This is a genomic window from Arthrobacter sp. 9V (assembly GCF_902506065.1).
In the GTDB taxonomy this organism is placed as follows: Bacteria; Actinomycetota; Actinomycetes; order Actinomycetales; family Micrococcaceae; genus Arthrobacter.
This window is the reverse complement of sequence record NZ_LR732912.1, coordinates 2,686,666-2,802,008: the sequence shown is the minus strand read 5'-3', so window position 1 is coordinate 2,802,008 and position 115,343 is coordinate 2,686,666. Positions and strand designations below refer to the sequence as shown.

Annotated in this window: 103 protein-coding genes, 8 tRNA genes, 1 pseudogene and 1 riboswitch (2 of these 113 only partly in view); of the genes and pseudogenes, 67 read left to right on the top strand and 45 right to left on the bottom strand. The window is 59.7% G+C overall.

Annotated elements, in window-relative coordinates:
* The 3 genes from ybaK to BACI9J_RS12930 form a co-directional block, all read right to left on the bottom strand.
* Positions 1-227, bottom strand: partial view of a Cys-tRNA(Pro) deacylase gene (gene ybaK / locus BACI9J_RS12940; protein WP_159734739.1) — the beginning only. Its footprint begins 274 nt before the window's first position; 227 of the gene's 501 nt are visible here — the first part of the coding sequence; its start codon is at positions 225-227; its stop codon lies off the left edge, out of view.
* Positions 228-259: 32 nt separating this feature from the next.
* Complete coding sequence (locus BACI9J_RS12935; protein WP_178995486.1) at positions 260-721, bottom strand: SufE family protein; 462 nt, start codon at positions 719-721, stop codon at positions 260-262.
* Positions 722-811: 90 nt separating this feature from the next.
* The gene (locus BACI9J_RS12930) at positions 812-1,738 is read right to left on the bottom strand and encodes a sulfurtransferase (protein ID WP_159734738.1); all 927 of its coding nucleotides are present in this window, start codon (positions 1,736-1,738) and stop codon (positions 812-814) included.
* Positions 1,739-1,946: 208 nt separating this feature from the next.
* Between BACI9J_RS12930 and zapE the strand changes: the two genes are divergently transcribed.
* Positions 1,947-2,987 (top strand): cell division protein ZapE, encoded by a 1,041-nt coding sequence (zapE, locus tag BACI9J_RS12925; RefSeq protein WP_159734737.1) that lies wholly within the window; start codon positions 1,947-1,949, stop codon positions 2,985-2,987.
* 36 nt (positions 2,988-3,023) lie between these two features.
* On the opposite strand, the gene BACI9J_RS12920 is transcribed toward zapE, so the two are convergent.
* From BACI9J_RS12920 to BACI9J_RS12880, 9 genes are all read right to left on the bottom strand, one after another.
* Positions 3,024-4,241, bottom strand: a complete 1,218-nt coding sequence (locus BACI9J_RS12920) for a benzoate/H(+) symporter BenE family transporter (RefSeq protein WP_159736466.1) — start codon at positions 4,239-4,241, stop codon at positions 3,024-3,026.
* A gap of 152 nt (positions 4,242-4,393) precedes the next feature.
* The gene (locus tag BACI9J_RS12915) at positions 4,394-4,627 is read right to left on the bottom strand and encodes an antitoxin (protein ID WP_014921420.1); all 234 of its coding nucleotides are present in this window, start codon (positions 4,625-4,627) and stop codon (positions 4,394-4,396) included.
* Between the two features lie 95 nt (positions 4,628-4,722).
* Complete coding sequence (locus BACI9J_RS12910; RefSeq protein WP_159734736.1) at positions 4,723-6,177, bottom strand: amino acid permease; 1,455 nt, start codon at positions 6,175-6,177, stop codon at positions 4,723-4,725.
* 180 nt (positions 6,178-6,357) lie between these two features.
* A tRNA-Gly gene (locus BACI9J_RS12905) sits at positions 6,358-6,433 on the bottom strand.
* A 57-nt stretch (positions 6,434-6,490) separates the two neighbouring features.
* A tRNA-Val gene (locus BACI9J_RS12900) sits at positions 6,491-6,565 on the bottom strand.
* A gap of 23 nt (positions 6,566-6,588) precedes the next feature.
* Positions 6,589-6,661: transfer RNA gene (locus BACI9J_RS12895), tRNA-Gly, on the bottom strand.
* 57 nt (positions 6,662-6,718) lie between these two features.
* Positions 6,719-6,793, bottom strand: a tRNA-Val gene (locus BACI9J_RS12890).
* 39 nt (positions 6,794-6,832) lie between these two features.
* Positions 6,833-6,903: transfer RNA gene (locus tag BACI9J_RS12885), tRNA-Cys, on the bottom strand.
* A 46-nt stretch (positions 6,904-6,949) separates the two neighbouring features.
* Positions 6,950-7,022 (bottom strand) — tRNA-Gly (locus BACI9J_RS12880).
* Positions 7,023-7,270: 248 nt separating this feature from the next.
* Between BACI9J_RS12880 and BACI9J_RS12875 the strand changes: the two genes are divergently transcribed.
* Positions 7,271-7,345 (top strand) — tRNA-Val (locus BACI9J_RS12875).
* On the opposite strand, the gene BACI9J_RS12870 is transcribed toward BACI9J_RS12875, so the two are convergent.
* Positions 7,302-8,354 carry a sigma-70 family RNA polymerase sigma factor gene (locus BACI9J_RS12870; RefSeq protein WP_159736465.1) on the bottom strand — a complete coding sequence of 351 codons (1,053 nt, stop codon included), beginning with the start codon at positions 8,352-8,354 and terminating at the stop codon, positions 7,302-7,304. The genes BACI9J_RS12875 and BACI9J_RS12870 overlap by 44 nt on opposite strands.
* Positions 8,355-8,488: 134 nt before the next feature.
* On the opposite strand from BACI9J_RS12870, the gene BACI9J_RS12865 reads away from it, so the two are divergent.
* The 15 genes from BACI9J_RS12865 to hisF all read left to right on the top strand — a co-directional run bounded on the left by BACI9J_RS12865 (position 8,489) and on the right by hisF (position 20,229).
* The gene (locus BACI9J_RS12865; protein ID WP_159734735.1) at positions 8,489-8,635 is read left to right on the top strand and encodes a hypothetical protein; all 147 of its coding nucleotides are present in this window, start codon (positions 8,489-8,491) and stop codon (positions 8,633-8,635) included.
* A gap of 32 nt (positions 8,636-8,667) precedes the next feature.
* On the top strand, positions 8,668-9,573 hold the full coding sequence (locus tag BACI9J_RS12860) for a cytochrome (protein WP_159734734.1): 906 nt from the start codon (positions 8,668-8,670) through the stop codon (positions 9,571-9,573).
* A gap of 49 nt (positions 9,574-9,622) precedes the next feature.
* Complete coding sequence (gene def / locus BACI9J_RS12855) at positions 9,623-10,195, top strand: peptide deformylase (RefSeq protein WP_159734733.1); 573 nt, start codon at positions 9,623-9,625, stop codon at positions 10,193-10,195.
* Positions 10,192-11,112, top strand: a complete 921-nt coding sequence (fmt, locus tag BACI9J_RS12850; RefSeq protein ID WP_159734732.1) for a methionyl-tRNA formyltransferase — start codon at positions 10,192-10,194, stop codon at positions 11,110-11,112. Before def ends, fmt begins: the two co-directional genes overlap by 4 nt.
* Positions 11,109-12,677: an RsmB/NOP family class I SAM-dependent RNA methyltransferase gene (locus tag BACI9J_RS12845; protein WP_159734731.1), complete on the top strand. Its 1,569-nt coding sequence runs from the start codon at positions 11,109-11,111 to the stop codon at positions 12,675-12,677. Before fmt ends, BACI9J_RS12845 begins: the two co-directional genes overlap by 4 nt.
* 36 nt (positions 12,678-12,713) lie before the next feature.
* Positions 12,714-13,388: a ribulose-phosphate 3-epimerase gene (gene rpe / locus BACI9J_RS12840; RefSeq protein ID WP_159734730.1), complete on the top strand. Its 675-nt coding sequence runs from the start codon at positions 12,714-12,716 to the stop codon at positions 13,386-13,388.
* 78 nt (positions 13,389-13,466) lie between these two features.
* Positions 13,467-13,623, top strand: a riboswitch (FMN riboswitch).
* A gap of 89 nt (positions 13,624-13,712) precedes the next feature.
* The gene (gene pnuC, locus BACI9J_RS12835) at positions 13,713-14,417 is read left to right on the top strand and encodes a nicotinamide riboside transporter PnuC (protein WP_159734729.1); all 705 of its coding nucleotides are present in this window, start codon (positions 13,713-13,715) and stop codon (positions 14,415-14,417) included.
* Positions 14,414-15,553: a bifunctional diaminohydroxyphosphoribosylaminopyrimidine deaminase/5-amino-6-(5-phosphoribosylamino)uracil reductase RibD gene (gene ribD, locus BACI9J_RS12830; RefSeq protein WP_159734728.1), complete on the top strand. Its 1,140-nt coding sequence runs from the start codon at positions 14,414-14,416 to the stop codon at positions 15,551-15,553. The genes pnuC and ribD overlap by 4 nt, the downstream gene beginning before the upstream one ends.
* Positions 15,553-16,182: a riboflavin synthase gene (locus BACI9J_RS12825; protein ID WP_159734727.1), complete on the top strand. Its 630-nt coding sequence runs from the start codon at positions 15,553-15,555 to the stop codon at positions 16,180-16,182. Before ribD ends, BACI9J_RS12825 begins: the two co-directional genes overlap by 1 nt.
* Positions 16,179-16,874 carry a 3,4-dihydroxy-2-butanone-4-phosphate synthase gene (gene ribB / locus BACI9J_RS12820; protein WP_159734726.1) on the top strand — a complete coding sequence of 232 codons (696 nt, stop codon included), beginning with the start codon at positions 16,179-16,181 and terminating at the stop codon, positions 16,872-16,874. Before BACI9J_RS12825 ends, ribB begins: the two co-directional genes overlap by 4 nt.
* Positions 16,871-17,575: a GTP cyclohydrolase II gene (gene ribA, locus BACI9J_RS12815; RefSeq protein WP_159734725.1), complete on the top strand. Its 705-nt coding sequence runs from the start codon at positions 16,871-16,873 to the stop codon at positions 17,573-17,575. The genes ribB and ribA overlap by 4 nt, the downstream gene beginning before the upstream one ends.
* 17 nt (positions 17,576-17,592) lie before the next feature.
* Complete coding sequence (gene ribH / locus BACI9J_RS12810; RefSeq protein WP_159734724.1) at positions 17,593-18,078, top strand: 6,7-dimethyl-8-ribityllumazine synthase; 486 nt, start codon at positions 17,593-17,595, stop codon at positions 18,076-18,078.
* A 103-nt stretch (positions 18,079-18,181) separates the two neighbouring features.
* Entirely contained in the window at positions 18,182-18,445 is a 264-nt protein-coding gene (locus BACI9J_RS12805; protein WP_024820576.1) for a phosphoribosyl-ATP diphosphatase, read from the top strand.
* 84 nt (positions 18,446-18,529) lie between these two features.
* A complete protein-coding gene (hisG, locus tag BACI9J_RS12800) occupies positions 18,530-19,390 on the top strand; it encodes an ATP phosphoribosyltransferase (RefSeq protein ID WP_159734723.1) in 861 nt (286 codons plus the stop codon).
* Between the two features lie 62 nt (positions 19,391-19,452).
* Positions 19,453-20,229, top strand: coding sequence for an imidazole glycerol phosphate synthase subunit HisF (gene hisF, locus BACI9J_RS12795; RefSeq protein WP_159734722.1), 777 nt, complete (start codon positions 19,453-19,455; stop codon positions 20,227-20,229).
* 76 nt (positions 20,230-20,305) lie between these two features.
* On the opposite strand, the gene BACI9J_RS12790 is transcribed toward hisF, so the two are convergent.
* Positions 20,306-20,950 carry a TIGR03085 family metal-binding protein gene (locus BACI9J_RS12790; RefSeq protein ID WP_159734721.1) on the bottom strand — a complete coding sequence of 215 codons (645 nt, stop codon included), beginning with the start codon at positions 20,948-20,950 and terminating at the stop codon, positions 20,306-20,308.
* An 89-nt stretch (positions 20,951-21,039) separates the two neighbouring features.
* On the opposite strand from BACI9J_RS12790, the gene hisI reads away from it, so the two are divergent.
* From hisI to pyk, 11 genes are all read left to right on the top strand, one after another.
* Entirely contained in the window at positions 21,040-21,456 is a 417-nt protein-coding gene (gene hisI, locus BACI9J_RS12785; protein WP_159734720.1) for a phosphoribosyl-AMP cyclohydrolase, read from the top strand.
* 58 nt (positions 21,457-21,514) lie between these two features.
* Positions 21,515-23,098 (top strand): anthranilate synthase component I, encoded by a 1,584-nt coding sequence (locus BACI9J_RS12780; RefSeq protein ID WP_159734719.1) that lies wholly within the window; start codon positions 21,515-21,517, stop codon positions 23,096-23,098.
* Positions 23,095-23,700 carry a Trp biosynthesis-associated membrane protein gene (locus BACI9J_RS12775; RefSeq protein WP_159734718.1) on the top strand — a complete coding sequence of 202 codons (606 nt, stop codon included), beginning with the start codon at positions 23,095-23,097 and terminating at the stop codon, positions 23,698-23,700. Before BACI9J_RS12780 ends, BACI9J_RS12775 begins: the two co-directional genes overlap by 4 nt.
* Positions 23,701-23,832: 132 nt before the next feature.
* Positions 23,833-24,105, top strand: a complete 273-nt coding sequence (locus BACI9J_RS12770) for an HGxxPAAW family protein (RefSeq protein ID WP_011774532.1) — start codon at positions 23,833-23,835, stop codon at positions 24,103-24,105.
* A gap of 2 nt (positions 24,106-24,107) precedes the next feature.
* Positions 24,108-24,926: an indole-3-glycerol phosphate synthase TrpC gene (gene trpC / locus BACI9J_RS12765; protein ID WP_201296579.1), complete on the top strand. Its 819-nt coding sequence runs from the start codon at positions 24,108-24,110 to the stop codon at positions 24,924-24,926.
* Between the two features lie 114 nt (positions 24,927-25,040).
* Positions 25,041-26,417 (top strand): tryptophan synthase subunit beta, encoded by a 1,377-nt coding sequence (gene trpB / locus BACI9J_RS12760; protein WP_142939419.1) that lies wholly within the window; start codon positions 25,041-25,043, stop codon positions 26,415-26,417.
* Positions 26,417-27,229, top strand: a complete 813-nt coding sequence (gene trpA, locus BACI9J_RS12755) for a tryptophan synthase subunit alpha (protein ID WP_159734717.1) — start codon at positions 26,417-26,419, stop codon at positions 27,227-27,229. The genes trpB and trpA overlap by 1 nt, the downstream gene beginning before the upstream one ends.
* 21 nt (positions 27,230-27,250) lie before the next feature.
* Positions 27,251-28,405 carry a prolipoprotein diacylglyceryl transferase gene (gene lgt / locus BACI9J_RS12750; protein ID WP_159734716.1) on the top strand — a complete coding sequence of 385 codons (1,155 nt, stop codon included), beginning with the start codon at positions 27,251-27,253 and terminating at the stop codon, positions 28,403-28,405.
* A 259-nt stretch (positions 28,406-28,664) separates the two neighbouring features.
* Positions 28,665-33,278 carry a glutamate synthase large subunit gene (gltB, locus tag BACI9J_RS12745; RefSeq protein ID WP_159734715.1) on the top strand — a complete coding sequence of 1,538 codons (4,614 nt, stop codon included), beginning with the start codon at positions 28,665-28,667 and terminating at the stop codon, positions 33,276-33,278.
* Positions 33,271-34,728 (top strand): glutamate synthase subunit beta, encoded by a 1,458-nt coding sequence (locus BACI9J_RS12740; RefSeq protein ID WP_159734714.1) that lies wholly within the window; start codon positions 33,271-33,273, stop codon positions 34,726-34,728. The genes gltB and BACI9J_RS12740 overlap by 8 nt, the downstream gene beginning before the upstream one ends.
* 54 nt (positions 34,729-34,782) lie before the next feature.
* Positions 34,783-36,276, top strand: coding sequence for a pyruvate kinase (gene pyk, locus BACI9J_RS12735; protein ID WP_159734713.1), 1,494 nt, complete (start codon positions 34,783-34,785; stop codon positions 36,274-36,276).
* Positions 36,277-36,441: 165 nt separating this feature from the next.
* Here pyk and BACI9J_RS12730 read toward each other — a convergent pair whose 3' ends face one another.
* Positions 36,442-37,047, bottom strand: a complete 606-nt coding sequence (locus BACI9J_RS12730; RefSeq protein ID WP_141282080.1) for an ANTAR domain-containing response regulator — start codon at positions 37,045-37,047, stop codon at positions 36,442-36,444.
* Between the two features lie 198 nt (positions 37,048-37,245).
* Between BACI9J_RS12730 and BACI9J_RS12725 the strand changes: the two genes are divergently transcribed.
* Together BACI9J_RS12725 and BACI9J_RS12720 are read left to right on the top strand one after the other, a co-directional pair.
* Positions 37,246-37,327 (top strand) — tRNA-Leu (locus tag BACI9J_RS12725).
* Positions 37,328-37,546: 219 nt separating this feature from the next.
* Positions 37,547-38,545 carry a tyrosine-type recombinase/integrase gene (locus tag BACI9J_RS12720; protein ID WP_236558685.1) on the top strand — a complete coding sequence of 333 codons (999 nt, stop codon included), beginning with the start codon at positions 37,547-37,549 and terminating at the stop codon, positions 38,543-38,545.
* A 16-nt stretch (positions 38,546-38,561) separates the two neighbouring features.
* Here BACI9J_RS12720 and BACI9J_RS12715 read toward each other — a convergent pair whose 3' ends face one another.
* Positions 38,562-38,861, bottom strand: a complete 300-nt coding sequence (locus BACI9J_RS12715) for a hypothetical protein (RefSeq protein WP_159734711.1) — start codon at positions 38,859-38,861, stop codon at positions 38,562-38,564.
* Between the two features lie 319 nt (positions 38,862-39,180).
* On the opposite strand from BACI9J_RS12715, the gene BACI9J_RS12710 reads away from it, so the two are divergent.
* A complete protein-coding gene (locus tag BACI9J_RS12710) occupies positions 39,181-39,651 on the top strand; it encodes a hypothetical protein (RefSeq protein ID WP_159734710.1) in 471 nt (156 codons plus the stop codon).
* 25 nt (positions 39,652-39,676) lie between these two features.
* Here BACI9J_RS12710 and BACI9J_RS12705 read toward each other — a convergent pair whose 3' ends face one another.
* From BACI9J_RS12705 to BACI9J_RS12695, 3 genes are all read right to left on the bottom strand, one after another.
* Positions 39,677-40,015 (bottom strand): hypothetical protein, encoded by a 339-nt coding sequence (locus BACI9J_RS12705; protein ID WP_159734709.1) that lies wholly within the window; start codon positions 40,013-40,015, stop codon positions 39,677-39,679.
* Positions 40,016-40,216: 201 nt separating this feature from the next.
* Positions 40,217-42,217: an ATP-binding protein gene (locus tag BACI9J_RS12700; protein WP_159734708.1), complete on the bottom strand. Its 2,001-nt coding sequence runs from the start codon at positions 42,215-42,217 to the stop codon at positions 40,217-40,219.
* The gene (locus BACI9J_RS12695) at positions 42,204-43,517 is read right to left on the bottom strand and encodes an SIR2 family protein (RefSeq protein WP_159734707.1); all 1,314 of its coding nucleotides are present in this window, start codon (positions 43,515-43,517) and stop codon (positions 42,204-42,206) included. The genes BACI9J_RS12700 and BACI9J_RS12695 overlap by 14 nt, the downstream gene beginning before the upstream one ends.
* An 846-nt stretch (positions 43,518-44,363) precedes the next feature.
* On the opposite strand from BACI9J_RS12695, the gene BACI9J_RS12690 reads away from it, so the two are divergent.
* From BACI9J_RS12690 to BACI9J_RS12675, 4 genes are all read left to right on the top strand, one after another.
* Positions 44,364-44,855: a hypothetical protein gene (locus BACI9J_RS12690; protein ID WP_159734706.1), complete on the top strand. Its 492-nt coding sequence runs from the start codon at positions 44,364-44,366 to the stop codon at positions 44,853-44,855.
* Complete coding sequence (locus BACI9J_RS12685; RefSeq protein ID WP_159734705.1) at positions 44,852-45,874, top strand: hypothetical protein; 1,023 nt, start codon at positions 44,852-44,854, stop codon at positions 45,872-45,874. Before BACI9J_RS12690 ends, BACI9J_RS12685 begins: the two co-directional genes overlap by 4 nt.
* On the top strand, positions 45,864-46,316 hold the full coding sequence (locus BACI9J_RS12680) for a hypothetical protein (RefSeq protein WP_159734704.1): 453 nt from the start codon (positions 45,864-45,866) through the stop codon (positions 46,314-46,316). Before BACI9J_RS12685 ends, BACI9J_RS12680 begins: the two co-directional genes overlap by 11 nt.
* A 292-nt stretch (positions 46,317-46,608) precedes the next feature.
* Positions 46,609-47,517: an alpha/beta hydrolase gene (locus BACI9J_RS12675; RefSeq protein ID WP_159734703.1), complete on the top strand. Its 909-nt coding sequence runs from the start codon at positions 46,609-46,611 to the stop codon at positions 47,515-47,517.
* Between the two features lie 103 nt (positions 47,518-47,620).
* On the opposite strand, the pseudogene BACI9J_RS24775 reads toward BACI9J_RS12675, so the two are convergent.
* Positions 47,621-47,752 (bottom strand): annotated as a pseudogene (locus BACI9J_RS24775) (helix-turn-helix domain-containing protein); the annotation flags it as partial.
* Positions 47,753-47,954: 202 nt separating this feature from the next.
* Between BACI9J_RS24775 and BACI9J_RS12670 the strand changes: the two are divergent.
* Positions 47,955-48,461, top strand: a complete 507-nt coding sequence (locus BACI9J_RS12670) for a hypothetical protein (RefSeq protein WP_159734701.1) — start codon at positions 47,955-47,957, stop codon at positions 48,459-48,461.
* Here BACI9J_RS12670 and BACI9J_RS12665 read toward each other — a convergent pair.
* Complete coding sequence (locus BACI9J_RS12665; protein ID WP_159734700.1) at positions 48,415-48,738, bottom strand: ArsR/SmtB family transcription factor; 324 nt, start codon at positions 48,736-48,738, stop codon at positions 48,415-48,417. The genes BACI9J_RS12670 and BACI9J_RS12665 overlap by 47 nt on opposite strands.
* Before the next feature lie 182 nt (positions 48,739-48,920).
* Between BACI9J_RS12665 and BACI9J_RS12660 the strand changes: the two genes are divergently transcribed.
* From BACI9J_RS12660 to BACI9J_RS12600, 13 genes are all read left to right on the top strand, one after another.
* Entirely contained in the window at positions 48,921-49,820 is a 900-nt protein-coding gene (locus tag BACI9J_RS12660) for a sigma factor (RefSeq protein WP_159734699.1), read from the top strand.
* 1,340 nt (positions 49,821-51,160) lie between these two features.
* Positions 51,161-51,700 (top strand): C40 family peptidase, encoded by a 540-nt coding sequence (locus BACI9J_RS12655; RefSeq protein ID WP_159734698.1) that lies wholly within the window; start codon positions 51,161-51,163, stop codon positions 51,698-51,700.
* A gap of 702 nt (positions 51,701-52,402) precedes the next feature.
* Positions 52,403-53,425 carry a HamA C-terminal domain-containing protein gene (locus BACI9J_RS12650; protein ID WP_159734697.1) on the top strand — a complete coding sequence of 341 codons (1,023 nt, stop codon included), beginning with the start codon at positions 52,403-52,405 and terminating at the stop codon, positions 53,423-53,425.
* A gap of 4 nt (positions 53,426-53,429) precedes the next feature.
* Positions 53,430-56,120, top strand: coding sequence for a DEAD/DEAH box helicase (locus BACI9J_RS12645; RefSeq protein ID WP_159734696.1), 2,691 nt, complete (start codon positions 53,430-53,432; stop codon positions 56,118-56,120).
* A gap of 238 nt (positions 56,121-56,358) precedes the next feature.
* Positions 56,359-56,673, top strand: coding sequence for a hypothetical protein (locus BACI9J_RS12640; RefSeq protein WP_062096305.1), 315 nt, complete (start codon positions 56,359-56,361; stop codon positions 56,671-56,673).
* A 6-nt stretch (positions 56,674-56,679) separates the two neighbouring features.
* A complete protein-coding gene (locus BACI9J_RS12635; RefSeq protein ID WP_159734695.1) occupies positions 56,680-58,089 on the top strand; it encodes a type IV secretion system protein in 1,410 nt (469 codons plus the stop codon).
* Positions 58,082-59,560, top strand: a complete 1,479-nt coding sequence (locus BACI9J_RS12630; protein WP_159734694.1) for an SCO6880 family protein — start codon at positions 58,082-58,084, stop codon at positions 59,558-59,560. Before BACI9J_RS12635 ends, BACI9J_RS12630 begins: the two co-directional genes overlap by 8 nt.
* Entirely contained in the window at positions 59,557-61,017 is a 1,461-nt protein-coding gene (locus tag BACI9J_RS12625) for an ATP-binding protein (RefSeq protein ID WP_159734693.1), read from the top strand. Before BACI9J_RS12630 ends, BACI9J_RS12625 begins: the two co-directional genes overlap by 4 nt.
* On the top strand, positions 61,014-62,807 hold the full coding sequence (locus BACI9J_RS12620) for a type IV secretory system conjugative DNA transfer family protein (protein WP_159734692.1): 1,794 nt from the start codon (positions 61,014-61,016) through the stop codon (positions 62,805-62,807). Before BACI9J_RS12625 ends, BACI9J_RS12620 begins: the two co-directional genes overlap by 4 nt.
* Positions 62,804-63,304 carry a hypothetical protein gene (locus tag BACI9J_RS12615; RefSeq protein ID WP_159734691.1) on the top strand — a complete coding sequence of 167 codons (501 nt, stop codon included), beginning with the start codon at positions 62,804-62,806 and terminating at the stop codon, positions 63,302-63,304. The genes BACI9J_RS12620 and BACI9J_RS12615 overlap by 4 nt, the downstream gene beginning before the upstream one ends.
* Positions 63,305-63,389: 85 nt before the next feature.
* Complete coding sequence (locus BACI9J_RS12610) at positions 63,390-64,535, top strand: ArdC-like ssDNA-binding domain-containing protein (RefSeq protein ID WP_159734690.1); 1,146 nt, start codon at positions 63,390-63,392, stop codon at positions 64,533-64,535.
* A gap of 53 nt (positions 64,536-64,588) precedes the next feature.
* Positions 64,589-65,095, top strand: coding sequence for a single-stranded DNA-binding protein (locus tag BACI9J_RS12605; protein ID WP_159734689.1), 507 nt, complete (start codon positions 64,589-64,591; stop codon positions 65,093-65,095).
* A 105-nt stretch (positions 65,096-65,200) separates the two neighbouring features.
* The gene (locus tag BACI9J_RS12600; protein WP_159734688.1) at positions 65,201-65,482 is read left to right on the top strand and encodes a hypothetical protein; all 282 of its coding nucleotides are present in this window, start codon (positions 65,201-65,203) and stop codon (positions 65,480-65,482) included.
* A 68-nt stretch (positions 65,483-65,550) separates the two neighbouring features.
* On the opposite strand, the gene BACI9J_RS12595 is transcribed toward BACI9J_RS12600, so the two are convergent.
* Genes BACI9J_RS12595 through BACI9J_RS12585 form a run of 3 tightly spaced genes read right to left on the bottom strand, consistent with a single transcriptional unit; the run spans position 65,551 to position 69,978 of the window.
* Positions 65,551-66,057, bottom strand: coding sequence for a hypothetical protein (locus BACI9J_RS12595; RefSeq protein ID WP_159734687.1), 507 nt, complete (start codon positions 66,055-66,057; stop codon positions 65,551-65,553).
* Between the two features lie 19 nt (positions 66,058-66,076).
* Entirely contained in the window at positions 66,077-69,640 is a 3,564-nt protein-coding gene (gene mobF / locus BACI9J_RS12590) for a MobF family relaxase (protein ID WP_159734686.1), read from the bottom strand.
* On the bottom strand, positions 69,637-69,978 hold the full coding sequence (locus BACI9J_RS12585) for a hypothetical protein (protein ID WP_159734685.1): 342 nt from the start codon (positions 69,976-69,978) through the stop codon (positions 69,637-69,639). The genes mobF and BACI9J_RS12585 overlap by 4 nt, the downstream gene beginning before the upstream one ends.
* Before the next feature lie 401 nt (positions 69,979-70,379).
* Here BACI9J_RS12585 and BACI9J_RS12580 point away from each other — a divergent pair, with 401 nt between their 5' ends.
* From BACI9J_RS12580 to BACI9J_RS12570, 3 genes are all read left to right on the top strand, one after another.
* A complete protein-coding gene (locus tag BACI9J_RS12580; protein WP_159734684.1) occupies positions 70,380-70,955 on the top strand; it encodes a TetR/AcrR family transcriptional regulator in 576 nt (191 codons plus the stop codon).
* 673 nt (positions 70,956-71,628) lie between these two features.
* On the top strand, positions 71,629-73,005 hold the full coding sequence (locus BACI9J_RS12575; RefSeq protein WP_159734683.1) for an FAD-binding oxidoreductase: 1,377 nt from the start codon (positions 71,629-71,631) through the stop codon (positions 73,003-73,005).
* A 292-nt stretch (positions 73,006-73,297) separates the two neighbouring features.
* Positions 73,298-74,746 carry an APC family permease gene (locus BACI9J_RS12570; protein ID WP_236558684.1) on the top strand — a complete coding sequence of 483 codons (1,449 nt, stop codon included), beginning with the start codon at positions 73,298-73,300 and terminating at the stop codon, positions 74,744-74,746.
* A gap of 225 nt (positions 74,747-74,971) precedes the next feature.
* Here BACI9J_RS12570 and BACI9J_RS12565 read toward each other — a convergent pair whose 3' ends face one another.
* From BACI9J_RS12565 to BACI9J_RS12550, 4 genes are read right to left on the bottom strand one after another with little or no spacing between them, the layout of a single operon-like run.
* Positions 74,972-75,844 (bottom strand): 3-hydroxyacyl-CoA dehydrogenase family protein, encoded by an 873-nt coding sequence (locus tag BACI9J_RS12565; RefSeq protein ID WP_159734682.1) that lies wholly within the window; start codon positions 75,842-75,844, stop codon positions 74,972-74,974.
* A gap of 60 nt (positions 75,845-75,904) precedes the next feature.
* A complete protein-coding gene (locus BACI9J_RS12560) occupies positions 75,905-77,392 on the bottom strand; it encodes an aldehyde dehydrogenase family protein (RefSeq protein ID WP_159734681.1) in 1,488 nt (495 codons plus the stop codon).
* A 25-nt stretch (positions 77,393-77,417) separates the two neighbouring features.
* Positions 77,418-78,578 carry an acyl-CoA dehydrogenase family protein gene (locus tag BACI9J_RS12555; RefSeq protein ID WP_159734680.1) on the bottom strand — a complete coding sequence of 387 codons (1,161 nt, stop codon included), beginning with the start codon at positions 78,576-78,578 and terminating at the stop codon, positions 77,418-77,420.
* Positions 78,579-78,608: 30 nt separating this feature from the next.
* On the bottom strand, positions 78,609-79,997 hold the full coding sequence (locus BACI9J_RS12550) for an aminotransferase class III-fold pyridoxal phosphate-dependent enzyme (protein ID WP_159734679.1): 1,389 nt from the start codon (positions 79,995-79,997) through the stop codon (positions 78,609-78,611).
* Positions 79,998-80,111: 114 nt separating this feature from the next.
* Here BACI9J_RS12550 and BACI9J_RS12545 point away from each other — a divergent pair, with 114 nt between their 5' ends.
* Positions 80,112-81,623, top strand: a complete 1,512-nt coding sequence (locus BACI9J_RS12545) for a PucR family transcriptional regulator (RefSeq protein ID WP_159734678.1) — start codon at positions 80,112-80,114, stop codon at positions 81,621-81,623.
* Positions 81,624-81,635: 12 nt separating this feature from the next.
* Here BACI9J_RS12545 and BACI9J_RS12540 read toward each other — a convergent pair whose 3' ends face one another.
* A complete protein-coding gene (locus BACI9J_RS12540) occupies positions 81,636-82,889 on the bottom strand; it encodes a CaiB/BaiF CoA transferase family protein (RefSeq protein WP_159736462.1) in 1,254 nt (417 codons plus the stop codon).
* A gap of 552 nt (positions 82,890-83,441) precedes the next feature.
* Here BACI9J_RS12540 and BACI9J_RS12535 point away from each other — a divergent pair.
* Positions 83,442-83,750, top strand: coding sequence for an antibiotic biosynthesis monooxygenase family protein (locus BACI9J_RS12535; protein ID WP_159734677.1), 309 nt, complete (start codon positions 83,442-83,444; stop codon positions 83,748-83,750).
* Between the two features lie 503 nt (positions 83,751-84,253).
* On the opposite strand, the gene BACI9J_RS12530 is transcribed toward BACI9J_RS12535, so the two are convergent.
* Together BACI9J_RS12530 and BACI9J_RS12525 are read right to left on the bottom strand one after the other, a co-directional pair.
* Entirely contained in the window at positions 84,254-84,835 is a 582-nt protein-coding gene (locus BACI9J_RS12530) for a pyridoxamine 5'-phosphate oxidase family protein (protein WP_159734676.1), read from the bottom strand.
* A gap of 146 nt (positions 84,836-84,981) precedes the next feature.
* A complete protein-coding gene (locus BACI9J_RS12525) occupies positions 84,982-86,328 on the bottom strand; it encodes a flavin monoamine oxidase family protein (protein ID WP_159734675.1) in 1,347 nt (448 codons plus the stop codon).
* Between the two features lie 862 nt (positions 86,329-87,190).
* Between BACI9J_RS12525 and BACI9J_RS12520 the strand changes: the two genes are divergently transcribed.
* Positions 87,191-88,486 carry an NAD(P)H-binding protein gene (locus tag BACI9J_RS12520; protein WP_159734674.1) on the top strand — a complete coding sequence of 432 codons (1,296 nt, stop codon included), beginning with the start codon at positions 87,191-87,193 and terminating at the stop codon, positions 88,484-88,486.
* 243 nt (positions 88,487-88,729) lie between these two features.
* Here BACI9J_RS12520 and BACI9J_RS12515 read toward each other — a convergent pair whose 3' ends face one another.
* On the bottom strand, positions 88,730-90,496 hold the full coding sequence (locus tag BACI9J_RS12515; RefSeq protein ID WP_159734673.1) for a glycoside hydrolase family 3 protein: 1,767 nt from the start codon (positions 90,494-90,496) through the stop codon (positions 88,730-88,732).
* An 11-nt stretch (positions 90,497-90,507) separates the two neighbouring features.
* Positions 90,508-91,782, bottom strand: coding sequence for an MFS transporter (locus BACI9J_RS12510; protein WP_159734672.1), 1,275 nt, complete (start codon positions 91,780-91,782; stop codon positions 90,508-90,510).
* A 143-nt stretch (positions 91,783-91,925) separates the two neighbouring features.
* On the opposite strand from BACI9J_RS12510, the gene BACI9J_RS12505 reads away from it, so the two are divergent.
* Positions 91,926-92,990 carry a LacI family DNA-binding transcriptional regulator gene (locus BACI9J_RS12505; RefSeq protein WP_159734671.1) on the top strand — a complete coding sequence of 355 codons (1,065 nt, stop codon included), beginning with the start codon at positions 91,926-91,928 and terminating at the stop codon, positions 92,988-92,990.
* Between the two features lie 24 nt (positions 92,991-93,014).
* Here BACI9J_RS12505 and BACI9J_RS12500 read toward each other — a convergent pair whose 3' ends face one another.
* Both BACI9J_RS12500 and BACI9J_RS12495 read right to left on the bottom strand, forming a co-directional pair.
* On the bottom strand, positions 93,015-93,188 hold the full coding sequence (locus BACI9J_RS12500) for a hypothetical protein (RefSeq protein WP_159734670.1): 174 nt from the start codon (positions 93,186-93,188) through the stop codon (positions 93,015-93,017).
* A 402-nt stretch (positions 93,189-93,590) separates the two neighbouring features.
* Positions 93,591-94,991, bottom strand: coding sequence for an NAD(P)/FAD-dependent oxidoreductase (locus tag BACI9J_RS12495; RefSeq protein ID WP_159734669.1), 1,401 nt, complete (start codon positions 94,989-94,991; stop codon positions 93,591-93,593).
* A gap of 380 nt (positions 94,992-95,371) precedes the next feature.
* Between BACI9J_RS12495 and BACI9J_RS12490 the strand changes: the two genes are divergently transcribed.
* Both BACI9J_RS12490 and BACI9J_RS12485 read left to right on the top strand, forming a co-directional pair.
* The gene (locus tag BACI9J_RS12490; RefSeq protein ID WP_159734668.1) at positions 95,372-95,587 is read left to right on the top strand and encodes a hypothetical protein; all 216 of its coding nucleotides are present in this window, start codon (positions 95,372-95,374) and stop codon (positions 95,585-95,587) included.
* Positions 95,588-95,965: 378 nt separating this feature from the next.
* Positions 95,966-97,381: an APC family permease gene (locus tag BACI9J_RS12485; RefSeq protein ID WP_159734667.1), complete on the top strand. Its 1,416-nt coding sequence runs from the start codon at positions 95,966-95,968 to the stop codon at positions 97,379-97,381.
* 422 nt (positions 97,382-97,803) lie between these two features.
* Here BACI9J_RS12485 and BACI9J_RS12480 read toward each other — a convergent pair whose 3' ends face one another.
* The 6 genes from BACI9J_RS12480 to BACI9J_RS12455 all read right to left on the bottom strand — a co-directional run bounded on the left by BACI9J_RS12480 (position 97,804) and on the right by BACI9J_RS12455 (position 102,961).
* Complete coding sequence (locus tag BACI9J_RS12480) at positions 97,804-98,850, bottom strand: sulfate/molybdate ABC transporter ATP-binding protein (RefSeq protein ID WP_159734666.1); 1,047 nt, start codon at positions 98,848-98,850, stop codon at positions 97,804-97,806.
* Positions 98,847-99,668: an ABC transporter permease gene (locus BACI9J_RS12475; protein WP_159734665.1), complete on the bottom strand. Its 822-nt coding sequence runs from the start codon at positions 99,666-99,668 to the stop codon at positions 98,847-98,849. The genes BACI9J_RS12480 and BACI9J_RS12475 overlap by 4 nt, the downstream gene beginning before the upstream one ends.
* A 7-nt stretch (positions 99,669-99,675) precedes the next feature.
* Positions 99,676-100,482 carry a molybdate ABC transporter substrate-binding protein gene (gene modA / locus BACI9J_RS12470; RefSeq protein ID WP_159734664.1) on the bottom strand — a complete coding sequence of 269 codons (807 nt, stop codon included), beginning with the start codon at positions 100,480-100,482 and terminating at the stop codon, positions 99,676-99,678.
* A 158-nt stretch (positions 100,483-100,640) separates the two neighbouring features.
* On the bottom strand, positions 100,641-101,102 hold the full coding sequence (locus tag BACI9J_RS12465) for a molybdenum cofactor biosynthesis protein MoaE (protein ID WP_159736461.1): 462 nt from the start codon (positions 101,100-101,102) through the stop codon (positions 100,641-100,643).
* 87 nt (positions 101,103-101,189) lie between these two features.
* Complete coding sequence (moaC, locus tag BACI9J_RS12460; protein WP_159734663.1) at positions 101,190-101,684, bottom strand: cyclic pyranopterin monophosphate synthase MoaC; 495 nt, start codon at positions 101,682-101,684, stop codon at positions 101,190-101,192.
* Positions 101,672-102,961: a molybdopterin molybdotransferase MoeA gene (locus BACI9J_RS12455; protein ID WP_159734662.1), complete on the bottom strand. Its 1,290-nt coding sequence runs from the start codon at positions 102,959-102,961 to the stop codon at positions 101,672-101,674. The genes moaC and BACI9J_RS12455 overlap by 13 nt, the downstream gene beginning before the upstream one ends.
* Positions 102,962-103,264: 303 nt before the next feature.
* Between BACI9J_RS12455 and moaA the strand changes: the two genes are divergently transcribed.
* The 8 genes from moaA (at position 103,265) to BACI9J_RS12415 (ending at position 111,499) form a co-directional block, all read left to right on the top strand.
* A complete protein-coding gene (moaA, locus tag BACI9J_RS12450; RefSeq protein ID WP_159736460.1) occupies positions 103,265-104,386 on the top strand; it encodes a GTP 3',8-cyclase MoaA in 1,122 nt (373 codons plus the stop codon).
* A 5-nt stretch (positions 104,387-104,391) separates the two neighbouring features.
* Entirely contained in the window at positions 104,392-104,658 is a 267-nt protein-coding gene (locus BACI9J_RS12445) for a MoaD/ThiS family protein (protein ID WP_159734661.1), read from the top strand.
* A gap of 483 nt (positions 104,659-105,141) precedes the next feature.
* Positions 105,142-105,993 carry a 2,6-dihydroxypyridine 3-hydroxylase subunit NdhA gene (ndhA, locus tag BACI9J_RS12440; RefSeq protein ID WP_159734660.1) on the top strand — a complete coding sequence of 284 codons (852 nt, stop codon included), beginning with the start codon at positions 105,142-105,144 and terminating at the stop codon, positions 105,991-105,993.
* Entirely contained in the window at positions 105,990-106,490 is a 501-nt protein-coding gene (locus BACI9J_RS12435; protein ID WP_236558682.1) for a (2Fe-2S)-binding protein, read from the top strand. The genes ndhA and BACI9J_RS12435 overlap by 4 nt, the downstream gene beginning before the upstream one ends.
* The gene (gene ndhC, locus BACI9J_RS12430) at positions 106,483-108,933 is read left to right on the top strand and encodes a 2,6-dihydroxypyridine 3-hydroxylase subunit NdhC (RefSeq protein WP_159734659.1); all 2,451 of its coding nucleotides are present in this window, start codon (positions 106,483-106,485) and stop codon (positions 108,931-108,933) included. The genes BACI9J_RS12435 and ndhC overlap by 8 nt, the downstream gene beginning before the upstream one ends.
* A gap of 67 nt (positions 108,934-109,000) precedes the next feature.
* Positions 109,001-110,305, top strand: a complete 1,305-nt coding sequence (locus BACI9J_RS12425) for a (S)-6-hydroxynicotine oxidase (RefSeq protein ID WP_159734658.1) — start codon at positions 109,001-109,003, stop codon at positions 110,303-110,305.
* 566 nt (positions 110,306-110,871) lie between these two features.
* A complete protein-coding gene (locus tag BACI9J_RS12420; RefSeq protein WP_159734657.1) occupies positions 110,872-111,246 on the top strand; it encodes a DUF948 domain-containing protein in 375 nt (124 codons plus the stop codon).
* 34 nt (positions 111,247-111,280) lie between these two features.
* On the top strand, positions 111,281-111,499 hold the full coding sequence (locus BACI9J_RS12415) for a hypothetical protein (protein ID WP_159734656.1): 219 nt from the start codon (positions 111,281-111,283) through the stop codon (positions 111,497-111,499).
* A 529-nt stretch (positions 111,500-112,028) separates the two neighbouring features.
* Here the strand turns inward: BACI9J_RS12415 and BACI9J_RS24770 are convergent.
* Positions 112,029-112,226 (bottom strand): Mu transposase domain-containing protein, encoded by a 198-nt coding sequence (locus BACI9J_RS24770; protein WP_442858640.1) that lies wholly within the window; start codon positions 112,224-112,226, stop codon positions 112,029-112,031.
* A gap of 297 nt (positions 112,227-112,523) precedes the next feature.
* Between BACI9J_RS24770 and BACI9J_RS12410 the strand changes: the two genes are divergently transcribed.
* On the top strand, positions 112,524-112,691 hold the full coding sequence (locus BACI9J_RS12410; protein ID WP_159734655.1) for a hypothetical protein: 168 nt from the start codon (positions 112,524-112,526) through the stop codon (positions 112,689-112,691).
* Between the two features lie 781 nt (positions 112,692-113,472).
* Here the strand turns inward: BACI9J_RS12410 and kdhB are convergent.
* From kdhB to BACI9J_RS12395, 3 genes are all read right to left on the bottom strand, one after another.
* Positions 113,473-113,961, bottom strand: a complete 489-nt coding sequence (gene kdhB / locus BACI9J_RS12405) for a 6-hydroxypseudooxynicotine dehydrogenase complex subunit beta (RefSeq protein ID WP_159734654.1) — start codon at positions 113,959-113,961, stop codon at positions 113,473-113,475.
* A gap of 2 nt (positions 113,962-113,963) precedes the next feature.
* Positions 113,964-114,851, bottom strand: coding sequence for a 6-hydroxypseudooxynicotine dehydrogenase complex subunit alpha (gene kdhA, locus BACI9J_RS12400; RefSeq protein WP_159734653.1), 888 nt, complete (start codon positions 114,849-114,851; stop codon positions 113,964-113,966).
* A gap of 144 nt (positions 114,852-114,995) precedes the next feature.
* Positions 114,996-115,343 carry the final stretch of a PucR family transcriptional regulator gene (locus BACI9J_RS12395; RefSeq protein ID WP_159734652.1) on the bottom strand. 843 nt of this gene lie beyond the right edge of the window, so the window shows 348 of its 1,191 coding nt (coding positions 844-1,191); its start codon lies off the right edge, out of view; the stop codon is at positions 114,996-114,998.

The following is a 115,343-nucleotide window of genomic DNA, read 5'->3' as shown; positions in this document are numbered from 1 at the left end:
TCCAGGTTCCCGGATACCGGGACGATCGCCACTGCCAGGCGGCCTTCAACCTCCACCATGAGGGTTTTGAAAACCCGTTCGGGTTCGATGCCCAGGACTTCAGCGGCTTCCAGTCCGTAACTGGCCGCCCCCGGGTCATGGGCGTAGGGGTGCAGCACGAAAGGAACGCCGGCCGCTGCAAGTGCAGCAGTTGCCGGCGTTCCCTGTGAAGCCAACTTTTTGGCCATCGCTGTGGTTAAGCCCTTCAGTTTCCAGCCGGTCAGTTCTCCAGCCGGCTGGCGGCTGCGACTTTCCGCTTGATACGGCCCAGCATCGCGGTCATGCCGCGCATGCGCAGGGGAGTGATGGCCCGTGTCAGGCCCAACAGCTCAGGCATATCATCCGGAACGGCCAGGATTTCCTCTGCCGTGAGTCCATCCAGGCCTTCGTGCAAGACTCCTGCAAAGCCCCGGGTAGTGGGGGCTTCCTGAGGTGCTTTGAAGAAGAGCCGGTAGGCGCGGGCGCCGCCGTCGGGATTTTTCTCAGACTCAATAGTGAGAAACAGCGGTGACTGGCACTCCACCACCTGTTCCAGAAGCTCAGGGTGGTCCTTCAAGCGCTCCGGAAGCTCCGGCAAACCCCTCGAAAATTCGAGAAGGAGCTGCAAACGGTCCGGCTCCGTCAGTGCCTGAAAGTCGTCAACGATCTCCGCCAAGGCGGTGGGCAAAGTATTGGTACTCATCACTTCCAGCTTACGCACAACAATGGTCAATGTTTCTTGTGTACCGGAACACTACGGATGCCTTCAACGTCCGGACAGGTTGCGGACGGGCTAGCTGCGGACGAGGGCTGCCGGGACCGAGCCTCGCTCAGCACCCTTGACGATGGGAACCCGCACAGCATTGCCCCATTCGGTCCATGAACCGTCGTAGTTCCGGACGGTATCGAAGCCCAGCAGGTACTTCAGTGCAAACCACGTGTGGCTGGAACGCTCGCCGATTCGGCAGTAGGCCACCACGTCATCACCGGGTTCCAGGCCGGCCTCGCCCAGGTAGAGTGCTTCGAGCTCTTCCCGGCTGCGGTAAGTGCCGTCTTCGGCTGCAGCACGCGCCCAGGGGATGGAAGCGGCCGTGGGAATGTGACCGCCACGCAGTGCGCCTTCTTCCGGATAAGCGGGCATGTGGGTGCGCTGTCCCGTGTATTCCTCAGCCGAACGGACATCAATGAGGGGGTTGCCAAGATGTGCCAGGACGTCTTCCTTGAACGCGCGGATCGGAGCATCGTTGCGCTCCACCTCCGGGTATTCACCGGCCGCGGGCCGGGAAACGTCAGTGGTCAGTTCGCGGCCTTCGGCGATCCACTTGTCACGGCCGCCGTCGAGAAGTCGGACGTCCTCGTGGCCGAACAGCGTAAAGACCCACAAGGCGTAGGCAGCCCACCAGTTGGACTTGTCGCCGTAAATGACCACAGTGCTGTCGCGGGAGATGCCCTTGGAGGCAGCCAGGGCGGCAAAAGCGGCGCCGTCCACGTAGTCGCGGGTGACCTCGTCATTCAGGTCGGTGTGCCAGTCGATCTTGACGGCACCGGGGATGTGGCCCGTTTCGTAGAGGAGAACGTCTTCGTCGGACTCCACAACCACAAGGTTGCCGTCGGCAATGGCGCCGTCGGCCAGGGCTGCCGCGAGCCACTCAGTGGACACAAGGCGTTCCGGGTTCGCGTACGCTGCAAACTTTTCGTTCTGTTCAACTGGGTAGGACATGGTGATGGCCTTTCACTGACAACGGTCGGAGCCAGGCCGTAGAGGTAGAGCAGGGGCCGGCCGGGCGTGCTCCAACACTAACCACGGGCAGCATGGAATGCTTCCCGGCAGTCACACGGTGAAACATGGGCTTGGTCACGTGAGAGTTTCGCCAGTGTCCGATGCCGGTATTCTTGCTGGGGACCTAAAACCGAAGGAACGGACCACTGTGGTAAAGATCGAACAACTGGCTGCCCGCACACCGGCAGTCTCTGTGGAAGAACTCCTCAAAGGCTTCTACCCGTCTCCGCGATTCGGAGAGGTATCGTTCGACAGTTACCGGCCGGATCCTTCCCAGCCGAGCCAGGCAAACGCTGTGAAGCTGCTCTCCGGATTTGCCGATGCCGTGGGCACTGACGACGGTGGGGGACTCTTCAAGAAGTTGTTCGGCAAAAAGGCGCCGGCCGCGAGGGCAGGGATTTACCTCGATGGCGGTTTCGGTGTGGGTAAGACCCACCTCCTTGCCTCTCTTTGGCACCGGTCTCCTGGTCCGAAGGCCTTCGGTACATTCGTGGAATACACAAATCTGGTGGGTGCGCTGTCCTTCCGCAAGACCGTGGAGGCGTTGAGCAGCTACAAGCTGGTGTGCATCGACGAATTCGAACTTGATGATCCGGGCGATACCGTGCTCATGTCCAGGCTCATGCGCGAACTGGCCGACGCCGGCGTGAAGCTGGCTGCCACGTCCAACACCCTCCCCGGTTCCCTGGGGGAAGGGCGATTTGCTGCTGTGGACTTCCAGCGCGAGATCCAGGTTCTTGCGGACCAGTTTGATGTTGTCAGGATCGACGGCGAGGACTTCCGTCACAGAGGACTGCCCGCAGCTCCCGCGCCGCTCAAGACCGAAGAACTCAAACACAGGATGCGTGCTGAATTCGACGGGAAGACCGTGGCCGTGGATGATTTCCGCACGCTCGTCAATCACTTGGCTGCAGTGCACCCCAGCCGCTACCGCCAACTCCTTTCCGGCGTGGAAGCCGTGGTGTGGAGCGACGTCGAGACCATCACGGAACAGGCCGTTGCCCTCCGCTTCGTGGTTCTGGCGGACAGGCTTTATGACAAAGATGTGCCGATCCTGGCCAGCGGCGTGCCGTTCGATCAACTCTTCACCGAAGAGATGATGACCGGTGGCTACATGAAGAAGTACTTCCGCGCTGTTTCCAGGCTCACGGCCCTGGCACGCGAAGCCCAAAACCACGAGCCCGCCTGAGTCGGGCTTTCTGCCTGAAGTCGGGCTCCAGCACGATCAGGCTTTGTGAACAGTTTCGCGGCTCTTCAGTATCCAGCGAACCAGAATGCCGCCTGCCAAGGCCCAGAAAGCTGCGCCAATGCCGGCAACGCTCAAGCCTGATGCTGCCACCAAAAAGGTAATGCAGGCCGGGATGCGTTCCTCGGCCACCGCCAGTGCCGAGGAGATGGACGACGCCAGCGTTCCCAAGAGGGCGAGTCCGGCAACGGCTTCAAGGAGGCCGGGCGGGGCGGCTGCCACCAGGGTTACCAAGGCGGCAGAAGCAGCGGCCAGGATCAGGTAGGCAATGCCCGAGACGAACGCCGCAATCCAACGCCTGCCGTGGTCCTTGCCTGCCTCCTCACCAGCGGCCAGGGCTGCGCTGAGCGCGGCCAGGTTGATCGCGTGGCCGCCGAAGGGTGCTCCGGCAATGGTTCCAGCCCCCGTCACGAGCATGGACGGCCGCCACGGGGTGGTGTAACCGAACGATTTGAGGACCGCAACGCCGGGAATGTTCTGTGAGGCCATGGTCACGATGAACAAGGGCAGCGCCAGTCCCACCGCGGCCTCGACAGTAAAAACAGGGGTGGTCCACTCCAGCTTTGGCAGAAGACTGCCCACAGGTATGTGAACACCGGTGGACGCAATGTGAATGCCGATGACGGCAAGGGCCACCACCAGTGATGCCGGAACCGCCCATCGTGGTGCGAATTTCATCAGGATAATCCAGCACACCACCACGGGTGCGATGAACAGGGGAGTCGATCCCAAGGATTTGAAGGGTGCAAGGCACAAAGGAAGCAACACGCCGGCGAGCATTGCCTGTGCCAGTGCAGTCGGGATCTTCGCCATGATCCTCCCCAAGACGGGCAACAGTCCCGTGAGGAGAATCAGCACGCCCACGATCAGGAAGGCGCCCACAGCAGCCGGCCATCCGCCGTCGAGCATTCCAGCCGAGGCGAGCAGCGCCGCTCCGGGTGTGGACCACGCGAGCGTCACGGGCATCCGGGACCGCCACGACAACCACAGGATGCCCAGTCCAAAGGTGAGGGTGAGTGCCAGCAGCCCGCTGGATGCTTGTCCCTGATCGGCGCCCACAGCTTTCAGGCCCGCGATGACTACAGCGAACGAGGAGGTGAAACCGACCAACGCGGTGACAATACCTGCGGTGACGGGTGGTCCGAGCGTCTCCTTGGGAGCGCGACGTTGCACGGCATGGGTGGAAGCTGAAGGCATAAGGTCCAAAGTACCTGACGCGCGGAAGTCCTTGGACCGGTTCCCGATGGCCCCAAGGGCGGTTGCCGCCGCATTAAACGCCAAGGGCACCGGTGGCGCCTCTCGGCGGGACCGGTGCCCCCTTGACGTATCTGGTACGGCGGCTCAGGCAGCTACGGCTGCTTCGGCTCATCCGTGACGGGAGCCTGTCCAGGCTGACCGTCGTTCTTGGCCACGAAGTCGGAAGCGGCATTCTGGACTTTGTCGACGTGGCCGGCATACTTGCCGCCCGTCTTCTGGTCCACAAAATCCCCGGCCTTTTCGATGCCATTCTTGATGGCTTCTTCGTTGCCTTGAATGAGACCCTGAGCCTTGCCCTTCAGGTCGTCAATTAAACCCACGGGCACCTCCCTTCCATCGCGGAGCCAGTTCGCTCCTCCGCGTCCGACCCTAACACCAGTTCTCCGCCGGTGCCAAGGGTTCCGCGGCGCCTGTGGACAAACTAAGCCAACGGCGTACTGCCCACCTTGTGCCGCGGGCTGTCCGGGTTCAGGAGGGAGTGCCGGCGACCGTAAGCAAAGTAGATAATCAGGCCGATGACCAGCCATCCTCCGAACCGGGCCCAGGTTGCCAGGTGGAGTTGGAACATGAGGAAAGCCGACGCCAGGACACCAAACGCGGGGACTATGGGCATGAACGGCAGACGGAAGGTGCGCGGCGCGTCGGGTTTGGTGTAGCGGAACACGATCACCGATACGCAGACCACAACAAAAGCAGCCAGGATACCGATGTTCGTAAGGTCGGCAACTTCCTTGATGGGGAAGACTCCGGCGAGGAACGCCGAGGCTACGCCGGCGATCCACGTGACGCGCTGCGGGGTGCCATGCTTGTCAGTCTTGGCAAACCAGCCCGGGAGCAGCCCGTCACGGCTCATGGAGAACCACACGCGGGTGACACCCAGCAGGAAGGTCAACATCACGGTAAGGATGGACAGTACCGCGAACACGGAAATGATGGTGGCGATGACAGGCAATCCGACGCCGGTGAACGCGGAAGCGAACCCTGCGGTGGGATCAATGTCCTTGTAGTTCTGCATGCCGGTGAGCACCAGCGTGGCAGCTACGTACAGGAGCATGGCCACGATCAGGGAGAGGATGATGGCCTTGGGCATGTGCTTCTTGCCGTCCTTGGCCTCTTCCGCGGCGGTGCTCATGGCGTCGTAGCCGAAGACTGCGAAGAAGACGGTTGCGGCTCCTGCCATGACGGGGCCGAAGCCGCTGGGCATGAACGGATTGTAGTTCTCGGTGTTGATGTAGAAGATGCCCAGGCCGATGATGAACAGGATCAGAACCACCTTGATGGCAACAGCCACCAATTCGAAGCGGCCGAACGCCTTGGTCCCACGGCTCAGGATCCACGTCACAAGGAGGCAGACCAGGATCGCAGGAAGGTTGATGACGCCGCCCTTGCCCTCATCCGCCGTGGAGGTCATCCATGTAGGCATGTGGATTCCGATTCCGGACAGGAAAGCATCAAAGTACCCGGAGATGCCGATGGCCACAACAGCCACGATCGCGATGTACTCAAGCAGGAGATCCCAGCCGATGAACCAGCCTATGATCTCTCCCAGGGCGACGTAGCCGTAGGTATATGCCGAGCCGGCGCGGGGAATCATTCCGGCAAATTCGGCGTAGGACAACGCCGCTGCGGCCGACGCGAGGCCGGCGATCAGAAATGAAAAGAGCACTGCGGGACCCACGCCCGGGGTGCTGTCGCTGCCGTGGGCAACCAGCCCGGCCAGCGAAAAGATGCCGACTCCGATGATTCCGCCGACTCCGATAGCTGTCAGCTGCCAAAGGCCAAGGCTCTTGAAAAGCCCGCTGTGTTTGTTTTCTTCCTCGATGTCGTCGATGGGCTTGCGCCTCAGGACAGACCGGGAGGCAATCTGTTGGTTCATGGGGGTACTCCTGCCGATAGGCGTGGAACGGTGATGAGCTCGCAGTACATTATGCGAGCCTAATCACATTAGATAAAGCGACTTCTTCTGAGGAGTATCGGTTACTTCCATTAATGAATTGAATAGTTTGCAGAATCCGGGCACAAAAAAAGCAGCTCCGAAGAGCTGCTTTCTTATGTGTGGAGCGGACGACGAGATTCGAACTCGCGACATCCACCTTGGCAAGGTGGTGCTCTACCAGCTGAGCTACGTCCGCACATGCTGTCTGCCGGGCTAATGCCAGGCCTTCAACAACAAACAAGTTGCCTTGTTCTGGTGGGCGATACTGGGATCGAACCAGTGACCTCTTCCGTGTCAGGGAAGCGCGCTACCGCTGCGCCAATCGCCCGTTACCGGGTCCTTCAATAGGAGAGCGGACGACGAGATTCGAACTCGCGACATCCACCTTGGCAAGGTGGTGCTCTACCAGCTGAGCTACGTCCGCACATGCTGTCTGCCGGGCTAATGCCTGGCCTTCAACAACAAACAAGTTGCCTTGTTCTGGTGGGCGATACTGGGATCGAACCAGTGACCTCTTCCGTGTCAGGGAAGCGCGCTACCGCTGCGCCAATCGCCCATGCATCCAGCCAACAGCTGGAAGACATGGTTTTCACCGAGGTGGGTACGGGATTCGAACCCGTGTATACGGCTTTGCAGGCCGCTGCCTCGCCTCTCGGCCAACCCACCGTGTAAGCAGGATTCCGAGGAATACTTGCCTTGACAGTGCCTTGCGAGCGGACGACGAGATTCGAACTCGCGACATCCACCTTGGCAAGGTGGTGCTCTACCAGCTGAGCTACGTCCGCAGTGTCGTTTCGGCGGGCAGCCCTGCAGGCATTCCGTCGCTTTCCGACGAGTAAAAACTCTATAGGAGGTTGTTGCAAACTCCAAATCGGTAGCCTGCCTTTGACGCTTGAGGAGGCTGGATCCTTGAATCTGTGCGGATTTGGGCGAGTTTCATGGCTGTAATTCCATTGTTGTAGTTATGCCCTTGTCCCGAAGCCGCGATCCGTTTTGCATTCCGGCAATGGTCCGTTAGTGTTTTCTATGCACCGGGCGATTGGCGCAGTGGTAGCGCGCTTCGTTCACACCGAAGAGGTCACTGGTTCGAACCCAGTATCGCCCACCAAGAGAGCCCCCGGACTTCCGGGGGCTTTTTGGCTTTCCAAGGCAATTCCGGACGACTCCGTAACAGCCATGTCCTCAGGCGGCTTCCGGGTCATTGTTAGATGGATGTCCCACTCATTTTCTCTAATGGTCAGTGAGTCAACGGGCACCTTCCACGTCCTTGGTAACGGAGGCAATGGTGAGCGAACGCCCGGGGAAACGGGCGTCTGGACCCCCCAAGTGAAGGCGGCGCCCGTGAGAAGAGGGAAGAGGGCGGCCCTCATTGCTGCTTGGATGTGGTCCAGATCCAGGAGCAGGGCAGTGCACTTGGAACATTGCTCCAGGTGCGCCTGGACCTTTTGATTGGCTCGTGGGCTTAAACCTTTGCGGACGTAAGCGCCGAGTTGAGAGGAATACTGGCCGCACTCCTCTGCCGTTGAAGCGTCGATGTGCTGCTGCAGGTATATCTGCCGAAGGCGTTCCCTGGCGCGCAGTGCCAGCGCTGAAACCCCGTTCGGGTTCAAGCCCAGCACTACTGACGCTGCCGCGGGTTTCATACCCTCGATGTCCACGTACCAAAGGACAGCCTGCCACCGTTCCGGAAGGGCATTGAAAGCCCGCGCCACCGCTGTGGACTCGAAATCAGCAAGGACAGGATCCCTGGCGGCCTCCACAGAATCCAAGACACTGCGGTCCTCAGTGGGCTGTGTTCGAGAGCCCGCGCGGTTGGCCTTGTAAGCGAGCCGACGCACTGTGGTCAGTAAGTACGCGCGGAAAAATACATCAGGGCCTTTTCCCGCAGTTAGTGATTCGAGTACTGCGGCAAATGCGTCGGCGACGATATCACTGATATCAGCGAAGTTATCAGTGTGCCTGGAAGCCACATACCGGGCCAGGCCACGGTGGCGCTCGAACAGCGTCACAAAGGCCTCGGTGTCCCCTGCCCGAACGCGGGACACCAGCTCGTCATCACCTTCGGCGACTACGGACCCGTCACGATCATTCTCTTCCTGTGGAGCTGCGTTGCCCATGCCGATCCCCGTTCCGGTTACATCACAAGAAATGGATCAAACAGAAGATAGCTGACGGCCGCAGCTCTCGGTGAACGGAGTGCTAGTACTTTTGTTCTGCGTCACGAACCACCTGGGCGCGGCACTCATCAGGCATGCGCGAACACGACGAAATAGTTGAGCCTCCAGCTGCCACGGACCCTGCCCCGGCCTATGCCGATCTGGCCGGGACAGCCCCTATCCTCGCGGGCAAGCTCGCCAGGCTTTCCCCTGAACAGCTTGCCCTGATCTTCCGCGGATGAATTCTGTCGGTCCTCTATGACACAGTCTTTATATGACTGCTCCACTGCTTGCCCACGCTACTGACTACGGCCGGATGTACGCCCGCTCCACTACTGAGCAATTTTCCGTGCCGTCCATCACCACTGTGATCGGACAACAGGCTCATGCCTTGGACGGGTGGTTCAGTTACATGGGAGCAAGCAGCCTTGCTGCGGATCCCGAGCTCCCGGCCATCCTTGGCAGCCCGGCCAAAATCCGCCAGGCAATCAACAAAGCCTCCAAAGCCGCTGAGGTTTACCGGGATGCAGCCGCAGCGCGCGGAGACCGCGTCCACACTTACTGCGAACAGGTGGCCCTGCGGGCAATGGGGCGGCCGCACCGACTGCAGGAGTGCAGGGATGACTTGGCAGCCCATGGAGAGCAGGCATTTGCTGCCCGCTTTGACGAGTGGTGGGAGCTCTACCGGGTGGAGCCCCTCGCGCCGGAGATCACGGTGTGGAACAAGACGGTGGGCTATGCCGGGACGTTGGACCTCGTGGCACGGATCAACGGCCGCATCTGCCTGATTGATTACAAGACCAAAGGCACTACCCGGGACGGAACAGTCAAGGCACTGGATGACAAAGTGGTCATGCAGCTCGCCGCCGGGATGAAAGCAGAAGAAAGCCTGGTGGATCCTGTCGCAGGTGAATGGGAGCCGTGGAAGTACGGCGATAGCCCCATGTTGTTGGCAGTAGCAATCGGGGAGACTGAAGTCAGACCGCAGCGGGCCAATCCGGACATCCTCAAGCACCATTGGTGGAAGTTCTGTGCCCTGCGGCGCGTGTGGGAGATGTCAGCGGACGTTGTCGCGGCCGGACAGCCGCTGCTGCCCGTGGCCCCGCCCGTCTTTGCGTCGGCGGGTGCGGCGCCTGCCGCAGCACCTCCAGCGGCCATGTCCTCAACTAAACTGGCATAGGCCTGCAACAGCCGGGGCCTGGTTTTTCGATAGTGAGGACTGACAGCAGATGGCAATTTTGAGTATCCGAATCATCGGGGATCCGGTGTTGCGCACCGTCGCTGACCCCGTCACCGATTTCGGGCCGGAGCTCGCCAAGCTGGTAGCTGACATGACCGAAACCATGGAAGACGTCGAAGGCGCCGGCCTTGCCGCGCCGCAGGTTGGCGTCAGTCAGCGTGTGTTTACTTACCGCATCGGAGGAGTGGAAGGCCACATCATCAACCCGGTCCTGGAAAACAGTGATGACTTTCAGCCGGACGAAGTAGAAGGTTGCCTTTCCATTCCCGGGTTGGGTTTCCCCGTACGCCGTCACAGGACCACCAAGGCCACTGGTGTGGATCTTAACGGGAACCCGGTTTCGGTGGAGGCCGAGGGCATGCTGGCCCGCTGTCTCCAACACGAGACCGATCACCTTGACGGCGTCCTCTACACCGACAGATTGGAAGGCGAGGACCGTAAGGCCGCCCTGCGAGCCATCCGGAACGCCAATTACCACGCCATCACGGAGCAAACCACCTCCCAGCGCGCCAATTCGGTTGGATCCAGCTTCGGCGGCGGTAGCTTCGGGGTTTCAGAGTGAGGATTCTCTTCGCTGGAACGCCTGCAGTCGCCGTGCCCTCGTTGGACGCGCTCGTAAAGGCGGGTTTCGAGATCGTTGCGGTCCTCACCCGCCCGGACGCGCCGGTGGGGCGCAAACGCATCCTGACGCCGTCGCCGGTGGCTGTACGAGCCATGGAACTCGGCATCGAGGTCATCCGTGCGGCAAAGGTCGATGCTGAGACCACCTCCAGGATCGCGGAATTCAGGCCCGACGTCGCGGCGATCGTTGCCTACGGGGGAATCGTTCCCAAGGCTGCACTGGGCGTTCCCACCCACGGCTGGGTCAACCTGCACTTCTCCCTTCTCCCGGCTTGGCGCGGTGCTGCGCCCGTGCAGCGATCCATCATCGCCGGCGACGACGTCACGGGAGCTGCTACTTTCCAGCTCGAAGAAGGCCTGGACACCGGGCCTGTGTTCGGGACACTCACTGAAACGGTTCGTCCGGAGGACACGGCCGGCGATCTCCTGGAGCGGCTCTCCATCAGCGGCGCTGTGCTCCTGAGCCAGACCCTCTCGGCAATCGACGCCGGTCAGGCTGCTCCACAGCCGCAGCACGGGGAGGTCTCCCTTGCCCCCAAGCTGACGCTCGACGACGGACGACTGGACTGGCAGCAACCGGCCCTTGCTGTGAACCGCCGTGCGCGCGGTGTTACTCCTGAACCCGGGGCTTGGACCACATTGGAGGGCCAGAGGATCAAACTTGAACCAGTAACACTGCGGCCTGAAATCAAGGACCTTGCTCCGGGAAGCATCAGAGTGGACGGCAAATCCGTGCTGGTGGGTACCGGTTCCCATGCAGTGGAACTTGGCCGGGTCCAACCGGCCGGTAAGAAAATGATGTCGTCCGCCGATTGGGCGCGCGGCCTGGCAACACCTGAGAGAGTGGTATTCGAATGAGTGAGTCCGGCCGGCGAGGCCCCAACAACAGCGGGAGCCGGGACGGCGGCGGGGCGGGAAACCGAGGCTCACAGGGCAACCGGGGAACCGGCAGCGAAAGCAAACGCAACGCCCAGGGTCGCGAGCGAAACAGGGGACCACAGAGGGGCTTTACCAATAACGCTCCTTCGCAGCGCACGCGCCGCGCTGATCCTGCCAGGCTCGTGGCTTATGAAGTGCTCCGCGCGGTTGCTTCCGAGGATGCTTACGCAAACCTGGTGTTGCCGGCACGTATCCGGGAGCACCGGCTGGACCGACGCGACGCCGGCTTTGCCACTGAACTGAGCTACGGGGCTTTGCGTGGCCAAGGCACCTACGATGCTGTACTGGCCCGTTGCGTAGACCGTCCCCTGGAGCAACTGGATCCTGCCATCCTGGATGCTTTGCGAATCGGCGCGCACCAGCTGCTGTCCATGCGTGTTCCGGCCCATGCGGCGCTGGACCAGACTGTGGGTTTGGCACGTGCCGTCATCGGAGCCGGCCCCTCGGCGCTCATCAACGCCGTCCTTCGCAAGGTCACTGCCCACACCATGGTGGAGTGGTTGGAGATTCTGCTCGATGACGAATCCGATGAAACCAAAATCGCTGCCCTGCGTCATGCGCACCCGGAATGGATTGTCCGTGCCCTGCGTCAATCGTTGGTGAACCACGGTCGGCCCAAAACCGAAATTGATGCCCTCTTGGAGGCAGATAACGCCGCCCCGGTGGTGAATCTGGTGGCTTTGCCCGGTCTGGGGAACCTGGACGAAGCATTCGAAAATGGGGCCACAGCTGGTGAGTTGGTGGAAGATTCAGCTCTTTCTGCCGGCGGGGACCTGGGACGTTTTGAATCGGTCCGGCGCGGTACCACGCGTGTCCAGGACGTGGGTTCGCAACTTGTGGCTCGTGCTTTGGCCGGGGTTGAGCTGGGCGATCCTCCCGCCCAAGGCGAACGATGGCTGGACCTGTGCGCCGGCCCTGGTGGCAAAGCGGCGCTTCTGGCTGCTTTGGCCTACCGCGACGGCGCCACCCTGCTGGCCAACGAGCCTGCGCCGCACCGGGCCAAACTGGTTCAACAAGCATTGTCCGCCGTGCCCAATGAGGCTTGGACAGTGCGGACCGGTGACGGCCGTGAGGTGGGTGGAGAGCAGCCCGAATCTTTCGATCGTGTGTTGGTGGATGTTCCGTGCAGTGGTCTCGGTGCCTTGCGACGGCGACCGGAATCCCGGTGGCGCCGTTCTCCCAAGGACATCGGAGACTTGGGCCCCTTGCAACGCGACTTGTTGAAGTCCGCCCTTGATGCCGTCAAGCCCGGTGGCGTGGTTGCCTACGTGACGTGTTCGCCACATCCGGCCGAAACCACGGCAGTTGTTACTGACGTGCTGGCCAAGCGTGAGGACCTGGAACTGTTGGACGCCGGGCAGGCGTTGGACGACGTGAGCCTTAACGGAAACCTTGAGGCCGGTCACGAGCTCACTGCCCAGTTGTGGCCCCACGTTCACCAAACAGATGCCATGTTCATGGCAATCATCCGCAAAAAGCCGTAGCCGCAAAGACCACATCACCAACCCGAAGGGGCTGCTTTGACTCAGTGCTGTATCAACCCCAGCATCTTGTCCGCGGATTTCGTCAACCTTGAGGCGGAACTGCAACGGATCAGCAACGCTGATGCCGTCCACGTGGACGTCATGGACAACCATTTCGTTCCCAACCTGACGCTGGGCTTGCCTGTGGTGCAACGGATTCAAGCAGTCAGCCCGGTTCCGCTGGACGCGCACTTGATGATCTCCGACGCCGACCGCTGGGCACCTGCCTACGCGGACGCCGGCGTCGCTTCGGTGACGTTCCATGCCGAAGCTGCCATGGCTCCGGTCAAGCTGGCCCGGGAATTGCGCGCAAGGGGGTCCAAGGCCGGCATGGCTTTGCGTCCGGCCACACCCGTGGAGCCGTACCTGGACATGCTCAGCGAGCTGGACATGCTCTTGATCATGACCGTGGAGCCCGGGTTCGGGGGGCAATCATTCCTGGATATCACCTTGCCCAAGATCCGGCGTGCGCGGGCAGCGATTGAAGGTTCGGGGATCGGCGTCGCCATCCAGGTGGACGGTGGCATCACTGAGGAAACCATTGTGCGGGCGGCTGAAGCCGGTGCAAACGTCTTCGTTGCGGGCTCGGCAGTTTACGGGCATCAGGACCCCGCAGCGGCGATCGAGCGGCTCCGTTCAGCAGGTCAGGCCGCTGCCCGGACGAACGCCTGACGACCGTCACCACATGTTACGAAAATGGCCCGGGAATAGTCCGGACATCTTGGTAGTTGTGGCAGAATAACAACACACATACGTGCTCCGGGGTCGGTGTAAGTCCGAACCGGCGGTTATAGTCCGCGACCCGCGAGCCATGGGATGTCCAAGCAATTGGATGTTCAATGGCAGACGGTTGAACTGGTGAAATTCCGGTACCGACAGTTAAAGTCTGGATGGGAGAAGCACGTACAGTCATGCCTCGGGCGCTGCTTTAGCGACGCCCGGCGTTGCGCTGTCGTACACCCCCGGAGTCATCGCGGCTTATTGGGAAGGAACGGCATGGACTTTCTGCGATGGCTCTTCGAAGCACAGATCCCCGTTGGAGGATCTGCTCTAGTCTTACGCGAAGTGCTTGGTAACATCTTTGGGCTCCTCAGCGCCCTCGGCGGAATGCGCCGTAAAGTCTGGGCGTGGCCAATCGGCATAATCGGCAACATCCTTCTGCTCACGGTCTTCCTGGGCAATGTCTTTGGAGCGGCAGCCCCGGCCACCCTGTGGGGACAGGCCGCACGCCAGATCATGTTCATTGCAGTGGCCATCTATGGCTGGTACCGGTGGAAGCATGGCCAGGAATCAAGTGCGCAAGGGCGTGCAATCGTCCCCGGTTGGGCCAGCAACAAGGTCCGGATCGCGCTGATAGCGGCCATGGTGGCGGGCACTGCGGCACTTACGCCGGTGTTCGACTCGCTTGGCTCCTATCCACCCGTGTGGGCCGATGCCTGGACTTTCATGGGATCACTGTTGGCGACCTATGGAATGGCACGTGGATTCACCGAATTTTGGCTGATCTGGGTGGCCGTTGACATTGTGGGCGTGCCGCTGCTGTTCAGCGCGGGTTACTACGCCAGCGCGGTGATGTATTTGTTCTACGGCTTCTTCACTCTCACCGGGTTCTTCGTATGGTGGCGGGCCGAAAAGCGCGAACGTGCCGCCCGTAATGCCGGGCCGGTAGAAGTTGCCTTATCCGCGGGGGCCGTCCGATGAACTTCGAAAACACCCCTTACAGTGCAGCAGAAGCTGCGGCCATGGAGGCCGCGCTGAAGGCTGCCCTTGCCGGTCCCAGGGGAGCCAATCCCTTGGTTGGTGCGGCAATCCTCAGCCCGCAGGGCGAGCAGCTGGCAATCGGTTATCACCGGGGTGCCGGAACGCCCCACGCTGAAGCGGACGCCATTTTCGAAGCCCGGAAGAAGGGCGTCGACACCGCCGGAACCACCATGGTTGTCACTTTGGAGCCCTGCAACCATGTGGGCCGAACCGGGCCTTGCGCCCAAGCGATCATTGATGCCGGAATAGCGAAGGTGATTTACGCCGTCGACGACCCCCATGATCCTGCCGCAGGCGGCGCGCGCACGCTCACTGCCGCCGGTGTTGAGGTGAGGTCCGGGCTGGACGGCGGTAAGGCGCTTGAGATGAACCGTGACTGGTTCGACGCCGTTGCCGCCAAGCGTCCTTTCGTCACCTTGCATATTGCCCAGACCCTGGACAGCCGGATTGCTGCCGTGGACGGCACCAGCCAGTGGATCTCCTGTCCGGAGTCCCTGGCAGACAACCACGGATTACGTGGGTTGATCGACGCGATCCTGGTAGGTACCGGCACTGTGTTGATCGATAACCCGCGCCTGACGGCCAGGACTGCCGACGGCGAACTTTCTGCTCACCAGCCTCTTCGGGCCGTGATGGGCCTGCGGGAAGTTCCTGAGGACGCTGCAGTCCGCGGAACTGACGGGCGTTTTGTTCACCTGCCCACACGTGATCCGGCCGAAGCCTTGGGGATGCTGTTTGAACAGGGAGTCCGTCACCTCATGGTGGAGGGAGGCTCATCCATTTTGAGCACGTTCCTTGCAGCAGACCTGGTGGACGAACTGATCGTCTACATTGCGCCCACATTGCTCGGATCCGGCACTCCGGCGCTGAATGACCTCGGTATCACCACGCTGGCAGACGCCCAGCAGTGGTCCTGGGATGAAGCCGGCGGCGGCGCTGTGCGCGTTCTGGGCAACGACCTTCGGCTGCACCTCCGCTCACCACGGGGGGCCTCCGGCATTATCAAGAATTCGGTTTCGCAGAAGAACATGGCTTCTCACAGCGATACTGCGGAATATCTCACAGGAGGACACTGATGTTTACGGGAATCGTTGCTGAGCAAGGCACTGTGCTGGGCATTGAGCATGATGGCCACGCCAGCGCAACACTGCGACTCAAAGCGCCCACCACGGCGGAAGGATTGCCGCTGGGCGGCTCAATCGCCGTCAACGGGGTGTGCCTTACAGCCACGGAAATTGATGGCCAGGACTTCAGCGTTGATGTCATGGGGGAGACACTGATCCGGACCACGATCGGCGAGCTGGTGGCAGGAGATGCGGTCAACCTCGAACGCTGCGTTCCGGCCGGTGGCCGGCTGGACGGGCATGTTGTCCAGGGCCACGTGGATGGTGTGGGTGAGCTGCTGGAACGCGAGCCGCTGGGAAACTGGGACCGGCTGCGGTTTGGAGTGCCGGCCACGCTGGCGCGGTACATTGCCGAGAAGGGTTCGATCGCCGTCGACGGTGTCTCACTGACCGTGACGGCTGTGAGTCCCGCCGCGGAGACGGCACCGTGGTTTGAGGTGGGGCTGATCCCCACCACGTTGGAAGAAACAGGTTTGGGTGCCAAGGCTGTGGGAGCCAAGGTCAACATCGAAGTTGATGTGTTGGCCAAGTACACCGAGCGCCTTCTGTCCTTCGCGCCTCAGCAAGGAGGCGCAAAATGAGCGCTCCCGCCAAGACAACCCCGGCCGGCGCGCGACGCACCGGCCTCGATCCTGTTGAATCGGCTATTGCCGCAATGGCAGCCGGCCAAGCCGTGATCGTGGTGGACAACGAAGACCGCGAGAACGAAGGCGACATCATCTTCGCTGCCGAACACGCCACGCCGGCACTCATGGGATGGACCATCAGGTATTCATCCGGCGTCATTTGTGTTCCCTTGGATGGCGAGCGTGCGGACGCCCTGGTCCTCCCACCCATGGTGGAAATCAACGAGGACGCCAAGGGCACTGCTTACACTGTTTCCTGCGACGCCGCGATCGGCGTCAGCACAGGAATCTCGGCCACTGACCGCGCATTGACGGCCCGGATTCTTGCAGATTCGAGCAGCACTCCTGCCTCAATTACGCGTCCCGGGCATATTTTCCCGCTGCGGGCAGTTAACGGGGGAGTGCGTGAACGTCCAGGTCACACGGAAGCTGCCGTGGACCTGTGTCGTCTTGCCGGGCTCGCTCCGGTGGGTGTGATCGCAGAGTTGGTACATGACGACGGTGAAATGATGCGGCTGGACAGTCTGCGCGATTTCGCCGCTGAACATGGATGCCCCCTCATCTCCATTGAGGACCTGGTGTCGTATGTTGAGGCGGTAGAGTCCCGGACGGCACATGTTTCACAGGAGGACGAGGAGAAGCGATGACCGCATCGACCACACGCAGCAGTGACCACACCGGCCCCGGGCCGCACCCCGTCAGTGGTGGGCCGATCGTGCAATTGCCCACGGCGTTCGGTGATTTTGTGGCACAGGCCTGGACAGACCTTGAGACCGGCCACGAGCACCTTGCCGTGAGTTCGCCCACCCCGCCCAAGGGCGGCCGTGCACCATTGGTACGGTTGCATTCCGAGTGCCTCACCGGTGACGTGTTCGGTTCCTACCGCTGCGACTGCGGAGAGCAACTGGCCTTTGCCCTGGAGCTCATCCACGCGGAGGGCGGGACCCTGCTCTACCTGCGCGGCCAAGAGGGCCGGGGAATCGGGCTGGCCAACAAGATCAAGGCTTATGCGCTGCAGGAAGCCGGCTTTGACACCGTGGAGGCCAACGAGCAGCTCGGACTCCCTGTGGATGCACGTTCCTACACTGCGGCAGGCCAGATCCTGGCGGAGATGGGATTGCACGAGGTCAGGTTGCTGAGCAACAACCCGGACAAGCAAAACCGCCTGGCCCAGGCCGGAGTCACCGTTGTGGAGATGGTGCCCACTGAGGTTCCTTCCCGCGAACAGAACCTCCGCTACCTGCAGACCAAGAAAGACCGGATGGACCACCTGCTGGCGCTCGAAGTGGAGCCTGTCAGCAACGGCAAAACACCGGCACCCCGCCCCTTTGACAGCAAACAAGACTGAACGGAATTCCAGTAAATATGAGCGGCCACGGCGCACCCACAATTGACCTCACCACCCTCAACCCCGAGGAAACCTCACAGCTGAAGCTGGCCATCGTTGCCGCAAGCTGGCACACGCAGATCATGGACGGCCTGGTTGACGGGGCCCTCCGCGCAGCCAAGGAAGCCGGCATCGCCGAGCCCACGCTGCTGCGCGTTCCGGGCAGCTTTGAGCTTCCGGTTGCCGCGGCCAGGCTTGCGCCGCACTTTGACGCCGTCGTAGCCCTCGGCGTGGTGATCCGCGGCGGCACGCCACACTTCGACTACGTCTGCCAGGCCGCGACGTCGGGCCTCACCGACGTCAGCGTCCGCACCGGGGTGCCGGTTGGGTTCGGCGTCCTCACGTGTGACACCGAGCAGCAGGGGATCGACCGCGCCGGTCTTCCGGGTTCCCAGGAGGACAAGGGCCACGAAGCAGTGACTGCTGCCCTTGCCACGGCTGTGACCCTCAAACAGTTCAGCTGAAGTTAATGACGAAGGGGATGTGGGTGTGTCTTCACTCACATCCCCTTCGTCATGCAACGCACCAACAAGCGGTCCTCGGCCCGGAGCAAGTAGTCTGGAGGGCGTGAAGAATTTCGAGACGCTGTTCGCAGAACTGAGTGAGAAAGCAGCGACCCGCCCGGCAGGTTCGCGTACGGTTGCCGAACTGGACTCCGGAATCCACGGAATCGGTAAAAAGGTGGTCGAAGAGGCCGCCGAAGTCTGGATGGCCGCGGAATACGAGTCGGACGAAGCCGCCGCTGAGGAAATCTCCCAGTTGCTGTACCACCTGCAGGTCCTCATGCTCGCCAAGGGCCTCACCTTGGAAGACGTTTACAAGCATCTCTAGCCACGCCACTCCGCCCATATCCGGCGGAGCCCCCTGCGTGGCCAAGGTGCCTGAAAACCTCCATTCCAAAAAGAAAGTCTCCCAATGCTCCGTGTAGCAGTCCCCAACAAGGGATCCCTGTCCGAAGCCGCCTCGGCAATGTTGTCCGAGGCCGGTTACCGCCAGCGACGCGACTCCCGCGAACTGGTGATGGTTGATCCCGACAATGACATTGAGTTCTTCTTCCTCCGCCCCCGCGACATCGCTGTATATGTGGGCCAGGGAACCCTGGACGTAGGAATCACCGGCCGCGACCTCCTGCTGGACGCCAAGGTGGAAGCCGAAGAACTGCTTCCCCTGGGCTTCGCGCCGTCCACGTTCCGTTTCGCGGGCCCCGTAGGTGACTTCAGCGCCGTCGAGCAGCTCGAAGGCAAACGCCTCGCCACCAGCTACGACGGACTCCTGCGCGACTACCTCTCCGAGCGCGGCGTGAACGCCACCGTGGTCCGCCTGGATGGAGCCGTGGAGTCGTCGGTGCGCCTCGGCGTAGCGGACGCGATTGCCGACGTCGTGGAAACAGGCAACACCCTCAAAGCTGCCGGCATGGAGATCTTCGGCGATCCCATCCTGAAGTCCGAGGCTGTGCTGATCCGCCGCTCCGGCTCGGGCGGTGCAGCAAATGGAACAGCCAAGGAAATCGAGATCCTCATCCGGCGACTCCAGGGTGTCCTCGTGGCACGCCAGTACGTCCTCATGGACTACGACATCCGCAAAGACCTGGTTGAAGACGCCGCAGCGCTGACTCCGGGCCTTGAATCTCCCACGGTCTCGCCCCTGCGGGATTCCGAGTGGGTTGCGGTGCGATCCATGGTTCCCAAGAAGGAAACCAACCGGATCATGGACGAACTGTACGACCTCGGCGCACGCGCCATCCTGGTCAGCAGCATCCACGCCTGCCGTATCTGATCCAGCGCGCATCCAACAGCGCGCATCAACCAGCAGAGTTCAGCAGAATTTAGGAGCAGCACATGGCTGTAGCCGTACGCGTCATCCCATGCCTGGATGTCGATGCAGGCCGGGTGGTCAAGGGCGTCAACTTCGAAGGCCTCCGCGACGCCGGTGATCCGGTGGAACTGGCGCACCGGTACGACAAAGGCGGGGCCGACGAACTGACGTTCCTGGACGTCACGGCCTCGTCCGGGAACCGGGAAACCACGTTCGACGTCGTTCGCCGCACCGCCGAGGAAGTGTTCATTCCCCTTACCGTTGGCGGAGGTGTCCGTGGTGTTGCCGAGGTGGATAAACTCCTGCGCTTCGGTGCGGACAAAGCGTCCATCAACACCGCCGCCGTGGCCAGACCCGACGTGATCGATGAGATCACCCGTCACTTCGGCTCGCAGGTGCTGGTGCTCTCCGTGGATGCACGCCGTACCCGCGAAGGTGACCAGCCGACGTCGTCCGGTTTTGAAGTGACCACCCACGGTGGCCGCACCGGCACTGGAATCGACGCCGTAGCCTGGGCCAAAGAGGCAGCCGACCGGGGTGTGGGAGAAATCCTGCTCAACTCGATCGATGCTGACGGCACCAAGGACGGCTTCGATCTTGAATTGATTCGCCTGGTTCGCGCCGCAGTGAACATCCCCATCATCGCTTCCGGCGGTGCCGGTGTGCCCGCGCATTTCCCGCCCGCCGTGGAGGCAGGCGCGGACGCCGTGCTGGCGGCGTCGGTATTCCACTTCGGGCCGGACGACATGATCGCCCAGGTTAAGAACGCCATTCGCGAAGCAGGTTTCGAAGTCCGCTAGGCCTTAAAAACAACGCGGGGTCACTTCCGGCCATCCCCGAGGGGATAAAGAGCCGGAAGTGACCCCGCGTTGGAAGTTAAAGGCCGATGTCCGCGGACTGCAGGAGCGCGAGGGCGTCCGGCTGGCCTTCGAAGGTGACCAGGGCTTGGCTGGTGCGCCCATGCGCGTGCATGAGCAGCTCGCCGGGCTCGCCAACAATGGCAACAGAGACGGGTGCGCGCTTGGCTACGTGCCGGGGGCCGGTGGGCCGAACAAGCACAATGCCGAGGTCAACGCCGCGGTAAAGGAACGCTGCGCGTTTGATGAGCTCGTCCCAGAGGGCATCTGAATACGCTTCATCCAGGGCACGGGGAGCCCAACGGTCACCGGCGCGGCGAATGTCCTCGGTGTGCACAAAGTACTCAATGAGGTTTGATGTCTCGTCCAAGGCTTTGATCTTCAACGGGGACAGCGCCGGTGGGCCACCACGGAAGGTCTTGACAAGGTCCGCGTAGGCGTCGGAGCTCTTCAGCTTCTCTGCAAGCTTGGACGTGGCTTTCTCGGAAGCCTTGCCCAAGCTGGGAATCAGGAGCCCCAAGCCGACTGCAATCTTCCGTTCCCGCAGGTACAGGTGCGCGGCAAGATCCCGGGTCAACCACCCTTCGCAGAGCGTGGGGGAGTCAGGCCCGGCCGCCAAGAGGGTTTCGGCCAGTACTTCTCGGGAAGGTTCGACGAAATGCATCACTTGTGAAACTAGCACGATCGGGGCACTCTTGCGCAGTGGAACCGCCGCAGAAACCGGCTCCCGCCAAAGGCACTAGACTTGATCTGATGTCAGAGCAGTCCGCCCCCAGCCCAACTCCTGCCGCGGAGCTCCCAAGCGACCCCGCGAGCCCCTTGCCGCAGGAGATCGCCAGCGCCCTGAAACGGGATTCTTCAGGCCTCGTTGCAGCAATCGTGCAACAGCACGACACCCACGAGGTCCTCATGCTCGGCTGGATGGATGACGAGGCGCTCCACCGCACCATGACCTCCGGCAGGGTCACGTTCTACTCCCGCTCCCGCCAGGAGTACTGGCGCAAGGGCGACACCTCCGGACACGTACAGTTCGTGAAGTCTGTCGCCCTGGACTGCGACGGCGACGCCCTCTTGATCCGTGTGGACCAGATCGGCGCAGCCTGTCACACCGGAACCCGGACCTGCTTCGATGGTCGCGACTTCAAAGTCGTCACGGGCCACCGCGAATAAGTCACCCACCACTTTCCACTGACGCACCACCTCAGACAATAAGGCGGAGAACATAGCCATGCAGGACCTTGGAATCATCAGCCCGGGCCTGGAAGAGTTCCGCGAACTCGCCGTCCACAGCCGAGTCATCCCTGTAAGACTCAAGGTTTTGGCGGACGCCGAGACTCCAATTGGCCTGTACCGGAAGCTGGCCAAAGGGCAACCCGGAACTTTCCTCCTGGAATCAGCAGCTGTTGGCGGAGCCTGGTCCCGTTATTCCTTCATCGGTTCGAAGTCCCGCGCAACGCTGACCACCAAGGACGGCGAGGCGCACTGGATTGGCCAGCCCCCCGTGGGCGTCCCGGTTTCCGGCAACCCTGTGGAAGCCGTCCGCGAGACCATTGCTGCGCTGCAGACGGATCGCTTTGAAGGTTTGCCTCCGTTCACCTCAGGATTGGTCGGCTTCCTCGGTTGGGAAGCCGTGCGCCACTGGGAGCGCCTGACGTCTCCGCCCGAGGATGACCTCCAGCTGCCCGAGATGGCACTGAACCTGGTCACCGATATGGCGGTGCACGACAATGTGGACGGCACAGTCCTTTTGATTGCCAATGCCATCAACTTTGACGACAGCACCGAGCGGGTGGACGATGCCTGGCATGACGCTGTAGCGCGGGTGAAGGGGCTGCTGGAACAGATCAGCACCCCTGTTGCCCAGCCGGTCTCCGTGCTGGAAACCGCCGCCTTGGACTTCGCCTCGAGCGTCCAGGAGCGCTGGGACGAAGCCAAGTACTTGGAAGCAATCGACCGCGGCAAGGAAGCCATTGTTGACGGCGAGGTCTTCCAGGTTGTCATCTCCCGGCGATTTGAAATGGAGTGTGCTGCGGATCCGTTGGATGTTTACCGCGTCCTGCGTAACACCAACCCCAGCCCCTACATGTACCTCTTCAGCCTGGAGGACGCCGACGGACGCGAGTACTCGATTGTGGGTTCATCGCCGGAGGCGCTTGTCACGGTGACCGGACAGGAAGTCATTACCCATCCGATCGCCGGTTCCCGCCCCCGTGGCAAGACCGTGGAGGCCGATAAGGCGCTTGCAACCGAACTGCTGGCTGACCAGAAAGAACGCGCCGAGCACTTGATGCTGGTTGATCTCTCACGCAACGATCTCTCGAAGGTCTGTGTGGCCGGAACGGTGGATGTCACCCAGTTCATGGAAGTTGAGCGATTCAGCCATATCATGCACCTGGTGTCCACCGTGGTTGGCGAGCTCGCTCCCCACGCCAAGGCCTACGACGTCCTCAAAGCGACCTTCCCGGCCGGCACTCTCTCCGGTGCTCCCAAGCCGCGCGCGCTGAGGCTGCTCGACGAACTCGAGCCGCACCGACGCGGCATCTACGGAGGCGTGGTGGGGTACCTGGACTTCGCCGGAGACATGGACATGGCAATCGCCATCCGCTCCGCCCTGCTCCGTGAAGGGCGCGCCTACGTACAGGCAGGCGGTGGAATTGTGGCCGATTCCCACAAGCCTTCGGAAGCACTGGAGACTGTAAATAAGGCTGCCGCACCTCTTCGGGCCGTGCACACGGCTGGATCACTGCAGAACATTTCCGCCAACTCCGTCCTGAACGAGGACCTTTCCGGCCACGGGACTTCGGCCTCATGAGTACGGCATCGTCAGCGTCTTCGGTGACGCGTCCGCCGCGGTGGGCGCGAAAGTCCACCCTGGTTCTCGCCATTACCATCCTTGCACTGGCTGTTTTCGGGGCTACCACTCAGACCTGGATCGAGGTCCGGCTGGACCCGGCCGGTGCTTCCAACAGCGATCTCCATGTCCAAGGAAACAAAGCGGCCACTGCAGTCACTGCGCTGGCCGTGGTTGCCCTGGCGGGCGGCCTGGCTGCGTCCATCGCCGGAACGATTGCCCGCTGGATCACAGCAGCCCTGATCGCCTTGTCCGCCGCGGGGATCATCCTCGCAGCAGTCACCGTGATCCTTGATCCGCTCGGAGCCGCGCAAGGCTCCATCGCTGCCGCCACCGGAGTCTCAGGCGGACAGGCTGATGCTTCTGTCACGGCGTTTCCTGTGCTTGCCATCATTGCCGGTTCCCTTCTGGCGGTCTTTGCTGTTGTTCTGCCGCTGGCCGGGCGCCACTGGACCTCGCGAACCAAATATGACGCCGCAGCGCGCGGCAAGACGAGCAGCAACGAACCAGTGGACGAGATCGACAGCTGGGACAGCCTCTCCCGCGGTGAAGACCCCACGTAGGCAGTGACACATCGGACTTTCGGGTGGTCCGGCGCAACAAAGCCGACGCCACCTGTCCTGGCCTCCGCCGATGTCCCGGCGGTCGTCAATAAATGGCAGAATGTAAGCAGTATTCATCCTGAGGAGATTCACATGAGCAAAACCACTGTGTCCAACAACCAAGCGGAATCCACCATGGCCAGCCACGCTGACGCCATTGGTCACGGAAACAGCCCGGCTGCCTGGACCTGCGTACTTGTGATGCTGGTCGGCGCCCTCATTTCCTCCATTGCGTTTGTCATCGCCAGCACCCCGATCTTCGTGGGCGGACTGGTGGTCATGGTCATCGGCCTGATCGTTGGCTTCGTCATGCGCAAGGCAGGCTATGGAGTTGGCGGCAGCAAGCTGCAGAACAACGGTCACTAATCGTGACCGTTCTTGATGACATCATTGTTGGCGTCAAGGAGGACATGGAGGCCCGTCGCGGCCTGGTGTCCCTCGCGGAACTGAAGGAGCGGGCCGCCAACGCTGCTCCGGCCCGTGATGCATGGGCTGCCTTGGGCGGCCCGGCATCGATCCGCAACGACCTCAAAGTCATCGCCGAAATCAAGCGTCGCAGTCCCTCCAAGGGGGATCTCGCGTCCATCGCCGATCCCGCGTCGCTTGCGGAGCAGTATGCCGACGGCGGAGCTTCCGTGATCAGCGTCCTCACCGAACAGCGCCGCTTCGGCGGTTCGCTGGAGGACTTCGACGCCGTGCGTGCCGCCGTCGATACGCCGTTGCTGCGCAAAGACTTCACTGTTGACGAGTACCAGATCTGGGAAGCCCGTGCCCACGGCGCGGACCTGATCCTGCTGATCGTCGCGGCGCTGTCTGACACGGAGCTCGCCGACTTCAGTGCCCTGAGCCACGAGCTCGGCATGAACGTGTTGGTGGAAACCCACACTGAAGAAGAAATCGAGCGGGCAGTTGCCGCGCAGGCCAGGATCATTGGCATCAATGTCCGCAACCTCAAAACGCTCGACGTCGATCGCTCCGTTTTCGGTTCATTGGCCGGTTTGATTCCGGCTGAGTCCGTCATTGTGGCCGAATCCGGCGTCAGGGGTCCCGCGGACGTCTCGCATTATGCCCAGGGTGGTGCCAACGCCATCCTGGTGGGGGAGGCGCTGGTCAGCGACTCCACGCCCCGCGAACGCATTACTGAATTCAAGGCAGCCGGAGCTGCCGCCATCGCCGTCAGGAACTGAGGCAGTAACTGAATCACGGCGAATAGTTGCAAGGCAGCCCTGGCATTAGCCTGCGGCTGCCTTGTGGCACGTGGAAATACCCAATGAACTAACTGGAACAGGACGGTGAGACTGATGGTCGACGCGCCAACAGCCGGCTCAGAAGAGAATGCGGCGGACGCATTCCTCCAAGGTGGCCCTTCGCTGCGGAATGCATCGGGACCCTACTTTGGCAGCTATGGCGGACGCTGGATGCCCGAGTCGCTCATCGCCGCCCTTGACGAAGTCCAGGACACCTTTGAGAAAGCCAAAGCTGATCCCGATTTCATCGCGCAGCTTAAGGACCTCAACAAGAACTACTCCGGCAGGCCTTCCCTGCTGACCGAAGCCAAGCGCTTCTCGGAGCATGCCGGCGGTGCCCGCATCTTCCTCAAGCGCGAGGACCTTAACCACACGGGTTCCCACAAGATCAACAACGTTCTGGGCCAGGCACTCCTCGCCAAGCGCATGGGCAAGACCCGCGTCATTGCCGAGACCGGTGCAGGCCAGCATGGCGTGGCCAGCGCAACCGCCGCAGCCCTGCTGGGCCTCGAATGCGTGGTTTACATGGGTGCCGAGGACTGCCGGCGTCAGGCCTTGAACGTGGCCCGGATGCAGTTGCTCGGCGCAACAGTGGTTCCCGTGACCAACGGTTCGCAGACGCTCAAGGACGCCATCAACGATGCCCTTCGGGATTGGGTCTCCAATGTGGAGCACACCCATTACCTGCTGGGCACTGCAGCCGGGGCGCATCCCTTCCCGGCCATGGTCCGCTACTTCCACGAAGTCATCGGTGAAGAGGCACGCAGCCAGATCCTTGAGCAGACCGGTAAGCTGCCCGACGCCATTGCTGCATGTATCGGTGGAGGCTCCAATGCGATCGGCCTCTTCCACGCTTTCCTTGATGACGCGTCGGTGAAGATTTACGGCTTCGAAGCCGGCGGTGAAGGCGTTGAGACCGGCCGCCATGCTGCAGCCATCTCCTTGGGCCGGCCCGGTGTACTTCATGGCGCCCGTTCCTACCTCATGCAGGATGAAGACGGCCAGACCATTGAGTCCCACTCCATTTCCGCCGGCTTGGACTACCCCAGCGTCGGTCCGGAACACTCTTACCTTGCAGATATTGGCCGTGTTACTTACGAGGCCGTGACGGACACCGAGGCCATGGACGCGTTCAGCCTCCTGTGCCGGACTGAAGGCATCATCCCGGCCATCGAGTCCTCGCACGCCCTGGCAGGTGCCATCAAGATTGGTCAGCGGCTCACGGAGGGCAAGGAAAACCCCTCTGACGTGACGGTGATCGTCAACCTGTCCGGTCGTGGCGACAAGGACGTGGAGACTGCTGCCGCCTGGTTCAACATGCTGGACGAGGAAGGGCATGTCAAGGGCACTACACTGTCCACGCGGAAGCCGAAGGGGCCAACCGAGCGCACCAACGAAGCAGCCGTGGATGTCAACGAGGACCAGAACTGATGACTGAAGAATTCGCCAGCAAATCCGCAGCAGCCATTGACCGGGCCAGAGCCGAAGGCCGTGCCGCCCTGGTGGGCTACCTGCCCGCGGGCTACCCAACGGTCCAGGAGAGCATTGAGGCTGGTATTGCCTTGGCCCGCAACGGCGCTGACCTGATCGAAATCGGTATCCCGTACTCGGATCCCGTCATGGATGGCCCCGTCATCCAAGCCGCTACCACTGAAGCGATCTCCAACGGATTCCGCGTTGCCAACGTCTTCGACGTGGTCGCCGGTATCACTGCGGCAACTGATGCCGCAGTTCTGGTGATGACGTATTGGAACCCCGTCATGCGCATGGGTGTGGATGAGTTCGCCCGCCGACTGGCCGAGGCCGGGGGAGCAGGGCTCATTACGCCGGACCTGGTTCCTGACGAGGCTCATGAGTGGTTCGATGCCTCGGACAAGTACGGCTTGGACCGGGTGTTCCTTGTGGCACCTTCCTCCACCCCGGAGCGGCTCGACATGACGGTGAAGGCAAGCCGTGGATTTGTGTACGCGGTGTCCATCATGGGCGTCACCGGAACGCGCACCTCTGTCAGCAGCAGTGCTGAAGACGTGGTGGCCCGGGCGCATGCTGCCGGTGCCGAACGGGTTTGTGTCGGTTTGGGCGTCTCCAACCCGGATCACGTCCGCGAGATCGCTGCCTATGCGGACGGCGTGATCGTCGGCACCGCGTTGGTGGCGGCCCTCCGCGACGGCGGCGTGGACGCCGTCGGACAACTCACCAAGAACCTCAGCGCCGGCTTGGGCCGCGCAGCTGCAGAAGCCTAGGAAAAGGAAACAGCGAAGCGAATGCAGACCGTCCTCCACGCTGCGGCAATGGTCCCCTTGAGTATCCCGAGCCCATCGTGGTCCGGTTTCGACATTCCGCTGCCGTGGGGGACGTTGCGCATCCACGCCTATGCTCTCTGCATCCTGGCGGGCATCATCGTTGGCTTGTGGCTGACCTCAGCGCGGTGGAAGCGCCGCGGTGCACCTGAAGGGAGCCTGTGGGACATCGCCATCTGGGCGATTCCGTTCGGCATCATCGGTGGCCGGCTCTATCACGTGTTCTCTTCCCCGGACGCCTACTTTGGCCCTGGCTTTGACGGCACAGGTGACCTCTCGCTGATTCCGCAGATCCAACGCGGCGGCTTGGGTATTTGGGGTGCGGTAATCCTGGGTGCGGTCGGTGCGTGGATCGGTTGCCGCAGGGCAGGCGTGAAACTGACCGCATTTCTTGATGCTGCGGCACCCGGTCTCCTGTTGGCCCAGGCCATTGGACGCTTGGGAAACTGGTTCAACCAGGAACTCTTCGGTGCGCCAACCACGTTGCCATGGGGGCTTGAGATCGATCCCGCCAATGCGAATTTCCCGCCGGACATGGCTGCCGGCACGCTCTTCCACCCCACGTTCCTTTACGAAATGCTGTGGAACCTGGTTGGCGTTGCCCTCCTCCTGCTGCTGGACAAGAAATTCAACTTCCGCTGGGGCAGGCTCTTCTGGCTGTACGCCATGTACTACACGCTGGGCCGCGTATGGATTGAAGCTCTCCGCATTGACGACGCCGAACAGATCAGTCTCTTCGGGATCACCACCAGGCTCAATGTGTGGACCAGCATCTTCGTCTTTATTGCCGCCTTGGCGATCTTCTTCTTCCTCGGCAGGAAGGGCCGTCCGGTGCCCGACACTCCTTATTTGCCGGGCCGGGAGCCGGAAATAGAAGCAAAAGACAAGCCCGCAGCGGTGACGAGCGTCACCAGTCATGATGTGGACGCATCTGTCTCAGATACTGGTTCGCGTGGTAATCTCCCAGATAACCAAAGCGATCCGGGCCACGTTGACGAGCCGCAGGAATCAGCAGGGGACGCGAACAAGGACACCAAGTCCGGCACGGGTTCCGTATCTGCTGCCACTGCCGTAAGGAAGGCCCCCGGATCCACGCCGAAGGCAGACGACACCAAGTAGTCGCGTTCGGTAAAGGGGCAACAGAGTCACCGCTCGTAGGGCCCAGTCCACAGCGTCGTGGCACCCCGGAAACCGGATCGCAGCATACCGATGTTCACTGGTCAAGCCGGGGCCAGAGGTCTGCGTAACTGTTCGTTGCGCTGGATCGGCTGGCCTACAATTCCAATTACTAGCGCTTTGTTGTGCCCGTCACAGGGCAGGCAAGGTGGGGCCAACGTTGTCCCTTCCATACGCACGATTCCGAGGAAGGACGTCTCCCATGACCCATCTTCATAACCCCGGTTGGTCCGAAAATATCGAACCTCAGGGTGCCATGTCTCCGTTCAAGCGCTTTGCCGCGCTCCCGGAGGCTCAGGGTCTTTACAACCCTGACAAGGAGAAGGACGCCTGCGGTCTGGCTATTATTGCCACGCTCCGCGGGGAACCGGGATACGACATCGTGGAAGCGGCATTGACCGCGCTCCGCAATCTCGAACACCGCGGCGCCGTGGGCGCCGATGAAGGCACCGGTGACGGCGCGGGCCTGCTCATGCAGGTTCCGGACGAGTTCTTCCGGGCCGTCACCGAATTCGAACTGCCTGCTCCGGGCCAGTATGTGGTGGGCACCGCCTTCCTCCCCGCTGAATCCCGTGAAGCAGAGACGGCAAAGGCCGGTATTGAAGCGCTTGCAGCTGACGAGGGCCTGACGGTTCTGGGCTGGCGTGAAGTCCCGGTGGTCGCGGACCTCGTGGGCGCCATGGCACGGGCCTGCATGCCGTACTTCTCGCAGCCGTTCTTTGCTTCCGCCACCGGTGAGCAGCTTGAGCACAACGAGCTGGACTCCCGCGCTTGGCGTATCCGCAAGCGTGCCCAGAACAAGTTCGGTGTGTACTTCCCCTCGCTGTCCTCACGCACCATCGTGTACAAGGGCATGCTGACCACGGCCCAATTGGAGCCGTTCTACCCGGACCTCTCGGACAAGCGCTTCAAGACGAAGCTCGCTATCGTCCACTCACGCTTCTCCACCAACACGTTCCCGTCCTGGCCGTTGGCGCAGCCTTTCCGCACCATCGCCCACAACGGTGAGATCAACACGGTCAAGGGCAACCGCAACTGGATGCGTGCACGTCAGTCGCAGCTGGCCAGCCCGCTACTGGGTTCGGTCCCTGAAGAGCTGTACCCGATCTGCACCCCCGGTGCTTCTGACTCGGCTTCCTTTGACGAAGTAGCTGAGCTGCTCTGGTTGTCCGGCCGGCCCATCACGCACTCCATCATGATGATGATCCCGGAGGCGTGGGAGAACCACGCCACCATGGATCCCGCCCGCCGCGCGTTCTACGAGTACCACTCCCTGCTCATGGAGCCCTGGGATGGTCCCGCTGCTGTTTCCTTCACCGACGGCAACCTCGTAGGCGCAACGCTGGACCGCAATGGCCTGCGCCCTGGACGTTACTGGATCACCGAAGACGGCCTCATCATCTTTGCCTCCGAGGTTGGCGTGATCGAGGTTGAGCCTTCCAACGTGGTGAAGAAGGGCCGCGTTGCTCCGGGCAAGATGTTCCTGGTGGACACCGAAGCCGGCCGGATCATTGACGACGCCGAGGTCAAGGCTGAGGTGGCTGCTGCCAACCCCTGGGCCGAGTGGCTCAAGGACAACCTGATCGACATCAACGAGCTCCCCGAGCGCGAGCACGTGGTCCACACCGCAGCATCGGTAAACATCCGCCAGCGGACGTTCGGCTACACCACTGAAGAGCTAAAGATCCTGCTTGGACCGATGTCCCGCACCGGCGCCGAGCCTCTGGGCGCCATGGGTTCGGACACCCCCGTTGCTGTGCTGTCCAAGCGCCCGCGCCTGCTGTTCGACTACTTTGTGCAGTCCTTCGCCCAGGTGACCAACCCGCCGCTGGATGCCATCCGCGAAGAGCTGGTTACCTCGCTGAAGTGCGCCATCGGCCCCAACGGCAACCTCCTGGATGGCAAGCAGGTCCGCCAGCCCCAGATCTCCCTGCCGTTCCCGGTGATCAACAACGATCAACTGGCCAAGATCGCGAACATCGAAACCCCCGACGGCGATCGCATCGCCATGAAGGTTCGTGGCCTCTACCGCCCCGAAGGTGGGGAAGCGGCACTCCGTGCACGCCTGACCGAGATCTGCGAGCAGGTCTCCGGTGCCATCAACCGTGGCGTGCAGTACGTGGTGCTCTCAGACCGTGACTCCAACGCGCAGTGGGCTCCCATTCCTTCATTGCTGTTGGTCAGCGCTGTCCACCATCACCTGCTCCGCAGCGCCAACCGCACCAAGACCGCTCTGGTGGTTGAGGCCGGCGACGTCCGCGAGACGCACCACGTGGCAGTACTCATCGGTTACGGCGCATCTGCCGTCAACCCGTACCTGGCCATGGAGTCGGTGGAACAGCTGATCTCCAACGGCGACGTCACAGGCGTCACTGCCGAGGACGGTGTGTACAACCTCATCAAGGGCCTCGGCAAGGGTGTCCTGAAGATCATGTCCAAGATGGGTATCTCCACGGTTGCTTCCTACACCGGCGCCCAGACGTTCGAGGCGCTGGGTCTGTCCCAGGAACTTGTGGACGAATTCTTCTCCGGTACGCACTCCCAGCTGGGTGGCGTCGGCCTGGACGTCATCGCAGCCGAAGTTTCGGCGCGTCACCAGATGGCGTACCCCGAAGGCGGCATCGAGCACCCTCACCAGCCTCTGCTGGGCGGTGGCGAGTACCAGTGGCGCCGCGACGGCGAGCCGCACCTCTTCAACCCGGAGACGGTGTTCCGCCTGCAGCACGCAACGCGTGAACGCCGCTACGACATCTTCAAGTCCTACACCAAGGGCATTGACGATCAGTCAGAGAACCTGATGACCCTCCGCGGGCTCCTCAAGTTCAAGGACGGGGTCCGTCCTGCTGTTCCGCTCGAGGAAGTGGAGCCCGTCTCCAGCATCGTCAAGCGTTTCTCCACGGGTGCCATGAGCTACGGCTCCATTTCCAAGGAAGCCCACGAGACCCTCGCAATCGCCATGAACCGATTGGGCGCCAAGTCCAACACCGGTGAAGGTGGCGAGGACGTTGACCGCCTGCTGGATCCGGAGCGCCGCTCTGCCATCAAGCAGATCGCTTCGGGCCGTTTCGGTGTCACCAGCTTGTACCTGACCAACGCCGATGACATCCAGATCAAGATGGCGCAGGGTGCCAAGCCCGGCGAAGGCGGCCAATTGATGGCGCAGAAGGTTTACCCGTGGGTAGCCCGCACGCGCCACTCAACCCCCGGCGTCGGACTCATCTCCCCGCCCCCGCACCACGACATCTACTCGATCGAAGATCTCGCCCAGCTCATTTACGATGCCAAGCGTGCCAACCCTTCGGCCCGTGTGCACGTGAAGTTGGTTTCGGAAGTCGGGATCGGTACCGTGGCGTCCGGCGTCACCAAGGCGAAGGCCGACGTCGTGCTTGTTTCAGGTCACGACGGCGGTACCGGCGCCTCGCCGCTGAATTCGCTCAAGCACGCGGGTGTGCCGTGGGAACTCGGCCTCGCCGAGACCCAGCAGACCCTCATGCTCAACGGTCTGCGTGACCGCGTAGTGGTTCAGGTTGATGGTCAGCTCAAGACCGGCCGTGACGTTGTTATTGCTGCCCTGCTGGGTGGCGAGGAATACGGTTTCGCCACTGCTCCTCTGGTGGTGTCGGGCTGCATCATGATGCGCGTCTGCCACCTGGACACCTGTCCTGTTGGTGTTGCCACCCAGAACCCTGAGCTTCGCTCCCGGTTCAACGGCAAGCCCGAGTTCGTGGTCAACTTCTTCGAGTTCCTCGCAGAAGAAGTCCGCGAAATCCTGGCAGAGCTTGGTTTCCGCAGCCTGGAAGAGGCAATCGGCCACGCCGAGGTCCTCGACACCCGCGAAGCGATCAACCACTGGAAGGCCGAAGGGCTGGACCTGGACCCCATCCTGCACGGGCTGGAGTTCGACGACGACGTGCCGCTGCGGAACATGACCGGCCAGAACCACGAGCTGGACAAGCACTTCGACCAGCGTCTGATCACCATGGCCCAGGAAGCGCTCAGCGACCGCATGCCGGTCAAGATCACCCTGGACGTCATCAACACGGACCGTTCCGTGGGTACGATGCTCGGCCACGTGGTGACCAAAACCTTCGGGATCGATGTCCTGGCAACAGACACGATCGACGTCACGCTCAACGGCACCGCGGGCCAGTCCCTGGGCGCGTTCCTGCCTGCCGGCATCACGCTGCGCATGTTCGGTGACTCCAACGACTACGTGGGCAAGGGCCTCTCCGGTGGCCGCATCATTGTCCGCCCGGACCGCACCAACGTGTTCCAGGCCGAGCGGAACGTCATTGCCGGCAACGTCATTGGTTATGGCGCCACCAGCGGCGAGATGTTCCTGCGTGGCCAGGTTGGTGAACGCTTCCTGGTACGTAACTCCGGTGCCACCGCCGTCGTCGAAGGTATTGGCGATCACGGTTGCGAGTACATGACCGGTGGCCAAACGCTGATCATCGGACGTACCGGCCGCAACTTCGGTGCCGGCATGTCCGGTGGAACCGCCTACGTGCTGGACCTGCAGCCTGAGCGTGTGAACAAGATGGCCCTCGATACCGGCGAACTTCAGCTTCTGGAGCTCGACGCCGAGGACCGCGACATTGTGCACGGCCTGCTGACAAAGCATGTTGAAGAAACCGAATCCGTCCTGGCCGGCCGTCTGCTCGAAAACTTCGACGACACCGCCGCCCGTATCACCAAAGTGCTGCCGCGCGATTACGCCGCAGTCCTGCAAACCCGTCTCGACGCGATCGAAGAGGGCCTTGACCCCGATGGCGAAGAAGTATGGTCTCGAATCCTGGAGGTAACCGGTGGCTGATCCACGCGGATTTCTGAAAGTCCGGCAGCGCGAGACGCAGCCACGCCGTCCCGTTCCCGTCCGCATCATGGACTGGAAAGAAGTTTACGAGGCCCAGGAAAAGGGCGTCCTGAAGAGCCAGGCCGGCCGCTGCATGGATTGCGGCGTCCCGTTCTGTCACCAAGGCTGCCCGCTGGGTAACCTTATTCCCGAGTGGAACGACCTCGTGTGGCGGGACAAGGGTGAAGAAGCGATTGAGCGCCTTCACGCTACAAACAACTTCCCGGAGTTCACCGGCCGTCTGTGCCCTGCACCCTGTGAAGCGTCCTGCGTGCTGGGCATCAACCAGCCTGCTGTGACCATCAAGCAGGTTGAGGTCTCCATCATCGATCAAGCCTTTGACAACGACTGGGTCCAGCCCTTGCCGCCGACGCGCCTCACCGGCAAGACGGTAGCTGTAGTGGGATCCGGCCCCGCAGGCCTGGCCGTGGCACAGCAGTTGACCCGCGTGGGCCACACAGTTGCCGTGTACGAGCGCGATGACAAGATCGGTGGCCTGCTCCGCTACGGCATCCCCGACTTCAAGATGGAGAAGGAACAGGTTGACCGCCGCCTGGAGCAGATGAAGGCCGAAGGCACCCGCTTCCGGACCGGCGTCGCTGTTGGTACGGACGTGACCTGGGAGCAGTTGCGACGCCGTTACGACGCCGTCGTAGTCGCCACCGGCGCCACCGTGCCGCGTGACCTGCCCATCCCGGGCCGCGACCTCGAGGGTGTCCATTTCGCCATGGACTACCTGGTCCCGTCCAATCGCAAGGTGGCGGGGGAGAACCCCGGGAACCACATTGATGCCCGCGGTAAGCACGTTGTCATCCTCGGTGGCGGCGATACCGGTGCTGACTGCATCGGTACTGCGCACCGCCACCAGGCAGCATCGGTGACCACGCTCGCGATCGGCAAGCAGCCGCCCGCCGAACGTGCCACCCACCAGCCGTGGCCCACGTTCCCCACCCTGTTCGAGGTCGCCAGCGCCCACGAAGAAGGCGGCGAGCGTACCTACCTTGCATCAACCGTTGAGTTCGTTGGAGAAAACGGCAAACTCACCGGCGTTAAAGTTGCTGAAACCGAGTTCGTGGACGGCAAACGCCTGCCCAAGGCCGGTACAGAACGAATCATTCCAGCTGACCTTGTGTTCTTGAGCCTTGGCTTTACCGGTGCTGAGCCGGCAGGTATCACGGAGCAGGTCAGTGCAGAATTCGACGGTCGGGGCAACGTTGCCCGCGACGGCTACTACATGACAAACACTGAGGGAGTGTTTGTTGCCGGTGATGCCGGACGTGGCCAGTCACTGATTGTGTGGGCCATTGCGGAAGGCCGTGCGTGCGCGGCTGCAGTGGACAGGTTCCTGATGGGAAGCACCATCCTCCCGGCACCGGTCGCCCCCACCGACCGGGCGATAGCGGTCTTATAACGCCGGCAGGAACACTTCTTTTACTCAATCAGCATGACTACTTAGGGTAGGTATATGAGACGCGCGAAAATTGTGGCAACTTTCGGCCCGGCTATCTCCAGCTTCGACAACACCCTCGCGGTGCTGGAGGCCGGCGTCGACGTTGCTCGCATGAACATGAGCCACGGCGACTACTCCGTGCATGACATCACCTACGAAAACGTCCGCAAGGCTGCCGCCCAGCTCGGCAAGCCTGTGGCCATCATGGCCGACCTCCAGGGACCCAAGATCCGTCTTGGCCGTTTTGTTGACGGACCCCACGAGTTGGCCGTCGGCGACACCTTCACCATCACCACCGAAGACGTCCCCGGCACCAAGGACATCTGCTCCACCACGCTCAAGAGCCTCACCGAAGACGTCAACGTGGGCGACGCCTTGCTCATTGACGACGGCAAGGTGGCCATGCGTGCCATCGAGGTTGACGACGTCAAAGTTGTTGCCACCGTAACTGTTGGCGGCAAGGTCTCCAACAACAAGGGAATCAACCTTCCCGGTGTTGCCGTCAACGTCCCCGCCTTGAGCGAAAAGGACGAGGACGACCTCCGTTGGGCACTCAAGCGTGGCGCTGACCTGATCGCCCTCTCATTCGTGCGCGATGCCTCAGACATCAAGCGCGTCCACGAGATCATGGACGAAGAAGGCCGCCGCGTACCGGTGATCGCAAAGATCGAAAAGCCCCAGGCCGTGGACCAGCTCCACGAAATCATCGACGCCTTCGACGCCATCATGGTTGCCCGTGGCGACCTTGGTGTTGAATTGCCGCTCGAAGAGGTGCCGATCGTCCAAAAGCGCGCCATTGAACTGGCACGCCGCTGGGCCAAGCCCGTCATCGTGGCCACCCAGGTCCTGGAATCCATGATCGACAACCCGCGTCCGACTCGTGCCGAGGCTTCCGACTGCGCCAACGCAGTCCTCGACGGCGCCGACGCAGTAATGCTCTCGGGCGAAACTTCCGTGGGCCAGTACCCCATCGAAACCGTCAAGGTCATGGCCCGGATCATCGAATCCACCGAGGTTCACGGTCTTGAGCGCGTACCCCCGCTGGGCACCAAGCCCAAGACCCGTGGTGGCGCAATCACCCGTGCCGCCGTCGAAATCGCTGACCAGCTGGATGCCAAGTACATCTGTACTTTCACCCAGTCCGGTGACTCGGCACGACGCCTCTCGCGCCTGCGCCCCGTCAAGCCGGTGTTCGCGTTCACCCCTGTTGAGCACGTCTGGAACCAGCTGGCCCTCACCTGGGGCATTCAGCCGGTTCTGGTTCCCTCCGTGGGCCACACCGACGAAATGACTGCACAGGTGGACAAGAGCCTGCTGGAAATGGACCTCGTGGAGGAAGGCGACCTGGTGGTCATCGCTGCCGGTTCCCCTCCAGGACAAGCCGGTTCCACGAACTCGCTGAAGGTCCACAAGGTAGGCGACCTCGCCGACACCTCCAAGACCGACGACGGTTCACGCAAGGAACCCGTTGGACCTTGGCCGGAAAAGAAGTCAAAGACCAAGAGCTAGTCTCTGGTTTGTGAAAGTGGGTCCCGCTTTTTGGCGGGGCCCACTTTTTTGTTTTGTTGGCTTTGGGGGGAGCGTGCCGGCTTAGGTGGTTACGGCTTAGGTGGGTACGACGGCGGCCGCCCACCTCGCATGAGGTGAGCGGCCGGCGTCGTGTGTTGCTTGGTGTCAGTTGACCTGGTTGATGATGGTCTCGGCAACCTCACGCATGCTGAGGCGACGGTCCATGGAGGTCTTCTGGATCCAGCGGAAAGCTTCCGGCTCCGTCAGGCCCATCTTGGTGGTCAGGAGGCTCTTGGCGCGCTCTACAAGCTTGCGCGTGGCGAACTGCTCCTGGAGGTCGGAAACCTCGTTCTCGAGCGCCTTGATCTCCTCATGGCGGGAAAGAGCGATCTCGATGGCCGGGATCAGGTCTGCGGGGGAGAACGGCTTGACGACGTAAGCCATGGCACCGGCGTCGCGTGCGCGCTCCACCAATTCCTTCTGGCTGAAAGCGGTCAGCAGGACAACAGGTGCAATGCGCGCCTTGACGATCTTCTCAGCCGCTGAAATGCCGTCCATCACAGGCATCTTCACATCCATGAGGACAAGGTCGGGCTTGAGCTCCTCCGCCAGCTGCACAGCTTTCTCGCCGTTGTCTGCCTCGCCGACGACGTCGTACCCCTCGCCCTTCAGAATCTCGATAATGTCCAAGCGGATGAGAGTCTCATCCTCGGCTACGACAACGCGTCGGGCCGGCTGGCTGGTGGACGTGGACTCCGTCTGTTCGGTCACGGGATCTCCTTGAAAAGGTTCGGCGGGTTCATGTCCATCTTAGTGTGGACTCTTTGATGGCTGGTTTTTGTTGCATCAGCGCGTCCGGTTCTTTGAATCAGCCTATCTGCATGTAGAGTAGTTTCGCGTGCTGGGAAAGGATCGCGTTGCTCACAGAAATGAGAGCAGTCAGCGAGAATTAACTTCCCGGTAATCCGCGCCCGAGTGGCGGAATTGGCAGACGCGCTGCACTCAAAATGCAGTATCGAAAGGTGTGTGGGTTCGAGTCCCACCTCGGGCACGATGTTGTCGCAGGTCAGGGGCCTAAATGGCCCCTGACTGTGTACAAAACCCCTAAAAGTGTGTACAGCGGCGTAGCGTTTTATCTATGGCCAGCATCTCTACACGCCCCAAAAAGGACGGTTCCCAGTCCTTTATGGTCCGCTGGCGGGACCCCAAAAGTGGCAAGGCCCAAGGGCTCACGTTCGTCTCTCATTCTGAAGCCGAGACCCTCAAACGGTTGCTCGATGCCAATGGCCAAAACTTCGAAGTAGCTCAACATGCGATCCTCGAAAATGCCAAGCGAGTGCCGACGGTTGCCGAGGTGATCCAGGAACACATCGACCTTCTCGTTCGGCCATCCAGCGGCACTTTGAAGACCTACCAGACCATGCTGGATCTCCATGTGAAGAAGGTCATCGGCGGGCTCCCTGTCGACAAGCTTGACTACCGGGCGATTGCGTTCTGGGTGAAGTCCATGATGGCCAAGGGCCGTTCGCCAAAGACGATCAAGAACGTGCACGGCCTCATCTCAGCGTCGATGAACACTGCAGAGATGCTCGGGTACATCACGCGCAATCCTTGCCGCGGGGTGCAGCTGCCGAGCGTGGAGAAGGCCGAGGACGAGATGATGTTCCTCACCCATGCAGAGTTTGGCCTGATCATGGAGAACATGGGGGAGCGGTACCGGGACTTCACGCACTTCCTAGTGATGACCGGGACACGCTTCGGGGAAGCCACTGCGTTGACCGTGGCTGACATCGACCTGCTGGGCAGGCCGGCGACTGCGCGGATCAACAAAGCCTGGAAGCGGGACGGGCAAAACCAGTTCTATATTGGGCCCACGAAGACGGGTGCTGGGAAGCGAACCATTGGGTTGAACCCTGCGCTGGTGGATTTGCTGATTCCGTTGGTGGCCGGGCGGCAAAGCAGTGAACTGCTTTTCACGTCGCCCAAGGGCGGCCGGATCTATCACAAGTTGTACTGGGATCATTATTGGGTGACAGCGGTGAAAGCCGCCCAGTTGCAGGGGCTGCGCAAGGAACCTCGTATTCACGACCTGCGGCATACCCACGCGTCGTGGCTGATTCAGGATGGGGTGCCGATCTTCACGATCTCGCGACGGCTCGGGCACGCTTCGATCAAGACGACTGAGCAGGTTTATGGCCACCTTATGCCGGAGGCGCTGCAGGTGGGGGCGGATGCTACGGAGCGCCAGGTAGCCGCCTTTATGCGGTGAGCCGTTCTCACGTCTTTCAGGAGACGAGGCGGTTGTGTGCCCGAGTGCCGATGAGCCGCGCGCTGGTCGGATTGGCACCGTGGGCCGCTGTCGACGGAGGAGATGCCGGCAGGATCTCGTTGAGCCGGGCTATCTCTGCGATGTGTTCGGAGGTGAAGACGATCTTGCCTTTTCCCCAGCACGCGTGCGGAAACCGCCCGGCCGCAGCGCCATCGCGCAGCCATCCCTCACTACAGCGCATGAGTGCCGCAGCTTCAGCTGGTTCGAAGAACTCCAAGTCCATGTCTGTCCGATCGATGTCGTAAGTGTTTGTCACTTCATGCGAGTCCTCACCGAACAACACATGACTCTTCCTGAGGAGGTGGGAGGTCTTCGTTTTCGTCGCTTGAGCACATCGTCCTCCTCGCATCTTTTTGTTGGTAGGTTCACGGTCACCTTGCGTTTCCGCAGCCCAATACGAGCAGTAGTGCAGAGCCTCTGCGCTGGTGGCCATACTTGTCCACCAGCATGGTGAGTCTTCGTGAAATATGATCGCCTGTGAGGTCGCTTGCGCGAAGCGTCGATGGATGAAGGAGAGGCGAGGTTGGCCAAGCTTAGGAATTTCACTGTGGCTGAGCTAATGGGGGCCGGGTTTGGTGGCTTCATTCCTTTTGGCAGTATCCGTCAGCAATATGCGCAGGGATGGCGGGATTCCCAGGTCACCCGGAGTCTATGTAGTCATTCGACCGAGTGCGGACCCTCCCGAGTTCCTGGCCAAAGGCTTCGGCGGTACGCGCAAGGCTAGGAAGGCAAACGCGCCGATTGCCGATCTCGCTGCCAAGTGGGTGCCGGGGGCGTCAGTAATCTATATCGGAAAAGCCAGCCAGCGCAAGAGTCTTGCTGGCCTGTGGGGCCGGATCAGCGAATATGAGAAGGCCGGTCATGCGGGCCAGCCTCATAATCACAGTGGCGGCGAACGTATCTGGCAGTTGGCGGATGCGCGAGATCTCAGGGTCGCTTGGAAAGTCGTGCCCGACAAAACTGAAGAAAGGCTGGAGGAAGCCATGATTCTGGCCTTTATGGACAAGTACGGGCGTATCCCGTTCGGCAATCGGAGGGCCGGCTAAGCCGCTGGTCATAGTCTTGGCTAACTCAGTCGTGCGTCTTTCGGCCGGATTCATCAGCAGCATCGTCATGTTCATCTGTCTTCTGCAAGTTCTTGAAAGCCGCCTTTAGCTTTTCCTTCGCTGTCGCTGTGCTCTCTTTGCGATCCTCAGACCGCGACTTGTGTTGGGTGACGACATGCTGGCCTAACTTGACGCAGGCGACTACCGCAGCGGCAATCACAACACCAACGACAAGACCTTCTGCATGTTGTTTGAGTGCAGCATCATCAACTGCATCGGTTTGAAGTTGCTTGATATAGCTGTCGGCATCGCGGCTGAATTCTCCGTACCTACCCAAGTTGTCTATGTTGCTCAAGTCGTTCATCTCCCTATTGCTTGAAAATTGTTGCTATACAAAGTCTGTATGCCAATTGTTGCCAGCTATGAGATCACGGATCAGGGAGTTGCCGTCTCGTCAACACCGTAATAGTGGCTTTGGCCGAAGTTTTCGTCCGTGATGTGCTTAGACGGGTACAAGTCGTTGTCTTCGACGGTCCTAACGAAACATCGCCAGCCAGGATTGTTCTCAAGCAGGGATACCAGTCACTTCGTCCGGCGCCCTGTACCAGAAGGTGCTTACGTCAGAGTCATCGCTGTGCGGTAATGGGAATGCCGTTCGGATCTTGCACGTCGTGGGGATGCTGACCGACGTACCGAAGACAAGGGCGTGCTGCTTGGGCAACGAGGCAAGGCGGTTGAGGACCGTTTCCGAAATAAACGGAGTCATGCGTCGTATGTGTTGAAGGTCTTCTGGATTTTGGATGCGATGGATCATGTAGTTCGAGCACTGAGACAGAACCGTTCCCGACAATTCGCTTGGCCTTTGCGAAGAGATTATGAGGAAGAGTCCGTATTTTCTTCCCTCTTTTGCCACTCTCTCGAATATTTTAGTAGCGTCGAGAGTGCTTGCGGATTTCGGCTGGCTTGGAACGTATCGATGGGCTTCCTCGAGAACCAGATTCACCGGGTAAGCGTTTCGTGTGCTGCTTCGTCGGAGACGGTCGAAAACGAGCCGGGTCACGACGGAAGATACAACCTCTACCACCTCGTCGTCCACCGTACTGAGATCGAGGATAAAGACCTGACCGCGCTTGACCAGCTGAGTTCCATCCCGACTGAGGCCGAGAAGGTTGTCAACGATATTCTCACGAGAGTCGCAAATAAGGTCCTGGCCTGGATCGGCCCGGAGAAACTCGAACTCGTCGCGCGATTGCAAAGCCTTGACCCGGGTGAGGAGGGTTGAACAGTAATCGCGGACACGGCTGTTTCCATGGCTCTCTTCGTAGAGGATTGCCATGTCTAGTGCAGTTTCAAGATCCGAAAAGCTAAATGGCTGCTGTCTGTACCCTGGGATCTCCGCATCCTGCAGCAAGTACGACTTCAGTGTCTCTTCAATCTCTGCGATGTCCCGATCGTCAAACAGACCGTAACGGACTTGCTTGTTGTGCAGAACCCCATTAACGGAAATCTCGTCCGATCCGTAGACGTTCAGGAGGGATCGCATTCGGTGTTTAGCTGAGGTGTGATTCTCCGTGTCGCGCAGTAGATGTTGGAGACAGGAAGCCAATATGTGATTTTTGAGATCCTTCAATTCGCTGGCTGAGTCTTCAGCGAACAATGAAGTGAGGCCGAGAGCATTACGCAGCACCGGGCGTTGAACCCGGTCACTCGTCTGGAGAAGGAGCTCCCACTCCTCAGGAGTAAGGAGCCAGTGAGGGAGCTGAAATTCCTGTGAGACTTCTCCTTCGACGGATTCACCAACGGGGTCGACAGTGACTGCTCGTCGGTGAGAAATTCGAGCATAAGTACGGCGTATCGGAGCTGGGAGCTCGGACAATGCCCGGCGGTATTCACCGTTGGTATCGAAAAGGATGAAGGTGCTACCGCCTGCCGGAGCTTGGGTTGGCTTGCCGAGTGATGCCTGCAGAAGGCTTGCGATTGTGCATGACTTTCCACTGCCCGTGTTGCCCAGGATGGCGGAATGGGCGCCGAAGAACTCATTGATCCGGATCTTGACCTCGTAATCATTGAAAACGACTGAGGTACCAATCGTGAGGCTTCTTAGCTTCGTCGCTTCCGGTGAAGAATTCGGGATCGAGATTTCTTGGTTAGCCACGTTGAGGATTCGGTCCAGATCCCTGTTCTCTACGTGTAGAACGTCGGCATATAGGGGAGGGAACTCCGAAACGCCGAACGAGAAACTTTCCGTCTCATCAAACGGAAGACTGCCAAGAGGGGTGAGCGAGAGCTGGCGCGATGAGACCTGCGTGATGTCTTCCATCGATTTCGAGGCACTGGAAACGGACCCGCCATCGGGACGTTCCTGGAGCCCTGTGACTTCGGCTACTACGTAGACGTTTGTTAGCGGGATTAAAACGAGCGAGCCTATGCGCGCCACGTAGTGCTGGTCATCGAAGCCAACCAGAGTATATCCATCGGCTGCTTCGGTCATCTCCACCCTGAATCGTTCGGCGTTGACGTCGACAACTGTCCCCAGCCTTCTGCGCCGCGCATCAGTTGTCGCCATCGTTGTCGCCGTTCTGGAGGGAAGCGAAAAGATCCATGACGTTTCCAATAGCCTTCTCGGCGGGGTCATTGTCGCCCGAGGGCATGACGTCTGCGACGAATTGATTGAAGTAGTGAGCCTTCCACGTCGCGTTCGGGTCTTCGGTCCCGATGACCCAGATGCGTGGATCGTTCAGGTCCTGGAGCTTCCTTACGTGTTCGTTTGAAGTTGTAGTGCCGAGCTCAGGTTTGGCAAAAATTACTAGCCTGAAGGTGGGGATTGTGAGGGCTTGGTAGATGATGTTGTTGACGTGCTCATCACCAAAGCTGTAGCCAAGGGTTACGAGGGCGCTTTGCTCCTGCACAACCTTGGTTTGGAATTCCCGGAACATGTCGGAGTACGGGGCCGCAAAGCTGGCGTTTTGTTTAGCCGGCGTTGGATAAATCAGCATGGCTCTACCGTCCCCACTTTCGCTGAGCGGGCGCTCTGCTACAGGGAAGAGTCCTTTTTCCACTGCATGCCAGTTAAGCGATCCATGAAGCTTTAGGAAATAGACGAGGTTGTCGAGAGACGTCCAGCGCTGGGAAGTCAGATCAAGTCGCTGAGCGATGGTGTAGCGAAAGGACGCTGGGTTGAACCGTTTCTCTACCGAGCCAAGAAAGCCGTTGATATAGGGGATACCGGCACGATCCATGGCGATCTCGTTGAAAAGATCGTAATTTGTCGTCGCGATTGTCGGGCGGGGCAAGGAGCGTGACCTTTGCGAGAGCTTGCGGTAAAAAATCTGGTAGAAGGAGACGACGGTTTCCGCGGAAGTTCCTTCTTGCCCTGCCTTGCACGCATCGAAGACGTATCGCTTGATTGCCTGAATCGCGGTGTCCAAGGGGACCTTGGCTTCCGAGAGTGTGCGGTTGCTCGTTTTTGCCAAAGCGAATTGAAACCCGTATAGAACCTCCATCAGACGCTCGAGGTTCCATGAGTAGTCTCGATCGTTTAGATCTATCCCTAGGTCGTCGGCCAATTGGTTCCTGATAGCGTCTGTCAGGCCGTAGTGAGTGGCTACAGACCTGTTGGCTTCCGCCAAGATGCCTTGCGCTAAAGGGGCCATCGTAGGTATGCCGTGCTCGTCATCCCGGTTGGGGGCATGGGACGAGCAGCCAGAGCCCAAGAGAAACGTCAGGTTCTTTGATGAGAGCACTTCGTTGAAGTCATTCTTGGCGATCTCGAAAGGGGAGCGCCGCGCGGCATCATGTTCACCTGCCCTGTAGTGAGTGCCACCCTTGAGGAAGGTGAGCGGACGGGCAATCGGTTCAGAAGTCATGGGTCCCCCGAATAAAGAGTTCGACGCCGCAGAGCTGGGCGTCAAGATGGCGTTAAGGAGCGCACGATTTTTCGATGCAGCAGTGGGGCCACGTGCTGTTTCGTTCGAAGATCTCTTCGCTCCCGGGTGACATTCTAAGTGGCAACGTCACACCGGACATGTTCCGACGCGTAATCTCCAGGCGGTGCCGCATAATAGGTTGTCTCGTCCCAGTTCTAACTCGAGGGATTTCGTGCTTACCTCGGAAACATCCCGTCAACCCTTGCCTTACCCACGAATCCCCGCCTTCTATCCGAAATGTTCATGCGGTCCATTTGACGGAGGGACGAATCAGGGCGGTCTGGTGAACTTCCTCTGGAACCACGGAGTCTCTACACACTGCTTGTCCTGTCCGTTGACGGCAAGCGGGCCATGCGCCTGAAAGACGTTGGAGTGTCGCAGATGTCCGCTTTAGGTGCCATTGAGCCACCCTCTGGTTAGTAGGCGCTGGCCCGCTGGCGTTTGACACCTTCGCCAGCGGGCAGCGAGCGCGTCTCGGATACTTGGTCGTAGAGCACCTCGATGTGGACGGCGGGGACGGACCTCCAATAGGCATCGCGCTCGACCAGCCTTTATACCGATGCCGTTGACGTGGAAGATCGTGCTGATTGGCACAGCTATTGACGGTGCTCGCATGTCTAGAGATTGGGTGAAATCGGTCAGGGCCTTTATCTGGGCCACATGGCATCCTGTGCTCTAGACATGTCCAGAGCACAGGCGCTTAATGGAACTGAGGGTTCGTATGCTCTGCACACATCGTGCGCCGAAGCCTCCAACGAACCTTGGGAACGCATCGCAGGGATGCCCATGAAGAACAATGCATATCCCGTAGGACAATCGCCGCCTGAACGAGCCGCGAGAGCCTTCGACGGCCTGTCGCTTCCAACTCACTTGGACCTGGAGCGCCTGATTGGCGTGGTCGAAGGTGTCAGGCATCGACCCATACAGATCGAAGCTGCCGTAGCCCTGAATGGTGGTTCGGTGTGCGGCTTGTGGCTGTCCACAGACGAAGTTGAAATCATCTTGCACGCCATCAGCCCGTCTGGACTGCACCGGCAACAGTTCGTCCTTCACGAACTGGGGCACATGGTCTTGAGGCATGACGAACTTGTCGTGCCGGCCGACTACCTTGAGGTCCTCTTCCCGAACCTTCCGGTGGGTCTGGTCACTCGGGCGTTGGCCCGGAGCAGCTTCACTGATGACTTGGAAGCCGCCGCGGAATCGCTCGCGGATCTCTTCGCAGCGGCAATCAGAAACAGCGCCAGGGAGCCAAGATCGTTCGAGAGGGTTTTCGAATGATCCAGATTGTTGCCGCAGCTTTGATTTGGCTACTCGTCGTATGTCTCCTCCCTGGAATCCGCGTACGGCGCGATCACAGCGTGTTGACAGCCGCTATCACGATTTCAGTCGCAATGACGCTAAATATCGATCAGGTCTATGTCGGCATCGATTCGTTATTGGGCAGTCGTAACTTCGCTGACCTTTTGGCAAATGTCTGTATGGTCGTTGGGATCTACTTTCTCTCGAGAGCAATCATCCGGGCGGCGACGCCGGACGGGACGGTCGGGAAACGAGACCGGGCTGGTCTAATTCTCTTGGCTGTCATGATCGTGGGGCTTACAGCCAGCTTCAACGCCATCGTCACGCAGGGCAGCTCCACCCGTTTCATGGTGGATTACGGTGACCAGTGGCCTGCTGCCCTCTATTCATCCGTCCAGTTCGTATACATCGGCTATGTGGTTACAGTCACCGGCGTTACGTGTTTCCGATTTCGCGGTGGCATGTTGAGGCCCTACTTCCGCACGGCGTTTACGTGCATCGGGGTTGGCTGTAGCTTTGCCGTTGTCATCGTATTGCTAGTGCTGGTCATGGATATTTTGCATTTGCAGGGGAACCTGGATGCTATGCGTTCGGTCTCGCCCACTTATGATGCGGCGGTTGTCGCGGCCATGACCTTCCTGTGTGTAGGTCTGGCCATCCCGCCCACGGCGCGTCGAGTTCTCCGCCGTAGGGAGTCCGTAACCGAGGAGGAGTTGATTAGCGGCCTCACGAAGATCTGGGAAAAGACAGCAAAGAAGCGGCAAGACGTTCGGCTCGTGCGAGACACCGTCGTAATCAGCCAACAGGACCGTGCCCAAAGGCTTCATAGAATGCTTGTTGAAGTACAGGACGCTCTGTTAGTCGAGCCCGGTTTAGGCGGCTCTTTGGACATCCACGACCTCAATGTCTTGAACGCCGTTGAGATTTACCTGGCGGGGGCTTTCGTGCGCCAACCTTCGGTTCGTCGAGGAAAGGGGAGCGGCCGATATGACGGATGACGCCACTTCCTCCGAGACCTCTCAGGCCAGATTGGCGCGAAAGCTCAACCTTCTTCTTGATCTCTATGAGGCCGAGGGTTCGGAGACATTGACCTACCCCGAGATTAATCGCCACATGAGTCAGCGTGGAACGCCGCTTTCCCGCTCTCGCTGGGCCTACATGCGCAGCGGGGATAGCTCGCTGGCGACCGATCCCATGCTGCTTCGTAACCTTGCAGAATTCTTTGGAGTGGACCGGGATTACCTCTTGGACGATGCCGGGGAGATACCAAAGCTCGTGGACGCCCAGCTGGAACTTCTTCGTACCCTGCGTGAGTCACGGGTACGGAATTTCGCTGCTCGTCAGTTGCAGGGGATCTCTCCGGAAACCCTGGTACAGCTTCGCCAGGTGATCGATGAACGCAAGAGGGTCCATGAGGTGGACGATGCCGACAGCAACTAGTCGTGGGGCCATAAGGGTTGGCCTTCTTGCTGCATTTGGGGCTTTGCTTGCAGGCGTCGCCGGTGCGGCCTACTTTGCTCGTCAAGTAGTTGTGCCGAAAAACAGCCGTCGTGAGGATATGGACGTTCGGGCCGTGCACATCGACGGAGACGGATCTCTACAAATCGAACTTCCTGATACGGAACAAACGAGAGCGCCGGGACGGTTCAGCTTTTGGTTTGAGCATGGGATGGGCCACGCATGTCTAGGACCGGTGGTTGACTCCCACTCCGACCGAAATACAGTTGTCCGGGTGGTTGAGCGAGTGGACTCGGGGGACCTCAAACAGGCCAACGCAGGTATCTGGAGTGGGTACGTTTACTCGAAACCGGAGCAACTTGGTCTGCCGTACCAGGACGTTGAGATTCCAGTCGCTAATGGTATCGCCCCTGCGTGGAGGTTCGACCCGCCGGCCAGTGTCGAAGCATCCGGTGTCTGGGCCATCCACGTCCACGGAATGGGCGGCAAGAGGGCCGGAACCCTTCGCGGCATACCAGTCGCAAGCCGTCTGGGGCTGACGTCGCTGGTAGTCTCGTTCCGCAACGACGGCGACGCGCCGCCGTCGTACGATGGCCGCTACAGCCTCGGCCAAGGCGAGTGGCGAGACGTCGAGGCCGGCATCAATTACGCCATTTCCAATGGCGCTGAACGCATTGTCCTTTTTGGGTGGTCCCTCGGCGCTTCCATCGCCCTTCAAACAGCGGCACTGTCGCCGAATTCCCCGCGACTAACCGGGATGGTTCTCGACGCGCCGGTCTTCGACTGGCGAACGACCCTGGAAGCGAACGCCAAGGCGGCCGGACTTCCTTTGCCACTCGTGCACCTGGGATTCACCATTCTTCGGTCCAAGGCCCTCCGGTGGGTGACCGGCCTTGCTGAACCCATACGTCTCGATTCCCTGGATTGGCTGGCGCGAGCAACTGAACTGGACAAGCCGGTCCTCGTACTCCATGGAGAGAAGGACGACACAACGCCCGTCGAAGCATCCAAGAAAGCTGCCAGTCTGAGGCCAGACCTAGTCAAATTGGTGGAGTTTGAATCTGTGGGCCACTCTCTGGAGTGGAATATCGACTCCGAAAAGTGGGAGCGATCGGTCGAGGAATGGTTCTACGGTCTCCCGCTGGCTGGCTCAAGTCCTGAACAAGCGGCAGCGCAGTCGTAGGAGATATTTGCACTGAGTACTGGGCCGCTAGGTCAATGAGATGACACTCGACGAGTGAGGCGTGAGCGGAGTAACGCTCGTCGGCCAAAGCCTGAATGTAACCAGCCGACTCAAGGACGAGGAGATGACGCCGAACCGTCGCTCGAGAAGCCTGAAGTCCTGCCGCCAAGACGTCAGTGGGCGATGGCCCACTTCTGATAAGGAAGCGAAGGATCTGGCTCCGTGTTCGGTTCATCAAGATGGATGTCGACATTCAAACCACGGCTCAGTGTTTTCGAAGGATACTGGTGTAGACGGGTCTACAGCATAAGAATACGCCTCATGCAAGCCGCGGAACAGATGGAATGTGCAGTTCATTGTCTCGCCGCGGCGGGCGCGGAATACTGATGGCAACGCAGCAGCATTTCTCATCGAACGAAGCAGTCGAAAGGTGGAGCATGCCGGCAGGAGACGCTAGCCGCAACGGCGAGTTGTCACCACAGGCGACCCTCGCCCGTCGGCTAAACCTGCTGCTCGACGTCGTCGTGGCCGAGAGGGGTTCGCCCGTCACTTTCAGGGAGATTGAGGCCGGCCTCCGAGCTCGAGGAGTCAAAATTTCCAGGGCCAGATGGTTTTACATGAAGGACGGGACAGGTCGCCTCGTCAGTGATCCGCAGCTGCTTGGCGCTATCTGCGAGATGTTCGACGTCGATCCCTCCTATTTGCTGAACGGCGTCGACGGTGACGTTCCCGAACGCATCGACTCGCAGTTGGAGTTTGTGAAGTCTCTGAGGGCAGCCCGGGTGAAGTCATTCGCTGCCAGGACGCTCGGGGACGTCTCGCCGGAAACGCTGCGGGCAATCTCCGAGTATTTGAACAAAGACATCGACTTGCACCCGAAGGGCGAGCGAGCCGCAGCTACTCCTCCAAGACATACCGGAGATGGGCGTCCAGCAGCTCCTTGATGCGGGACGGATTCGCTGAGTAGCGAGGAGAGCGGCCATGCCGCCGCCCGGCTTCCACATCGACCTCAATCGCGCCGACCTGTTCCAGTGCGATGAGGTGTTTGGCGACGCTGGGCTCGCCAGCGCTGACCGCCGCGACGATGTCCCCTCTGGACGCAGGACCATTTGCCGTCAGGAACCTCAGAATTTCATTCCGTGAGCGGTTCCCGAACGTCGCCACGGCGTCTTCAACGTCAGGCGACCAGGCGTCGTCGTGAGGCAGCGTAATCCGTGGCATGGCTCCATTCTTGCTGAACAACATGCAAAAAGTAAGAACTGGGGTCTTGACGATACTTTAATTATCTTTGACAATAATTTAAAGAAGCTTGTGTTGTGGTCAGGATTGCTACTGGCACGTCGTGTCGCCCCGTCTGGTGACGCTGAAGATATTCGAATCCGTTAGTCGAAGCGGTGAGACCCATGAGCCTGGAACACCTGGCGGGCAACGCTGAAATAGAGAACTCAAATTCATCCCCGGTGGACTTTTCGCTGCTGAATCCGGTGACACCGACCCTGCGAGTTTCCGTCGAGCAAATGATGGGAGCCGTCGAAGGTGTGCGTCGATACGTCATCTCGCACTTGGCTCGGATCGGGCGCTCGTGCGATGTGGACGATGTCATGCAGGACATCAGGATGGCAGTCTGGGACGGGGTGGCACGCGGAAACTACCGGCAAATCCCAGGGGTTCCGTTCGAGGCCTGGGTGCAAGGCGTAACCGGGAATGTCTGCGCAGCTCACGTCCGCAGGGAACTCGGCCACAAGACGCTGCCGCTGCTTTTGGATCCGTGCAACGGTGAGAGCCCGGACATTCTCCAGCAGCTAACGGTGCTGGTCGTGTCCCGTGATTACCGCGAAGCCGAGGAGATCATCGATCAAGAATGGGCGCACATGATTCTGGGGCTGACTCGGGCCGCTGTGTCAGCTCCGGTATGGCGCCTTGCAGTGGGCAGCCTGACCGAGCCGCGACGATACGCCCCTCCGTCGCCGCAAGACCGTCGCCGCTGGAATGCAGTCACCGCGGTTCGGCAGACTGCAAAGACAATAAGCCAAGCGTTGGATGTAGATCCCGAAGCCGTGCACGACATGCCCAGTCTATGCCTGCACGCCGTTGCTTGTCTGCCGAGTCCGCTGCTCCGGGGAGTGGCCGAAGCAATCGTTCTGCCCGAACATCACGGCGTCCAACGCCAGGTTGCCATCGTCGCTGTTGCCGAGGAGTTCAAAGTGACTGATCGATATGTGGCAGTTCAAATCGGCACGGCCCGACGCCTGTACCAAACGGCATGGAGAGTCATTCGCAGTTCCATGACTTCGGCTGTTTGAGTCATGTTGCTCGTTGGCGAGCGGAACCATGAACCGGCTTAGGAGGCAAACACGGTGAAATCCCTTTGGCACGGGCGAACAACTCGTCGGTGGGTGTTTGGCCTAGCACTGGTGGCCATCTTTGGCGTCATTCTCGTTCTGGCTGCTCCGCGGGAGCCTCCGTCTACGAAAGGGGCGGGTGTCCCGCCGGCTGAATCTTCGATGCCGCGGGCTCTGCCAAGCATTTCCCCGACTGCGACACCGAAACCAACGAGGTCAGCTCCACTCGCCAACGTGTCTGCATCCATTCCGCCTGTCACGGCCGATTATCGGGCGCTTGCGTCTGCGGCCGCTGTGGCTATTTACAGCTGGGACTCTCGAAGTTCGTCCTATTCGGATGTGTACGCCCGAATTCGGGACTGGTGGTTTGTTCTCCCTGATGGATCGAATCCATTGGCTGTCCTCGTCCAGGAGTTTGAGGCAACGGGCATAAACGCGGGGTCCTTCGCTTCGCTTGCGGGCCAAGGTGCCTACAGGGTGGCAACATTCGAGTCCATGGCATGCGACAACGAACTCGTAAAAGTTCGCGAACGCCCGGCTCCTTGGGTGGGGCTTCATGTCTGCACGGTTCGACTCAAGGTTGTTGACCAGACGGTCAGTAGCAGCAGTTCATACACAGCCCCCGTCAGTGTCATGGCTAATTGCCCGCCGGCAGCGACCGCTCCGCCTGATCGATGCCAAATGGTCGGCTTCTATGCCTCGACCAGCCGGATCGTCTACTGATGCTTCATCCGGCTTTGGCGATGGCCCTAGTCAGGCGCCGAACGCTGATAAGGGCTGCGACCGCCGGCGTCCTCGTCATCGTGCTCGCCCTGAGTGCTGTCTTCAGCGCCGCCGTTTTGGCCTTGGCGGGCGACAAGCCGGAATCACCTGTCGGGTGTGTCTCAAGCAGCGCCGCTGTCACACAAAGCGTCCTCGAGAACAGTGGATCTCGTTCGGATGGTCAAGCCGTTGGACTCTCCGCGGGGCAGATTGCTGTGGCACAGGGGTACATTTCCGTCGGGAAGCAACTTGGGGTTCCTCGGGAGGCGATGGTGATCGCTATTATGATGTCTCTCCAAGAGTCGACCCTCCGGATGCTGGCTAATGCGAATGTCCCTTCGTCGTTTCAGTTTCCTCATGACGGGGTTGGGAGTGACCACGACTCAGTAGGTTCGGCACAGCAGCGGCCGGCGGCTGGATGGGGAACCGTTGCAGAGTTGATGGATATCTCTTACAACGCGCGGGCATTCTACGGAGGGCCATCTGGACCGAATCAAGGTAGTCCCCGAGGTTTGCTGGATGTGCCAGGCTGGCCCGCCATGAGCAAAGGGCAAGCAGCCCAAGCAGTTCAAGTTTCAGCGTTTCCAGAGCTCTATGCTCGATGGGAACCACAGGCGACAGCCATCGTTGACCTGCTTCAAGGTGTCACCACGGTCCCTACGTGCAGCGAGGGGGAGAGAGGGCGGCAGGACTCGGTCTCCGCAGAAGGCTTGCCCCAAATCCGACAAGACATTTTGCACGTCACGCAGATGGGTGTGGGTGGTGCCTACGTTTGGGGTGGCACGGCATTCAAGGCCTGGGATTGCTCCGGATTCGTGCAGTGGATCTATCGGCAGGTTGGAATCGAACTTCCGCGAGTGGAGCAGTGGCGGGTCGGGCGAATGACTTATACGCCGCAGATTGGAGACCTTGTCGTTCAGAACCCACAAGGTCCCTACAACTGGGGACATGTGGGGATCTACGCTGGCGACGGCATGATGTATAGCGCGCTAAATCCGTCCGCAGGGACGTTGCAGCACCCAATCGACTGGAACCCAGGGACCGCATACTTCGACCTGTTGCAGACCGTTGTGAACTGACGATGAGAGACGACTCGTTGCATCAGCTGTAGTTGGCTGGCCGAACCCTGGCAGCACGCACGTTTTGGTGCGTCTGGAATCCCGAACAGGAACACCCACTTCCCGTGACTGGACCTTGCGCGAGTAGTTGGACGGCGACAAGCGCCGCCTCAACCCAGACAACAGCGGCCAGTCGAACCTACGAATCCGAAGTTGACAGCTAGACTGAGGTGCACAAATTACCAGTTCCGTGGACGGGATTTTTGGGTGACTCTGAAACGTGATCTACTAATTCAGCGTGTGCTGCCACCACAAGCGGTCAGGCACTCCACGGGTGCGTCCCGTGATCCCTCCGATTTATGCAGGCCTGGGCCGCCCAAGCTGACGGTTTGAGTCGTCGAAGGCCAAATGGCGTCGTCATTTTGAGATCATCCTCGCATCGATGACCTCCGCAAGGCTTCACAAAGTAAAGCGGCCCGGTGTCCCCTCCAGGGCAGTTTGGGCGGCGGTCAGGGTGGGCTTCTGACCTTAAAGCCATGGGCGAACTGATTCAAGGCTGGACGACGTAGACACATGTGCCATTAGGCTAATATTTGGCGAAGATAGAGATAATAAAAGATGGGGCCAGTCAGCAGCATGGAACAGTTCTTCGTTCTAGGGTACTCCGGATCTACGATCCGGAGTGTACTGAGGGTTGAAGCAATGGATCGGGATGAACGTTAAATGTCCTTACCACTTCTTCCTCTTACAATTCTCAAGCCAGAGCGATTTTTTGATCTCTTTTACAAGTCTGTCGATTTTGAGATACAGAAAAAAACATCACTGCATCTACACGTGCTGCGGATTGAAGACGGTGAATTCGCACTTGGACCGTTGTACACACAGCTCCTAAACCATAGCGACACCTACGTCCTCTCTCGTACTAAGTATGCCGAACTCGTAAGCGATATCTCGCGATATCCTGAAATGCGCAAGAAAATTCAAGCACAGTTCAAGACTCCTGATGAAAATGCGGGTGAAGGAGGAGAACTTCTTCTTTATGCTTTCCTCGAAGGCCACCTCGGAGCTCCTAAGGTTCTTTCCAAGATGGAGCTAAAGACTTCGCCTGAACTGTACGTGAATGGTGCCGATGGTGTGCACTTGCTGGAAGTAGATGCGTCAAACTATCAGCTGATATTTGGCGAATCTAAAATGTATGGTGATACAAAGAGTAAACCCGGTTCAAGCATAAAAAATGCGATTGAGTCAGCGTTCAAATCGATGGCCGAAACAAAAAGAAACCTTTTTCAATGGGATACTTGGCTGGTCGAGTCTCAGATCATGCAGGAGATTGCGGATCAGGAGAAAATCAGCAAGCTTGCCGAAATCTTGTTGCCATCCGCGCGTGCGGCAGATGCCGTAAAGAAGTCTAATGCTTTTGGCGTCTTCTTAGGCTACGAGATCGATGCCCTGGATATTGCCTTTGAAGACTACCTTGACGAGGAAATTGAATCGCACCTGAGGCAGATGGCTCAAGATGCCATCACCAAGCAAGTCGAAACCATCGCGGATCAGATAAGTAAGTTCGGTCTCGGGGGGCATCACTTCTACATCTACGCGATTCCCTTTTTGAAGAGAAGAACCGTTGACGGTGTCCAGGGAGTTCAGGAAGTACGAATGCGAATCGCCGAAGAGCTGAGTGGCAGAACACCGAGTGTGAAGACTATGAACCGCCTAGCTGAGAAGGCTAAACAGAATGGTAAGTAAGTCCGTGGCTGATGGACTCGGTGAGATCATCGTGGGTCGAAAGGACTTTCAAGACCTGGTGACAAAGATCGAGCGAATAGTGACAGATGGATATCTTGGTGTCAAACGGCAAGACCGTTTGTCTTCTGAAGAGCTGGGAAATCTTCTTCGCTACGCTGATGTTCTTTCTCACTCATCGATAAGCGAACATCGTTCCTTCGCCTATGGTGTTATTTCATTCCTCAATGACTATGGTGACATGGCTGCGTTGTCGTCTGAAGAGATCGAACGCGTGCGTGGCGTCGCGGAAGCTGTGCTGATTCAACTCGGCAACTTTCCTGGTCTGCGAACGCTGCACAAAGTCGGCGAGAGTAAGTACGCGCTACCCGTCTCGAAGGGTGCCGTGCGCGTGGCCAAGGAGATCGCCCACTCCAATAGCCGTAACGACGCTGTGCTAACCGATGCGCAGTTCAGGATCGTTTCAAAGATGAGGGCGACTGACTTCTTCAGCTTCTCAGGTCCTACCTCTCTGGGCAAGTCATTCATAATAAAAGACTCACTTTACGATATTGTGCGAAACGACGACCTAAATCAGCGAAGTGTTGTAGTGCTGGTACCGACGAAAGCGCTAGTTGGACAGACCGCAGAGGATCTTCGAAACCTCTTTAAGGAAGTTCCGGAAGTTCATGTGGCAACTTATCCATCTTTGCCACGCGTGATTCGGGACCGTTATTCTCGAACCGTATTTGTTTTCACGCCGGAGCGCCTTGTCCGTTACCTATCGAATCCCGTACGCGAGATTGACTATCTAATCGTTGATGAGGCTCAGAAGATAGTTGCGGAGAATGATGCCCGCAGTTCGCTCTACTATCACGCGATTGTCGAAGTCACGCGTCTCTTTGCTGCCAAGTTAATTTTTTCATCTCCTAGTATTTCAAATCCTGAGATTTTTCTCGAGCTGTTTGGCAAATCAACTAATGGAGCCTTGGCCGTCAAGGAAAGAACTGTAACCCAACAGCGCTATTTGATCGATTTTATTGGACAAAAACAGTATCACTACTCAGCCTATAAGGGATCTCCTAGGGAGGTAGCTGGGCCACCGGATACTGATGACTCCTTGCGTTTCATTATCAAGCGTAGTGGATTACGCAAGGCGATTATATATGTGAACGGATCGCAGAAAGCGGCCTCGGTGGCTAGGGATCTCGCCGCATTACTCTCTCCGGTGTCGGACGTCAGAACTCAGGGTTTGATCCGTTATGTCCAAGAGTTTGTACATGCCAAGTATTTCTTGGCTGATACATTGAGGAATGGTGTGGCTTATCATCATGGAAAGATGCCACAGGAGATTCGCGAGAAGATCGAGTCTATTTATGCAGACCCTCACTCGCCTGTTCAATACATTGTGTGCACATCTACGCTTTTAGAGGGTGTAAACTTACCCGCTAAAAATATTTTCATTATGAGTGACAAGCATGGTTTTAGAAAGTTCTCACCAATTGATTTTGAGAACCTGGTTGGTCGTGCGGGACGCCTGACTTATGATTTTTCGGGCAATGTGGTGTGTATTCGTGATGATGAAAAAAGATGGGATTCTGATGCTCGAGATTTGATCCCCAGTCTAAAGTCGATTTCGGTGTCAAGTTTTTTGGTAGATCCCCCTTCTAACAGGAAGAAGGATTACACCGATATTGAGCATGTTCTCAGGAACCGTCGTGTTCCTGGTAATCCGTCCGCGGACAAGCTTCAATCGATTCGTCAGTATGCGTCGATACTTACTTTGCACGCAAAGGGAGCACAGCCCAGTCCACTCCTTTTGAATTTTTTGAGCAAAGTTCCCGGCGGTAGCGACCTACTCAAGTCTGTTGTGAATTCCGTCGATTACCCCGAAGAGTTAATCCGATCCTCTCCGGATATACTCCCAAAGTATCAGTCGGCCCTATGGCGAGAGCTGAAGTCTGCTTCTGCTCAGCCCTTGATTCCCGAAGACGCTGACTTGGGAGAGACGGAAACCTTTCACGACGCTTTGCGCCTTCTCAGTCGAATTTATGCTTGGCAAGACACGGAGTCCACCGGGAGAAGTTCGCTTGTGAGTGCAAATTCCAAGCCCAAGGCCCTGGACCGGCGCTTGAAGTACTGGGCGCTCTTGATGAAGAGCTGGGTTCGAGGGGATCAGTTGAATCGACTTATCCGGAATTCGATTAACTTTCACATTCGAGAGGTTGAGTTCTCTTATGAGGAGTTTGTGGGCGGTCGCAAGATCGTGAAGGAGCCTTTCGATCCAACGTCTGCAAAGCATATAAATATTGTCATTGAGAATCTTCTGTTAGATATTGAGGGTGGCCTACGATTCCGAGTCATCTCGTATCTTCAGAACTACTATGAGTCTAGTATCCATGCTATGGGCATCGATAGGGCCGGCGTCAATGTTGCTCGCCTAGTCGAATATGGAACGACTGACCCAAGAGCTGTCGAACTTCAAGAAGTTGGATTTGGTCGCTCGGTTGCATTGAAGCTCGTGGAAGATCACGCCGAGGTGTTGACTTTTTCTGACAGCGGAGAGCTCATAGGGATTGAGGTGGAGGCTTTGCTGTCCATCGAGCAATTGGATGATGACATTCGTATGGAGGTAGAAAGCCTGCTCGTTAAGTCCGAAGCGGATCTAGTTGGTAATCCTGGAGTCGCCTTTGACCAAGCCCTCGAGATGGATTTATAGGGGAGGCCTGCCTCACACTCTGAGTGAACTGAGGCGGTTGATTTCAACTGACTGTTGCCTGTGTTCAGCAGCCGACGTATTGATTTCGCATGTTGCGCTTCGTTCTCTGGTTGGGTGTTAGCGCGTCTGGTCACTGTCCGAGAGTGCGACACTTTGGCGAATATGATAGCTCGGGCAACGGTCATGTCGTTCGCTCCCTCCACCCCCATGAAGTCGTGAGCCCAATCAGCTCATTCCATTGGAAGACGACTGGATGGAGCACCAGATGTTTCTGGCAGCGGTGGATCCTGGGATCACACCAAACGCGAATTTCCCTTTTCTTGAGTCGTTGAAGCAGATCGGCGGGGGCATCCTCGTCGGGGCCTTCATCGTCATCGCCATCGTGGCGATCATCGGAGCCGCGATGCTCCTGGCCGGCAAGCTAAGTCAATCTTCGCGGCTTGCATCCGGCGGTGGTGTGATCCTGCTGTGGACTGGTCCTGTCGCGGCCATCCTCGGCGGGATCAACGGTTACATCCTCTGGTCGCAGACGGCATTCCCGCTCGGTTTCTGAGTAGCCATGCCTGTCGACTGCGACCTCAATGGCTGGTGGCCGCCTGGATGCGGACTCGTTTCCCAAGCGAACGACGGTATCCAAGGCTCCATCACATCTATCTTCGCCAACGTCCTGCAGAACATTGCATCGTGGATGTGGGGCTTCATCACGGGCGCGTTCACGGTATCGGAGGTCGACGACTCCCAGTGGACGGCCATCGGGGGACTGACCAACTGGTGGGTCATCGTTATGATGACACCGCTCGTCGTGGTGATGATCATTCAGCTCTTGTCGGGGCTGCTCAGTCAGCAACCCCGACGAATTTTGCGGGCGCTGATCGGGGGAGCTGCAGCGGTGCCGCTCGTGGCTGCGGCCGTGTACGTTGTCCGTCAGCTCACCCGGGCCAGCGACCAGGCCTCGGCAGCACTCCTCGAATCGATCGGCACCGACCCCTACGTCGTGTTCATGCGCCTGTTCGGCTTCGAACGAGCAGCGGCTGGTTCTGACCGCGAATGGAACGTCGTCTCACTCGCGCCGGGTAATCAAGGCGGTGCCGTTGGCGGAGCCATTGTCACCGTCATGGCTGTCGTCGTGGTGTGGATCCTGGCGTTCATCCTCATGTGTTCGATGATTTTCCGGACCTTCGCACTCGCAGTCCTTGCCGCAGTAGCGCCCGTCGCCCTCATGATGCTCCCGTGGGAGAAATCCAAGGTGTGGGCCGGGCGTTGGTGCGAAATCGTCGTTGCCCTGCTCCTGGCTAAACCTCTGGCGGCCACTGTTCTGGCAACCGCCATCAAGTTGTTCGCGGACTCGACATCGTTCGCGGGACTCGCTGCCGGCACCGTCGGCATGGTCCTTGCCTGCGGGGCTCCGTTGATGGCGCTCCGGCTCGTCAGCTTCGCGGGTGGGGAACTCGCCGCAGCAGCCCAGACCGCTGGCGGCGGACACGTCCTGTCGCGCGGCAACAACTTTGCCTCGCGACAAGTCAGTCGACAACTCGGCGGGCGACTAACGATCGCATCCATGATGGCCCGTTCCGCAATCTCTCGGCCAGTTCAGTCGAGCCGTCGGGACATCCCCACTAGAGCCCTTCCGCCATCCGTGCCGCTGCCGCGGAGTCTTTCAAGCACGACGCCGGTGCACCGCTCGGGCGGCGACGTCGCCCTCCTGGAGGGGGCCCCGTCGGGCAGTTCCGACTCCAGCACCTCAGTCGTAAGGGGACAGGTGGTCACTGACTCAAGTGGCTCCACACCCTCGGCACCCACGAACCGCACTTCCGGCGGCACGGGCAAAGCACCATTCTCCGGTCAACGCCCAACCCCACGGGCGCCCGAAGTGAGGACTCCGAACACAGCCTTGCCGGCGACCGAACTGCCGCCGGTCAAGCATAAAGACACCTACAGGCCACTACCTCCGGACAAGTCCAATGAGTGATGAATCGCGGGCACTGGAACCCGTCAAATTTCCCAGGTACGAACGCCGTGGAATCTTCATGGGGTTGAAGTGGTATCAGCTCGCTTTGGTGGCAGTCGGCGTCCTAATGGCGATTATTGCCTCAGCGGCGGGCGGTCCCGGCGCCCTAGTGCTGACAGCCCCGACGTGGATCTCATTGGTGCTGGTTGGAGTACTGCAGTACTCGCGGATTCCGTATCCGATTTGGGGCAGCCTCATCGTCCTGTTCTTCGTGCGGAGTGTTCTAGGGCAGACTCGCTACCTGGCTCGGCCAGAGCGCCCGGTAAAGGCCGGAAAGCTTGCCCTTCCCGGAGGTTTAGGGAACCTCAAGGTCCAGCCACTTTCGCGTGGGGAATGCGTGATCCTCGATGCCCCGGGCAAAGAAGCCATCGTCGTGCTCCGTTGCAGCACCCGATCCTTTGCTCTGCTCGACGATGACGACAAGGCTTGGGCCGCGCAGGCCTGGTCCCGAGTGCAAGCGGGTTTGGCACAACGATCGGACATCGCCCGGATTGCCGTTCAGGACTACACGGTTCCGTACCCAGCGTCGGCGCTCCAGGACTTCTACGATCGAACTGTCACCGCTGTGGACGGCGAGCGCAGCTCATGGGGGCAGGTCGCCTACCAGGATCTGATCTCTGCGGCCGGATCGGCGATGAGCCATGATGTGCTGCTGTCGCTGGTGGTGGACACCTCAAAGTCCCGACGTCGTATCAAGGAATCGGGCGGGGGGAAGAACGGACTCGAACGCGTGCTGCGTCTTGAGGTTGGTGCGATCACGACATCGCTAGCAACCCACGGTGTCAGGGTTGATGAGTGGTTGTCGGAGTCCAAGATGCTTGGGGTCCTGCGAGGTGCATTCGATCCCGAGGCGCTCGCGCGGGGATCCTCGAAGTCGGAGCCTCAGCCCACAGGCGAGGTGCAGCCGCCGCGTCAGAGTTCCGGTCCCATGGCGGTCGAGGAGCACTGGACTTATCTTCGAAGCGACTCTGGGTACCACCAAACATTCTGGGTGGCTGAATGGCCGCGACAGAAGGTGTATCCGGGCTTCCTGCATCCGCTTGTCTACGTCGGCGACTTCAGGCACACGGTAACCCAGGTCATCAGGACTGTGCCGACAATCGAAGCTCTGCGCGACATTCGCTCTGCCCAGGAGGCGCACGAAACACGACGGCGGATCAACGCACGTTTCGATCGACCGACGACGCGTGAGCAGCGTGCCGAGGAAGAAGAGGTTTCCCAAAGGGAAGAGGAGATCGTCGCGGGGCATGGTGACGTTCGGCCAACTGCTTTCGTGACCATCACTGCTGTGTCCTTGGAGGACCTGGCTCGCCATCGGCATGAACTCGAGTCAGCGGCTGCTGGTGCGTTCGTTGAACTGCGATTGCTTGCAGGCCAGCAGTGGGCCGCTTTCATCGCCGGTGGTCTCCCACTGGGAAGGGGACTGCGATGAGCCTCAAGAACCAGGAGGTGACCTATACGCCGTCGGGCACTCGTTCCGAGCGGAAGGACGCCAAGCGGGCAGCCGCAAGGGAAGCGACACAACCGAGAAGGCGCCTGTTCCATACCGATGAGGACAAGACGGCGGGAAATCCGGACCGTGAGCGCTTTCTTGGTGACTGGGGGAGCCATGAAGCCAACTCCTTGTGGGGTCCCCATCGCTTGCGTCCGGCTCCGCACCGCGCATCGACCATGACGTTCGCGGCCGCATACCCGTTCATTACGGAGTCCGGCCTTGGCCATGAAGGTACCTACATCGGAACGGATGTCTTTGGCTCCGGCGCCTTCTCGTATGATCCGTGGATCCTCTACGACAAAGGGATCATCAGTGGCCCGTCGATCGTTGTGATTGGCACGGTGGGGACTGGTAAGTCGATGTGCGGCAAGTCGCTGGTTGCGAGGTCCATAACCCTGGGTAGAAAGTCTGCCGTTGCCTCGGACCCCAAGGGTGAGTGGGTTTCCGTCGCCAATTCGGTGGGTGGCAAGGTCATTTCGGTTGGCCCTGGTCGCGCGGCTAGGGTCAACCCGTTGGATGCTGGACCCAGGCCAAGTTCGCTGACGGACACTCAGTGGAAGGCTGTCGTGCGGCAGCGACGCCGTCAGTTGCTTGTAGCTCTGGTGTCGCTGATGCGCCAAGGGACTCCTCTGCACCCGGTCGAGCATACGGCCCTGGACATGGCACTGATGGAAACGACCGCGGAGAACTCGACCCCGACACTCCCCATGGTGCTGGACCACCTGCTGCGGCCATCGCCGGAGACTCTGGCTCTGGTTGGCAGGGACGGCGGCGTCGCCGTCAGTCACTCGCTGCGAAGGACCGTATCGGGCGACTTGGAGGGCATGTTCGACGCTCCCTCCACTGTGGCGTTCGATGCGGACGCGCCAATGATGGTGATGGACACGTCGGCTCTGATCGGCGCTTCCGAGCAAGCGCTGTCTTTGGCTGCCGCCTGCAGCGCCACCTGGCTTGAGGCCGCGGTGACTAACCCCGACGGCGGTAAGCGGCTTGTGGTGTACGACGAGGGTTGGCGGATGCTCGCCGACCCCTACATGTTGGCCAAGATGAGTGAGCAGTGGAGGCTCGCCCGCACCTATGGAATTGCCAACCTGCTGATTATGCACAAGGTGGCAGATCTTAACGAGATCGGCGACAGCACCAGCGGTCACAGACAGAAAGCGCTTGGGCTACTGACCGAGGCGGACACTCGCATCATTTACCGCCAGAAGCACGACGCCATGCGGCTGACCAAGGAGGCACTGGGACTCACGGAGGCAGAATGCGATCACGTTGAGAACCTGCCTAAGGGGGTCGGCTTGTGGAAGGTAGGGAATCGCTCGTTCATCGTGGCGAACCGAGTGACCACCGATGAGCTTGAGGTCTTCGGTACCGACGATCGGATGCACCTGTGAGAACTCGTTCTGGAAACGCCAATCCGATGGTGTCAGTGGGTCTGTGGGCGATTGCTGGCTATGTGGTCTTTTGCTTTCTCGTCCAGGCCGCAGCCTCGGTGGTGACGCCTCGGCAGTGTGGCGGCAGGCCGCCGTCGTTCTTCAATCCCGTTGCCGGTGTCGGGCTGGTAGTGGGCCGCGTTGACTGGATTTCGCGAGAGTGTGCGCCCGACCTGGCTGCAGTTTGGTGGATCGTGGGTGGCGTGCTTGCCGTAGTCGCGGCGCTCGCCGTCGGGGGAGTGCTCGGTTGGAGGATGTGGAAGCAATCTGGTGCGTGGCTCCGGCAAGACATCCTCAGCAGGGACGGTGTGGCTGGAAGGGCGGAGATTGTTCGCGACTTTGGCTCCCGAGCCGTCCGACGTCGCGGTCTCTACACGCGTCCCGGGCTTAGTCGACCGAGTATCCAAGACGTTTCGTGGACTCTCGGGCGCTCGCGGGGTGTGACTATCCATGTCTCAACGGAGGAGTCGATGGTTATCCAAGGTGCGCCGCGGTCGGGCAAGGGCCTATATGTGGTCATCAACGCGATCCTCGACGCGCCAGGGGCGGTGGTCACGACGTCAACGCGTGCCGACAACCTGGTAGTGACCATGCGAGCCCGAATGAGTGATGGACGGCCTGTGACGGTGTTCGATCCGCAGGGCATGTCGGGACTGCCGTCCACGCTACGCTGGTCACCCGTCCGAGGGTGCGGGGATCCAGATATTGCAACCCGTCGAGCCTTGGTGATTACTGCAGATACTGAGATGAAGGGCGAAAACGCGGCGTGGCAGAAGCGCTCGCTGATCGTCTTGCAGTGTCTCCTCCATGCGGCTGCCCTGTCCGGTGAGGGCATTGCTGCTTTCCGCCGTTGGTCATCCAGCCCGGTGCTGGCACGCGAGGCTTTGGACGTCCTCGGCCGCACGGGAGCCGCGCTCGGTTGGCAGGCCGACTTGATGGGGATACTGGAGGATGATCCTCGCAATACCTCGAACTCGTGGATCGGAGTCTCCGCAGCGGTCGCACCGTTGTCCTCGCCACGAGTATTGGCGGCGCTGAATCCGCAGGATGAAGCCCAGGAGTTCGACCCGAAGGCCTTCATCAGGCAGCGTGGAACCTTGTACCTGATAGGCACTCGCTCCGGGGCAGCGGCGGCAGGGCCTTACCTTTCCGCGCTCATTGACGACATAGACTATGCTGCCCGCGAGATGGCGTTCGTCTCGGCTGGCGGGCGACTGGATCCACCGTTGTCACTGATCCTGGACGAGATTGCCAACCTGTCTCCGTGGCCGGGGCTTCCCGTTGTGCTTTCTGATGGCGGGGGTATTGGCATCTCGACTCTTGTGGTCCTGCAATCCCTTTCCCAAGCACGCAGCGGATGGTCAATTGAGGAAGCGGCGACTATTTGGGACTCCGCCATCATCAAGGTCATCTTCGGCGGCGGCTCTGACGAGCGTGACCTGCGCTCGCTGGCAGGCCTGCTAGGGGAGCGCAGCCTCATCATGAACACGCGGTCTTGGTCCGCTCAAGGGCGCCAGGACGGCGAACAGATCCGGGATACTCCGGTGATCCGCCTGGACGAGATCCGTCGACTTCCTGTTGGTACTGCCCTCATGCTTGGTCGACGGACTCGACCCATACTTCTTGACCTGCGCGACTGGCACAAACGCAAGGACGCGGCTGAACTGGGCCGTTCGAAAGTTGAGACGGAGCGGGAGTTGGCTGCGGGTCACCTGACCCGGCAGGAATCGAACAGCGAGGCTGAATCATGAGCACGCAGGCCGACGATGCCGACTTCGAAGTTGGCCGCGTCTCTGACCTCGACGATGAGCTGACGGCTGAGTTGTTTCGCTCGTCATTTCAGCCCTCGCCCCGCACTGCCGGAGTTACTCGCCGCTGGCGCGATATGTCACCGGAACAGGCTGAAGTTGTGTGGCAGAGGCTCTTTGAATGGGTTAGATGGCTAGTCGCCACCTACCAGCTGACTGCCTCTGTTGTGCCCGATTGCTGGTGGCGGCATTCGGAATTGGTGGCCGAACTCTACGCACTGCAGCGGGCGGAGATGGCTTCTTTCACTTCCGACGATTCGGGCTTCGGTCCCTTGGCCTTCCACGAAAGGCTCCCACACGCCGTCGAGCGTCTCCGAACCCATACGAGAACGGCAGGGTGCGTCGGTCTGCAGAGCCATAAGGAACCGGTCGCCAGAGTTGTGCCCGCGGAGCCCGCTTTCGATGAGTGGAAATTGAGCGCTCATCAGTTTGGGGCCTGAACTGGTCATGGCGTCCTGGCTCGGGCCGGACATGGATAAGTGATCCCTTCTCAGGACTGACCCAGAAGTACGAAGGATGGCTTTCGTGGCCGCTGCACCTGAATCGAACGCTCACCTGCCTGGCGGGACGGACGACGCCGGCCTTCCGCCGAGCGTTCGAATGTCACCTGACGAGCGCATCGCGAGTCTCACCCAAGGGCTCCATACTGCCCTTGAGCAAGCTATCGAGTCACCGGCGCGGTGGCAGGTTTTGCTCGACGCCTCAGCCACTTTGTGGCGATATTCAGGGGGCAACGTCGCCCTGCTGATGGCGCAGATGGCGCAGCGTGGTGCCGAGGAACCGACTCTCGTTGCTGGCTACAAAGAGTGGGCGCGTCATGGGCGCACCGTGCTGCGGGGCGAGCACGCGCTGTGGGTGATCGCACCGAGGACTAGTTCCATGCAGGAACTGAAGATGGCGGATGGTCAGCGGAAGCTTTTGCCTGTAACTCTGGCAGCGCCGGTCGATGCAATCAGCCTTGGTAAGAAGAACGTCGTCACCGGATGGCGGGGACAAGCCGTTTTTGACGTTACCCAAACAGAAGGCACGCCGATCCTGGTGCCGCGCGGAGGCGCTGAGTCCGGAGAAAACCTGGACGACCTATGGCAATCGCTGTGTGATGTTGCGAAGGAACGCAGCTTCCGGGTGGAGGTCTCGGGTGTCCAGTACGGCTACACGAGCGGTTACACAGACTTCGATGCTCGTCGGATCCAAGTTGGCCTTTGGATGAGCAGCGAGGAGCGAGTGGCTGTCCTTGCCCACGAACTCGGTCACGTCCTGTTGCATGGTCCCGACGACAGTGTTGGCCGGCTCTACGGCAGCAGCGCGAACCATCGCGGCCTGGCGGAAGTGGAAGCAGAGTCGGTCGCTTACACAGTGCTGAGGGCTCACGGGATTGATCGTGGGCCACAGTCGGCGACGTACTTGGCTGGCTGGGCTGACGCGGTCATCAGGACCGAGAAGGAACTGCAGGAGGGCCGTGCTCCGACGTCGCGCGTAGACATCGCCAAGTCCGTGCTGGGGCGGGTGACCGCGGCAACCAAAAGCATTCTTGCTGTTTCGGATCCTCCTGGGTTTGGTGGGAAGTTCGCTGCCGTCAGTGCTTCGCCCGCTGTAACGGCTGCCGCCTCATACGCAGGTGTACCTGGACCCGGCGCCTCGATGTCTGGCCCCGAGCTCGCAGGTCCCTGATCCATACAGATGTCCGATGGGAGAGGCCCGTTGGCGTAGAAAGGTAACCGACCATGAACACAAAAATTCCCATCACCATCGCGGGAAACCTTGTCGCGGACCCTGAACTCACGATAGGGGAGTCCGGAACGCCGCATGCAAAGATTCGGGTCGCTGTGAACCAGCGCATCCAGAATCCAGACGGCACCTGGCGGGACGGCGAGCCAGTCTTCCACAACGTCTCCGCCTTTCGCATGCTGGCAGAAAACGCTGCGACCTCACTCAAGAAGGGCGACCCGGTAACCGTTTCGGGTGAACTGGAGTTTCGGTCTTACGACAAGGATGGCGAGCGCCGCGAGGCTCGGCGGATTATTGCTGACACCATTGGTCCTGATCTTCGGTTCGGGACCGCCACCTACCAGCGCTCGGCCCGTGCCGTCACGGAACCGGAAGCCGCGGTAGAGACGACGGGTCCCGAGGCGACGACCGCGACGGGCTGGCCCGTATACAACGTGACGACCAAAAGCCCGGTGGTGTCGTCCCCTTTCGGCAAAACTCCGGGGAGTGAGATGTCTGCCTGATTCGCTCCTGCAACTCGCTGCCCACGTCGCATGTTTCGCGACGTGGGCAGCACTCTGTCCAACGCCGACCTCTCGCATTCGAATATATGTTCTAATCTTGTTTCCATGAGACCGAAGCAAGACTCCATCGCTTTTGCACGCATGATGGCCCAGATCGAGGCCGACGACAATCACCCCAAGCCGGATGACGGCAAGATTATTGAGCTCGACTTCGGTAAGCAGCCGCTGGTTCGCGTGGGTGAAATCTATGGAAGGGCCATCAAATACACGAGGTCGTTTGGGTTGGTGGAATGGGTGGATGACCGGCGGGTCTACCACGTTGAGTGGTTCCCGGCTGGGCAGATCAAGCGAGTGGACCGGGATTCATGGCGGGGACGACCGCTCTGAAGCACACACTGCCTTGTGCTGGGGCTAACGGATACGCGCCCTTTACGGTCACGGGTAGCTTCTACCGATCAGAGCTGCGGCGCCCACGTAAGTACGTGGTCAGCGGCTATGGAGTAGGTAGCGGGCCAAGGGGAGCCGGGGCGCACCTGTTCAGGGTCCGGACGGATGAGGAGCACGGAGCCGGACCAAATGGGCTCTGGTAGTGCTTCGAGCCATGCAGGCTGGATGTAGTCGAAGTGGTTCCAACGGATGGTGATCCAGGCTCCAGTCGGCTGAGGGGAGTCAACGCTGAGTACGGTCACCTCGGTTGTGGTTACGTTGGAGCCCTTTAAGGACTCCAATACCTGCCATTGCGCGTGGCTTGCAGTCTTCCAGGCACGGTTGTCACGGATTCGCCTGTACCAAAAGAAGGACAGTACGAGAGCTGTAGCGACGACTACTGCCAGTGCCCAGCCAGTGGCCGGAAACGTAAAGGTCATCACGGAAAATACGAGGGCAAGGGAGAGTGTCACCACGCTAGTGACGATCAGGGCGGGTGAACCGACTTTTGGTTTGAGTACTGGATTCATTGGCATCTGTTGCTCCAAGTCCAGTTTAAAGCTGCCAACCCGCGCTTGTAAGGCTTGGCTGGGTTTGCATTCCGTTGAAGTCCACGATGGCTGTTGGCTCAAGAAGTGGCTGGGATGCCTTTTGGACTGCCACTTGGAGGCGTTCCCATTGAGTTCGTTGTTCCCATTCCCAGTCGTCTGGAGCCGTACCGAAAGGAAGGGAGGAGTCGTGGATACCCCAGCGATCTCTGTAGACGGCAACTTCGCGAACCAAGGATGCGTTCTCGAACGCATCTGTTTGAGCCCCGAGCTCAATGGCAAGGGCGGTCTTCCATTCAGGTTCCTCAAGTAGTGCAGCCCTGGCAATCAGATCCGTACGGTTCCCAATCCGCCGTCGTACTTGGTCCAGAGTCTCTTTCAAGTCGTCACGTTCGACGACGAGCTGTTCTGACAGGGGATCGATGGTTGTGTGGGGCATCGCGGAGCAGTAGCGGCGAAGGCGTGAATGCATCACTGCGGTGAGGTCATCGGCCGTGGCGCCTGCCGCAAGGGATTCGGAGAGTACGCGATGCGCCCCTGGGCGATTGGTGGTTGCCGCCTGGCGCCATGCAGCTACAGCTGCTCCCCATGCGGGGGAGACCCGCAGTGTGACAGCCAGGCCGGGTGAAAGGGCTTCGATAGCTCTTGCCAAATCGGCGCTCGCCGCTATCTGAGCCAGATAGTCGTACTCGCGGTTCAGCCGTTCGAGGCTGTCCGCATGGACGCGTTCACGGTCGCGTACCTCGTGGGCCGCTCGCTCCGCACCTTCTGCGGCGAGGACTTCGCCGAGTATCGTTCGCCAGCTGGATCGAGTGCTTGGGTCAAGGATCTCGTCTTCGTCGGGGTCGTTTTCACTGACATAGGCCATGTTGGAGAACCGTCCGCGGGTCATGCTGACGTACAGGAGTTCACGGGTGAGTCGGCCAGGCGTGACCACGACGTGGGCGGAGTCCACTGTGATGCCCTGGGACCGGTGGGCGGTTGTGGCATACCCGAGCTCAACGAATGACTCCAGATATGATTCGCCGAGTTCGACCGTTGCGCCCGTATCCGTCCGACGAGCATGCAGGGATCGGTGACGCACGCTGACGCTCAGCACTTCAAGCAGAATTCCATTCCGAATGAACGCACCTTGGTCGTCCACAAGAGATCGATCGTTTCGACGGGCAATCACGATGTCGCCGCGACCTGCCTGCAGCCCATCCCGGAGCACGAGTGTCTGTTCTGCATCGGCGACGCCCAAGATCACCCTGTCAGCTTGGGCTCGCTGGTTGAGCATGCTGACCGTCTCGTTGTCGGGAGCGATCAGGACCGAAGCGTGCCCTGACAGAACATCCGCGTGCCACGCGGCATACGCACGGTCCAACATGTCCAGGTACGTGCCGTGAGTGATCCGCCCATGATGCTCGTACTCAGCGAGGACGGTAATCTCGCCTGCACGAAGCCCCACAGAAGCCGACGCCTCCCATGCGTGCTGGAAGCGCCAAATCGAACTCAGCCTGGCTGCCTTCCCCTGCCTGTCGAGCCAGCCAAGAACACCGCCAGCTTCGATGGAATCAAGCTGCGCTGGATCGCCGACCAACAACACCTTCGCCTGAGACTGTTTGGCTTGTGCCACGATGGCCGCGAGTTGCTGCGTGGAAACCATTGAGGCCTCGTCGACCACCACGAGCTGATTCGTGCTGAAGGTCCACAGAGCCTGTTCCGCTGCTAGCCGTGTGATCCGTTGTTCGAGAAGAGACTTCGCCGCGTTCCTACTCTCGTGTGCTGTGAGCTGTGACTCTGCATCGAAGAACGCTGAACTTCGTTTGGCCGCACCGCTTCCCACGGACTCGTAGAGCCACTTGGGCACGTTCTCGGCGATCATGGCCAACTCCGAGCCAAGAACCTCGGCGCTCGCAGCAGCCGGAGCCAGTCCGACAACGCTGCCCGGACCGAACTGAGTTTCCCAAGCGGCTTTGATCGCGCCGAGGGTTGTGGTCTTGCCCGTGCCGGCAGGGCCAACGATGGCGTCCAGCCGATAGGTGTTCTGCAGGACTTCGGCGGCTGCCGCAATTTGGTCTTGGTGCAGCTCCGACGTGCCATCCTTTCTGTACGAGGCGAGTGACGCCATGGCGACATTCACGCTGACGGTCGGCCCGCCGTCGTCGTTCCTGGCCGCAAGGATCTGGTCTTCGAAGGCGAGACTCCCTTCGTCCGTGTAGAGGCGTGATCCGTGAAAGTCGAAGACGCTCCGGTTCGCAAAACGGAGATCATCGGCAGCCTCGGCTGGGAGGCTGTAGCGGTAATCGTTGAGCGGAATCGATTGGAGCTCCGCTGCCGTGGCGACGGTGTCGATCATCGCGTTGCGGTCCTCCGGTGAGGCGCAACGGATCTCGGCGCAAACACGCTCGGCTTCCGCGATCAGGTTCCAGCGATTCCAGGTAGACCGCTTAGCGGCGACGCGCTGACGGGTGACATGCCCGACGGTGGCAATCCAGTCGGGGGCGAAGTCGCCAATGCGGAATGGCCGGGTGTGTGATCGGCGGATGGTGGAGGCGACAACTCGCTCGGGGTCGAAGCCTTTGGTCCGTGAACGATCGCGCCAGGTGGCCGAAACCTGGCGTAGGGGAGTGGGGGCGCCTTCTTTGGGGCTTCTTGTAGAGAGGGTCGCTTGTTGCCGCAGCTTGACGGTGGTGGTTGCTGATGGGCGCGTGCCGTGTTCGGCGATCCATGCAGTGACCAAGCGGTCGGTCTCGATGTCGATGAGTCTTGATCGGTTGGAGAATTCGCGGATGAGGGCGTCGTCGATGCCGGTCAGTTGTTGGCTTGGGTTGTGGGTATTTTGGGCAGGTGCGCGGATGTCCGTTTCGGTTCCGAGGGTCTGTTTCAGGGCGTCGAAGAGCAGGCCGTTGTAGTGTTCGCTGGCGGCGACGACCGCCTTGTAGAGGCTTCGCGAGTCGAGTGTGGTCCAGGCGTCGTCGGTGATGCGCTGGACGCGGTTGGCGATCACGACGTGGGTGTGGAGTTGAGGGTCGCCTGCTCGTGATTCCCAATGGTCGAAGGCGGCGGCGATGACTCCTCGTGTCCCGAGGTGAGCGATGCCGTTTCGTCCGGCGCGTGTGTTAATGACCGAGTCCTCCAGCCAGCGGATCGTTGCTTCGACTGCCTCGTGGTGGGTTTGGAGGATCTGCTCTTGGAGTTGGCGTGGGGTGAGGGCCCAAAGTGCCGAGACGGACTTGGGGACGCTGAACGTGAGGTCGAAGCCGGCGACGGCGTGGTGACTGCTGGTTTGTACGTGGTTCTCTTGGGTGATGGTGGCTTCGCCGTAAGCGCGGCCGAGGGGCGCTGCTGTGTCAGGGTGTTGGGCGGCTTGGAAGATTGACTTAGCGTCTGATTCCGATACCGTCTGCCCGGTTGTTCGGTTGATGCCGTCGAGTCCGCGACCGATCCAGCGGCCCTGCGGCGTGCCGGTTGCCATGTAGTAACTGATGGTGTCCGCGGGAGTGGGGCGGGCGTCGTCGAGCATTGTCGTCTTGAAGAGGTATTTCAGCCCGGACTTTACGGACAACCGGGCGATGGACATGGTCATGCACGAAGCGCCCCGGTTCTGCTTTTGCTCGGCAGCCAGCCTCGACGGCGGAGGATGCCCACGGTGGTTGGGTCGAGGGCGACGCCCTTAATTTTCGACATGTGGACCAGGGCTGCCGCAACGTGTGCGAGGTCTTGGACGTTGGTGCGTTGGGCTCGTTTCAGTCGGAGGACCTCGTTGTGGAGGAGCCCGTTCCGTGCGTCGAGTTCGTCGTAGATGGCGTGGAGGCGCTCGAGTTCTGTGGACTGCGACCTAAGTTCGGTGGTGAGGCGATCGACGCGGTCTAGGTAGACGTCTCTGCTCGTGTTTTGGGATGCTCCCGGATTCTTCTTGTTCACGAACGTTCATGGTGAAGTCGTCCACCGCGTGCATGACGATTCGCCTCAAATTCGGAGAACCGGGCCTTGGATGCCAGAGGTGTGAGACCACGAATGGCTTGCAGGCGCAGGAGCCGAGTGTAGGTGGTAGGCGGTGATGTCTAACCAACGACTGAGCAGGGGATGGTGTCTGGTTCTGCGGACTGGCGAGGCTGGAGGCGCCGTCAGCTTTGAGTCTAGACCTTCGATCGAGCACGTCAGTTATTGGCAAATTTGACCCCAACCTGACGTTAAATGGGGAGCCTTTGGCCTGTGCGCCGTGGTTCTCGCCCCGGTGCCCGTGGCACGCGTCGGAGCTGCTTTTGGATTTAGAGTATGACTAGAAGCCGAAGCAACAGAGGAATCAATTGCGTATATCAACTGTGGACCGTCGCGAGCAGCTCATCGAAGCCGCCATCACGGTAATCAAACGTGACGGAGTCCAAAGTGCGAGCCTACGGACGATTGCCAGCGAAGCGAACGCTTCTCTGGCTGCCGTTCATGTTTGCTTCACCGACAAGGACGAGCTTATGCAGGCGGCTGCCGCGGAGCTGCTGCAGCAACTTGTCCGGGCCATACCTCAGGTGATTGACGGCCCGGATGATCCTAGAGGCATTGCTCATCGGATCTTAGACTCCTTTTGGGCTCAAATGGTTTCCGATGAGACGTATGTGATAGCCCAATTTGAACTCGGTATGTGGTCGAAGCGGAACCCCGGTCATAGTGGACTATTGCGTACCGTTTACAGCGAATACGAGACTGAGATCGCGCGTCTGCTTGCGATTTCGTTGGATCGAGTGGATCTGAAACCGCGCATTCCGATAGGAGCTCTTGCACGCGGACTTGTCGTGATTATGGACGGCTGTAGTCTGCAGTATTTTGCAGACCCCGGAAACCCGAACCACAAGGCACTCTGCGACTTAATGGTGGATGCATACTTGGATAAAGCGGGTCTATAGGCCATGCGGCATGTTGATGTCGCCATCGGTAAGTCGTGAAGTGGCCTGTTTTGAGCTGAGTACTAACAACCAGCTCGATTCGGGCGGAGCCGAGGTAGGACGCGGACAGTCAGAGCTATAGGCTCCCACGATCGGCTCCGTAACCCTCTGTAGCTCGAGTCTCACTTGCGGCGCACTCTTTCCGTGGTATTCCCTGCCGGCCGCGATAACCTCGCCGCCCGTTGGGGGGGCGTTCGCCCAATTCCTAGCGGCACAAGTCATTGTCGCGGCACGTTCAAGGGCGGAGCGGACCTTTATCGATTGCTGCCGCGCATGGCGCGAGTTAACCTATTTCACCGGTGTGAGCAGTGAGGGCAGCCGGCGCGCTCCTGAGCGCCGCAAGACTTTCGGTCTGGGTCGATCTCAACCCACCTGCGTGCTGAGCCGATAAGAACTGCAGCCTGGTGGCGAGCTTGCCGCCGCTGACGAGACAGGGGCTGTGGCGGCCGCTCCATTGCCGCACGGAACCTCTTGCTGGGGAGCCTTTCATCCGCACGACAAAGTGGCTCATTCAAAAAAATCAACCTGTTTTTCGCTAATGAGCCATTGACATGGACACTTGTCCATGTATGAATATATGAGCGCGTCTTGTCGATGAGACTGCGCCTTCCCCTGCAAGATGAAGGATTCAAACTTGGCATCATCCCTAAAAACCCCACTCAATATTCGCGGTGACGTTTTTTACCCTGAAGACAGGGGATATGGTGCTCTCGCAAGTATCTGGGACGGTCGTCATCTGCAGCGTCCGTCGGTGCTCGCACGGTGCACGAGCGCGGAGGATGTCAGGGAATCCATACGATATGCACGAGATAACAACCTAGAAATCTCGGTTCGATCCGGCGGCCACAATCCAAATGGCTATGCGACCAACGACGGCGGCATCGTCCTGGATCTCAGGCTGATCAATGGCATCCATATCGATACCGACGCGCGTCGCGCTCGGATCGGCGGTGGCGTGATCGCCGGCGCTTTAGTCAAAGAGGCAGCCAAGTTCGATCTGGCGGCTGTCACCGGCATGCATCCAAAAGTCGGGTTTTCCGGACTTGCGCTCAATGGCGGTGTCGGCTTCCTCACTCCCAAGTACGGCCTCGCCAGCGACAACATCCTGGGAGCAACTCTGGTAACCGCAACTGGTGACGTTATCCATTGCTCCGATGATGAACGGCCGGATTTGTTCTGGGCAATCAGGGGTGCAGGCTCCAACTTCGGCGTCGTCACCGAGATCGAGATCGCGCTCCATGAGCTACCGAAGAAGATGCTCGCCGGGTTCATGACATGGTTGCCAACGCTCGATGAGTTCGCCGGGCTCCTCGCATCCGTGCTCGATACGCTCAACGCAATGGCGGACCATCTCTACCCCAGCGTTTTCGTCGGCGTGGACGAAAACCGGGCGCCCTCCATCACAGTCTGCGTGGGGCACCTCGGAAAGCTCGACACCGCTGAACGGGATATCGCGCGGCTTCGCGGTCTGGGTCGACCGGTATCCGACTCGATCACCGTCCGCTCATATGACGAAGTAGTCGCTCTCAACGCCGAGGTAGGTAGTTTTGAGGACGGTATGTCCAATCTATGGATCGACCGTGAGATCGCCGTGCCAAACGGCCGTTTCGCCGAAGCGATTGCAGCCAATCTCGACAAGTTCACGAGCGAACCGTCAAGCGGGGCCTCCGTCAAGCTGGAAATCGAGGGAATACCCTTCGGAAACCCGAAGGGGACGCCCGCCCGACACCGCGATGCTATGGGCGTGCTGGCCCTGGCGGAATGGAACGGCGCGAGCCACGGAAGTGAGAAGTACCCGAATAAGGCACGGGAGCTGGACGCAGCATTACTCAACGCAGGCGTAACGACATCCACATTCGGCCTGCTAAACAACAACTCGGAAGTCACACCAGAGATGGTCGCCGAAGTCTTTAACCCGGACGTCTATCGTCGCCTTGCCGCCGTCAAACGTGAATACGACCCTGAAAACTCCTTCCAACGGAATTACAACATCGATCCCGCTGGACCATAAGTCACTCGCCCACCAAAAATTCAGCAGACTCCCGTTCTTTCTCGAATGGGATGACAGTCCACTTACCCAGCGCACTGCTGAAAGTGACTTGCAAGACCCGGCGCCGAATGGTTACAGGTGCCAGGATCTCAAAGCTTGATAGCTCGATTCGGTGAGCACGCACGAAGTACATGCAGCAGGAGCACCCCAAAAATCCCGGTTTTCTGGGTTCTCCTCGAGATGCTTTCCGACAAGTTCAAAGTTCCAGAAAACGGCCAAAAGTGCCTCATCAGAGTTGAAAGGCGTAACTGCATTGAACATCTCTTCTCCTGAAAGCCCACAGCCAGTAGTTGGTTCCGGAGATGGCACGGCGGGGGATATCGCCAGTGCCAATCTACAGCTAGGGCATCTGAGCGGGCGCCAGGTCATGGGCCTTTCCATAGCTTCCTTTGTTCCGGCCGTTGGGCTGGCTCAGGTGCCGGCCTACCTCGCCGCTTACTCCGGGCGGTCATCCTGGCTGGCCATGGCAGCATCGGTAGTGGCATTCACCATCGTCGGCTTGTTCGTCACAGTGTTCGCCCGACGTTTCATCGGAACCGGATCGCTTTATTCCTACATTCGCCACGTTTTCGGGCCGTGGAGCCCGCTCGTCATCGCAGCGGCCATGATCCCGGGCTACATCGTTGCGATCATGTCACTGATCGTGGGAGTAGGGGTGTTCTTCGGAAGCTTCCTGGTCTCCGTCGGGTTACCGAACGCAGCAGGCCCGGAAATTCAACTTACTATTTACGCATTGGCGGCGCTGATAGCGATGGCCATCTCATACCGAGGAATCGACCTGTCGGTCCGGTCCAGCGTCATCCTCACCATAGTGTCGCTACCCATTATGCTGATCATCACCATCGCCACCGCATTCAGCGGAAACGTCGATCTGGCAGGACAACTCAGCCTCAACGACTTCACCTTTGACAGCTTCCTTCAGGGTCTTGCGATCGGGTCCGCGTTTTACATCGGATTTGAGGGCAGCGCAGCTCTTGGCGCCGAAACGCGAGACCCGAAGCGGAACATTCCTCGCGCCATCATGGTCATCCCTGTCGGCATAGGCCTCTTCTACTTGGCTGGCGCGGTGATCCAGGTGCCGACTCTCGTTGATGCTGCTGACAAACTTGCCCTGGGCATGTCCCCGAACTCGGTCCTCGCCGAAGCAGCCGGCGTCGGATTCTTGTCAAATGTCAGCGACCTCGTTCTAGCCGTAGCTCTCTTCGCGAGTCTCATCGGATTCTTCAACTACGGATCCCGAGTAGTTGTCAGCGCGGCCTCTGACGGCCTCCTACCATCAGCTCTGACTAAGGTCAGCACACGGTACAACAGTCCGATTGCTGCCATCGTCTGCATCGGAATTCCCTCCCTGATCGGACCCGCCCTGCTGGTCTGGCTCACCCCGGCCTCACCTCTGGAGATCAATGGCTACATTGCAACGCTGCTGGTGTACTTCTGGGTGATCCCTTACTTCCTCATCTGCATCGGCGGCGCAGTTCTCTTGAGCCGAACCCACGCCAAAAAGTCCCTCATCGTAAATCTCGGAGCAGTGCTAGCCTCCGCTACAGTCCTATGGCTCTACGTGAATGGCATCTTCAACCCCGGACCAGCACCCCTGAACGCCCTCCCCTATGTCATGATCGGCACAGTCGCCATATTCCTCATTAGCTTCACGGCCTCCATACGCTCAAAGAAATCTAAGCCACTATCAATCGAAGGCTGACACGGCGAACACAAATGCGTGCTCTCCGGAAGGCGGGCCTGGATCACTCAGTCTCCCTTTCGGAGAGCATCTCGTTTTCACGCGTCGTTCAGAGGGAGTGCCTGGTTCGAATCGCATGTGCGCGCATACCAAGGGAGGACGGGCTGTAGCCGCCTTTTTCGAATGCGTGGGGAGCAGAGCGGCGCGTCTGTACGGTCACGCCTTGCCCCACCGTGGACAGTCAGATCACAGGGTGTAGCTATACCACCCGGCGCCTGATTTGCGACCCAATTTTCCTGCCCTGACGAGGGCTGCAACAGACTCGTCAGGGCAGTCGGCCGGGTCGCCGGTCGCGGCGTACGTGGCTTGGGCGATGTGCTCTACAACGTCCAGCCCCACGAGGTCCATCAGTTCAAACGGACCCATTGGATGGCGCAGGGCCATCTTTGCCGTAGCGTCGATGTCTGTCATGCTTGCCACGCCTCCGGCCAGCAGCGCAAGTGCTTCCTTTTGAAGGGCGCCCATGAGTCGGTTGGCAACGAAGCCTGGAACCTCCCGGTTAATCAGTACCGGCGTCTTGCCTAGGCGCTGGGCTAGTTCGAGGGTGGTATCCACGGTTGCCTGTGACGTGCCGGCGTGCCGGACCACTTCCACGCATTCCATGACCAGTACGGGGTTGAAGAAGTGCATATTGCACACTTGGTCGGGCCGGCCGCTGGCCTGAGCTACCGCTGAGGAGCCGATTGTCGAGGAATTGGTGGCCAGGATGGCATGGGGTGGGGTGAGCTGGCCGAGCCGGGCAAAGATGGCCTTCTTGATTTCCAGCTGTTCGGTGGCAGCCTCAATGACAAAATCGGCATAAGGCGCCACGGCTTCCAGATCGGCGCTGAATTCGAGCTGTTGATGGGCGCGCTCGGCCTGCTCCGCAGCCAGCTTGCCGGACTTCACCAGTTTATTGGTGCGTTCATATAGTTGGGCCGCGGCGTCGTCCAAGCGGTGCGCCGAGACGTCGTGGACTGCTGTGGTGTAGCCGGCTAAGGCAGCGGTCAGCGCGATCTGTGAGCCCATGGCCCCGGCGCCGATGACGAGGATGCGGGTGAAGGTGGTGGTGGGTTGCATGATTTTTCCGGTTCGGTGGAAGATGATGTTCGGGGCTGAGCGCCGGGAAGGCGTGGGACCCTAGGCGCTGTCACCCCGGAGGCTAGAGCTGTGGCTGCCCTGGAGGTAGACAGTGGTGGTGTGCGTGTAGAATTCTTTGGCGCTCTGCCCCTGTTCCTTGGGTCCGTAGCCGCTCTTCTTGGCCCCGCCGAACGGCACGTGGGGATCGGCGCCGGCCGATTCGGAGTTTACGTGCAGGATTCCGACGTCTAGCTCGTCCATTCCCTTTAGCGCGATGGTGACATCCTGGGTGAAGAGTGCTGCAGAGAGCCCGAAATCGCTGTCATTCGCCAGATCGAACGCGGCCTGCGTCGAGGCCGCCCGGCGAACGCTGAGCACGGGGCCAAACAACTCATCGCGCCAGATGTCAGCGTGGGCTGTCCCCTTTAATTCCAAGATCGTAGGGGCCACGAAGTGACCGGCGACCCGTGCCGTGTCTTCATATGGGAGCCCGCCTATTAGCAGGTCAGCCCCTTGGTCCAACGCGGTGGTAATGCCGCGCTGGATGGACTCCCGGGCAACCCCGCTGATCACCGGTCCCATCTGGGTGGACGGATCTGTGGGGTCGCCCACCAGCAGGGATTGGGCCGTGGCGGCCAGTCCGGCGAGGAATTCATCGGCCACGGCATCTGCCACGATCAGCCGGGACGTCGCAGTGCACTTCTGCCCCGAGGAGCGGAAGGCACCCAAGATGACCTGTTCGGTGGCCAGTTCGAGGTCCGCGTCGGCCAAAACAATGGCAGCGTTCTTTCCACCCATCTCTGCCTGGATCGGGACGCCGTTGCCAGCCGCCGCAGCGGCCAGGGTGCGACCTACGCCGGTGGATCCGGTGAAGGACAGCCCGTCCAGCGCCGGATGTTCCACTAAAGCGGTCCCGATGGAGCCCGGTCCAATCAGTAGATTCAGCACACCGTCGGGCAACCCCGCCTGTTCCAGCGCCTGGGTCAGCCGCATGGCCAGCAGGGGAACTGTGCTCGCCGGCTTCCAGACGACCGCATTGCCATAGGTCAGTGCGGGGGCGATCTTCCATGCCGGGATGGCGATGGGGAAGTTGAACGGCGTCACGACTCCCACTACTCCCAGCGGCTTGCGGGTGACGAAGATTTTTTCGCCTCGCCGTGGGGACGCGTACACCGAACCGGCCTCGCGGTCGCCGTCGTTGCCGTAATAGCGGAATATCTGAGCTGCGCGCAGCACCTCGCCCCGGCCCTCGGCCAGCGTCTTTCCCTCCTCCCGGGCAAGTTCCAGCCCCCAGAGCTGCGCGTTCTCTTCCATGATCACTGCCGCTCGCAGCAGTACCGCACCGCGTTCATGGGCAGGAGTGCGGGCCCAGCCTTGCTTGGAGGCGGCGGCACTTGCCATGGCGCGTTCGACGTCGGCCGGTCCGGCGTGCAGGCCTTGCGCCACCGTTTCATCCGGCCGTGCCGGGTTGACGGAGGTGATGATGCCGCCGTCGCCCTGAACCCAGGTGCCCGAGATGTAATGCTGCAGTTCGACTGCTGTACTCATTGCAATATTCCTTGCTGGACGCGGCTTAGCGGAAGGCCGGGATGCCTGTGATGTGATTGCCGAGGATCAGCGTATGAACCTCATCGGTGCCCTCGTAGGTACGCACCGATTCCAAGTTGTTGGCATGGCGGAGCGGCGAATAGTCCAGGGTTATGCCGTTGCCGCCCAGCATGGCGCGGGCGTCGCGGCAGATTTGGATGGCCTCGCGGCAGTTGTTGAGCTTACCGACGGAGATGTGGTGCGGCTTGAGCTGGCCGGCCTCCTTGAGGCGGCCAATCTGCAACGCCAAGAGCATGCCCTTGTTGATTTCCAGGGCCATGTTGACCAGCTTTTCCTGGGTCAACTGGTGACCAGCCAGCGGCTTGTCGAACTGCAGGCGCTCCCGTGAATAGCTGACGACCGTCTCGTAGCTGTCCCGCGCTGCGCCCATGGCTCCCCAGATGATGCCGTAGCGGGCTTCATTGAGGCACTCGAACGGGCCGCGGAGCCCCTTGGCATTTGGCAGTACCGACGTGGACGCGAGGCGCACCTCTCTAAGCTCAATGTCGCACTGGATGGAGGCCCGCATGGAGAGTTTGGGGCCAATCGGGGTGGCCTCGAAGCCGGGAGTGTCGGTGGGCACGATGAAGCCCCGGACGCCGTCGTCGGTCATGGCCCAAATGATGGCGATCTGGGCGATGGACGCCAGCCCTATCCAGCGCTTGGAGCCGTTGATGACCCAGCTGTCGCCATCGCGACGGGCGAAGGTCTTCATGCTGCCCGGATCGGAGCCGGCTGTGGGTTCGGTCAGGCCAAAGCACCCTACGACGTCGCCGGCGGCCATTTGGGGCAGCCACTGGTTTTTTTGCTCCTCGGAGCCATGCTTGTAGATCGCGCTCATAGCCAGTGAGCCTTGGACGCTGACGAAGGTGCGCAGGCCTGAGTCGCCCGCTTCAAGTTCCATGGCCGCGATGCCGTATTCCACAGCGGAGCGGCCGGGGCAGCCGTAACCCTTCAAATGCATGCCCAGCAAGCCCAGCTCAGCCATGTCCTTGATGATCTCCGCCGGGAAGACCGCCTGCTCATACCAAGTAGCTATATTGGGTCGGATCGTGCCGTCAACAAAGCTTCGTACCTTGTCCCGCAGGGCAAGTTCTTCCGAACTGAAAAGGGAGTCGACGTTCAGCAGATCAGAGGTTTCGTTCATGGTGTTCTCCAAGGGTCTTCTGGGTGGGGCTTAGACAACTGCCAGCGCTGATGCGCTGGCAGTGTCCGATTGGCCTTCATTGGCCGCCAGGATAGCCTCGCGCAGCACATCGAGGCCGTCGCGTAGCAACTCTGGGCCGATGACCAGGGGCGGCAGTAGCCGGATAACGTTGCCGTAGGTCCCGCAGACCAGGACGAGGACACCTTGCCGGTGGCATGAGGCGGCCACCTGGGCAGCAAGGTCGGCACGTGGTTCCAGGGTCGTCTTGTCCGCGAACTCGACGGCGAGCATAGCGCCCCGCCCGCGGAACTCTGCAATGATCGCAGTGCTGTGCACCAGAGGCCGAAGAACCTCGCGGGCCGTGGCCTCGATGGCCAGGGCGTTCTTCAGAAGCGTGTCGTCTTCGAAGGTCTCGAATACGCCCATGGCGGCGGCGCAGGCCACCGGGTTTCCGGCGTACGTGCCGCCGAGTCCGCCGGCATGCGGCGCGTTCATGAGCTCCGCCCGTCCGGTGACGGCGCTCAGGGGCAGGCCGCCGGCGAGGGCTTTGGCGGTCAGGGTGAGGTCGCCGGCGACGCCCTCGTGCTCGCTGGCAAAGAGCTTGCCGGTCCGTCCCATGCCGGTCTGGATCTCGTCCATAACAAGGACGATGCCGTATTTGGTGGCCAGTTCCCGCAGTCCGCCCAGGAAGCCGGGGGCGGGGACCAGGAAGCCGCCCTCGCCTTGTATGGGTTCGATGACCATGGCGGCGAACGTCTCGGGATCGTTGGCCTTCAGCAGTGCCTCGACTTCGGCCAATGCTGTGGCGGCCGTGGCTTCCTCGCCTGCTCTGGCCCACAGCCGGGTGGCTGTGGGAGCGCGGAAGACCTCGTCCGGGAACGGGCCGAAGTTTTTCTTGTAGGGGTTGACTTTGGCCGTCATTGCCATTGTGAGGAGGGATCGGCCGTGGTAGGCGTCGTCGAATACCAGAACTCGTTTCCGACCCGTGGCGGCACGGGCAATTTTGACGGCATTTTCCACGGCTTCGGCTCCGGTGGAAAAGAGCGCGGTGCGCTTCTCAAAGTCTCCCGGGATATGCGCGTTCAACCACGCGGCCACCTGGGTGAAAGAATCGTACTCGGTCACCATGAAGCAGGTGTGGGTAAACCTAGCCATCTGGGCGGCCACCTGCGCTTGGACCCGGGCGTTCACAGCGCCCACACTGGTCACAGCTATGCCGGAGGCGAAGTCAATGATGCGGTTGCCGTCAACATCTTCCAGGATGCCGCCGGACGCGCGGTTGATGAAGACGGGCATAGCTACGCCGAATCCCGACGTGACATGCGCTTCACGTTTACGGTGCAGCGCAGCGGACGTCGGGCCGGGAATGGCCGTGGCTATGTGGCGGGTCTGGGGCAGGCTATCTGTGGAACTCGTCATAAAAATAACGTAGTGAACCCTTCCCCGCCTGGCATTGGATGGTCTGTCTAAGAATGAGAATAAATTAGCTAGAATGTCCAAAGGATTTTGCGTCTCCCTGGAAAGGACCACTGTGTGATAAGTCTGGCCCAGCTACACACGAAATTGGGCAGGGATCTACGTCCCGCCTCGGGAGGGCACGTGGTCCGCCGGCAAATCTCGGGCGTGCATATCTCCGAGCTCGAGGACCCGACACCGTATTTGGAGGGCGGGGAGCTCCTTCTCACCACCGGCATGCCTGTCTCCGGGGGAGAGGCCAAGGTGCACGCCTATGTCAGACGCCTCGTGGAGCGCGGCATCGCCGCCTTGGGCCTTGGTCTGGGTGCCGGCGTGGATGAAGTGCCGCCCGCTTTGATCTCTGCTTGCGCGTCGGCGGGGCTCGAGCTGCTGGTTGTGCCTGAGGGCACGCCGTTCATGGACGTGTCCCGGGCCTATTGGGACTTGGTAGGCCGGGAGGGCCAGACGGACCTGACCGCCAGCCTCGGCACGCAGACTGCCTTGGCCCGGGCGGCGACGCAGCCGGATGCCCTCCCTTCCGTCGTCAAGGCCTTGGCCCAGGCGCTAGGCGGCTGGGTGGCCTATCTTCCGGCGGACAACGCCGTGGAAACCCTGTGGCCCGCAGACAACCACACGATAGTGGAGCAGCTGCGCAGAGAAACGTCGCGGCTTGATATGGCGGTGACACACTCCGCCTCGACCTTTCAGATTCATGGCACCGACGTCGTCGAATATCCGGTGCTGGTGGGCCGGCGAACGGTCGGGTTCTTGGCCATTGGTGCCGGGCGCAAACTGACGCGGGCCGACCGGCAGGTCATTATGACCGTCTGCGTCCTGCTCTCGCTCAAGGCCGCCCAGCAGCAGGAGAGCGACGCCACCGCTGCCGCGCTCGGCTCGGCCGTTACAAAGCTTTTTCTCACCGGCCATGTTGACGCTGGCAGGGCCCTGGCCCCGGATTTCGGCATCATGGTACCCGCCGGAGCGGTGCGTGTCCTGGTGGTGCGAGGCGGGACCGACGCAGCCGAGGATTACGGCGAACTGGAGTCGCGGCTGCGTGCCGCGACAGGCTGGCCGCAGGCTGCAGGTGCCCTGCGTTCCTGCCGACTGCGCCATAAAGCCAACGGCGTTGGTTTCTACCTGCTGGACGCGGAGCACGACGCCGGGGGAATTCCGGATAGCGCGGTGGGCGTCTCTCCGCGGGATCCCCGCGCCATTGCTGGCAATATCGTCGTCACGGCAGTGCTGAGCCGGCCAATGCCGCTGGCGCGTGTGCACGATGAGGTTGGGCAGCTGGCCGTCATGGTGCGTGCGCTGAATGACGGGCAGATTGTCGACGTACCGGAAGGGGCCCTTGACCCGCGAACTCAAGGCTGGGTGGAGGCGCTGCGCAGCTATCAGCGGGCGGATCTGATCGGCAGCGTACGTGCCTATCTGCGCCATCGGGGCCAATGGGAGGGCGCCGCCCGGGAGTTGGGGATCCACCGGAATTCGCTGCGCCACCGGATGGGAATAGCCACGGAACTGCTGCAGGCAGATCCGGACGACCCCGATGTGGCGGCGAACCTGTGGCTAGCGATGCGCTGGGTGTAAACCCGGTCTCGCTCAGTGCTTCGTCGGCTTTTTATCAGCGCCCTTCCATTGGGAAGCGTGTCCATCGTCGGCGCCGTCGGCCAGCCAGGCACGGACGGCGCCGCTATGCTCGCCCAAAGAGGGCGGAGCGGCCGCAGGCGCCGGAATGGCGGGGATCCACGTGATGGGATGGCGGATCTGCCGCCCGACCGGGTCGCCGGCGACATTGCAGACCTCGATTGTCGGTTCAAGACCTAGGGACTCAGCGTACTCAAGGCCTTCCTCAATGCTTGCCACATGGCCGGCGGGAACGCCCGCGTCGATGAGCTTGTCCTGCCAGATGAGGGCAGATGACGAGGACAGGGCGTCCTCCAAGAGGGGTACCAATTTCGTGCGGTGTTCCACTCGGGCGTTGTTGGTGGCAAAACGGGGGTCTTGGGCAAGCCCAGCAATGCCCAGGACCTGGGTCAGTTTGGCGAACTGCCCGTCGTTGCCGCAGGCCACCGCCAGCGGCGCGTCCGCACACTGAAGCAACTGGTAGGGCACGATCGACGGATGGGCGTTTCCCATGCGCTGCGGCACGGTACCCGAACCCAGAAAGGCTTGGCCCTGGTTGGCCAGAGCGCCTTGCAGGCTGGAGAGAAGGTTAAGCTCCAGATGGGCGCCGAGCCCCGAGGTGGCTCGGGCTGCAAGGGCGGCAAGGACGCCAATCGTGGTGTCTTTGGCTGTCAGCACGTCGACCAATGCGACGCCGGCCTTGGTGGGCCCTCCATGCTCCTCGCCGGTAATGCTCATCAGGCCGCCCATGGCTTGGACGATGAAGTCATAGCCCATCAGTGTGGCTCCACCGGCGCTGCCAAAGCCTGAGATAGAGGCATAGATCAGTCCGGGGTTGCCTTCGAAGAGCTCAGCGTAGCCCAGGCCCAGTTTGTCCATACCGCCGGGCTTGAAGTTTTCCACCAGGACATCAGCACGCAGGGCGAGCTCCCTCGCCAGCTGCCGGTCACCGGGCTCGGACAAATCCAGGCATACGGATTCTTTGTTGCGGTTAGCGCTGTCAAAGTAAGTGGCCCCGGTGGGGGAGAACGGTGGTCCCCAGCTGCGGGTGTCATCACCGTTGCCGGGGCGCTCAACCTTGATCACCCGTGCGCCCAAATCGGCCAACGTCATGGTGGCCAGAGGACCGGCCAGGACTCGGGAGAAATCGGCGACGAGCAGACCGGCTAACGGTCCCGCGGGCGTAGTTCTCTGCACCTGGGCGGCATTCCCGTCGGTGGAGGCGGGCATCGGAGTCATGGGCGTCCCTTCGTGGATTGCCCGCGGCGGCATCGGCTTGCCGAGGGGATCTGGATCAAGGATTCGAAGCCTAACAATGCATGTCCGCTCAATCATTGGACAAACCGTCCCTGCAGTAGCCGCTATGCACAACCACTGATGCCAGGTCTTGGCACACTGCAACCTCGCCTGATTGCCCAGGGCGAAAGTGGCGTGATGGAGACGGAAGTCCCGATTAGAGCCTGCCCAGACTCAACCAGACATTGGCGGTGCTGTGAGCCTGGAGCTAGCCGCGAAGACAGGGACTTCCGCAGAGGGGGTCTGGATGCCAAGGCGCCGGTGGCGACGAGGGGGATAAAGAGGGGATTCAACCGGCAATCAATTCAATTAACTTACGGGATAGAGCGCCGCTGCCTTCCGCGAGCAATCGTTCTCCGGGTCAAGAAACACACGAAACCGGGGAAAATACGGAGTGCCGGGGCGCTACTCCCGTTGACAAGGCGCTCATAACCTAAGAATCTAACTAGACGTGCTTGGTGGAAGCCGATCCTTCTAGGAGGTCCTATGATGACCGTTGTCAGTACCATGCAGCTCCAGTCAAGCTCAGAGAGTGAGTGGGATCAGCTAATCCGAGAACGCTTCAGATCAGCCCACGATAGGGAGGGCTGGATGTCGGGCCAGCTTCTTTCACCTGCTGACGCCCCCAACGTTCGGGTCATCGTGGGGACATGGAGGAATCAGCGTGACTGGGAGGCTTGGCACGAGGATCCCGCTTTTCTCTCCACACGCGCAAGGCTCGATGAACTACAGCAGGTAGACCATCAGACTGTTTGGTACAACGTCATCGAGGAAGCGCAGGCTAACGACGACTAGTAGGTGTAAGTGGTCGTGGCACAGAGGCCGGTGGATCGTTGTCCTAATGATCCTCGTCAGACACGGTAAAGGCGACTCTCGAAACTTCACGTGTAGGCGCGTGCGACATCTCGCCGACCCGTTCCGTCGATAGGGTTTTACCGCCGCCTGCGCACTCCAGGCTGCTTGCGCCGGGCGATGCTTTTCCACTGCTGGTAACAACCAAGCGATCGATTGTTCGCAGCGAAGGCAAACATCACAGAGGAGCAGGTTGCTGGCCCGGGTAAAGTGTCCTTCGGGAAAGTTGGCTTTTCGCTGACGAAATCCGCGGGCCAGACCGGCGAGTTACGGCCCTGGACGAGTGAGAGGAAGTCATCGACCTTTCAGGCCAGTTAGTCTCCACAGTCTGCGGTGCTGGGTCGTAAGCCGGTTAAGGGCGATTAGGCGCACGGCCATAGTTCAGTGACATCATGAGGTCCAGAGCGTCAGACTTAGCCTCGGCCCGGTCTCAAGCAGCCGGTACTCTAAGGAGCGACCCATATGGCTTTCCAGCTGTCGTGGTTGCGGGTGAACTGACACCTCTGGTGAGGGTATGATGAGAGGTCAAGCCAATCGAAGCGCCCGACCGTGACATCGACAAGGCCGAAATGTTCGTAAAGCTCCCCAGAGCCAGGGGAGTGTGCTTGGATCCCCATCGTCGGCGTATCTTCCGGCTGCGGTAGCTCGGCGCCCGGTGAGATGCTGGAGTTAAAGAGGTGGTGGGTGTGGGCCCGTAAGTTATCCCAGAATTCCTTGCGCCGCATTTCGTCTGCGTTGATCAGCGCGCTGCCCTCTATGCGCAACTGCACTGATTTGTCAGCATCGTATGCACTGAGCGCAACCAGGGCTTGTTCGCTTATCTCCTTAGCTTTTGGGGACCGAAGATCGGTGATAAATGAGAGCTTTCCATCCTCAACCTGGCGGACGACCACGCCTCGGACTTTTGGCGCTCCGGCTCCGTCGACTGTGGCGAGTTGCAGGATTGTGAACGGTGTACGCGCTTTTGTTGCCTCGAGCAGCAAATGATTTAATTTCTGAAATACCCCATCAAGGCTGATACCTGGCACGATCTCCCCTTTGGAACCCCGCGGAACGATTTTGTCTAGATTAGTTGCTGTCGACTATCTGTTCCTCGGGACGTGTGTATTGGATGGTTATATGCAGCGCGAACAGCACCGCGCGGTCCCAATTTGCGGCCCGGCTAACGGCCCGGTCAACGCCCATCGTCTGATGGGCCGATCTTGCCAATTGCTAGCTGACCTGTCTTCGACGAGTACCTATGGGAGGTAAGAATGGACTCTACGGTGCGTTCGGCCGTTTCGAGGGCACCCTCTATGTATCCCGGGAAGGCCAACGAAACATCGGAGCCGACAAAGTGGACTCTCCCGAAGGGTTGCCCGAGTTCCTTATGAACCCGGCTGAACTGCCCGACTCGTGGAGAAACCCAAGGACCCTCGAAGAGCGGATCTCCTAACCAGTCGTGGTAGTCCACGCCGAGGACGTCAGCTTCCGGCAAATAGTGGTGTATGGCGTCTTCAACAGCCTTGGCGTCCGTCGGATCGAATGAGCTGGAGTCAGTGAAGGCTACCAGAAGACGTTCATTTTCGGCGACTGCACAATAGTCGTAAAGCGTTGGGAGGACACCATCCCCGATGCACGCAACCCCTGGCTGGGTCCCACGGACATGAACGATCAGCTTCAGCCCTCGACAACCATGTCCCTCCTCAACAACTGGGCGGCGACTTTCTGGAAGCGGCGGCGAAAAAGTGATCTTCTTCCAGGTGTTCATGGGCGTTGCGACAACTACCGAATGTGCATCAAAAGTTTCGCCGCTCTGGACAGTCACCCGTGTCGTGGAGGTTGATTGATCTATGTCTGTGACGACTGATCCCAACTTAAGATGGGGGACATCTCTGCTGATTGCACCCACAAGCTCGCCTGATCCATTGGTAAACACTTCATCGATAGAAAGAACGACGCCCAGCAAGCTGTAGTGATGAGCAGCGACAAACTGCAGTGCCCACAAGGCACTGGACTCATGAGCTGGTTGACCCATCATGTTCCACGCCCACGAGAGTAGGAATTGCTTGGAGACTGGCGGAAGATTCAGGGCGTCTACGTAGTCTATGAGCGGGATGTCAAGGTCATCGAGCCCCTGGTTTTCCAGGCCTTTGACTAAATCAATCCGATGCGCATCCTTGAGCATCGTGTAAATGGCTGCTTCGACCGCGACGGCCTCCGAAACAGGGACTGGAAACGCGCGGTTTAAGGCGGTGGCCCCCAGTTGGTGCCTGAAAAGTGTGAAGTCGGCAGCTGGAGTTGTCGGAACTGCATACCTATCCAGCTCAGCAGCGAGACGTGGGTGATGCTCTCGGTGCAGGTACGCCCCTCCCATTTCGACCTGCAGGTGGCCGGCCGCCGCGGATTCTCTGGAGTACGCGCGACCACCGATCCGGGTCCCACCTTCCAGGAGCAGCACCGTCTGCCCTGCACCTGCGAGGTCTCGAGCTGTCTTCAATCCGCCGAGTCCTGCTCCAACCACAATTGTGTCGTATGACATGACATTTCCTTTCAAGATTGTCGCCCACGACTTTTTTGCTCGCGAACGTGAAAGGGCCCGTGGTGGCCCACTCGTGCTCCGCCGCGATAATGTGAAGACTTCCCAGATCGGGCGCTCGTCCACCGACATCCATTAGTCTGTGCGGGGGTATGGACTAGAAATACAGCTCAATACAGAGAATGTTCTTCACGGAGCTCGAAAATAACAGTTCCAGCCAGCCGCCGATGGGACCACTCTGGTAAGTAGTTCGAGGTTCACTGCCTCGAGTGCATTCATCTTCCCCGTTACCCCCGGCTTTCGGCCCGGCATGGAAGAACAAATCGTTTAACGAATTTGTGGGACTACGCAGAAAGCGCAGTTTCTGAGGACACTTGGCGCAGTCTGCCAGTGCCCGGTTTGCTCGAAGTGGACCCTGGCTGAGTCACCAGCACATGGGCCCTATCTGGGCCGACACCGGAAAATGTCGCCAGCGACCGTTCGAGACACGTGGCGATTGGCGCCAACGTCGGCAAATGCCATCGGTGAGAGAATCCGTGTGGCGAGTACAACTCTTCGCCACACGGTGCACTGTCCTTCGTAAGACGTACTAGCTAGCGCAAGATTGACCAGATTGCCTTCTCCCTTTCTGATAGCCGCCTAATAACATTTGTGCCATGCGGGACAACATCTCGACGACCGTCGACGGAAGAATAAGATCCAGTGCTGCTGATTCATAAGACGCTATCGCCTTCAACATGCGTGGCGTCGAGGAAGCTCTTGCGCTCTCCATCTGGGAAAAGCCCTCCGAAGGTCTGTAACCAAACGTTGCGGATCAAGCTACTGCCTCCGCAACGAATTCATTCTTGAAATGTTAGGAATCACTTTGAAAACAATCTTGGTACTGGGCGCGACCGGCAAGACAGGTCGGCACCTCGTCCCCGCTCTGCTCGATCGAGGGCTCGGTGTGCGGGCGGCAACTCGCAACCCTGCAGCCTACGATGGTGCCCAAGGAGCAATCCCGGTGCTCTTCGATTGGAGCGACAAGGGGTCTTGGGCCGCAGCTCTCGACGGCGCCGATGGTGTTTACCTCATCAAGCCGGAGGGCGGCGGTGTCGCTGTTCTAGTGAGCGAGTTTCTTGCTCTCATGACCCAGACTGGAGCCTCGCGTCTGGTGCTTCACTCGGAGGTTGCTGCGGAGTTCCGCTCCGACGCCGACGAGGAACGGCGTGTTGAGGTGGTCGTCGAGCAGTCTGACCTCGACTGGACCATAATTCGACCCAACTGGTTCGTGCAGGATCTCGCTGACGAGCACTTCTTTGCCGGCATGATCCGCGATCAAGGCATTTTGGTCATGACGACCGGTGGCTCCGCTGTATCGTGGATCGACACTAGGGATATCGCGGCGACGGCCGTCGAACTACTCTTGGACTCCAGCCTCTGCCGGCGTGAGGCGGTCACCTTGACCGGGCCGGAAGCCCTAACGCTCGATGGGCTGGCAGAGAGGCTCAGGGCGTTGACCGGCCGCCAGACCGTCCCCATTGAGGAAACGTTGAGCCAGGCCGAAGAACGGATGAGACGCGACAACCTTCCCGAAGAGTACGTCGCCTACCTGACACGGCTCAACATCAGTATCATCAATGGTCATACGTCGAAGCTAACAGATACTGTCGAGCGACTAACGGGCCGGCGGCCTCGCCCCGTCGATGACTTCTTGGCTGAATGCTCCCTACGCCAGATTCAGGACGGGGAGACCTCCAGCGACATCATTCGGTCCAATGAGGCTTTGTTCCGCAAGCAGATCGAGGCGTGGGCGGGCGATGATATCGACAAGTTGGTCACCTGCTATAACGACGACATGGTCTACGTGGATATGCCCTTCCTGGATCAGCCAGTGCATGGGATCGAAGCTTTCCGAACCCACATGATCGACTACAACGGCCAATTCGACCGGTCGGACTTTAAGGCTGAAATTCTCACACTCGTCGCCAACGAAACCCACGTTGTCGGAGAGCTACTAAGCACGGCTCGGTACATCGGTCCTGGAGCACCTGCGGGTGGAGTCCTCGTTAGCTGGCATGCCACGCTTTTCGACACCATCGTGGACGGCAAGATCAGCTCGGAGAAGGCCTACTTCGATCCCTCGACGTTTGAGAAGGCCATCGGCCGAGAGTCTTCTTGAGAGTTCTTATGCAAGTGTTGACCGCCCATCGGTGTCAGTACGAAATTGATCGGGGGGGAAACACATCCAAGGTCGCTGAGAAGTCGGACCATTCTAGTTTGGTGCGGACGAACCCTTGACGTTGTCCTGCGCTGCGCTCCGAAGGCTGGTGAAGCTTTCCTCCGGAGCGCAGCTCGACGGACCCGGCCTGACTCTTCCAGTTTCGCGCATCGTGTTGTCCGTTAAAGCTAGGTGCACCTAAGGTTAGGCGTTCGTAGTCAATGGGACTATCACAGGGCGCTGCAGCCCAAAGCCCGCATGGAACAGGGGATCCGCCGTGTCGAAGGGCACGTCTTCCCGGGAGGCCTCGACTTCGGCCATCGATGAGGGGAGGTCAAAAGGTAAGGTTCCAGTTATCGGACTGCGCCCGGTCAGGGCATCGCACAATACTCTGTCACTTGCACCGAACTCACCAATCATGACTGTTGCGAGGCCTATAAATGGAGTGAGCACCGCGGGGCGTTCCAGGTAGACAACGAGGTATACCGGGGCCTGCTGGGCGTAACTGTTGACGCGTTCGACGGTCTCAGGAGGGAATTCGAGCGTACCTCCATGGAAGAAGTCACCGAGGGAGCCACGGCCTGGTTCGAACGGAGCGTCGAGTTTTACAAGGATGGCGTCGGCAGTCCCCGGGTCGTCAGTTATCACCAGTTCCTCGGTGATATCTTGGGCGGCTAATCCGTCGAGGTGCACTCGCGTTCCCGCAGTCAGCGGCAATGCTGCTTTGTCGGCTGAAAGCAGTACGAGCGACGCGCGTTGGGCTGCGATCCCGCGTTCCATGAAGGTCGCGGATCCGCACACCGAGTGTGCGTTACTGAGGTCGACCCGCCGGTTTTCGAAGACACCAAGTCGGAACTTCTCACTCAGGAGTCGACGAGCAGACTGGTCTATGCGAGCCTCGGAGATGCGGCCTGAATCGACGAGTTCCTCTATCAGCTTCGGATTCCGGTCGCCGCCGAATTGATCGACGCCGACATCAATTGCAATGGCAGCTCGCTCCTTCGAGTCGAGGTGTTCGAGACCCCACCCGTTGGGGCCGAACATGAGACCACCTATGTGCTCAGCCTCAAGTAGATTCCAGTCAGTCAGCACTATTCCGTCGAAGCTGAGTTCCCGCCGCAGGATGTCGCGGACGACGGGGCCGTTGAATGCGAAACCAACCTCATCCCAGGATGTCCCAACGGGCTTGCCGTAGTAGGTCATGACCTGCGACGCTCCAGCGGCGAAGGCCCGTCGAAATGGCATCAAGTGTAAGTTTTGCATACCACCCGGGTACACCTGCTCCGGGTAGCGGCGGTCGTGCGCGTCGTCCCCTTTGAGTTGCGGACCAGCTCCCGGGAAGTGTTTTATGACGGTGGCCACTGATTGCGGATTAATGTGCTTGCCGCCTCGCAACCCTTCGATGAACGCCACAGTTAGCGCCGCAACCTGCTCTGGATCTTCGCCAAAGGTGCCAGAACCACGGGACCAGCGAGGTTCGCTGAAAATATCGGCCATCGGTCCGAGAAGCACCCGGATACCCATCGCTAGCAGTTCTTGGCGCATCGTATCCGCGTAGGCGTGAACGGACCTTACGTCGCCGATCGCTGCCATGCCCGTCATCTCCGGCCAGTGCGAGAGCCTGCCGAGGGCCTGCCCCGTAAAGGGATTGCTCCGAAAGCCATGGCGAGGGTCAGTTGAGACAGTCACAGGGATACCGAGCCGGGTACCTTCCGCGATCTCCTGCAGCGTGTTGTGCCACTCTGCCACTACGAGTGAGTCTTGTCCGCCCAGCACGTTGAAGTGGTTGATGCCCAAGTTACCTACATATAGGTCGGCCGCAGCAAGAGCGGCTGCGTGCGTCAAATCAACTCCACCCGGGCTGGTGGAAGGGTGGAACATCAGAGCCGCCTTCTCCGCGACAGTCATTCGGCGGAGGAGATCTTCGACGCGGAGTTCGACAGGAAGGGAAGGATCGCGGTAGTCATTCATAATGGGCCTGTTCAGCGAGTAGAGCGAATGAAAAATAGGGGAATGATGCCTAAGAGCGTCAGCGCCGCACCCACGGTCAGTAACGCGGCGTAGTTTGCATCTCCTCCTCCCACCCCGAGAAGCATTGGCGCGATGAATGGCATCACAGAAAATGGCAGGGTGAAGGCGATGTTGGTCACCCCGAGGTCGCGTGCCGCGGTGTTGGGATCGTTCATGGTGGCCACAGCGAACCCGATGTAGCCCCCATAGAGCATGCCGCCAGCAACGCCGCTAACAATGGATATGCCTATGAGGAACGGCACCAGGCCGTCAGCGAAGATGATGACAAGAGTGCCTGTCGCCATGATCAGGGCGGTCGAGCCCAGAACAACCTTGCGCCGACCAGTGCGGTCGTTGAGCCATCCGGCGACGGGTGCGAAAATCACAGCCAAAATCCCCGGGATCACGTAGGCCAGTGTGATCACGCCTGGAAGCGCCTCTGCTGGGACGGCTATCCGGTCCTGTAACAAGTAAACGGTGTATGTCGAAACGACACCCCATGAGCAAGTGGTCAGGAACATTGCAACAAGGAACCGGCTAAAGTCCGGCGACTTGTGGGGGCTGACGTAGAAACTGCCGAGGAACTCTTTGAGGCTGAACGGAGCGATGTCGCCGACTGCAGGAGTATCGTCGCGCATCATCGCAAGCAAAATCGAGCAGAACACGACGGCGACCGCGACAGGTAGGCCGAATTGAGCGAGGGTATTTGAGGGAAACCATTGCACGAAGAACACCCCGACGAGCATCGCCGCTGATGAGGCCATGCCGGACAGGGCTCCGATCAACCCCTGCTGCTTCTCAGGGATGCGGTCAGCAACGATCGCCAAAGAGGAGGCAATCGCTGCATTCACGAAAGCCTGCATGATGATCCAGCCGATCAGCAACAGTGGCATGCTGTCGCTGACCCCGATGGCCACAGCCCCGGCAATGGTGCCGGAGATACCCACCACGATCCAGGGCCGGCGGCGCCCGAAGCGGCTTCGGGTCCGATCGCTCAGTCGCCCGAACAACGGATTCGCCAGCAGAGCGGTGAGAGTCCCAATGCCTGCCGCCATAGAATAACTCGTCGCTTTGCCCTCGGGGTCAAGCTCTCCAATTCTTAGCGCGAGTGTCACCGAGGCGGGCAGGTTGATTGACATCCAAATGCCAAACAAAGCAAGTACATAAATGACGACGAACGAAGGTCTAACACGCTGCGGCTGGCTCGTTGGCGTGTCCGTGCCGCTAGCACTAACAGGTAATGACATGGCTGTTCCTCATCGTTGAGAGAGTAGATAGTAAAGACTTTCGGTAACGCTACCGGTAACGTTACCGGAAACGCTTCCGATAGACTAGACCCAGCAGGCGGAAAGGGGCAAGTGACCCCGAAAAACGGAGAGGATGAAATGCAATGCCACGAAGAGTGACCTTGGCCGATGTGTCCCGTGCGGCCGGAGTCGGGGTTGCCACGGTCTCGAGGGCATTAGGAGACCACCCGGACGTGAGCCAGGCGACTCGAGAAAGAATCCGCGACATGGCCCGGACTCTTGGGTACCGCCCCTCCGCTAGCGCGCGTGCACTGCGGAGCGGGGACTACCGCGCCCTCAGCGTGATCGTGCCAGATGCTGGCTGGGGTTGGTGGGAACCTGTTGTCCGCGCTGCGTTCAAGGCCGCTGCCAGCGAGGGATACCAACTCATGGCACATCCTGTTGCAGGGACGGAAGGCGGCGCCGCAGCCATCGTCGAGGCTCTGGTCAACGTGCCGACTGACGGGGTAATTGTCATTGGGGTGCCGGACCAACAGGGTGTGCGTGCGGCCTGCGACAACATTGCCTTACCTGCTGTGGCAATTGATGACACCAACCGCGATGTCCGATTCCCCACGATTTCAGCGAAGAATCGGCAAGGCGCTCAGCTGGCCGTCCAGCATCTGATCGATCAAGGATGCCGTTCGATTGGGCTCATACGTCCGAACATGGAAGCGGAAAAGGCCGATTGGGGCGATGGTCTTTTTATTGACCAGCGCACTTTGGGCTACCAGGACGCCCTGTCCGCGGCCGGGATAGCTGTCGACAACGCGTTGGTCATCGACTGTGCGGATCCCTTCAACGAATCCCAAGAGCACTGGTCTGGACTCGAAGCTGTTTTGTCGAGCGGCCGAAAAGTCGATGGATTGTTCTGCGTCGCGGACGCCATGGCCGCACCCGCCTTGCGAACCCTGCGCGCACGGGGCTTGAACGTTCCCCGAGACGTGGCCGTCGTTGGATTCGATGATGAGCGCGCGGCGCTCCTATTGGACCCACAACTTACGACGATCCGCCAGCCGTACGCTGAAATGGGCAACTTTGCGGTCGAGTTACTGCTGCGCATGATTCAAGGAGAGGATGTCGGCCGCCATCGACACGAGTTCAATACTGAGCTCATCCAACGCTGCTCCACATTCACGGACGCTGGCGTTCCTGCTGGTGAACTATAAGCGCCTAGTGAAGTTGGCGAGTGGTCAGGAGGACACATCGCGCTCATCGCGTTGTTCGGTGTATCCGTAGGGGACAGATTCGTTCAGTTCGACCCTGAAGCGTCCGCCCGCGAGCCGGGTTACGAGGATGCCGTAGAGCTGGCGCTGGAGGGCGACCTCCATGATCCGCTCGACTGCCGTGTTGAGGCAGTCGTCCATGGCTGATCTGTTATCTACTCTTATTTCGATGTGAGCTTCAGCCTGGCGTTTCCGATCTCCTCCCGAGGTCACCTCAGTGAATCCATCGTCTTTCGCTCTTTCCAGTAGTGGTAATCCGGTTTGTCTTGTCGAGGCAACTGTTTGGAGCACGCTAGCAGTTGTGGCTCGGGCCCCAGCCTGCCGTGGGCGGCCGACTTCTTGATTTTGCATTTTCCGCCCAGACGGTTCCAAACACTTCGTGTGGTCATCCACGGAGTCTCCTTTGATGTCACAATCGACTTTCCTTGCGAAGCGATCCCGAGTACAGAGCCCCCGCCACCGCTCTGCCCTAAGGCACATATGTGAAGTGCGCCTGCCCGCTCACGGGGCCTGCCCCGGCGCACCACTTCCACAGCTGAGGCTCTAAACCCAGGATGTGGGGTCCAACGCCGTTATTCCGGACGTGACGAGATCAACCTTCTTGCCTCGATAGCGAAGATCGTCCGCTCTAATAATTGCGGTTCGAACAAGTTGACCGCCAAAGAATCGGAAGGGCTCTGGGGGCAACCTGCCTGAAGGCAAACGGGTGAGAGCGCTTTCGCTCCACTCATCCTTCTGGTCGGTGGCCAGGCTCGCGAGGATGCGTGCGCCCAACCGTGACGGCCCGACTCCGTCGCCTGAGTAGCCTGTTCCTACAAAAACACGAGGGTTATTGGGGTCGGCCACGAAGAAGGGTAGCGAGCTCATTGAATATTCAACCGGGGCCCGCCAAGTGTTGATGATGGGGGCATGCGCCAGGGACGGAAATGTTTGCTCGAAGTTCTGACGCAAGAGCTTGAGATTGGGTACTTCGCCGAAAAGGGAGGATGACCCCTGATTGCGAAATCCCAGACCAACCCCGCCCTTGCCGAAAAGTAGTGCTCCATCCGGCGTGCTGCGCCAGTAGTTGAGAAGCCTTCGGGAGTCAGAAACACCCATTTTGGATTCCGCGTTGGAGCCCGCGGAGGACGCTCCTGGTACGACAACCATGTTGTCGCTTGCAGTAGTGATGAGATGACGCCGCGCCCACGATAGATTGCTCGTCCACGCGTTGATGGCAAGAACAACTGAATCGGCGGTGACTCGAGCGTGCTCTGTCTCTACGATTGGGCGACCTTTGCCCGAGATGGATCGAACAGGGGAGTGTTCGTATATTTCCACACCCAGTTTGCGCGCGACGCGCCGCAATCCCAATGCCAGTGCTGCTGGCTGAACAGTTGCCGACGTTGGATCGAGAACGCCGGCTCGGACAGCCTGGCCCCCGAGACGCTGTGCTTCCTCAGCAGAGAGCCGGTGAAAGGGCTGGTTTGCAATTCCGTCGAGTGCCAGGAGAGTTTCTTCCCAGGAATCGTCTTGGTCGGGGCTCGTCGACGCCCAGAGCCATCCGGCCCGTTCGAAATTTGCCTCGATTTTGTGTTCGTTGACAAATTCCTCGATGTCCCCAATGGCGCGACTCGTCTCGCCCGCAATGCGGATGGCTTCGTCTCGGCCAGCGTGGGAGACCAGCGCCGAGAATTTAGGCCATAAATTCATTACGAAGCCTGCGTTGGTTCCGCTTGCCCCACTACCGCAAACCTGCGCCTCAAGAACGACGATGCGCATGCTGGGGTCTCTCTGGATGAGTTCAATGGCAGTCCATAACCCCGTGTACCCTCCGCCGATGATGCATACATCGGCTTGGCATGAGGTGCGCAGGGACTGGCTTTCAGGTTGCGTCGATGCAAGAGCACTTGCCAACCAGTACGACGATTGGCTTCGGGTACTGGGAATAGATTGGAACTGCATCACAAGTGGCCTCTCGTATCTCCTGTGGGTCTTAGCCGACGGTATAACGCGGGCGGGGAGAGATCCCGCTCTGAATATATGCATTTCCAATCAGTGCTTATGACTTCGCGTAGGTCTCGGACTTGGCCGTTCGCGGAATGCCGCCCATATAGAAGAACGGATCAGGCAAGTGTCCACGCCATTCGAGGACCTGCCGGTAGCGCATGCCCTACAGGAATGCAAGGGGGGTCGGAACCCTAGGAGACAGGTGACTATGACGATGTCGTCTAAAGACTGTCCAACGGCCATGCAGCACACTTAGGAACCACAGTTGGTTCGGGGGAGTGCCATACAAAGGATGGGCTCCGGTGGCCGAAACCCGATCGATATCAGGAGTAGGAATGGAATTTGAAGAAGCCCAGGTGCGAGTGACGTTTCCCGTACCTGGCGAAGAAGTCTATCTTCCACCCGGTGGCGAAGATCCGGATTTTTTCATTCCGGCGGAATGGCAACGCGGAGAACGCCGCTGGAAGCGTTTGGTTCAGAGGCTCAGAAGGCGTCTGCGCCTCCGCCAGCGTCCGCGTTCGCGTTCGCGTTTGCGTTTGCGTTTGCGTTAAGTCATAGGCACTCGGCTTCCGGCCGTACGGTCTTATCCAAGGTCCGATGATGCAAGTGGCCGGCTCTTTACGCACGCACACCCAGCGTCGCCAAAGTGGGCGCAGGCAAGACCGACCCTGTTGTCCCTGTTGTGACCTAGGTAAGCGGTGAGATAGCCCGTCTACCGAAGAGTCGGATAAACGGGGCGCAGCTGTTACCTGGTTCAGTAGTACAACCGCGGGACAACAACTGTGATTCTGTCGGAAGCGCTCTACAGCGTTCTACAGCATTGACGAACTGCACACCAGTTCGGGCTGGTGCCGCCCTCACCCTTCGCATCCACACCGCCCGCCGCTGAACCACTACCCGGTTTGTCCCATACATTCTAAGGAAACGCAGTGTCCGATCCTTCGACAATTCACACCGCGCAACGCGACCAGTCAAGTGCCCATCTAGAAACCGGTCAACTGGGGCGGGTGCAATTAGTGTCCCTAACCGTAGCCTCATACATCCCCGCAGTGGGTATGGCCCTCGTGCCTCTGCTCTTATTTGCGCCGGGCGGGAAAACGGCATGGACCGCCGCGCTTACGTCTGCCCTCGCCGTGATCTGTGTCGGCATATCCGTAATCTCGTTCGCCCGGCGCTTTGTTGCCACAGGGTCAATCTACTCGTACATCGGAGAGGTCTTCGGCCCGTGGGCTCAGAAGCTTGCTGCGGCTGCGCTTGTCATTGGCATGGTCACTCAGGTGTCCGGCATCTCCGCGATCGTTGGAATCTTCGGCGGCAGTTTCCTGAGCGGTCTAGGTGTCGAATGGGCACTGGCATCGGCTCCGCAGATCGCAATCCAGGTCCTTGCAACTTCGATCGCCTCATTTGTGGCATTCAGAGGTCTTGATACCTCCGTTCGAATCGCGGTCACTCTCGCGGTGCTGTCCATCCCGCTGGTCCTGCTCATCACCGGAATAAGTGCGGCCCATACCGGGCTCCAGTTGGACCAGCAGCTGGACTTTAGTGAATTCAGTTTGTCCGGAACTCTACAAGGGGTAGCTGCCGGAGCGGCGTTCTTGGTGGGCTTTGAGAGCTGTGCCTCTTTGGCGGCCGAAACTCGGGATCCGAAACGAAACGTACCGGTAGCCGTCATGGCCGTTCCGGTGCTTTTGGGTGCGCTGTACCTTGTAACCACCGTTCTGCAAGTGCCCGGTTTGATGGCCTCTTCGGAGCTGCTGGCAGAAGGCGTATCTGCTCCGGCGGCACTGGCAATTACGTCAGGCCTGGGGACTGGCGTTGCCGGGGTCACAGACCTGGTCTTGGCGATAGCGTCATTTGGATCTCTCATCGCATTCATGAACTACGGCTCCCGGCTCGTCATGACAATCGGAGCGGAGGGCCTGCTGCCAGCGAGGACGGCTGCGGTGCACCCCCGCTACCACAGCCCACACGTTTCGATCCTTTTGCTGGCAATACTAAGCATGGCGACCATGACCGCCTTGGTCCTCGTCACCCCGGACATATTTACCGCATACAACCTCAACGCTACCCTCGTCGTCTTCGCCTGGGTGCTTCCCTACTTACTTGTCACCGCAGGAGCCGTAAAGCTCGCCCGAAGAAGCAAAGGCTTCGTTGCCATGGTTATCGTCTCCGTGCTGGGATTTGCGGGAATGGCGTGGCTGTATGTGAATGCGCTGATCAATCCACCGCCGGCGCCGCTCGACTCAATTACTTGGGTGGCGCCCGTTGCTATCCTGCTGGTACTTATCGCCTTTCAACTTTCCAGTCGCCGCAAAGTTAAACGAGCCGGTTCCCTTGAACCGTAGCCACCTTGAGTCTGATAGCTAGTCGATAAATAGTCCCACCCGAACTCGTGGTACAACCGCGCCGGTCGTTGAAAGCTGATACTGCAGCGACCGGCCGGAAGTGCCGATGAAATGCCGGATGCCGGCTGATCAGATGACGGTTGGACGGCATGGTCCATCCCACACACGATCAATCCGTTGTTACGGCGTGCAGCTGCGCGGTCCTCACTACTGAGGTGATACGCGAGTCTTCTCGTCGTTGAACTCTGCTGATTCCTCTCGTTGGGCCATGCTGGTCGTTGCTGCTGGAGGACGCGTAGCCCAGTGGGAGGGTGGGTCCATGTCTGTGTCGATTTTCCCATGAGGGCAGTATGAGAGTTGTTCTCCTCGCCTCTGTTCGTCTGATTTTTACAGTTCAACTCAAAGGAAGCCAGAATCCCTGATCAACAGGACGGGTAGATCAAGGTTGCCGCTGCCTTAACGACGAAGTAGGCCGAAGTCCCGGGAAGTAAGTCGAGCTCCGCGGACGCTGCCGGTGTAATGTCCGCTGAAAGATGGCCGGCCCTGACCCGGATCTGGTCGCCGCGGGGTTCTAGGTCCGTGATGGTGACTTTGAACGTGTTTCTGGGGCTGCCGTGGTCACTAGTGAGGTAAACGGAAACAGCGGAGGGCGGGAAGGCTGCGGCGCCGGGGTTGCCGGGGAGGGCTGCGTCTTGGCGGTATCCGGCCACTGCCAGGCCCTCATTTGTCGTAAGGCCGAACTCCGTGATTGTTCCGGTGAGGAGGTTCAGGCCGGACAACCCTGCTGCGAATCGGCTGCGGGGTTTTTCGAGTACGTCGCGGGTGGGGCCTTGTTCTGTGATGTGGCCGCTTTCGATGACGATGACGCGGTCGGCGAGGATGAGTGCGTCGAGGACGTCGTGGGTGATGATGATGGCTTTGCGGCCGGTAAGGACCCGCTTGAGGAGGCGCCGGAGCAAGGGTGCGGCGTGGATGTCGAGGGCGGCCATCGGTTCGTCGAGGAGGAGTAGTTTTGGGTTGGCGGCCAGCGCGCGGGCCACTGCGACGCGCTGGGCTTGGCCGCCTGAAAGTTGGCTGGGTCGTCGCTGGGCGAACTCGGTGGCGTCGACTTCGTCCAGCCAGTGTCTCGCGGTTGCTAGCGCTTCTGCCCGTTTGATCCCGGCTGAGCGTGGTCCGAACGCGACGTTTTCGAGGACGCTCATGTGGGGAAAGAGCAAAGGCTCCTGGGCCAGGAGTGCGGTGCCCCTGCTGTGCGGGGGCGTGAAGTGGCCGCCGTCGATGTCGAACAACGTTGATCCGCCGAGTTCGGCGTAGCCGGTGTCTGGACGGAGCAGCCCGGAGATGATGCCAAGCAGGGTTGATTTACCGGCGCCGTTGGGGCCGAGGATGGCGACGGTCTCGCCAGGTCCCAGGCTGAGGGCGACGTCGAAGTTTCGGGCGTTCAGGGCGGCGTTCAGGGCGAAGGTCATGCGTTGGACGCCTCCGTGGCGGGCTGCTGGCGGGAACGGCGGTAGGAAAGCCCGACGACGGCGACGGCCACCGCGACCAGGAGGAGCGAGAGGGCGACGGCGGCATCGGCGTCGGTTTCGCGCTGCAGGTAGATTTCCAGCGGCAACGTCCGGGTGACTCCCTGTAGGCTCCCGGCGAAGGTGAGGGTTGCACCGAATTCACCCAAACAGCGGGCGAAGGACAGCACCGCGCCCGAGGCAAGGCCGGGCAGCACGAGAGGGATGCTGACCCGTCGCAGGACTGTAGTGGGCCGTGCACCGAGGGTGGCAGCGACGGCCTCGTACTTGGTGCCTGCCGTGCGCAAGGCACCTTCAAGGCTGACCACCAGGAACGGCAGGGCCACGAAGGTCTGGGCGAGGATGACGGCGGTGGTGGAGAACGCGATCTGGATCCCCGCGAGCTCGAGTGATTTTCCGAGGAGCCCTTGCCGGCCGAAGGTATAGAGCAGCGCGATGCCGCCCACAACAGGTGGCAAAACAAGGGGCAGGAGCACGAATGCGCGGAGCAGGCGCTGCCCCGGGAACGTCCCGCGCGCCAGAACGAGAGCCAGCGGCACTCCCAGGACAATGCACAGGGCTGTGCTGGCCGCGGAGGTCCGGAGGCTCAGGCCCAGGGCCGTGAGTGAAGATTCCGAGGTCACAAGGGGGAAGAACTGGGTCCAGTTGACCTTGGCCACCATGGCCACCAGCGGCAGCAGGACGAAGAGTCCGCCTGCTGCCGCGATGGCGTAGATCCATGGCGGGATGCCGGTGTACCCGGGTCCGCGGTGTGATGTCATCCCGTGGTTACGGGGTGCCGAATCCGGCGTCGGTGAGTACCTTCTTGCCCGCGGCGCCGGTGACGGCTGCGATGAACGCCTGGGCCAGGTCCTTGTTCTTGGTGGTCCCGACCGTGGCGATGGGGTAGGTGTTGACGGCTTTGTCCGATTCGGTAAAGGGGATGCCCTTGACCTTGTCACCGGCGGTTTTGACGTCGGTGACGTAAACAAGACCCGCGTCGGCTTCCTGGGAGGTGACCTTCCCCAGGACATCGGTCACTGAAGACTCTTCACTGACGGGGGTCAGAGTGGTTCCGGTGGCCTTCTCGATGGTCTCGGTGGCCGAGCCGCATGGGACCTGCGGTGCGCACACGACGACTTTCACCCCGGGCTTTGCCAGGTCAGCGAAGGAGCTGATGTTGGCGGGGTTGGACGGCGGGACGGCGATCTCCAGGACGTTGGTGGCGAAGTTCGTCGCGGTACCGTCGATGAGCTTCGCATCGGTGAGCTTGGTCATGTTTTTGGTGTCGGCCGAGGCGAAAACGTCAGCCGGTGCGCCTTGGGTGATCTGCGTGACCAGGTCCGAGGATCCGGCGAAGTTCAGGGTGACCTTGGTGCCGGGGTTCGCGGCTTCGAAGTCCGAAGCGATTTTGGTGAACGTGGACTTCAGCGACGCTGCGGCGAAAACGGTCACCGTTCCGGAGAGCTTGGCCGACTCGGTGGCGCTTGGGGTACTGGTCGCTGCCGGGGTGCTGCTGCCTGCGCAGCCGGCAAGGCTGGCGGCCAGTGCGCCGGCCGCCAGCATGGCGGTGATGTTCTTGCGGGTGATGCTCATATGATGCTCTTTTCTTGAGGTGTTTCGATGATGGAGGGAGTGGGTGAGGCAGCGCCGGACACTGTTCAGATGTCACACGAATAGGGGTGAGCGCCACCGGCAGCAGGCAGAACACATGCGGGTTGGCTCGCCCGCCGCATAGGGCTTGTGTGGGCTGTCTAACCGCCGGCGCCTACCCATTCCACGGTGCCGTCTGAAAAGAACTGTTCCTTCCAGATTGGAACTTCCTTTTTGATACGGTCAACGAGGTCCGAACATATGGCAAAAGCTTCCGCACGGTGTCCCGCCGCCACCGCGCAGACAAGAGCCGGGTCGCCGATTCTCAAAGCACCGATGCGGTGTGCTGCCCAAATCTGCACTGCGGCGCGACTATCGAGTCCATCCGTCAGCGAGAATTCTGCCGCAACCCTATTTACGACCTCCTCAAGTACTTGCTGCGCCGAGGGATGAGCCGTGTAACTTAGCCGTTCCACGTCCTTACCCTGGTCGTGGTTACGGACTACCCCACTGAAACTGACCACCGCCCCGGATGTATCAGACTCGACGGCCTTAATGGCCACATCTACGGAAATGGGTTGGTCGCTGAGTACCGCCTGGAACACGCTAGGGGTTTGCGGCATCCCTTGGCGCTGGGTGACAAGTTTCTGGGTGCGTACATGCTCTTGGTTTTCGGCGTGCATATCAGTTCCTTGGTAGCGATTGGGTGGTCACAGCGTCCAACTCCCGTTCTTCCCGCCGCTTTTGGCGAGCACCTTGATATCGGACAGGATGGCGTGCCTATCCACGGCTTTGATCATGTCGTACATGCTGAGGGCGGCCACTGTCACAGCAGTCAGTGCCTCCATCTCGACGCCTGTCACCCCGCGAGTTTTCACGCTTGCAAATAGGTTTACAGATGTGGGGAGGAGCTCGAAGTCAATGGTCACTTTTGATAGAGGGAGGGGATGGCAAAGTGGAACTAATTCTGACGTCTTCTTGGCAGCCATGATGCCGGCTACCCGAGCCACTCCCAACGCATCCCCCTTCGGCAGTTCGTCCGAGGTCAAGAGCGCCAGGACTCTTCGAGTCGTTAGGACCGTTGCGGTGGCCGTCGACTCCCGTATGGTTTCAATCTTCTCGGACACGTCCACCATTTGGGCTGTGCCGTCGGGCCGGAGGTGAGTAAAACGCTCAGAAGTATCGAGGGGATTTATAGCACCCATACTTCTACCTCCTCCCCCTCTGCCAGTTCCGAAACTCCGGCAGGAATGTGAACCAGGACGTTCGATCGTGCAAGTGCCCCTAGTAGGTGGGAGCCTTCGCCACCTTCCAACCGGACGGTACCGTTCGGCAACAGCACGCCCCGCCTTACCTGATGCTTCCTCGGAGGTGATGTCAAGGCGTGGGACAATCGGGTCCTATAGCTGGCCCTGGGTTTCGGTGTGCCGAATAGTTCGCCGAGGAGCGGGCGCAGGAACATCTCAAAGGAGATCAAACAACTGACAGGGTTCCCTGGAAAAGCAAGAATCGGGATGCCGCCGAAGGTACCTAGGCCCTGGGGCCCGCCCGGTTGGATTTCTACATGGGAGAACTCAACTGGATGATCCAGCATGGTTTGCCTGACCACCTCGTAAGCGCCCTTGCTCACGCCGCCAGTGGTGACTATGAGGTCGACATGAGAGACATGTTGTTTCAAAAGTTCCGAAAGGACGCCCGGTTCGTCTCTGATGACGCCCGCCCTGACTACATCAAGCCCAGCCTCCCGCATGGAGGCTTCCAGCAAGGTGTTGTTGGCGTCGTTGATTTTTCCGGCAGCACGCCTTTCACCGGGTTCAACAACTTCATCGCCGGTGGTGACGAGGAGCACGGTCGCCTTTTGATGAACTGTAACCTCTGTCACGCCAAGAGCTGAGAGCAGCCCCAGCTGACGCGGTCCAAGATACGTTCCGAAAGCCAAGACGCAGTCGCCTTCTGCAACGTCGCTGCCCCGCCGGCGAACAAAGGACCCCGCCGCGGTCGAAGGCAGTGTAACTGTGGCCTGAGCTCCTGGTGGGGGGAATATATGAGGTACGGCCCATTCAATGGGGATCACAGCGTCAGCCCCTGCGGGCATCATGGCGCCCGTCATTATAGGAGCCGCGATTCCTTGCACCAATGGTTCCGGAACCGCGCCAGCAGGGCCGGGTGCTCCCACCCGCAATGCACCGTGTCCGTCTGTCAGATCCCGCGACCGGACAGCAAAACCGTCCATCTGTGAGTTATCGAAGGGTGGCAGGTCCATTGGGGCATGAATGGTCTCCGCCAATCCGCGTCCCAGCGCCTCCATGACGGGTACCCTTTCATGTCGAGGCGTTGACAACAGCGGTTTCAGTACATCTCGAACTGCTCGGACATGCCTGGAGACGCTGCGGTTCTCTTCCGTCGGAGGCTGCTTTTCGATTGTTCGCGGACTGGGACCGTTGCGAACCAACGTGGTCAGCTGCTTTTCATTGCTCTGCATGTTCCTGCCTTCAGGAAGGGCGGTTGGGGCTAAGGTAAATGCTTTTCTTGCTATTCCGATGGCGGATGCTTTAAAGGAGATGCTCAGGCGTAGGGTGTTCAGCCACCTCAGCGCTGGTCGTTTGCCCGCCCGTCGGCCACCGGCACACCACGTGTTGACCTGGCAGCCCAGCCCATTCCATCAGGCGAGCTGCGTCTCGCAATATAGCTCGTTGCCACAATCCGGCGCGGCAATTGTTCGGATTTGCACAAATGTGGGATCTTAGGTTTGACGTAGCCTGAGACTATGAGTGTTCAGTTAGGCATGCCGAGATACCGGGAGGTAACAACCTCAGCGCCGAGCGGTGGCCCCTCGGGTGCTGGCTCCGGTCTCGTTGATCGTTACGGACGCCGGGCCACGGATATGCGGCTGTCCCTGACTGACAAATGCAACCTCCGCTGTACATACTGCATGCCGGCGGAAGGCCTCCAATGGCTCAACAAGCAGGCGATCATGACTGCAGACGAGATTATTCGGATCGTTCGTATAGGAGTTCATTACCTGGGCGTCCGGGAGTTGCGGCTGACTGGGGGGGAACCGTTGGTGCGGCACGATCTGGTGGAGATTATTTCTAGGTTGCGGAAAGATCACCCCTCCCTGCCGATATCGATGACCACCAATGGTGTGGGACTCGCCAAGAAGGCGGCGCCCCTCAAGGCCGCTGGGCTGACCAGAGTAAATGTGTCGCTTGATTCCTTACACGAGGAGACCTTTACGAGGTTGACCCGCAGACCGTTCCTGGACCAAGTGTTGGCGGGCGTGGATGCCGCCTGGGATGCGGGCCTCGGCCCGGTCAAACTGAACGCTGTGCTGATGCGAGGCATCAATGATGCGGAAGCTCCAACGCTGCTTAGTTGGGCCTTGGAGCGTGGCTACGAGCTGCGCTTCATTGAACAGATGCCTTTGGACGCGGACCATGGATGGACACGTCGAGACATGGTTACCGCTGCCGAAATCCGCGAACTGCTTTCCACGGATTTTATCCTGAGCCCCAACTCCCATTCCCGTGAAGGGGCACCGGCTGAACGCTTCGACGTACGACGGCGGGCGATTGGAACCGAGCGGCTACCGGAGGGGAACGAAGGTGCGCTACATGGTCCCCCCGTGGGGACTGTCGGCATCATCGCCTCTGTGACAGAGCCGTTCTGCTCGGATTGCCGCCGAACCAGGATCACAGCCGAGGGCAAAATTATGAGTTGCCTCTTCTCCCGGGAAGAAACCGACCTTCTGAGCGTGCTGCGATCAGGAGGCAGCGACGAGGATATCGTGCAACGTTGGCGGGACGCCATGTGGCTCAAACCCAAGGCTCACGGAATGGACCACGTGGGACTGGATGCTCCGGACTTCGTCCAACCAGACCGCAGCATGAGTGCTATCGGAGGATGACACCAATGAAAGTACGCTACTACGCCGCCGCGTCTTCGGCCGCAGGTCTAGGGGAGGAGCAGTTCCAACTGGCCGAAAAGGCCACGGTGGCGGATCTGATCCAAGCAATACTGGCCGTGGAGCGCCCGAAACCTCCCGAGGGCACTCCGCCGCTCCATCAGATCCTGTCCCGGAGCAGCTTCTTGCTTAACGAGGTTGTCGTGCGGAACCAGTCAGCTACCGTCAAGGCTGGGGACACGGTTGATGTCCTACCTCCATTTGCTGGAGGTTAGCCTCTCGATGGTGGTCACGATAGCGTAAAGCTCGGAATAAATTGGGGATTATACGTTCCTAGCACAGCTGACATGGCTATATCCTGCAGCTGACCTTCGCCGACCATCCGGTGCACCTGGCTTTTCAGAGGCTGCTGCGTCTGCTAGCGCTATTCACCCCGAACTAGCAGAAGCACGACGTACGCCAGACGGGCATGCGCGGCCATCTCGCGGTTCGCAGACACTGCGCGCGAAACCCAATGCGCCCCTCCGGTGGCAGAAAGCCTCACTTAGGACGCATACAGGTGGAGCAGTGAGATGCACCTGCACGTGTGAACTTCTGCCTCGAGTCCGGTTTTCCGATGACGAGCACAAACAGCGTTCCTCCGGACGGGTCGTCGTTTATGCATGGTTCTACAAAATGCCCACCGTAGTTGTTCGTAGATGTCGTGCAGAAAATCACAGAGCGTAGTGCATGATGAAAGTCGTTCGAGGGAGTGAAGCATGAAACTACCTGCTATTAGCTACACATCGCCGGCTTCAATGGATGAAGCCTGCGCAGTGCTGTCAGCCGACGATGACTCCAAAGTTATCGCCGGCGGGCAAAGTCTTTTGCCAGTAATGGCTATGCGATTGGCCCAACCCACGGTCGTCGTGGACCTCGCGAAGATTCCGGGTCTAACGGCTTTGGAAGAAGTCGGAGAATACGTCCGGTTTGGGCCCATGGTCACCCATGCAACCATCGTGAGTTCACCACTTATTGCCAAGCTTCTGCCGATGATGTCCTCAGCCGGATCGCACATAGCTCACCCGCAGATACGTAACCGGGGAACGCTTGGTGGTTCTCTGGCTCACGGAGATGCGGCCGGTGAATGGCCGTTAGTTCTGCTGGCGCTGGACGGCATGGTGGAGGTTCAAAGCGTGAGAGGGAAGCGCACCGTCGAGGCCGATGACCTGTTCGTCGGACCATACATGACTAGCATTTCTCCTGACGAGATCATCACTGATATCTGGATGCCCTCCCGGCCGAAGGGATGGGCGTATGGTGAATTTGCCAGACGCTCAGGCGACTATGGTCTCGCCAACATCGCTGTCGTTCTAACAATTGAGGACTCTGGCATCGTCGATGCCAGGATCGCCGTCGGCGGTGCGGTGGGCAAGATACAGCGAGTGACCGTCGCAGAGGACCTCCTAAGAGGATCGACAGTCACGGCAGACCTGGCCGTGCGGGCGTCCATCGCGGGTGCGGAGTCGCTCACGTACATATCAGACATGCACGGCTCAGCTGAATATAGGCATGGCCTAGTACAGGAGCTGATCCGACGCACCATTCTTGAAGCAGGAGCACGCACGTGACATCACCTTTGCCATCGGACCGCATTGACATTGACATCGAAATAAATGGTCGCCGTCGAACGGTCGCTGTTAATGCCCGCGATACTCTGGCTGACCATCTGAGAAACGATCAGAACCTCAATGGAACGAAGCTGGGGTGTGAGCATGGAGTGTGCGGTGCGTGTACGGTCCTTCTCGATGGTGCAGCTGTACGATCTTGTCTTACTCTTGCCGCGCAGGGCGATGGAAGGACCATAAGGACGGTAGAGGACCTTTCCAATGGAAGCTCGCTCAGCCCGCTCCAGGAATCCTTCAAAAAGCATCACGCCCTTCAGTGCGGATTCTGCACCGCCGGGTTCCTCATGTCTGCGACGGAGCTGCTTGACTCCAACCCCAGCCCGACACGAGAAGAAGTAGTCGAAGCCCTAAGCGGCAACTTGTGTCGGTGCACCGGCTATCAGACAATTATCGACGCTGTCCTGGACGCAGCAGGCCAGATAGGAAACGACAATGGATAACCCGCACCTCATTTCTCCGCCTATCACGAGGAATGTGATTGGCAAGCGTGTGCCTCGCAGCGAGGATGCCAAACTTCTAACAGGCCGGGGCAAGTACCTGAACGACATCAATGTCGACGGCCAGTTTCACGCCTGCCTAGTACGCAGCCCTGCAGCCCACGCGCGGATTAGTAGCATCGAAACGACGCAGGCAGAAGAGTTTCCTGGCGTGCACCTTGTCTGGACGGCTTCCGACATCGAAGAATTTTGCCCAGGGATAGAGGCGCAGTTCAGCGCTGACGGCTGTTTGCCGATGACCATGCCACTTTTGGCTAAAGACGTCGTCCGTTACGTGGGCGAGCCAGTTGTTCTAGTCATTGCGGACACGCGAGCTATCGCCGAAGATGCGTGCGATCTCGTTAACTTGGAGCTCGAACAGATTAAAGCGGTGCTGGATCCGCGCACTTCCATTCAAGGTGGTCCCGTAGCCAACGGCGAACGGCCAGACAACGTCGGGATCCGTGGGCGTGCAACCTTCGGCGACATTGACCAAGCCTTCAACGAGGCCTCCCACGTAGCTTCAGCGTTGTACCACCCTGGCCGGGTCGCTGCCGCGCCCATGGAAACCAGAGGCTGTCTTGCGGACTACGACTGGACCCAGGACCGGCTCAAGCTCTGGGTGTCGACGCAGATGCCGCACTACGTAAAGTTGTGCCTGAGCCTCTTTTTGGGCTTCGACGAATCGCGCTCTGAAGTTTTGTCCCCGGACACCGGCGGCGGATTTGGCCAAAAGGCGCATGTCTTTCCCGAGGAAATGTTGATGCCTTTGGCCTCCAAGCACCTTCAGGCACCCGTTAAGTGGGTCGAGGATCGCCGTGAAAATCTCCTTGCCGGCTCCCATGCTCACGAGCAGTTTGTAACAATCCAATACGCAGCCACTGACGAAGGAAAGGTAACCGGCGTGCGAACTCACGCGCTGGTTGACGGAGGCGCTTACCACATGCCGCCGCAAACCATGGCAGTTGAGAGCTGGTGTTCAGTCGCCGTCACGCCAACCGGGGTCTACGACATCCCGGCCACGGAGTACGTTTACGAAGCAGCCGTCACCAACAAGTGCCCCATGGGAGCTTACCGCGGCGTGGGATACATGGCCGGGACACTCGCTAGGGAATGCTTGATGGATGATCTGGCTCGTCAGATCAAGATTTCCCCATTCGAGATCAGGCGGCGTAACGTCGTCCGCGAATTCCCATGGAAGAACCCTCAAGGCATCGACTTTGATGAAGGCTCGTGGCTAGCAACCATCAATACTTTGGAAGAGATGGTCGATTATCCGGCTTTCCTAAAACGTCAAGAAGCGGCCCGAAAAGAAGGTAAATACCTTGGGCTTGGTATCAGCGTATTTGTGGAAAGCAGTGGCGAAAGCACTGGCATGCTCCAAGCTCACGGGATGCACGAGATTTATCACGACACGGCAACCGTCAAAATGGATTCAACAGGCTCGGTCACTGTAACTTCAGGGCTGAACTCGCAAGGGCAGGGCCACCAGACCACTCTCGCTCAAGTGGCCGCTGATGTTCTCGGCGTACCCTTCGAAGCGATCAGTGTTGATGCAGGAACTTCGACAAAGGGCGCCTATGGCAGCGGAACGGTTGGCAGTCGTGCTGGTGTCATCGCCAGCGGGTGCGTCAATCGAGCCGCCCACGCCATCCGGGAGAAACTGGTCGCAGTTGCGGCTAATATGCTTGAGGCTTCGGCGCAGGATATCCTCTTGGAAGACGGTGCTGCCTTTGTAGCTGGAGCACCGGAGTCGCGATTGAATATCGCAGACGTTGCGTCGGCAATCTACTGGGATGCATCCAAGTGGCCCGAAGGGTTTGACCCTGGGATGGAGTTCACGAGAGCCTGGGACACGTCACGACCGATGTTTTCGAACGGCGGGCACGCAATGATTGTGGAACTCGACCCTGTTACCGGCTTCGTCAACGTTGAAAAAGTGTTCTCGGTAGAAGACTGCGGAGTCATGATTAATCCCACGATTGTTGAGGGACAGATTCGAGGCGGAGTGGTTCAGGGTATCGGTTTGTCTCTATTTGAGCAGTTGGTTTATGACAAGGCCGGCAATCTCTCCACTACCTCGTTTTTGGATTATCAGACTCCGACGATGGATGTTTCTCCTCCCTTCGAAATTCGACACCTCGAGACTCCGTCGAAGATATCTGCGTCGGGTGTAAAGGGCATGGGCGAGTCGGGACTGATCGCAGCGCCTGCTGCGGTTCTCAACGCTGTCAACGATGCTCTTTCACCCTTTGGTACGGCTCTCTATGAACTTCCTGCAACTCCTGAGAAGATCGTCCGTGCAACTCAAGGAACGGTGGACCTTGATGGCCCCGTGGACTGGGCAGAACTCTGGGATCGAGCGGCGGCACCCGTCCTCGATCGAGGCTCAATGGAAATGCAGTAGGTTGTAGTGCTCTTTCATGGAGTGCGCACCGGCATCCAGCCGCGTGAACTATTGAAAAGGAATTGCTTTGTCATATGACACAATTGTAGTTGGAGGGGGTTTCAGCGGGCTAAAGACGGCTCGCGACCTCGCCGGCGCAGGGCAAAATGTCTTGCTGCTTGAAGGTGGAAACCGCCTTGGTGGACGAGCCTACTCGAGAGAATCAAGCACTGCGCCGAATTTGCGGGTTGAAATTGGAGGGGCTTACCTTCATCGCGAACATCACCCACGCCTTGCCGCTGAACTAGACAGATATGGCATTGCCACGATCACCGCTCCTGAATTCAGCGCATTCCGTCACCAACTAGGCCCGGATGCACTAAACCAGGCATTTCCTATTCCTGGTTCTGAGGCTGTGCCTATGGAAGCGGCGATCTACACTCTGCTGCGCGACGCTCACCGCATCGATTTGCAGAGGGGTTTGGAGAATCAAGGCCTCGAAGACCTCGATGTACCCCTCATCGAGTACGTTGAGTCACTGGGGCTCCCAACTGTGTCCAAAAAGTTTCTCTTAGCCTGGGCATGGAACATGACTGGGCAACCCGCGGAGGAATCCTCTGCACTCTGGGCGCTGCAGCTTGTCGCCGCTCATCACTACAGTCTCCTTGGTGTGGTGCTTTCGCTGGATGAGGTTTTCGCCAACGGTTCTGACGAACTGGTCAATGCGATGCGGTGCGACGTCCCGGAACTACGAATGGGCGTCGTGGTGAAAAGCATTGACCAGTCGGCCGAAATTATTCGAGTGACGGATCATGAGGGACAGGTGTACGAAGCGCGTGCTGTAGTGGTGGCAGCTCCGATGAATACCTGGCGTCGGATTAGCTTCGCTCCCACCCTGCCGGAACAGCGGCTTTCCGTTATTGAAGAAGGGCATGGTGGCCGAGGTCTGAAGCTTTTGATCCACGTCCGCGGAGCCGAAGAAGGAATCGCATGCGTCGGCGACGGAATCTTTCCTACGCTTTACGACTACTGTAAAGTCTCCGACAGCGAGCGGCTCCTCGTGGCATTCACTGACTCAGGTTCATTCGATCCCCGGGACCTTGAAGCCATTGAAGACGCTGTGCACTACTATCTGCCAGAGGTCGAAGTTTTGGGTGTGGACTACCATGATTGGCTCGCCGACCCACTTTTTGAGGGTCCGTGGGTATCTCCGCGGGTTGGACAATTTAGCCGTATACACAAGCAACTGGGGGAACCATTTGATCGTGTTCACTTTGTGGGGTCCGATGTTTCGCTAGCCTTCCCCGGTTACATTGAAGGGGCCCTGGAAACAGCAGAGCGGGCTGTTGAGGCTATTCTCCGCTCGTCGGTCCGGACCGCCCTCTCTCGGTAAGAGCCGATTGGGGGAGTAGAGCTAAGAAGCTTTGGAGTGTCCGTCTCTGCTGGATGGCGTGGACAAAGCGGGATTGCCGGCACGACCTAGTCCAGTCAGGGACGGCCACTTCAAATGGCAAGTGATGTTCGGGTCTTAACCGTGCGGGTTGAGTGAAGTTGTTGCCCTCTTGGACCGGCCAGATTTTTTCTCTTAGAGTACCTCCCGCCATCGGTGTCCGCCCACGACGTGATAAACCGTTGCTGATCGAAGCAAGCCTGCGGCGTCGTCGTGCCGTGCAGCTTGCCTGCCCACTGAACGCCGTTCGATATTTGCGTCGGCGTTACGTGACCGAACAAAATTCAATGCCCCATGCTTAGGCAGTCCCCTTGACCACCAGGATCTCTGCGGGCGAAATTGTCTTATTGATTTCCGGCAAGGATCTCGAGGAGAATTTGCCATCCCCGTCGGGAGACCAGCGTGTGGACTGCAAATCACCAAAAACGACAGTCGATGCAGCAAGAGCCGCCGCTTTGTGTGCGTACTTGCGGTGTAACAGCCCAAAACAAATGAGGAGATGAAGGACTATGTCTGGTGGTGCAATTGCAGGTCTTATTGCTGCTGGCGTGTTCGCAATTCTAGTATTGCTGCTCGCCGTGCCCATTTTGAAGCTGGGTAAAGTGCTCGACGAGGTGGTGACAGCCATCAAGGCCATGAGCGACGGCGCCACGCCGCTCCTGGACGAGGTTACGGCCACCGTCTCTACCACACACCAACAACTCAAGAAGGTAGACGGCATATCGACAAACGTTTCGGATGCTAGCGCAAATATCTCTGCGCTATCGTCCGTGATTGCCGCCGCAATAGGGTCCCCGCTGATCAAGGTGGTGGCTTTCAGCCACGGCGTGAGCAAGGCACTAGCGGACCGTACGAAACCCACCGCCCGACGCCGCGCTAAATAGGAACGAGACTGCCGTGATAAGACGACTCGCCTGCATGGGAATCGGTGTCGCCGTTGGCATGATCGCATGCCGGAAGGTCAACGAAGCAATGTCAGCACTGGGACCGAAAGGACTAAACCGGGCCGTAAGTCAGGTGGTAGACGAGGCGTCCGAGTTCAGCAACGTTCTTCGAACCGAGATGCGGACACGAGAAATAGAACTGCGGGCTGCCCTTAACGTCGACTGGACCAACACGCAGCCCATGGTCCGGTAAGACCGGGATGTATTCAGCGGAACAGGCCATAGTTCCCTACCTAGAAAAGCAAACTGCACCGCCAGGCCATCCTGCACGTTCCATTGCAGACCCAGAGGGCTAGCGCAGTTCCCTGCGTGCTAATCACGTCCTGTGTGTGACGGGCGGTTGTCCACAGCGGCGGGCCAGGAAGGCCGCTCCAGTTCGGGCTCTTGGAGTATGCCCGGGATTGCGCTTACGCCCTTCCATCCAATTCCGCACCTGCCAGGTCTGGCTGCGATGTACGGTAGCTTCTCCACTCAACTTTCAATATCTCCGGCGGCCCTGGCAGGGGATGGGGCTCTTGAGGCTTCCCGGGCGACGACCTCTCGGGAGAGAACCGCGGCTGTGTATTCCTCATGAGTCCAGCCGGGCCTCCCGAGCTTGGCTTGCGATCCTCTCCGCCGCTTCCATCGCTTAGGTCATCAGGCGAGCTTCACGTCATTGAAAACGACCCCGAGCCTCCGGTCGTGGTCCGCAAGATCCCGCAGCCCGGCCGTGGCCCCAAGATCTAGGGTGGCTTCCTAAGCTGCGTCCGGTCAGGGTAATGGTGACGGTCTCCACGGCCTGCTATGACATCGACGGACTTTCCAATTGGCTGCGGAAGAACGGAGTAGTCGTTGGATCCCATTCGAACGAAGTAGTCGCGCGGGAGTCGGACCCGCGCGGTGACTTCGGTCACGGGCGCAACCGTCGGTAGCGCCGGCATTGCTGCTTTATTCAGGCCGATCAGCGATCGGGCGCCGGTCCGTCGGACCAACCGGGCATTGGCTTTGGCATCCACCGGGAGGCACAGACGGTGAAATAGGGCGAGTTGAGGGATGGGGCGGGCCCAAAGGAAGTCTCCAGGAACTGGTTGGCCCGCTTCGCCATGCCCTTGCTCTCCGGATCCTAGGTCTGAACTGCACTATCTTGGCCGCGGTAACCCCAGCGAACACCCTCGACGCCTGCGGAGTAGCTGTTCCGGCGTCCGATGCCGTTTTCATTTGTCCCAGATCAGTCGCCGTTGACACCGCGGAACCGCGCCCAGGGATTCGATCGGATTCCACATCCCCGCCAGCAGGTCATCGGTCACCGGGACGGGATCACCCGGCCCATGATGAAGCGTGAACGCGAGGACACCAGCACCGGCAGCATCCGGGGTTTGCCTGCGCCGACGGGTATCCGCGCCTAGGGGAAGCACAGGTCGCACTGCGCCTAATAGCAGGGTTCGTAACTCATTCGGTCAGCAGGTCCGCCGGGGCGTACATCGGCTGGATCCGGCCACGTTCTCACGGAACCATGCCGGGGGACCCGCACCAGCCCACCCGCTCGGTCGGCCAGAACGTTGCCTGCATCGTGCTGGTTCTCATTCAACAGCGCACGAATAGCTGGTTCCACCGCTTTAATCCTGGAGTCCTCCGACGCCCGCACGTATCCCGGCGGCCCGTCAGCCCTGACAGCTTTCTCGACGGTGGTCCCGGGAGATAGCCAACCGCGCTGCTATCGACCTCATTGTCTCGGCAAGGTGCGACCGCGGAGTAAGCGTCCTATCCTCAACTGTTATCCCCTACCCAATCAGTTCGAACAGGCGGCCCGGTTTTCGACCGCCAGCGAAACTGAGTTCTATCCGGCATCGAGCGCTCACTAGCCAGGGGACTTAACCTCGACGGCATGCCAAAGCCGCAGGGAATGCGTGGCTGCGCATACCCCGCGGCTAGACAATCCAGCGAGAGTGATAAAACGGGAGGGTTCGTGCTCCGATTTTTTGATTCGGGCGCACCGCAGTTCCCCCGCGTAGCCCCGGTAAGGCGTCCTGAGCCGTACCCGGGGCGCCGTACCACGAGTGATTTGCCATCGCGCCACTCCTCAAACTCACGAGGAATCGAGATCACTTCGTCGGTCATCCCGTATGACAGTTCCGACAGGCTAAGCGATTGCTGCCCATCGCACTGTCCTGCGTGGAGAAGATCTCATTAGGGTTGAATGCCGTGATTTCTACACGCAAAAGCGTCAACTGTGGCCTCAACGATCTGTTGGTAGCCTGTGCATCGGCATATGTTCCCTGAAATGGCCTCTCGGGCCGTTGCAGCATCCATCGTAACGTCGTCATCGTCGTATAGAGGCTTGAGCGTCATGAGAAAGCCTGCGGTACAGAAACCGCACTGCAGTGCATGACATTTCGAAAAGGAGCTTTGCAGCGGGTGAAGGTCACCCTCCTGCTGAAGGCTCTCGACTGTTTCAATTCGAGCGTCGTGAGCCTGAACTGCCAGCGTCGTGCATGAGCGCACAGGCTGCCCGTTCATCAGAACTGTGCATGAGCCACAGACTCCGTGCTCACAACCTACACGTGTGCCCTTGAGTTGCAGGTCATCACGCAGAAAATCCGCGAGCAGCCGACGAGGTTCAACATCGGCCTCGTGGTTGACTCCATTTACTTCAAGTTTAAGGTGAAACGCGTTCATCGTTAATCCATGCTTTCCATTGTCGGTGTCGCGCGATGAACGGCCTGTGTCAAGGTTCGTTCGACGAGGGTACGAATGACCTCCCGGCGGTAGGCGGAAGTGCCATGCACGGTGGAGACCGGCTCAAGGTCGTTCACTGCGGCCTTGGCTGCCGCGGCGATATCTGTTGTAGTGAGTTCGCCGTCTATGAGTAGACTTTCGGCGTCATTACAGCGGATCGCCGTGGAACCGCCCCCTAAGACGGTGATCCTTGCACTCACGCATCGCCCGTGGTCGTCCAACGTGACCATTGAGGCAGCGCCTCCAATGGCGTAGTCGCCGTGTCTGCGTGAGAATTCATCAAAAGCAGCCCCTGTCCGCGCGGGCGGCATGGGTACGCTGACTTCGACGATAATTTCGTCAGGAAGGATGCTTGAAACGAAATGGGACACGAGAAGGTCCTTGATTGGAATCCTTCGTTCGCCACGAAGCGACATCGCCGTGACGTGGGCGTCGAGTGCCAGGAGGACAACTGGCAATTCGGCGGCGGCGTCGGCATGTGCAAGCGAGCCACCGATCGTTCCCCGTGTGCGAATCTGCGGATGGGCTATCCAAGCCGCAGCTTCTGGCAGGAGCGGAAGGTTCTGCAGGATCGTCTTTGAGGTAATCAGTTTCGCATGGCGCGTTAGGGCGCCAATTTTCACCGTCTGGTCAACTTTTTTGATATTGGCCAGCCCGGGCACGCGGTTGATGTCAATCAATAGTGACGGACGTGCCATTCGGAAGTTCAGGAGTGGGACCAGACTTTGTCCGCCGGCGATGATTTTTGCGTCATCTCCCCCATCCGCCAAGAGGTGGAGCGCATGCTCGACCGAATCAGCAACAACATAGTCGAAAGAAGGTGGCTTCACAGGCTGTGCCGCCTGCCGCGGTCATTGTTCATGTCACTACCTTGCCCTTAGACGAAGGTTCTCCGCTCTGCGTCATGCGACAAATCTTGGCTCCGTCCTACGCAGAACCGACAATTGGGGGATTCGTCGTACAGTCTTGGAAATCTACGTCATGGAATTCTTGGATTCAGCAATGGACCTCAACAGCCGGTGAAGCCGTAGCGCAACAAGGAGCTCAACATGGCGCTCTGCCACGTCGACTCCAAGTCTTTCCTCAACGGACTTCAGTCGGTAGGCCACAGTGCGCTCATGGACCTGGAGAGCCGCTGCCGCCGCGACAGCGTTGCAACCAGATGCAAAATAGGCAGTTAGCGTCTCGCAGAGTACGTCTCTTCGAGGGTCACTGAGCAGAGGGCCTAATTGCTGAGCGACCAAGTCACGAACGGCCTGCATGTTGGTCACGAACACCGATTCCAAGGCCACATCGGCGTATACTGTTAGCTGTTTTCCTGT

Coding starts and splice junctions, on each gene's coding strand:
- BACI9J_RS12920 (WP_159736466.1), bottom strand. CDS start 4,241: ATGCCTTCAGCTTCCACCCATGCCGTGCAACGTCGCGCTCCCAAGGAG.
- kdhB (WP_159734654.1), bottom strand. CDS start 113,961: ATGAACGCGTTTCACCTTAAACTTGAAGTAAATGGAGTCAACCACGAG.
- trpA (WP_159734717.1), top strand. CDS start 26,417: ATGACTGAAGAATTCGCCAGCAAATCCGCAGCAGCCATTGACCGGGCC.
- moaA (WP_159736460.1), top strand. CDS start 103,265: ATGCCGAGATACCGGGAGGTAACAACCTCAGCGCCGAGCGGTGGCCCC.
- def (WP_159734733.1), top strand. CDS start 9,623: ATGGCAATTTTGAGTATCCGAATCATCGGGGATCCGGTGTTGCGCACC.
- BACI9J_RS12860 (WP_159734734.1), top strand. CDS start 8,668: ATGACTGCTCCACTGCTTGCCCACGCTACTGACTACGGCCGGATGTAC.
- lgt (WP_159734716.1), top strand. CDS start 27,251: ATGCAGACCGTCCTCCACGCTGCGGCAATGGTCCCCTTGAGTATCCCG.
- BACI9J_RS12700 (WP_159734708.1), bottom strand. CDS start 42,217: ATGGCGACAACTGATGCGCGGCGCAGAAGGCTGGGGACAGTTGTCGAC.
- ndhC (WP_159734659.1), top strand. CDS start 106,483: ATGGATAACCCGCACCTCATTTCTCCGCCTATCACGAGGAATGTGATT.
- pnuC (WP_159734729.1), top strand. CDS start 13,713: ATGGACTTTCTGCGATGGCTCTTCGAAGCACAGATCCCCGTTGGAGGA.
- BACI9J_RS12910 (WP_159734736.1), bottom strand. CDS start 6,177: ATGAACCAACAGATTGCCTCCCGGTCTGTCCTGAGGCGCAAGCCCATC.
- BACI9J_RS12865 (WP_159734735.1), top strand. CDS start 8,489: ATGCGCGAACACGACGAAATAGTTGAGCCTCCAGCTGCCACGGACCCT.
- BACI9J_RS24770 (WP_442858640.1), bottom strand. CDS start 112,226: ATGCCGGCGCTACCGACGGTTGCGCCCGTGACCGAAGTCACCGCGCGG.
- BACI9J_RS12565 (WP_159734682.1), bottom strand. CDS start 75,844: ATGCAACCCACCACCACCTTCACCCGCATCCTCGTCATCGGCGCCGGG.
- BACI9J_RS12475 (WP_159734665.1), bottom strand. CDS start 99,668: ATGACATCACACCGCGGACCCGGGTACACCGGCATCCCGCCATGGATC.
- BACI9J_RS12935 (WP_178995486.1), bottom strand. CDS start 721: ATGAGTACCAATACTTTGCCCACCGCCTTGGCGGAGATCGTTGACGAC.
- BACI9J_RS12825 (WP_159734727.1), top strand. CDS start 15,553: ATGTTTACGGGAATCGTTGCTGAGCAAGGCACTGTGCTGGGCATTGAG.
- BACI9J_RS12420 (WP_159734657.1), top strand. CDS start 110,872: ATGTCTGGTGGTGCAATTGCAGGTCTTATTGCTGCTGGCGTGTTCGCA.
- BACI9J_RS12515 (WP_159734673.1), bottom strand. CDS start 90,496: ATGAATGACTACCGCGATCCTTCCCTTCCTGTCGAACTCCGCGTCGAA.
- BACI9J_RS12680 (WP_159734704.1), top strand. CDS start 45,864: ATGACGGATGACGCCACTTCCTCCGAGACCTCTCAGGCCAGATTGGCG.
- BACI9J_RS12505 (WP_159734671.1), top strand. CDS start 91,926: ATGCCACGAAGAGTGACCTTGGCCGATGTGTCCCGTGCGGCCGGAGTC.
- pyk (WP_159734713.1), top strand. CDS start 34,783: ATGAGACGCGCGAAAATTGTGGCAACTTTCGGCCCGGCTATCTCCAGC.
- BACI9J_RS12480 (WP_159734666.1), bottom strand. CDS start 98,850: ATGACCTTCGCCCTGAACGCCGCCCTGAACGCCCGAAACTTCGACGTC.
- BACI9J_RS12445 (WP_159734661.1), top strand. CDS start 104,392: ATGAAAGTACGCTACTACGCCGCCGCGTCTTCGGCCGCAGGTCTAGGG.
- BACI9J_RS12930 (WP_159734738.1), bottom strand. CDS start 1,738: ATGTCCTACCCAGTTGAACAGAACGAAAAGTTTGCAGCGTACGCGAAC.
- gltB (WP_159734715.1), top strand. CDS start 28,665: ATGACCCATCTTCATAACCCCGGTTGGTCCGAAAATATCGAACCTCAG.
- BACI9J_RS12490 (WP_159734668.1), top strand. CDS start 95,372: ATGGAATTTGAAGAAGCCCAGGTGCGAGTGACGTTTCCCGTACCTGGC.
- BACI9J_RS12625 (WP_159734693.1), top strand. CDS start 59,557: ATGAGCCTCAAGAACCAGGAGGTGACCTATACGCCGTCGGGCACTCGT.
- ribA (WP_159734725.1), top strand. CDS start 16,871: ATGACCGCATCGACCACACGCAGCAGTGACCACACCGGCCCCGGGCCG.
- trpB (WP_142939419.1), top strand. CDS start 25,041: ATGGTCGACGCGCCAACAGCCGGCTCAGAAGAGAATGCGGCGGACGCA.
- BACI9J_RS12495 (WP_159734669.1), bottom strand. CDS start 94,991: ATGCAGTTCCAATCTATTCCCAGTACCCGAAGCCAATCGTCGTACTGG.
- BACI9J_RS12685 (WP_159734705.1), top strand. CDS start 44,852: ATGATCCAGATTGTTGCCGCAGCTTTGATTTGGCTACTCGTCGTATGT.
- BACI9J_RS12500 (WP_159734670.1), bottom strand. CDS start 93,188: ATGGACGACTGCCTCAACACGGCAGTCGAGCGGATCATGGAGGTCGCC.
- hisG (WP_159734723.1), top strand. CDS start 18,530: ATGCTCCGTGTAGCAGTCCCCAACAAGGGATCCCTGTCCGAAGCCGCC.
- ribH (WP_159734724.1), top strand. CDS start 17,593: ATGAGCGGCCACGGCGCACCCACAATTGACCTCACCACCCTCAACCCC.
- BACI9J_RS12600 (WP_159734688.1), top strand. CDS start 65,201: ATGAGACCGAAGCAAGACTCCATCGCTTTTGCACGCATGATGGCCCAG.
- BACI9J_RS12535 (WP_159734677.1), top strand. CDS start 83,442: ATGATGACCGTTGTCAGTACCATGCAGCTCCAGTCAAGCTCAGAGAGT.
- BACI9J_RS12615 (WP_159734691.1), top strand. CDS start 62,804: ATGAGCACGCAGGCCGACGATGCCGACTTCGAAGTTGGCCGCGTCTCT.
- BACI9J_RS12630 (WP_159734694.1), top strand. CDS start 58,082: ATGAGTGATGAATCGCGGGCACTGGAACCCGTCAAATTTCCCAGGTAC.
- BACI9J_RS12465 (WP_159736461.1), bottom strand. CDS start 101,102: ATGCCGCAAACCCCTAGCGTGTTCCAGGCGGTACTCAGCGACCAACCC.
- BACI9J_RS12845 (WP_159734731.1), top strand. CDS start 11,109: ATGAGTGAGTCCGGCCGGCGAGGCCCCAACAACAGCGGGAGCCGGGAC.
- BACI9J_RS12665 (WP_159734700.1), bottom strand. CDS start 48,738: ATGCCACGGATTACGCTGCCTCACGACGACGCCTGGTCGCCTGACGTT.
- BACI9J_RS12695 (WP_159734707.1), bottom strand. CDS start 43,517: ATGACTTCTGAACCGATTGCCCGTCCGCTCACCTTCCTCAAGGGTGGC.
- BACI9J_RS12595 (WP_159734687.1), bottom strand. CDS start 66,057: ATGCCAATGAATCCAGTACTCAAACCAAAAGTCGGTTCACCCGCCCTG.
- BACI9J_RS12635 (WP_159734695.1), top strand. CDS start 56,680: ATGCCTGTCGACTGCGACCTCAATGGCTGGTGGCCGCCTGGATGCGGA.
- BACI9J_RS12690 (WP_159734706.1), top strand. CDS start 44,364: ATGAAGAACAATGCATATCCCGTAGGACAATCGCCGCCTGAACGAGCC.
- BACI9J_RS12455 (WP_159734662.1), bottom strand. CDS start 102,961: ATGCAGAGCAATGAAAAGCAGCTGACCACGTTGGTTCGCAACGGTCCC.
- BACI9J_RS12870 (WP_159736465.1), bottom strand. CDS start 8,354: ATGGGCAACGCAGCTCCACAGGAAGAGAATGATCGTGACGGGTCCGTA.
- BACI9J_RS12540 (WP_159736462.1), bottom strand. CDS start 82,889: ATGCCCGCCTCCACCGACGGGAATGCCGCCCAGGTGCAGAGAACTACG.
- BACI9J_RS12525 (WP_159734675.1), bottom strand. CDS start 86,328: ATGTCATACGACACAATTGTGGTTGGAGCAGGACTCGGCGGATTGAAG.
- ribB (WP_159734726.1), top strand. CDS start 16,179: ATGAGCGCTCCCGCCAAGACAACCCCGGCCGGCGCGCGACGCACCGGC.
- BACI9J_RS12775 (WP_159734718.1), top strand. CDS start 23,095: ATGAGTACGGCATCGTCAGCGTCTTCGGTGACGCGTCCGCCGCGGTGG.
- BACI9J_RS12555 (WP_159734680.1), bottom strand. CDS start 78,578: ATGAACGAAACCTCTGATCTGCTGAACGTCGACTCCCTTTTCAGTTCG.
- BACI9J_RS12780 (WP_159734719.1), top strand. CDS start 21,515: ATGCAGGACCTTGGAATCATCAGCCCGGGCCTGGAAGAGTTCCGCGAA.
- BACI9J_RS12510 (WP_159734672.1), bottom strand. CDS start 91,782: ATGTCATTACCTGTTAGTGCTAGCGGCACGGACACGCCAACGAGCCAG.
- BACI9J_RS12705 (WP_159734709.1), bottom strand. CDS start 40,015: ATGAACGACTTGAGCAACATAGACAACTTGGGTAGGTACGGAGAATTC.
- ndhA (WP_159734660.1), top strand. CDS start 105,142: ATGAAACTACCTGCTATTAGCTACACATCGCCGGCTTCAATGGATGAA.
- modA (WP_159734664.1), bottom strand. CDS start 100,482: ATGAGCATCACCCGCAAGAACATCACCGCCATGCTGGCGGCCGGCGCA.
- BACI9J_RS12550 (WP_159734679.1), bottom strand. CDS start 79,997: ATGACGAGTTCCACAGATAGCCTGCCCCAGACCCGCCACATAGCCACG.
- BACI9J_RS12605 (WP_159734689.1), top strand. CDS start 64,589: ATGAACACAAAAATTCCCATCACCATCGCGGGAAACCTTGTCGCGGAC.
- ribD (WP_159734728.1), top strand. CDS start 14,414: ATGAACTTCGAAAACACCCCTTACAGTGCAGCAGAAGCTGCGGCCATG.
- BACI9J_RS12660 (WP_159734699.1), top strand. CDS start 48,921: ATGAGCCTGGAACACCTGGCGGGCAACGCTGAAATAGAGAACTCAAAT.
- mobF (WP_159734686.1), bottom strand. CDS start 69,640: ATGACCATGTCCATCGCCCGGTTGTCCGTAAAGTCCGGGCTGAAATAC.
- BACI9J_RS12560 (WP_159734681.1), bottom strand. CDS start 77,392: ATGAGTACAGCAGTCGAACTGCAGCATTACATCTCGGGCACCTGGGTT.
- BACI9J_RS12650 (WP_159734697.1), top strand. CDS start 52,403: ATGTCCTTACCACTTCTTCCTCTTACAATTCTCAAGCCAGAGCGATTT.
- BACI9J_RS12790 (WP_159734721.1), bottom strand. CDS start 20,950: ATGCATTTCGTCGAACCTTCCCGAGAAGTACTGGCCGAAACCCTCTTG.
- BACI9J_RS12655 (WP_159734698.1), top strand. CDS start 51,161: ATGAGCAAAGGGCAAGCAGCCCAAGCAGTTCAAGTTTCAGCGTTTCCA.
- hisF (WP_159734722.1), top strand. CDS start 19,453: ATGGCTGTAGCCGTACGCGTCATCCCATGCCTGGATGTCGATGCAGGC.
- BACI9J_RS12415 (WP_159734656.1), top strand. CDS start 111,281: ATGGGAATCGGTGTCGCCGTTGGCATGATCGCATGCCGGAAGGTCAAC.
- moaC (WP_159734663.1), bottom strand. CDS start 101,684: ATGGGTGCTATAAATCCCCTCGATACTTCTGAGCGTTTTACTCACCTC.
- hisI (WP_159734720.1), top strand. CDS start 21,040: ATGTCAGAGCAGTCCGCCCCCAGCCCAACTCCTGCCGCGGAGCTCCCA.
- BACI9J_RS12770 (WP_011774532.1), top strand. CDS start 23,833: ATGAGCAAAACCACTGTGTCCAACAACCAAGCGGAATCCACCATGGCC.
- BACI9J_RS12670 (WP_159734701.1), top strand. CDS start 47,955: ATGCCGGCAGGAGACGCTAGCCGCAACGGCGAGTTGTCACCACAGGCG.